99 protein-coding genes and 5 tRNA genes (2 of these 104 cut by a window edge) are annotated in these 115,343 nt (G+C 56.8%); 71 read left to right on the forward strand and 33 right to left on the reverse strand.

The window, feature by feature from the left end; all coding sequences use genetic code 11:
• The 4 genes from SB719_RS10350 to SB719_RS10365 all read left to right on the forward strand — a co-directional run.
• Positions 1-152, forward strand: partial view of a 2-dehydro-3-deoxy-6-phosphogalactonate aldolase gene (locus SB719_RS10350; protein ID WP_412159216.1) — the 3' end only. The gene continues 466 nt to the left of window position 1, outside the view; the window shows 152 of its 618 coding nt (coding positions 467-618); its start codon lies off the left edge, out of view; its stop codon occupies positions 150-152.
• The gene (dgoD, locus tag SB719_RS10355; protein ID WP_304234945.1) at positions 149-1,297 is read left to right on the forward strand and encodes a galactonate dehydratase; all 1,149 of its coding nucleotides are present in this window, start codon (positions 149-151) and stop codon (positions 1,295-1,297) included. Before SB719_RS10350 ends, dgoD begins: the two co-directional genes overlap by 4 nt.
• A 259-nt stretch (positions 1,298-1,556) precedes the next feature.
• Positions 1,557-2,849, forward strand: a complete 1,293-nt coding sequence (locus SB719_RS10360; protein ID WP_065647874.1) for an MFS transporter — start codon at positions 1,557-1,559, stop codon at positions 2,847-2,849.
• A gap of 100 nt (positions 2,850-2,949) precedes the next feature.
• On the forward strand, positions 2,950-4,221 hold the full coding sequence (locus SB719_RS10365) for a DUF3748 domain-containing protein (RefSeq protein WP_065647873.1): 1,272 nt from the start codon (positions 2,950-2,952) through the stop codon (positions 4,219-4,221).
• Here SB719_RS10365 and SB719_RS10370 read toward each other — a convergent pair.
• Positions 4,190-4,546, reverse strand: a complete 357-nt coding sequence (locus SB719_RS10370; protein ID WP_065647926.1) for a YceK/YidQ family lipoprotein — start codon at positions 4,544-4,546, stop codon at positions 4,190-4,192. The two genes, SB719_RS10365 and SB719_RS10370, sit on opposite strands and share 32 nt — an antisense overlap.
• Before the next feature lie 287 nt (positions 4,547-4,833).
• On the opposite strand from SB719_RS10370, the gene ibpA reads away from it, so the two are divergent.
• Positions 4,834-5,250, forward strand: a complete 417-nt coding sequence (gene ibpA, locus SB719_RS10375) for a small heat shock chaperone IbpA (protein WP_039381531.1) — start codon at positions 4,834-4,836, stop codon at positions 5,248-5,250.
• Positions 5,251-5,305: 55 nt separating this feature from the next.
• On the opposite strand, the gene SB719_RS10380 is transcribed toward ibpA, so the two are convergent.
• The 10 genes from SB719_RS10380 to SB719_RS10425 form a co-directional block, all read right to left on the reverse strand.
• Positions 5,306-6,211 (reverse strand): EamA family transporter, encoded by a 906-nt coding sequence (locus SB719_RS10380; RefSeq protein WP_304234940.1) that lies wholly within the window; start codon positions 6,209-6,211, stop codon positions 5,306-5,308.
• A 40-nt stretch (positions 6,212-6,251) separates the two neighbouring features.
• Entirely contained in the window at positions 6,252-7,538 is a 1,287-nt protein-coding gene (locus SB719_RS10385) for a valine--pyruvate transaminase (protein WP_065647871.1), read from the reverse strand.
• 84 nt (positions 7,539-7,622) lie between these two features.
• Positions 7,623-8,597: a glyoxylate/hydroxypyruvate reductase GhrB gene (gene ghrB, locus SB719_RS10390; protein ID WP_292970174.1), complete on the reverse strand. Its 975-nt coding sequence runs from the start codon at positions 8,595-8,597 to the stop codon at positions 7,623-7,625.
• Positions 8,598-8,664: 67 nt separating this feature from the next.
• Positions 8,665-9,945, reverse strand: a complete 1,281-nt coding sequence (locus SB719_RS10395) for an MFS transporter (protein ID WP_065647869.1) — start codon at positions 9,943-9,945, stop codon at positions 8,665-8,667.
• A gap of 93 nt (positions 9,946-10,038) precedes the next feature.
• Positions 10,039-10,986, reverse strand: coding sequence for a sugar kinase (locus tag SB719_RS10400; RefSeq protein WP_304234937.1), 948 nt, complete (start codon positions 10,984-10,986; stop codon positions 10,039-10,041).
• Positions 10,987-10,996: 10 nt separating this feature from the next.
• The gene (locus tag SB719_RS10405) at positions 10,997-11,743 is read right to left on the reverse strand and encodes a sugar phosphate isomerase/epimerase family protein (protein ID WP_304234935.1); all 747 of its coding nucleotides are present in this window, start codon (positions 11,741-11,743) and stop codon (positions 10,997-10,999) included.
• Positions 11,744-11,870: 127 nt separating this feature from the next.
• Entirely contained in the window at positions 11,871-12,896 is a 1,026-nt protein-coding gene (locus tag SB719_RS10410) for a LacI family DNA-binding transcriptional regulator (protein ID WP_292970169.1), read from the reverse strand.
• 61 nt (positions 12,897-12,957) lie between these two features.
• Positions 12,958-13,953 (reverse strand): LacI family DNA-binding transcriptional regulator, encoded by a 996-nt coding sequence (locus SB719_RS10415; protein WP_304234933.1) that lies wholly within the window; start codon positions 13,951-13,953, stop codon positions 12,958-12,960.
• Between the two features lie 154 nt (positions 13,954-14,107).
• Positions 14,108-14,770, reverse strand: coding sequence for an OmpA family lipoprotein (locus SB719_RS10420; RefSeq protein ID WP_065647925.1), 663 nt, complete (start codon positions 14,768-14,770; stop codon positions 14,108-14,110).
• Between the two features lie 108 nt (positions 14,771-14,878).
• The gene (locus SB719_RS10425) at positions 14,879-15,439 is read right to left on the reverse strand and encodes a DNA-3-methyladenine glycosylase I (protein ID WP_065647864.1); all 561 of its coding nucleotides are present in this window, start codon (positions 15,437-15,439) and stop codon (positions 14,879-14,881) included.
• A 128-nt stretch (positions 15,440-15,567) separates the two neighbouring features.
• Here SB719_RS10425 and SB719_RS10430 point away from each other — a divergent pair, with 128 nt between their 5' ends.
• The 5 genes from SB719_RS10430 (at position 15,568) to SB719_RS10450 (ending at position 19,902) form a co-directional block, all read left to right on the forward strand.
• Positions 15,568-16,239: a hypothetical protein gene (locus SB719_RS10430; protein ID WP_065647863.1), complete on the forward strand. Its 672-nt coding sequence runs from the start codon at positions 15,568-15,570 to the stop codon at positions 16,237-16,239.
• A gap of 99 nt (positions 16,240-16,338) precedes the next feature.
• A complete protein-coding gene (dnaT, locus tag SB719_RS10435) occupies positions 16,339-16,875 on the forward strand; it encodes a primosomal protein DnaT (RefSeq protein WP_065647862.1) in 537 nt (178 codons plus the stop codon).
• Entirely contained in the window at positions 16,875-17,615 is a 741-nt protein-coding gene (gene dnaC, locus SB719_RS10440) for a DNA replication protein DnaC (RefSeq protein ID WP_065647861.1), read from the forward strand. The genes dnaT and dnaC overlap by 1 nt, the downstream gene beginning before the upstream one ends.
• Positions 17,616-17,707: 92 nt before the next feature.
• Complete coding sequence (locus SB719_RS10445; RefSeq protein ID WP_065647860.1) at positions 17,708-18,841, forward strand: ROK family transcriptional regulator; 1,134 nt, start codon at positions 17,708-17,710, stop codon at positions 18,839-18,841.
• 71 nt (positions 18,842-18,912) lie between these two features.
• Positions 18,913-19,902, forward strand: a complete 990-nt coding sequence (locus SB719_RS10450) for a LacI family DNA-binding transcriptional regulator (protein WP_292970163.1) — start codon at positions 18,913-18,915, stop codon at positions 19,900-19,902.
• A gap of 40 nt (positions 19,903-19,942) precedes the next feature.
• On the opposite strand, the gene SB719_RS10455 is transcribed toward SB719_RS10450, so the two are convergent.
• Both SB719_RS10455 and SB719_RS10460 read right to left on the reverse strand, forming a co-directional pair.
• Positions 19,943-20,980 carry an acyltransferase family protein gene (locus tag SB719_RS10455; protein WP_065647858.1) on the reverse strand — a complete coding sequence of 346 codons (1,038 nt, stop codon included), beginning with the start codon at positions 20,978-20,980 and terminating at the stop codon, positions 19,943-19,945.
• Positions 20,981-21,222: 242 nt separating this feature from the next.
• Positions 21,223-22,299, reverse strand: coding sequence for an EpsG family protein (locus tag SB719_RS10460; RefSeq protein ID WP_240484877.1), 1,077 nt, complete (start codon positions 22,297-22,299; stop codon positions 21,223-21,225).
• Between the two features lie 490 nt (positions 22,300-22,789).
• Between SB719_RS10460 and SB719_RS10465 the strand changes: the two genes are divergently transcribed.
• On the forward strand, positions 22,790-23,533 hold the full coding sequence (locus tag SB719_RS10465) for an alpha/beta hydrolase (RefSeq protein ID WP_314686876.1): 744 nt from the start codon (positions 22,790-22,792) through the stop codon (positions 23,531-23,533).
• Positions 23,534-23,572: 39 nt separating this feature from the next.
• On the opposite strand, the gene SB719_RS10470 is transcribed toward SB719_RS10465, so the two are convergent.
• Positions 23,573-24,568, reverse strand: a complete 996-nt coding sequence (locus tag SB719_RS10470) for an acyltransferase (protein WP_292970159.1) — start codon at positions 24,566-24,568, stop codon at positions 23,573-23,575.
• Between the two features lie 203 nt (positions 24,569-24,771).
• Here SB719_RS10470 and glyQ point away from each other — a divergent pair, with 203 nt between their 5' ends.
• A complete protein-coding gene (gene glyQ, locus SB719_RS10475) occupies positions 24,772-25,683 on the forward strand; it encodes a glycine--tRNA ligase subunit alpha (protein ID WP_065647854.1) in 912 nt (303 codons plus the stop codon).
• Between the two features lie 9 nt (positions 25,684-25,692).
• Positions 25,693-27,762, forward strand: coding sequence for a glycine--tRNA ligase subunit beta (glyS, locus tag SB719_RS10480; protein WP_412159217.1), 2,070 nt, complete (start codon positions 25,693-25,695; stop codon positions 27,760-27,762).
• 56 nt (positions 27,763-27,818) lie between these two features.
• Here glyS and SB719_RS10485 read toward each other — a convergent pair whose 3' ends face one another.
• Positions 27,819-28,430, reverse strand: a complete 612-nt coding sequence (locus SB719_RS10485) for a glutathione S-transferase (RefSeq protein ID WP_065647852.1) — start codon at positions 28,428-28,430, stop codon at positions 27,819-27,821.
• Positions 28,431-28,477: 47 nt separating this feature from the next.
• Complete coding sequence (gene fdhE / locus SB719_RS10490) at positions 28,478-29,404, reverse strand: formate dehydrogenase accessory protein FdhE (protein ID WP_314686857.1); 927 nt, start codon at positions 29,402-29,404, stop codon at positions 28,478-28,480.
• 318 nt (positions 29,405-29,722) lie between these two features.
• Between fdhE and fdhD the strand changes: the two genes are divergently transcribed.
• From fdhD to SB719_RS10505, 3 genes are all read left to right on the forward strand, one after another.
• Positions 29,723-30,514, forward strand: coding sequence for a formate dehydrogenase accessory sulfurtransferase FdhD (fdhD, locus tag SB719_RS10495; protein WP_313067240.1), 792 nt, complete (start codon positions 29,723-29,725; stop codon positions 30,512-30,514).
• Between the two features lie 149 nt (positions 30,515-30,663).
• Positions 30,664-31,281, forward strand: coding sequence for a superoxide dismutase [Mn] (gene sodA / locus SB719_RS10500; RefSeq protein WP_065647849.1), 618 nt, complete (start codon positions 30,664-30,666; stop codon positions 31,279-31,281).
• Positions 31,282-31,464: 183 nt separating this feature from the next.
• Positions 31,465-32,427 (forward strand): VirK/YbjX family protein, encoded by a 963-nt coding sequence (locus tag SB719_RS10505; RefSeq protein WP_304234918.1) that lies wholly within the window; start codon positions 31,465-31,467, stop codon positions 32,425-32,427.
• A 6-nt stretch (positions 32,428-32,433) separates the two neighbouring features.
• On the opposite strand, the gene SB719_RS10510 is transcribed toward SB719_RS10505, so the two are convergent.
• From SB719_RS10510 to SB719_RS10530, 5 genes are all read right to left on the reverse strand, one after another.
• A complete protein-coding gene (locus SB719_RS10510) occupies positions 32,434-32,796 on the reverse strand; it encodes a YibL family ribosome-associated protein (protein ID WP_065647847.1) in 363 nt (120 codons plus the stop codon).
• An 89-nt stretch (positions 32,797-32,885) separates the two neighbouring features.
• Positions 32,886-33,431, reverse strand: a complete 546-nt coding sequence (locus SB719_RS10515) for an MltR family transcriptional regulator (RefSeq protein ID WP_304234915.1) — start codon at positions 33,429-33,431, stop codon at positions 32,886-32,888.
• A gap of 63 nt (positions 33,432-33,494) precedes the next feature.
• The gene (gene mtlD / locus SB719_RS10520) at positions 33,495-34,643 is read right to left on the reverse strand and encodes a mannitol-1-phosphate 5-dehydrogenase (protein ID WP_304234913.1); all 1,149 of its coding nucleotides are present in this window, start codon (positions 34,641-34,643) and stop codon (positions 33,495-33,497) included.
• A 93-nt stretch (positions 34,644-34,736) separates the two neighbouring features.
• Complete coding sequence (locus SB719_RS10525) at positions 34,737-36,671, reverse strand: PTS mannitol transporter subunit IICBA (RefSeq protein ID WP_412159218.1); 1,935 nt, start codon at positions 36,669-36,671, stop codon at positions 34,737-34,739.
• Between the two features lie 431 nt (positions 36,672-37,102).
• The gene (locus SB719_RS10530) at positions 37,103-37,819 is read right to left on the reverse strand and encodes a DUF3053 domain-containing protein (RefSeq protein WP_065647844.1); all 717 of its coding nucleotides are present in this window, start codon (positions 37,817-37,819) and stop codon (positions 37,103-37,105) included.
• Between the two features lie 711 nt (positions 37,820-38,530).
• Here SB719_RS10530 and SB719_RS10535 point away from each other — a divergent pair.
• A complete protein-coding gene (locus tag SB719_RS10535; RefSeq protein WP_039381633.1) occupies positions 38,531-38,827 on the forward strand; it encodes an HTH-type transcriptional regulator in 297 nt (98 codons plus the stop codon).
• A gap of 41 nt (positions 38,828-38,868) precedes the next feature.
• Here the strand turns inward: SB719_RS10535 and SB719_RS10540 are convergent, their stop codons facing one another.
• Complete coding sequence (locus SB719_RS10540; RefSeq protein ID WP_065647843.1) at positions 38,869-39,462, reverse strand: HD domain-containing protein; 594 nt, start codon at positions 39,460-39,462, stop codon at positions 38,869-38,871.
• 60 nt (positions 39,463-39,522) lie between these two features.
• Between SB719_RS10540 and SB719_RS10545 the strand changes: the two genes are divergently transcribed.
• From SB719_RS10545 to SB719_RS10635, 19 genes are all read left to right on the forward strand, one after another.
• Positions 39,523-39,987 (forward strand): MarR family winged helix-turn-helix transcriptional regulator, encoded by a 465-nt coding sequence (locus SB719_RS10545; protein ID WP_065647842.1) that lies wholly within the window; start codon positions 39,523-39,525, stop codon positions 39,985-39,987.
• Between the two features lie 73 nt (positions 39,988-40,060).
• A complete protein-coding gene (locus SB719_RS10550) occupies positions 40,061-40,489 on the forward strand; it encodes an organic hydroperoxide resistance protein (RefSeq protein ID WP_065647841.1) in 429 nt (142 codons plus the stop codon).
• Positions 40,490-40,749: 260 nt separating this feature from the next.
• Positions 40,750-42,441 (forward strand): kdo(2)-lipid A phosphoethanolamine 7''-transferase, encoded by a 1,692-nt coding sequence (eptB, locus tag SB719_RS10555; RefSeq protein ID WP_412159219.1) that lies wholly within the window; start codon positions 40,750-40,752, stop codon positions 42,439-42,441.
• Between the two features lie 122 nt (positions 42,442-42,563).
• Positions 42,564-42,640, forward strand: a tRNA-Pro gene (locus SB719_RS10560).
• An 843-nt stretch (positions 42,641-43,483) separates the two neighbouring features.
• On the forward strand, positions 43,484-45,094 hold the full coding sequence (dppA, locus tag SB719_RS10565; protein ID WP_065647839.1) for a dipeptide ABC transporter periplasmic-binding protein DppA: 1,611 nt from the start codon (positions 43,484-43,486) through the stop codon (positions 45,092-45,094).
• A 200-nt stretch (positions 45,095-45,294) separates the two neighbouring features.
• Positions 45,295-46,314 (forward strand): dipeptide ABC transporter permease DppB, encoded by a 1,020-nt coding sequence (gene dppB / locus SB719_RS10570; RefSeq protein ID WP_065647838.1) that lies wholly within the window; start codon positions 45,295-45,297, stop codon positions 46,312-46,314.
• Positions 46,315-46,323: 9 nt separating this feature from the next.
• Entirely contained in the window at positions 46,324-47,226 is a 903-nt protein-coding gene (gene dppC / locus SB719_RS10575) for a dipeptide ABC transporter permease DppC (protein WP_292970140.1), read from the forward strand.
• A gap of 13 nt (positions 47,227-47,239) precedes the next feature.
• Positions 47,240-48,226 carry a dipeptide ABC transporter ATP-binding protein gene (dppD, locus tag SB719_RS10580; RefSeq protein ID WP_065647836.1) on the forward strand — a complete coding sequence of 329 codons (987 nt, stop codon included), beginning with the start codon at positions 47,240-47,242 and terminating at the stop codon, positions 48,224-48,226.
• On the forward strand, positions 48,216-49,226 hold the full coding sequence (gene dppF / locus SB719_RS10585) for a dipeptide ABC transporter ATP-binding subunit DppF (protein ID WP_065647835.1): 1,011 nt from the start codon (positions 48,216-48,218) through the stop codon (positions 49,224-49,226). The genes dppD and dppF overlap by 11 nt, the downstream gene beginning before the upstream one ends.
• Positions 49,227-49,699: 473 nt before the next feature.
• Complete coding sequence (gene bcsO, locus SB719_RS10590) at positions 49,700-50,329, forward strand: cellulose biosynthesis protein BcsO (protein ID WP_314687453.1); 630 nt, start codon at positions 49,700-49,702, stop codon at positions 50,327-50,329.
• The gene (bcsQ, locus tag SB719_RS10595) at positions 50,320-51,120 is read left to right on the forward strand and encodes a cellulose biosynthesis protein BcsQ (RefSeq protein WP_304234903.1); all 801 of its coding nucleotides are present in this window, start codon (positions 50,320-50,322) and stop codon (positions 51,118-51,120) included. The genes bcsO and bcsQ overlap by 10 nt, the downstream gene beginning before the upstream one ends.
• Positions 51,121-51,173: 53 nt before the next feature.
• The gene (gene bcsA, locus SB719_RS10600; RefSeq protein ID WP_292970135.1) at positions 51,174-53,279 is read left to right on the forward strand and encodes a UDP-forming cellulose synthase catalytic subunit; all 2,106 of its coding nucleotides are present in this window, start codon (positions 51,174-51,176) and stop codon (positions 53,277-53,279) included.
• Positions 53,276-55,711, forward strand: coding sequence for a cellulose biosynthesis cyclic di-GMP-binding regulatory protein BcsB (gene bcsB, locus SB719_RS10605; protein ID WP_304234901.1), 2,436 nt, complete (start codon positions 53,276-53,278; stop codon positions 55,709-55,711). Before bcsA ends, bcsB begins: the two co-directional genes overlap by 4 nt.
• 9 nt (positions 55,712-55,720) lie before the next feature.
• Complete coding sequence (locus SB719_RS10610; RefSeq protein ID WP_304234899.1) at positions 55,721-59,521, forward strand: cellulose biosynthesis protein BcsC; 3,801 nt, start codon at positions 55,721-55,723, stop codon at positions 59,519-59,521.
• Positions 59,521-59,967 carry a cellulose biosynthesis protein BcsD gene (gene bcsD / locus SB719_RS10615; RefSeq protein WP_412159220.1) on the forward strand — a complete coding sequence of 149 codons (447 nt, stop codon included), beginning with the start codon at positions 59,521-59,523 and terminating at the stop codon, positions 59,965-59,967. Before SB719_RS10610 ends, bcsD begins: the two co-directional genes overlap by 1 nt.
• Before the next feature lie 9 nt (positions 59,968-59,976).
• Positions 59,977-60,981 carry a glycosyl hydrolase family 8 gene (locus SB719_RS10620; protein ID WP_304234896.1) on the forward strand — a complete coding sequence of 335 codons (1,005 nt, stop codon included), beginning with the start codon at positions 59,977-59,979 and terminating at the stop codon, positions 60,979-60,981.
• A 205-nt stretch (positions 60,982-61,186) separates the two neighbouring features.
• The gene (gene hmsP, locus SB719_RS10625; protein ID WP_292970665.1) at positions 61,187-63,196 is read left to right on the forward strand and encodes a biofilm formation regulator HmsP; all 2,010 of its coding nucleotides are present in this window, start codon (positions 61,187-61,189) and stop codon (positions 63,194-63,196) included.
• 233 nt (positions 63,197-63,429) lie between these two features.
• Positions 63,430-64,710, forward strand: a complete 1,281-nt coding sequence (locus SB719_RS10630; protein WP_065647923.1) for a dicarboxylate/amino acid:cation symporter — start codon at positions 63,430-63,432, stop codon at positions 64,708-64,710.
• A 245-nt stretch (positions 64,711-64,955) separates the two neighbouring features.
• Complete coding sequence (locus SB719_RS10635; protein WP_065647826.1) at positions 64,956-66,455, forward strand: M16 family metallopeptidase; 1,500 nt, start codon at positions 64,956-64,958, stop codon at positions 66,453-66,455.
• A 344-nt stretch (positions 66,456-66,799) separates the two neighbouring features.
• Here SB719_RS10635 and SB719_RS10640 read toward each other — a convergent pair whose 3' ends face one another.
• On the reverse strand, positions 66,800-67,672 hold the full coding sequence (locus tag SB719_RS10640) for an alpha/beta hydrolase (protein WP_065647825.1): 873 nt from the start codon (positions 67,670-67,672) through the stop codon (positions 66,800-66,802).
• Between the two features lie 576 nt (positions 67,673-68,248).
• Here SB719_RS10640 and pdeH point away from each other — a divergent pair.
• Both pdeH and SB719_RS10650 read left to right on the forward strand, forming a co-directional pair.
• Positions 68,249-69,019, forward strand: coding sequence for a cyclic-guanylate-specific phosphodiesterase (pdeH, locus tag SB719_RS10645; protein WP_292970126.1), 771 nt, complete (start codon positions 68,249-68,251; stop codon positions 69,017-69,019).
• 59 nt (positions 69,020-69,078) lie between these two features.
• Positions 69,079-71,139: an AsmA family protein gene (locus SB719_RS10650; RefSeq protein WP_412159221.1), complete on the forward strand. Its 2,061-nt coding sequence runs from the start codon at positions 69,079-69,081 to the stop codon at positions 71,137-71,139.
• Here the strand turns inward: SB719_RS10650 and ppiC are convergent, their stop codons facing one another.
• On the reverse strand, positions 71,140-71,421 hold the full coding sequence (ppiC, locus tag SB719_RS10655; protein ID WP_065647823.1) for a peptidylprolyl isomerase PpiC: 282 nt from the start codon (positions 71,419-71,421) through the stop codon (positions 71,140-71,142).
• A gap of 199 nt (positions 71,422-71,620) precedes the next feature.
• Here ppiC and rep point away from each other — a divergent pair, with 199 nt between their 5' ends.
• Positions 71,621-73,639 (forward strand): DNA helicase Rep, encoded by a 2,019-nt coding sequence (rep, locus tag SB719_RS10660; protein WP_065647822.1) that lies wholly within the window; start codon positions 71,621-71,623, stop codon positions 73,637-73,639.
• A 17-nt stretch (positions 73,640-73,656) separates the two neighbouring features.
• Here rep and ppx read toward each other — a convergent pair whose 3' ends face one another.
• Positions 73,657-75,141: an exopolyphosphatase gene (gene ppx / locus SB719_RS10665; protein WP_065647821.1), complete on the reverse strand. Its 1,485-nt coding sequence runs from the start codon at positions 75,139-75,141 to the stop codon at positions 73,657-73,659.
• 6 nt (positions 75,142-75,147) lie between these two features.
• Positions 75,148-76,443 carry an ATP-dependent RNA helicase RhlB gene (gene rhlB, locus SB719_RS10670; RefSeq protein ID WP_065647820.1) on the reverse strand — a complete coding sequence of 432 codons (1,296 nt, stop codon included), beginning with the start codon at positions 76,441-76,443 and terminating at the stop codon, positions 75,148-75,150.
• 116 nt (positions 76,444-76,559) lie between these two features.
• On the opposite strand from rhlB, the gene trxA reads away from it, so the two are divergent.
• From trxA to SB719_RS10760, 18 genes are all read left to right on the forward strand, one after another.
• The gene (trxA, locus tag SB719_RS10675) at positions 76,560-76,892 is read left to right on the forward strand and encodes a thioredoxin TrxA (protein ID WP_039381699.1); all 333 of its coding nucleotides are present in this window, start codon (positions 76,560-76,562) and stop codon (positions 76,890-76,892) included.
• 344 nt (positions 76,893-77,236) lie between these two features.
• On the forward strand, positions 77,237-78,496 hold the full coding sequence (gene rho, locus SB719_RS10680; RefSeq protein ID WP_039381703.1) for a transcription termination factor Rho: 1,260 nt from the start codon (positions 77,237-77,239) through the stop codon (positions 78,494-78,496).
• 274 nt (positions 78,497-78,770) lie between these two features.
• On the forward strand, positions 78,771-79,847 hold the full coding sequence (gene wecA, locus SB719_RS10685) for a UDP-N-acetylglucosamine--undecaprenyl-phosphate N-acetylglucosaminephosphotransferase (RefSeq protein ID WP_065647819.1): 1,077 nt from the start codon (positions 78,771-78,773) through the stop codon (positions 79,845-79,847).
• A gap of 33 nt (positions 79,848-79,880) precedes the next feature.
• A complete protein-coding gene (wzzE, locus tag SB719_RS10690) occupies positions 79,881-80,927 on the forward strand; it encodes an ECA polysaccharide chain length modulation protein (protein ID WP_412159222.1) in 1,047 nt (348 codons plus the stop codon).
• 10 nt (positions 80,928-80,937) lie between these two features.
• Positions 80,938-82,062: a non-hydrolyzing UDP-N-acetylglucosamine 2-epimerase gene (gene wecB, locus SB719_RS10695; RefSeq protein WP_065647921.1), complete on the forward strand. Its 1,125-nt coding sequence runs from the start codon at positions 80,938-80,940 to the stop codon at positions 82,060-82,062.
• 2 nt (positions 82,063-82,064) lie between these two features.
• On the forward strand, positions 82,065-83,324 hold the full coding sequence (wecC, locus tag SB719_RS10700) for a UDP-N-acetyl-D-mannosamine dehydrogenase (protein WP_292970116.1): 1,260 nt from the start codon (positions 82,065-82,067) through the stop codon (positions 83,322-83,324).
• Positions 83,321-84,397: a dTDP-glucose 4,6-dehydratase gene (gene rfbB / locus SB719_RS10705; RefSeq protein ID WP_412159223.1), complete on the forward strand. Its 1,077-nt coding sequence runs from the start codon at positions 83,321-83,323 to the stop codon at positions 84,395-84,397. The genes wecC and rfbB overlap by 4 nt, the downstream gene beginning before the upstream one ends.
• A 22-nt stretch (positions 84,398-84,419) precedes the next feature.
• A complete protein-coding gene (rfbA, locus tag SB719_RS10710) occupies positions 84,420-85,301 on the forward strand; it encodes a glucose-1-phosphate thymidylyltransferase RfbA (RefSeq protein ID WP_065647815.1) in 882 nt (293 codons plus the stop codon).
• The gene (gene rffC, locus SB719_RS10715) at positions 85,279-85,977 is read left to right on the forward strand and encodes a dTDP-4-amino-4,6-dideoxy-D-galactose acyltransferase (RefSeq protein WP_292970112.1); all 699 of its coding nucleotides are present in this window, start codon (positions 85,279-85,281) and stop codon (positions 85,975-85,977) included. The genes rfbA and rffC overlap by 23 nt, the downstream gene beginning before the upstream one ends.
• Positions 85,974-87,104, forward strand: a complete 1,131-nt coding sequence (rffA, locus tag SB719_RS10720) for a dTDP-4-amino-4,6-dideoxygalactose transaminase (protein ID WP_065647813.1) — start codon at positions 85,974-85,976, stop codon at positions 87,102-87,104. Before rffC ends, rffA begins: the two co-directional genes overlap by 4 nt.
• Positions 87,104-88,357, forward strand: coding sequence for a lipid III flippase WzxE (gene wzxE, locus SB719_RS10725; RefSeq protein ID WP_412159224.1), 1,254 nt, complete (start codon positions 87,104-87,106; stop codon positions 88,355-88,357). The genes rffA and wzxE overlap by 1 nt, the downstream gene beginning before the upstream one ends.
• Complete coding sequence (locus SB719_RS10730; RefSeq protein ID WP_065647811.1) at positions 88,354-89,424, forward strand: TDP-N-acetylfucosamine:lipid II N-acetylfucosaminyltransferase; 1,071 nt, start codon at positions 88,354-88,356, stop codon at positions 89,422-89,424. Before wzxE ends, SB719_RS10730 begins: the two co-directional genes overlap by 4 nt.
• The gene (gene wzyE / locus SB719_RS10735; protein ID WP_304234883.1) at positions 89,421-90,764 is read left to right on the forward strand and encodes an ECA oligosaccharide polymerase; all 1,344 of its coding nucleotides are present in this window, start codon (positions 89,421-89,423) and stop codon (positions 90,762-90,764) included. Before SB719_RS10730 ends, wzyE begins: the two co-directional genes overlap by 4 nt.
• Positions 90,765-90,792: 28 nt before the next feature.
• Positions 90,793-91,527: a lipopolysaccharide N-acetylmannosaminouronosyltransferase gene (gene wecG / locus SB719_RS10740; protein WP_412159225.1), complete on the forward strand. Its 735-nt coding sequence runs from the start codon at positions 90,793-90,795 to the stop codon at positions 91,525-91,527.
• A 158-nt stretch (positions 91,528-91,685) separates the two neighbouring features.
• A tRNA-Arg gene (locus tag SB719_RS10745) sits at positions 91,686-91,762 on the forward strand.
• A gap of 90 nt (positions 91,763-91,852) precedes the next feature.
• Positions 91,853-91,928 (forward strand) — tRNA-His (locus SB719_RS10750).
• 16 nt (positions 91,929-91,944) lie between these two features.
• Positions 91,945-92,031: transfer RNA gene (locus SB719_RS10755), tRNA-Leu, on the forward strand.
• A 38-nt stretch (positions 92,032-92,069) separates the two neighbouring features.
• Positions 92,070-92,146: transfer RNA gene (locus SB719_RS10760), tRNA-Pro, on the forward strand.
• A gap of 851 nt (positions 92,147-92,997) precedes the next feature.
• Here SB719_RS10760 and hemY read toward each other — a convergent pair.
• The 4 genes from hemY to hemC are packed head-to-tail and all read right to left on the reverse strand — an operon-like array spanning position 92,998 to position 97,029.
• A complete protein-coding gene (gene hemY, locus SB719_RS10765) occupies positions 92,998-94,194 on the reverse strand; it encodes a protoheme IX biogenesis protein HemY (protein WP_304234880.1) in 1,197 nt (398 codons plus the stop codon).
• Between the two features lie 2 nt (positions 94,195-94,196).
• Complete coding sequence (hemX, locus tag SB719_RS10770; protein WP_314688892.1) at positions 94,197-95,327, reverse strand: uroporphyrinogen-III C-methyltransferase; 1,131 nt, start codon at positions 95,325-95,327, stop codon at positions 94,197-94,199.
• Between the two features lie 23 nt (positions 95,328-95,350).
• Complete coding sequence (gene hemD / locus SB719_RS10775; protein ID WP_304234879.1) at positions 95,351-96,091, reverse strand: uroporphyrinogen-III synthase; 741 nt, start codon at positions 96,089-96,091, stop codon at positions 95,351-95,353.
• On the reverse strand, positions 96,088-97,029 hold the full coding sequence (gene hemC / locus SB719_RS10780; protein WP_065647919.1) for a hydroxymethylbilane synthase: 942 nt from the start codon (positions 97,027-97,029) through the stop codon (positions 96,088-96,090). The genes hemD and hemC overlap by 4 nt, the downstream gene beginning before the upstream one ends.
• Positions 97,030-97,337: 308 nt before the next feature.
• Between hemC and SB719_RS10785 the strand changes: the two genes are divergently transcribed.
• The 9 genes from SB719_RS10785 (at position 97,338) to SB719_RS10825 (ending at position 108,271) form a co-directional block, all read left to right on the forward strand.
• Positions 97,338-99,896 (forward strand): class I adenylate cyclase, encoded by a 2,559-nt coding sequence (locus tag SB719_RS10785; protein ID WP_304234877.1) that lies wholly within the window; start codon positions 97,338-97,340, stop codon positions 99,894-99,896.
• Between the two features lie 112 nt (positions 99,897-100,008).
• Positions 100,009-100,209, forward strand: coding sequence for an LPS translocon maturation chaperone LptM (gene lptM, locus SB719_RS10790; protein WP_412159226.1), 201 nt, complete (start codon positions 100,009-100,011; stop codon positions 100,207-100,209).
• Between the two features lie 29 nt (positions 100,210-100,238).
• Positions 100,239-101,063, forward strand: a complete 825-nt coding sequence (gene dapF / locus SB719_RS10795; protein ID WP_039385679.1) for a diaminopimelate epimerase — start codon at positions 100,239-100,241, stop codon at positions 101,061-101,063.
• Positions 101,060-101,764 (forward strand): DUF484 domain-containing protein, encoded by a 705-nt coding sequence (locus tag SB719_RS10800; RefSeq protein WP_065647804.1) that lies wholly within the window; start codon positions 101,060-101,062, stop codon positions 101,762-101,764. Before dapF ends, SB719_RS10800 begins: the two co-directional genes overlap by 4 nt.
• Complete coding sequence (gene xerC / locus SB719_RS10805) at positions 101,761-102,663, forward strand: tyrosine recombinase XerC (protein ID WP_065647803.1); 903 nt, start codon at positions 101,761-101,763, stop codon at positions 102,661-102,663. Before SB719_RS10800 ends, xerC begins: the two co-directional genes overlap by 4 nt.
• Entirely contained in the window at positions 102,660-103,376 is a 717-nt protein-coding gene (gene yigB, locus SB719_RS10810; RefSeq protein ID WP_065647802.1) for a 5-amino-6-(5-phospho-D-ribitylamino)uracil phosphatase YigB, read from the forward strand. Before xerC ends, yigB begins: the two co-directional genes overlap by 4 nt.
• 167 nt (positions 103,377-103,543) lie before the next feature.
• Entirely contained in the window at positions 103,544-105,706 is a 2,163-nt protein-coding gene (gene uvrD, locus SB719_RS10815; protein WP_065647917.1) for a DNA helicase II, read from the forward strand.
• Positions 105,707-106,021: 315 nt separating this feature from the next.
• The gene (gene corA / locus SB719_RS10820) at positions 106,022-106,975 is read left to right on the forward strand and encodes a magnesium/cobalt transporter CorA (protein WP_039381760.1); all 954 of its coding nucleotides are present in this window, start codon (positions 106,022-106,024) and stop codon (positions 106,973-106,975) included.
• A gap of 243 nt (positions 106,976-107,218) precedes the next feature.
• Positions 107,219-108,271: an AbrB family transcriptional regulator gene (locus tag SB719_RS10825; RefSeq protein WP_065647916.1), complete on the forward strand. Its 1,053-nt coding sequence runs from the start codon at positions 107,219-107,221 to the stop codon at positions 108,269-108,271.
• Here the strand turns inward: SB719_RS10825 and rarD are convergent.
• Both rarD and SB719_RS10835 read right to left on the reverse strand, forming a co-directional pair.
• Positions 108,242-109,141 carry an EamA family transporter RarD gene (rarD, locus tag SB719_RS10830; protein WP_065647801.1) on the reverse strand — a complete coding sequence of 300 codons (900 nt, stop codon included), beginning with the start codon at positions 109,139-109,141 and terminating at the stop codon, positions 108,242-108,244. The two genes, SB719_RS10825 and rarD, sit on opposite strands and share 30 nt — an antisense overlap.
• A gap of 36 nt (positions 109,142-109,177) precedes the next feature.
• Positions 109,178-109,648 (reverse strand): thioesterase family protein, encoded by a 471-nt coding sequence (locus SB719_RS10835; RefSeq protein WP_293004903.1) that lies wholly within the window; start codon positions 109,646-109,648, stop codon positions 109,178-109,180.
• A gap of 166 nt (positions 109,649-109,814) precedes the next feature.
• On the opposite strand from SB719_RS10835, the gene pldA reads away from it, so the two are divergent.
• Genes pldA through rhtC form a run of 3 tightly spaced genes read left to right on the forward strand, consistent with a single transcriptional unit; the run spans position 109,815 to position 113,175 of the window.
• A complete protein-coding gene (gene pldA, locus SB719_RS10840) occupies positions 109,815-110,693 on the forward strand; it encodes a phospholipase A (protein ID WP_065647799.1) in 879 nt (292 codons plus the stop codon).
• Positions 110,694-110,712: 19 nt separating this feature from the next.
• On the forward strand, positions 110,713-112,539 hold the full coding sequence (gene recQ, locus SB719_RS10845) for an ATP-dependent DNA helicase RecQ (protein WP_412159227.1): 1,827 nt from the start codon (positions 110,713-110,715) through the stop codon (positions 112,537-112,539).
• Between the two features lie 12 nt (positions 112,540-112,551).
• Complete coding sequence (rhtC, locus tag SB719_RS10850; protein WP_065647797.1) at positions 112,552-113,175, forward strand: threonine export protein RhtC; 624 nt, start codon at positions 112,552-112,554, stop codon at positions 113,173-113,175.
• Positions 113,176-113,237: 62 nt separating this feature from the next.
• Here rhtC and rhtB read toward each other — a convergent pair whose 3' ends face one another.
• On the reverse strand, positions 113,238-113,861 hold the full coding sequence (gene rhtB, locus SB719_RS10855; protein ID WP_304234870.1) for a homoserine/homoserine lactone efflux protein: 624 nt from the start codon (positions 113,859-113,861) through the stop codon (positions 113,238-113,240).
• A gap of 104 nt (positions 113,862-113,965) precedes the next feature.
• On the opposite strand from rhtB, the gene pldB reads away from it, so the two are divergent.
• Together pldB and yigL are read left to right on the forward strand one after the other, a co-directional pair.
• Positions 113,966-114,961, forward strand: coding sequence for a lysophospholipase L2 (pldB, locus tag SB719_RS10860; RefSeq protein WP_065647795.1), 996 nt, complete (start codon positions 113,966-113,968; stop codon positions 114,959-114,961).
• 32 nt (positions 114,962-114,993) lie between these two features.
• A protein-coding gene (gene yigL, locus SB719_RS10865) for a sugar/pyridoxal phosphate phosphatase YigL (RefSeq protein ID WP_304234867.1) crosses the window boundary here: on the forward strand, positions 114,994-115,343 show its start. 451 nt of this gene lie beyond the right edge of the window; only the first 350 of its 801 coding nucleotides appear in the window; the start codon lies at positions 114,994-114,996; its stop codon lies off the right edge, out of view.

Genomic DNA, 115,343 nt, shown 5'->3' on the forward strand with positions numbered 1-115,343 from the left:
GCGTCACACCAGAAAATCTGCATGAATTTATGGCTGCAGGCTGCATCGGCGCCGGTCTGGGCAGCGATCTCTATCGCGCCGGCCAGCCGCTGTCACGCACGGCAGAGAAGGCCCGCGCATTTATTGCTGCTTACAAGGACGCTGTACAATGAAAATTACCCGACTCACGACGTATCGCCTGCCGCCGCGCTGGATGTTCCTGAAGATCGAAACCGATGAGGGCATTACCGGCTGGGGTGAACCGGTGATCGAAGGACGCGCCCGCAGCGTTGAAACGGCGGTGCACGAACTGTCAGACTATCTGATCGGGCAGGATCCGGCGCGCATTAACGACTTATGGCAGGTGATGTACCGCGGCGGCTTTTACCGCGGCGGCCCGATTCTGATGAGCGCCATTGCCGGCATCGATCAGGCGCTGTGGGATATTAAAGGCAAAGCGCTTGGCGTACCGGTGTATCAGCTGCTGGGCGGCCTGGTACGTGACAGTATCAAAGCGTACAGCTGGGTGGGCGGCGATCGGCCGGCGGAAGTCATCGATGGCATTCAGAAACTGCGCGCCATCGGGTTTGATACCTTCAAGCTCAACGGCTGCGAAGAGATGGGGATCATTGATAACTCCCGCAAAATCGATGCGGCGGTGAATACCGTTGCGCAAATCCGGGAAGCATTCGGCAGCGACATTGAGTTTGGACTCGATTTCCATGGCCGCGTCAGCGCGCCAATGGCAAAAGTGCTGATCAAAGAGCTGGAGCCTTATCGTCCGCTGTTCATTGAAGAGCCGGTGCTGGCCGAGCAGGCGGAATACTATCCGCGTCTGGCAGCTCAGACGCACCTGCCCATTGCTGCCGGTGAGCGGATGTTCTCGCGGTTTGAATTCAAACGCGTGCTGGAAGCGGGTGGACTGGCCATTCTGCAGCCCGATCTGTCGCACGCTGGCGGCATCACCGAATGCTACAAAATTGCCGCGATGGCCGAATCGTATGATGTTGCACTGGCACCGCACTGTCCGCTGGGGCCGATTGCGCTGGCGGCCTGTCTGCATATCGACTTCGTATCGCGTAATGCGGTCTTTCAGGAACAGAGCATGGGCATTCACTATAATCAGGGCGCCGAACTGCTCGATTACGTGATTAATAAAGACGATTTTAAAATGGACGATGGCCACTTTTATCCGTCAAATAAACCCGGCCTCGGCGTGGAGATTAACGAAGAGCTGGTTATTGAGCGCAGTAAAAATGCGCCGGACTGGCGTAATCCATTATGGCGCTTCCCGGACGGTTCTGTGGCTGAATGGTAACCGCGGTTCTGCTGCGCACGTTTGCGCGGGTGAATGATTAAAATAATCGCCTTACAACATGCCGGATTATTCAGGCTATTAAAAATTTATAAATATTTTAAAAGATGTGCCGGATAAATAAGGCTCAGGTTATTCCTCAGCCTTACTGACGGCACGGCATATTTACCGCTGCGGCGGCTTACATCCGAAAATCTTACCCTGCATTGTTTGCGGTGCGCCCTGTTACGCCCTGCGAACAACATCACGACGGAGAAACACCATGGATCTCTCTGCTGTTCAGGCCAGACCAACGCGGCGCCGTTATATAACGCTGTTAATGATCTTTATTACCGTGGTTATTTGTTATGTGGATCGCGCTAATTTAGCGGTGGCTTCGGCCCATATTCAGGAGGAGTTTGGTATTACCAAAGCGGAAATGGGTTACGTTTTTTCCGCCTTTGCCTGGCTATATACGCTTTGCCAGATCCCCGGAGGCTGGTTTCTCGATCGCGTGGGTTCACGGCTGACCTATTTTATTGCCATTCTTGGCTGGTCGGTGGCGACATTATTTCAGGGGTTTGCCACCGGCTTATTATCACTGATTAGCTTACGTGCAATTACCGGTGTATTCGAGGCACCGGCATTTCCGACAAATAATCGTCTGGTCACCAGCTGGTTTCCGGAGCAGGAGCGTGCGTCTGCCGTTGGCTTCTACACCTCCGGACAGTTTGTCGGGCTGGCTTTTCTGACGCCGCTGCTGATCTGGATCCAGGAACTGCTCAGCTGGCACTGGGTGTTTATCATCACCGGCGGAATTGGCATTCTCTGGTCGCTGGTATGGATCAAGGTGTACCGGGCACCAAAGCACAGCAAGGGGATCAACCAGGCCGAGCTGGACTATATTCGTGAAGGCGGGGCTATGGTCGACGGTGATGCACCGTCAGAGAAAAAAGCGCGTACCCGGCTTACCGCTGCCGACTGGAAACTGGTATTTCACCGTAAACTGTGCGGTGTGTACCTTGGCCAGTTTGCGGTGACCTCAACGCTGTGGTTCTTCCTGACATGGTTTCCTAACTATCTGACTCAGGAAAAACATATTGCCGCATTAACCGCCGGTTTCATGACCACCGTACCGTTTCTGGCTGCGTTTTTCGGGGTGATCCTGTCCGGTATCGTTGCCGACAGGCTGGTGCGCCGTGGGCGCTCTATCGGCTTCGCACGTAAAATGCCGATTATCTGCGGCCTGCTGATCTCCACCTGTATTATGGGCGCTAACTACACCAATGACCCCGTGTGGATTATGGTGCTGATGGCGCTGGCATTCTTCGGTAACGGTTTCGCCTCAATTACCTGGTCACTGGTATCCTCACTGGCCCCGGTGCGTCTGATTGGCCTGACCGGCGGCATGTTTAACTTTATCGGCGGGCTTGGCGGTATCACGGTTCCGCTGGTCGTCGGTTATCTGGCACAGGATTATGGCTTTGCGCCGGCGCTTGTTTATATCTCCGCCGTGGCGCTGGTCGGCGCGCTCTCCTATATTCTGCTGGTCGGAGACGTGAAGCGCGTAGGCTGACAGGCGAGGCGCGCATGGATGCGCGCTTCCCCGCAAAACTGCTGCACCCCCTGAGGGAATCGCGTACCGTATCAGCATCGGTTATCTGTAAGAGCATCCCATGTCAGAAAAACAGCTTACCTTTGCGCAGCGGCATCATCAGCTGACCAATATCAACGTCTGGACCGCCGACAGCCAGTGGCTGGCGTTTGACGTGCGCCCCTCCGGTGCCTCCTTTACCGGCCTGACCATTGAGCGGGTTAACGTTTTTACCGGCGCCGTTGACGTTCTCTATCAGGCACGCGACGGTGCTCACGTTGGCGTAGTGACCGTCAGCCCCGATCTGCCGCCGCGCTACGTCTGTATTCATGGTCCGGAACATCCTGATGCAGACTGGCATTACGATTTTCATCATCGCCGTGGCGTCATCGTGCAGGAGGGGCATGCGGAAACGCTGGACGCCTGCGATATTACCGCGCCCTATACGCCGGGTGCACTGCGTGGCGGATCGCATGTACATGTCTTCAGTCCGGACGGCACCCGCCTCAGCTTTACCTACAACGACCATGTAATGCATGAACGGGATCCGCGCGAGGATTTACGTAACGTCGGCGTAGCCGTGCCGCTGCATCCGGTCTGCCCGGCTGAAAAACATCCGCGTGAGTATGATGGCAGCCACTACTGCGTGCTGATTAGCCAGACGCAGCGTGACCCGCAGCCCGGCAGCGACGCAATCGATCGCGCCTACGAAGAGTGCTGGATAGGCGAACGCGGCTATCAGAAAGCAGACGGCAGCTGGCAGCGCTGGGCTATCGCCTTTATCGGCGATACGCGCGACGCCAGCGGGCAAAAAGTGCCGGAAGTCTTTATCGTTGATTTACCGGAGGCGCTGACTGATTACGCCCGTCCCGGCAGTTCGCCGCTGGAGGGCAGCGATACCCGGCTGCCGGCACCGCCGGCGGGCGTGCAGCAGCGACGGCTGACGCAGACCAGGGGCCTGGCGCTGCAGCCGCGTCACTGGCTGCGCGCGGCTCCGGACGGCAGCGCCATTGCCTTTCTGCTGGCGGATGAACAGGGCATCATTCAGCTCTGGAGCGTGTCACCTAATGGCGGTGAGCCGCGGCAGATCACCCGGCTCAGCAGCAGTATCCAGTCTGCTTTCAGCTGGCATCCGCAGGGGGATGCCATCGCCTTTATCAGCGCCGGGCGTGTGATGCGCTGTGAAATAGCTGACGGTCGCTGTACGCCACTGACGCCAGTCAGTGCTGCCGCGCTGAGCGGCGACGCGGTGGTCTGGTCGCCGGACGGAAATCAGATCGCCTATATGCGTGAAGTAGCGGGCTGGCGCCAGCTGTTCTGCGTCAGTGCGACGCCGGCATCGCCGCAGCCGTAGCGAGGCTTGCCTGCGTATTGGCCTCTTTTTCACTTTGCAGTACGCGTTCGCGCGGTGAGGTACCGCGCTTATCCTCACCGGCGTGGAAGTAGTCCCACGGCAGCAGCAGCGTATCCAGCACGGCAGAGAAGGGCAGATCGAGCAGCGCCAGCGGCTTCAGCACCCAGCCCGTATCGTCATCAGTGAGCATTTTTGCGCTGGCGCGCGTGCCAGGATAGTAACCCTGGCTGCCGCCGGAGTGCGACATCATGCTGGAGCAGCCGGAAGTGGTTATCACACAGCACACCAGCAGGCCGGTCAGCGGAAAACGTTTTATCATCTTCATCGTCATCATCCCTTCAGTCATGGCTGCATCCCTGGCAGCAATAGGTCACCTGACGTCATCAGCGCTCTCTGGCCCTGTTTTCAGTGCAGGTGCAGGGTTTCCTGAGTGTATGTCATCTCACCGGTTTTGCTGCAAAAAAATCACGCCGGCGGCCCTTGAAAAGATCGCTACCATACCCATTTTCACATTACGGCCGTATGACTGTTGCCGCACGGGACAGTGCCGGGCCGGACAACCTGTCCATAGTGGAAGGTTGCCAAAACTTGCTGATTATCAGGAGTCTTATTATGCGTAACTTTGATCTCTCTCCACTTTATCGTTCTTCCATCGGTTTCGACCGTCTGTTCAATCTGCTGGAAACCAATCAGAATCAGGCGAACGGAGGCTATCCTCCTTACAATGTTGAGCTGGTGGATGAAAACCACTACCGCATTACGATTGCGGTGGCGGGCTTTGCTCAGAATGAGCTGGATATCACCGCCCACGACAATATGCTGGTGGTACGCGGCGCGCACCCTGAAGAGCAGCCAGAGCGCAAATATCTTTATCAGGGCATCGCCGAGCGTAATTTTGAGCGTAAATTCCAGCTGGCCGATCACATCGTGGTGCGCGACGCGCGTCTCGAACTTGGGCTGCTGAGTATCGATCTGGAACGCATCGTTCCTGAAGAAGCGAAACCGCGCCGGATTGAAATTCTGAAATAAGGCTGTCACACAAGCCTCAGGCGCCGCAGCAATGCGGCGTTTTTTTTGGTCAGGATCAGGCGCGGGAGAGCAGGCGCTGGCTCAGCAGGCCGCCAAAGACATTGATCAGCAGACCGGCAACGATAACCGCTGCGCCCAGCAGCTCCTGTGTGGTCAGCGCTTCATCCAGCACGACTGCCGCGCTGATAATACCCACCACCGGCACCAGCAGCGTCAGCGGCGCGACGCGCCAGGTTTCATAGCGGCTCAGCAGCCGGCCCCAGATGCCATAACCGATGATAGTGGCGATAAACGCAAGATAGATCAGCGCCAGAATAGTCTGCAGTGAAATTCCCTGCAGGCTGTGCACGATTAGCGTCCTGCCTTCAAACCACCACGAGCAGGCGAAAAAGGGAATAACCGGCACCAGCGCGCTCCATACTACCAGCGACATTACCGGCACACGGTGATTGCGCAGAATGACTTTATTGGTGATATTGCCCAGCCCCCAGGAGGCCGCCGCCGCCAGCGTCAGCAGCATGGTTGTCAGGGTAATGCCGCCTGCCGTCTGGCCAGTCATACCGGCGCTGGCGAGCAGATACATACCCAGCGTCGCAATCACAATGCCGGTAATGTGATTCCAGCGCAGCTTCTCAGCCAGCAGCAGCGCGCCCAGCAGCAGGGTGAAGAACGCCTGCGCCTGCAGCACCAGCGAGGCGACCCCGGCGGGCATGCCAAGCTTGATGGCTAAAAACAGGAAGGCAAACTGTCCGAAGCTGATCGTCATGCCATAGGTCACCAGCCAGCGCAGCGGAATAGCCGGACGCTTTACAAAAAGCAGAGCCGGAAACGCCACCAGTGCAAAGCGCAATCCTGCCAGCAGAAAAGGCGGCATGCCCTGCAGCCCGAGTTTGATCACCACAAAATTGACGCCCCACGCCACGACGACGCACAGCGCTAACAGCATATCTTTTACGGACATAAGGGCTTCCTGTTCTCAGGCTGCAGGCGGTTCCGGGCGCTTAAACCCGGTTCCCGTCTGAGGGTAGCGTAACGCTTTCGGCCTCGCGGAGTGCGCGCTCCAGCTCCTCCGCCAGAATCTGTACTGCACGCTCAATCTTTGCCGCTTCCGGCACATAGTTCATGCGCATGCACTGATGCGTATGCGGCCACGCCTGCTCCAGTCCCGGAAAGAAAAAGTGGCCTGGCACCATCAGCACACCGCGCGCCTTGAGACGCTGGTAGAGCACTTCAGTGGTGATAGGCAGATCGCGGAACCAGAGCCAGAGGAAAATGGCCCCCTCTGGCTTGTGGATCAGGCAGCGATCTTCGGGCAGATAGCGGCGCAGGATCGCCAGCGTCTCCGCTACTTTAGCCTGATAAAACGGGCGGATAACCTCATCAGACAGGCGCAGCAGATCGCCGCGGACAATCATTTCGTTTGCCAGCGCCGGACCAATGCTGCCGGGGGCCAGACTGATGATGCCGTTCATATTGCCCAGCGCGCCAATGGTGCTTTCATCAGCAATAATGATCCCGCAGCGTGCGCCAGGCAGGCCGAGTTTGGAAAGGCTCATGCAGAGAATGGTATTGGGATTCCACAGCGGGCGCGCTTCGCTAAAGATAATACCGGGGAAGGGCACGCCGTAGGCGTTATCAATTAACAGCGGCACACCGTGCTGCTGTGCCAGCGCATCCAGCTGCAACAGCTCATCATCAGTGATCACGTTGCCGGTCGGATTAGTCGGGCGCGAGACGCAAATCAGCCCGATATCCTCATTCAGCGGCAGATGATCGAAATCGACATGATATTTAAACTGTCCCTCTGGCAGTAGCTCGATGGTGGGCTTCGCTGAAACAAACAATCCCTCCTCGAGACCGGCGTCGGCGTAACCAAGATATTCCGGCGCCAGCGGAAACAGCACGCGCTTTTTACTGCCGTCGGCGCGGTGTCCGGCGAACAGATTAAACAGGTAGAAAAACGCACTCTGGCTGCCGTTGGTGAGCGCAATATTTTGCGCCGTGATGGGCCAGCCGAACTGCTCGCGCAGCAGGGTGGCAAGCGATGCCAGCAGCTGCGCCTTGCCGCGCGGGCCGTCATAGTTGCACAGCGCCTCGCTCAGCGTGCCATCTTTATGCATCTGCAGCAGCAGCTGATCAAAATAGTCATTCATCGCCGGGATCTGTGCCGGGTTACCGCCGCCCAGCATGATGGTGCCGGGAGTGCGCAGCCCCTCTCCCATATCTTCCATCAGACGGGAGATACCGGTGGGTTGCGTAAATTTGTCGCCGAACTGAGAAAAGGACATAGGAAGTAAAAATTTTGTGAAAGAGAATGGAGAAAACCACCATAACGCCCGCCGCAGGCGGGCGCAATGGCTAAAGCGGTCGCATCAGCGCAGAACCTGCGGGTTAACGCAGTTTTTATCCGGTGTACCGGTCAGCGCGGCGATCAGGTTTTCAACCGCATCACGGGCCATGCCGTAACGCGTCTCGTGCGTGGCGGAACCAATATGCGGCAGCGTCACCACGTTCGGCAGGGTAAGGATCTCCGCCTCAGCGGGAACGGGTTCCACCTCAAAAACGTCCAGTCCGGCCGCCAGCAGGGTGCCCGCTTTCAGCGCGGCCGTCAGCGCCTGCTCATCCACGACCGGGCCGCGACCCGCGTTGATCAGAATCGCGCCGGGTTTCATCAGCTGCAGCTGCGCGGCACCAATCATGTGGTGTGTCTGTTCGGTCAGCGGCAGACTGATGCAGACGAAATCACTCTCTTTCAGCAGCGTCTCCAGATCGCAGGCGCGCGCCTGAAAACGGCTCTCTGCTTCTTCATGCTGACGGCGGGCGTTATAGAGAATATTCATGCCAAAACCAAAATGGGCGCGCTGCGCCAGCGCCAGACCAATACGGCCCATGCCCAGAATTCCCATGGTTTTATGGTGAACGTCGGTGCCAAACAGATCCGGACCGATGCTCTTTTTCCAGTTCCCTTCCTTGACCCATTTATCCAGCTCGGCCACGCGGCGTGCGGTGCTCAGTACCAGTGCCATCATGGTATCAGCTACGGTTTCGGTCAGTACCGTCGGGGTGTGCATCAGCAGCACCTTGCGCTGATTCAGCGCATCAACGTTAAAGTTGTCGTAGCCGACAGAGACCGTGGAGCAGGCGCGCAGCGCCGGCATATGCGACAGCAGCGTGTCATCGACCTTGCCACCGGAACCGATAATGCCTTCTGCCTGTGCAAAGGCGTCTGCATGCTGATGCACCGTTTCTGGTGTGACATCTTTTACTTCAGTGACGCGAAAATGGGTGTCGAGCTGGCGGCGCAGATCGTCAGGCAGGCTTTTGTAGAGGATCACAGCAGGTTTCATGAATAGCTTCCTGTAGAAATAGGTGACGGGCGGCAGGTGCCGCCCGGAGAAGTCATTTCTTACGCTTTCAGGCGTGCTTCGCCCCGGGAATTGGCGGCGTTTTGTTTGCGGCAGGCTTGACGATCAGCGTCAGCCAGACCGAAACCAGCAGGGCTGAACCCATGAAGATATAAGACGCGGCCGGGCTGCCGGTTGCTCCATTAAGATAGCCGACAATCCATGAACCGATAAAGGAACCCAGTGCGCCCATGCTGTTAATCAGCGCCATAGCACCACCTGAAACGTTGCGTGGCAGCATTTCCGGAATGATGGCAAAGAAAGGACCATAAGGGGCATACATGGCTCCGCCGGCAATCACCAGCAGCGCATAGGAGAGCCAGAAATTGCCCGGACCTACCAGATAAGAGCCGAGGAACGCCAGGGCACCAATCAGCAGCAGCGGCCAGACAAACAGTTTACGGTTTTGCGTTTTATCTGACGCCCACGACACCACCACCATGGCGATAGTGGCGACCAGATAAGGCACCGCTGAGAGCCAGCCCGCTTCCACCATACCCATCTGCGTGCCGTTGCGCAGAATGGAAGGCAGCCACAGCACAAAGCCGTATACGCCAATACTCCAGGCAAAATATTGCATGCAAAGAATGATCACATTGCGATTGCGAAACGCTTCACTGTAGTTGCGCACCGCTTTGATATTTTCCTGCTCTTTCTGCAGCTGCGCCTGCAGCGCGGCTTTTTCCTCATCGCTCATCCATTTTGCCTGCGCCGGTTTGTCCTGCACCAGGAACCACCAGGCGATGGCCCAGATCACCGCCGGAAAACCTTCGATGATAAACATCTCACGCCAGCCAAAGGCATTAATCAGATAGCCGGATACTACTGACATCCACAGTACGGTGACCGGGTTGCCGAGGATCAGAAAGGTATTGGCGCGCGAGCGCTCTGATTTAGTAAACCAGTTACTGATATAGATCAGCATCGCGGGCATGACGGCCGCTTCTACCACGCCGAGGATAAAGCGGATCGCCGCCAGCATCGGAATGTTACTGACGATACCGGTCAGCGAAGCGCAGCCACCCCACAGGATCAGGCACCAGAAAATCAGTTTTTTTACGCTGCGACGCTCGGCATAGATAGCACCAGGGATCTGAAAGAAAAAGTAGCCGAGAAAAAACAGCGCGCCCAGCAGCGATGACATGCCTTTGGTAATGCCGAGATCGTCATTGATGCCGGCGGCAGAGGCGAAGCTGAAGTTCGCCCGGTCCAGATACGCCAGACTGTAGGTGATAAACACGATGGGCATGATATACCACCAGCGTTTTGGCGCGATTGTCTGCGATTTCATGCGTGACTCCTCTGGTTGAGGCGGGCACATTCCGTGGATGCGCCTCAGAATAATAGTGTTGTAGGGTAAGTAGTATTGTGCCGGCGCAGTAGATCAGTAATCACCCAGCGCCGCGCGGGTGGGTAAACCTTCGCTGTCGCCCGCTACCTGAATAGCGAGCGATCCGATTTTGTTGCCGCGCAGAATCGCCTGCGGCAGCGTTTTACCTTCCAGCAGGGCGCTGATCAGGCCTACGGCAAACCCGTCGCCTGCGCCTACGGTATCCACCACGTTGTCGACCAGCACCGGGGCGACCACGCCTTTTTCGCCCTGTGCCGTTTTATACCAGGCGCCGTCGCAGCCGGTTTTGATCACCACGGCTTTCACGCCTTTATCGAGGTAGAAATCAGCAATGGCTTCCGGCTGGCGATAGCCGGTCAGGATATAGCCCTCTTTTTCACCCGGCAGCACCCAGTCGGCATACTCTGCCAGCGCATTAAGCTGCTGGCGCATCTCTGTTTCGCTGCGCCACAGCACCGGACGCAGGTTAGGATCGAAAGAGATGGTTTTGCCCTGCGCGCGCATGGACTGCGCTGCATACTGCAGCAGCGCCAGCGAGGAGTCAGAGAGTGCAGCGGCCACGCCGCTCAGATGGAGGTGGCGCGCGCTGCCAAAATAGTCCGGATTGAAATCTTCCGGTGAGAGATGGCTTGCCGCCGATCCTTTGCGAAAATATTCCACTTCCGGATCGGAGCCGTCGTCAACGCGTGCTTTCAGCTGAAAGCCGGTACGGTAGCGGGGATCCGTGGTTACACAGCGGTGATCAACGTTTTCTTTTGCCAGCTGCTGCAGCGTAAAGCGTCCGAAGCTGTCATCACCTACACGACTGACCCAGCCAACCTGCAGGCCAAGCCGCGCCAGGCCAATGGCAACGTTCAGTTCGGCACCGGCAATACGCTTGATAAAGCGCTCTGCCGCTGCCAGGTCACCGGTTTGCTGCGCGATAAACATCGCCATCGCTTCGCCAATGGTAACGACATCAAGTTGAGAATGGTGTGTCATGGCAGGCTCCTCACGCGGCACGCAGCAGGTCAACATAGTGGCGGGTTACCGCCAGCAGATCGCCGCCTTCCAGCGGAAACTCAATACCGCGCGGTGCATCAGCGGGCAGGGCGTGCAGCAGCGTGCGCCAGCTCTCATCCGCCTCATCAAGGGCGATAGCACGAAACGAGTCACGATGCGCAACCGCCGCCTTAACGTGCACATAGCTGACATAGCGACTGAGCTGGTGAGCGGCCTGCAGCGCATCCTCGCCCGTCCAGAGCCAGTTTCCCATGTCAAATGTCATATCCAGCGGCAGCGCGGCATCGCAGGTATGGTGAAAAAAGCGCAGCATCGGCGCCAGCGTACTGTCAGCAGTCTGATCGTTCTCAATAACCAGCGTCACAGACGTAGACGCGAGGATTTCCACCAGCTGCGGGTCAGCCAGCTGAACAAAGTGGCCGATAGCGAGCTTCAGCCGCTGCGCACCGAGCTGTTCTGCTTCCTGGAAAAACTGTGCCAGGCGTGGGTTGAGTGCACCATCTGCCAGCCACAGCGATTCCGGTACCGAGTAGCTGACCTGCAGCGACTGCTCACGCGCCGTCTGGCCCAGTTCCGGCAGCTGCAGCAGCTCAGTGTCGCTGAACAGCTCGCGACGGATCTCAACGCCGTCAGCGCCGGCCGCTTTGATCAGCGGCAGCAGGCGGATCTGCCCGCCAAGCTCGGCAATTTTATGCGCGCCATAGGCGGCAGTCACTACAATAATTTCTGGTCTCATTACGTCTCTCCGGGCACCAAACTGCCTCCCAATCGTTAAGAAAACGTTAGATGGAACCGGTTCCAAAGGAAAGACGCAGACTGCGGATTTATGATCCTGCTCACGAAGTCAGTATCAGGTCCCGATCTCAGCGCAGCGGCTGGCTCGACCCGCGAACGATCAGCTCGCCGGAAAAAACCTGATCCCGTATGGGCGCATCGCTGCCGTCAATGCGGGTGATCACCTGTTCCAGCGCCGCATAGCCAATCTGCCACGTAGGCTGACGCAGCGTGGTGATACCGACGCCGGCCAGCGCCGCCCACTCCAGTTCATCAAACCCCAGCAGGCCGATATCTTTACCCCAGACCAGCTCCAGGCGCTGGAGCGCCCGGGCCACCTGCAGCGTCAGGGCCCCATTGGCGGCTATCACGGCGACGCGTCTGCCGGCATGCTGCTGATAGAAGTTCAGCAGCGCCTGCTCCAGGGGGGCGGGCTGATGCAGCGGCACTTCCGCATTCTCCGCCACTGCGTCCGGCGCAGCGCCTGCGGTGGCGAAAAAGGCGCGCAGGCGTTCGCGGCGGGTGTTGACGCTGCCCAGCGGCTCACTGAGAAACAGCAGTGCGTTATAGCCGTTATCCAGCAGATGGCGCGTGGCGTGGCAGGCTGCTTCCTGGTTATTCAGTCCGACGACATCGCAGGCGAACTCAGGAATTTTACGGTCGATCAACACCATCGGCAGCATTGACTGCTGCAGCCGGTTGAGCACTACCTCATGCATACCCACTGCATTAACCACAATACCCTCAACCTGATAGCTGCTCAGCAGCTGCAGATAGTGCTGCTCCAGATCGACCTCATTGTTGGTGTTACACATCAGTAGCGTAAAACCGCGGGCGCGGCAGGCGGCTTCAATACCGCTCAGCACATCCACAGAATAGGGATTGGTAATATCTGCAATGATCAGGCCAATTAATCGCGTGCGGCCGCGTTTCAGGCCGCGCGCCATCTGGCTGGGACGATAATTCAGCGCGTCAATTGCCTGTTCAATGCGGGTTTTCAGATCGGGCGAGAGAAGATGTTCTTCCCCGTTCAGATAGCGGGAAACACTGGTTTTACCGGTATTTGCCGTGCGGGCAACATCGCTGATTGTGGCGCGTGGCGGCCTGGTTTTCATTGCATATCCCTGAGAAGTTAAATCAGGCGAAGACTACCACAGCACGCGCGGCACGCCATCATCAGGCGTCAGCGGCCAGGCGCAAAACCGGCTGCCAGAGCGTCTGTAACTCGGTAACCGGTCTGTCTGCCAGCAGCTGCAGCACCATCTCCGCCACGCATTCGCCGATACGCTGCTGAGAGATTTGCAGAATCACATTAACCGGATGATCAATGATCGAGTCATGGGGCAGACCGTCATATACGTAGAGCGCTATCGCGCCGGTACCGGAGAGCCGCTGCTGCTGCTGGAGCGCAATTGCAGCGCCCTCGCCGAGCGTGCTGCAGTCGGTGATAATGGCCTGCGGTGGCGCTGGATGGCGTAGCCAGGCGAGCGTCTGCTGCAGACCGGCACGACGGGTGGGCGGCAGTGACGCGACAAATTCTGCGGGCTGTGCGGCAGCCTGCAGCGTATCCAGAAAGCCGCGGCGGCGATCGATGATATAGGTGCCCGGCTCATCGGTGCCGAGCCAGGCAAGCCTGCTCAGTCCCTGCTGCAGGGCGTGCTGTGCCGCCAGCTGTGCACCCGCATAGTTATCGTAATCGAACCAGGCGTAGGGCTGCGGCAGCTCACTACGGCCGAGGGTAAGAAAGCGAAACCCTTTCTGCTGCAGGCGCTGCAGGCGGGCGTCGTGCGGGGTGGTATGGGTAACGATCAGCGCATCAAGCGCGCCGCTGCGCAGCATGCGCAGTAAATTGCGCTGCTGATCGCGCGGTTTATCAGGCAGCAGCAGCAGGTCAATATCCTGACGCGCAAGACACCGATCCAGCGTCAGCAGCATGTCGCTGTAGTAGCTGTCGTTAAGCGAGGCAGTGCTGACGGGTAATACCAGCCCGACGGCATTTGCCCGGCCGGTTTTCAGGCGGCGTGCCGCAATGTTTGGACGATAACCGCGGCGGCGCGCTTCATCCTGAATGCGTTGTCGTGTTGTTTCCGCCACGTCATCGTAGCCGTTTAACGCGCGACTGACGGTGGTAACAGAGAGGCCAAGAGCGGTAGCGATCGCTTTGAGTGACATGGGCGTATCCGACCGGTTAAGTTTTCGTCACGCTGGTATGATCCAGTGTAGTATTCAGACAGCGAAGGCAGTATACACACTTTTCTGGAAGGGTTTCCAGTTATTTCCGGAAGGGTTCAGAAAACCGGCCTGCGGGCGCAGGCCGGCTGGGTACTTAGTTCAGCGGGCTGAGAGTGATCTCAACGCGGCGGTTCTGCGCTTTCCCCTCTTCAGTGCTGTTGCTGGCAACCGGGTTATCCGGACCCATGCCCTGCGTACGCAGGCGATTCTGTGCTACGCCCTGCAGCACCAGCGCGCTGGCCACGCTTTCAGCACGCTGCTGCGACAAACGCATATTCAGCGCGCGCGACCCGGTGCTGTCGGTATAGCCGACAACGTTAACAGCAGTTTTTGGATACTCTTTCAGCACCATTGCCACGCCGTTCAGGGTGTTAGCACCGGCCGTTTTCAGCGTCGCGCTGCTGGAGTCAAAGGTCACATTGTTTGGCATATTCAGAACAATGTTGTCGCCCTGACGGGTTACGCTGACGCCCGTACCGCGCATTTTGTCACGCAGTTTTGCTTCCTGAACATCCATGTAATACCCCACGCCGCCACCCAGCGCTGCACCAGATGCCGCGCCGATCAGCGCACCTTTTTTACGATCTTTTTTGGAGGAGGAGAGCACGCCTACTCCGGCACCGACGACGGCGCCCAGACCCGCACCAATTCCGGATTTACCCGCCTGCGATTCGCCGGTATAAGGATTGGTAGTACAACCCGACAGCGCAAGGCTGCCGCTTACAAATAAGGCCAGCGTCAGAGCACGCTTTTTCATCATCAGTCCCTCAATATACTTATGGGTAACAGTCCCGGAAAGCCACTATTATGCCGTTCAAAGATAGGGAAATTCGTGAGGCTGAATCTGAAAATGTAACTTTTTGCGTTAAAGATTATCAGGATGGCAGAAACAGGTCGTCTGATGATCGTTAATCAGCCCGCAGGCCTGCATAAATGCGTGGCATATTGTGGGGCCGATAAATTTGAAGCCGCGCTGCTTCAGGGCTTTCGAGAGCGCTATTGCCGGTTCGGAAGTAACCGGTGCCTGCCGGTAATCAGCATAATGGTGCAAAATGGGGCGATCGTTCACGAATGACCAGATAAAGCAGGGAAAGTCTTCGCCCTCTGCTTCCAGCGCCAGCAGGGCACGTGCGTTCTGTACAATCGCTTCCAGCTTACCGCGATGGCGGATCAGCCCGCTCTCCTGCATCAGACGGTTGATATCTTTCTCGTTCATCCGCGCCACGGCTGCCGGCTCAAAATCATGAAACGCCTGACGGTAGTTTTCACGCTTTTTCAGCACGGTGATCCAGGAAAGGCCCGCCTGCTGCCCTTCAAGGCAGATCATCTCAAACAGGGCGCGCCTGTCTCGCTGCGCCACGCCCCACTCCTGGTCATGATAATTCACGTAAAGCGGATCTGCTGTTACCCAGCCACATCGCTGCATGTTCTGCTCCCTGGTTCTGCTGCGGACGTTAACCGGCGAGGCTGAAAACCGGCACCAAATGAGAAGCGCAACGAGTCAGGTGAAATATACTAAGCGCGCTAATTATTTTCTTATTTGGTTACATTATAATGCGTGAACATATTACTCTTATTAGCCGCGAGATGGCGGCCTTTCTCATCAGTGGATCGCTTCTGGTTTTCTGCATGTCGATGGTATACATCGATGTGGCGTGGATGCACAACGCGCTACACGAAACGTCGTTTACGGAAATCACACAGGCGGTGATGCTGACTCTGCTTGCTGCGCTTTTCTTTCGCGCCGCGTCGCAGCGACCGCAGCAGCGCAGCGCGCTGATTCTGGTGGGCGGATTTTACAGTTGCATGCTGATACGCGAACTCGATTATCTGTTTGATTTTATTCAGCACGGTGCCTGGCTCTGGTTTGCGCTGGCGACCACTGCAGCCTCACTGGCGCTGGCGCTGCGCACGCCGGCGCAGATTCTGCCCGGCCTGGCTGCGCTGCTGCAGCACCGCAGCTGGCAGATGATGGCTGCGGGCTTACTGGCCATACTGGTGTTTTCCCGGCTGTTCGGTATGCATCAGCTCTGGCAGCAGCTGATGCTGGAAGGGTATAACCGGGTCGTGAAGAACATGGCCGAAGAGGGCTGCGAACTCTTTGGTTACAGTCTCTGCCTGATCGCATCGCTGCGCTACCTGTGGCAGACGCGTGTTACACAGCAGGATGCGGCCCGAGATAGCGTCTCGCCTGCGCTAAGCCATGCCCGTTACGCTCCGCGCTAATTCCTGCTTTTATGACGATCCCCGGTGTTAAAACAGGTACACTGTCTGTCTGGCGCCGGGTTATCTGGCGCCCCGGAATGCTCAACGTCAGGTCTCTTCATGTCCGTAAAAATCTTATCTTCAACGCTGGCCGGTCTGGACAGCTTCTGCCGCGATCCGCTTGCCGCACTGAATCAGGCCGATAATGGTACGCTGGCCGTGCTGCAGGATAACGCGCCCGCTTTTTATGCGGTTACGCCGCAGCGCCTGGCGGCGCTGCTGGCGCTGGAAGCGGCAACACAGCAGCCCAGCGATGTCGCGCTGGATGACAGTTTGTTTCAGCCGGATAGCGCAGCGCTGGCTATCCCGGCAGGTAAGTTTGCCATGTATCAGGGGTGGCAGCCCGACAGCGATTTTCAGCGTCAGGCAGCCGTATGGGGTGTGGCACTCAGCGAGCCGGTGACGCCTGCTGAACTGGCCACCTTTGTGGCTTACTGGCAGGCAGAAGGGCGGCCGTTTCATCATGTGCAGTGGCAGCAGAAGCTGGCACGCAGCGTACAGATGCACCGTGCCGGCAATGGTGGTCAGCCAAAACGCGATATTACGCGTATCGACAATACTGATTACGATATTCCCGATGGTTTCCGAGGTGAGTAATGAAAACTCCGACCAATCTTTTCAATCGCCTGAAAAAAATCATGCCGGCAGATGTGCAGCCAAAGTTTAAGAATGGTGCTGAACTGCTGGCGTGGAATCAGGAGCAGGGCCGTCTGCGCTCAGAAGCAATCGTGCGTGAAAACCGCGCCATGAAGATGCAGCGCATCATGGGCCGCTCCGGTATTCGCGAACTGCATATGAACTGCTCTTTTGACAACTATCGCGTCGAGAATGACGGGCAGCGCAAAGCGCTGATGCTGGCGCGCGAGTACGCGGCCGGATTTGAAAACAGTATTGCCAGCTTTGTTTTTACCGGCCGGCCCGGCACCGGCAAGAACCATCTGGCAGCGGCGATTGGGAATGATTTGATCATTCGCGGCAAGAGCGTACTGATTGTGACGGTGGCCGATTTGATGTCCAGCATGAAGGGCACGTTCAGCGGCGGCAGTGATATCACAGAAGAGCGGCTGCTGCAGGATCTTACTCTGGTTGATTTGCTGGTGATTGATGAGATCGGCATGCAGAGCGAGTCGCGCTACGAGAAAGTGATTATTAATCAGATTGTTGATCGACGTTCTTCCTCAAAGCGCCCTACCGGCATGCTCTCTAATCTCGATCCGGCAGGGATGAACAGCCTGCTGGGCGAGCGCGTAATGGACCGGATGCGGCTGGGAAACAGCCTGTGGGTACGCTTCGACTGGGAGAGCTACCGCAGCCGCGTGCGTGGTGATGAATATTGATAGCTGAAACGCGTAAACTGCGCTGCAGCCTGCGCGCCAGGTGATGCCGGGCTGCTAAACTGAACCGTATCTCTTTGTCAGGTGAAGGTGCCATGAAAGCAGGCGGTAAAGGACCAGCGGTACTTCGACTGAATAATATGAAGCGGGTCATGACGCAGCTGCGTTCCACCCGTGTCACCTCCCGTCAGGACATTGCCCGGGCGCTGGATCTGAGCAAAAACACGGTTTCACTGATTATTGATGACCTGCTGGCGCAGGGGCTGGTCCGCGAGCTGGGGCCGGTCAGCGTAGCGGCCGCAGGGCGGCCCAAAATAGAGATCGCCCTGCGGCCGGAAAAACTAAAAAGCGCTGGCATCATGGTGGCGCGGCAGACGATTCACTGGCAGGTACGCGATTATTTCTCACAGGTCATTGCGGAACAGACGTGGCGCACCGAAACGGCCGTACCAGAGCGGCTGCTGCAGGAGCTGGCCGAAGTGTGTCAGACATTATGTGCTGCGCATCCGGAGCTGACAGGAATTGCCATTGGTCTGCCGGGCATCATTGATTCACAGCGCGGCTTTGTACACTTCTCTGCGCCACTGGGCTGGGAGAACGTGGCGGTGCTGGCGCCGCTGCAACGCTGCGTCCGCCTGCCGCTGCAGGTGCTCAACAACGTCAAGGCTGCCGCACTGCTCTCTGTACAGCAGCTGCAGCTCAGTAAGACGCAGAGCCATTTTTATCTGCGTATCGCTGAGGGCGTGGGCGGGGCGCTGATCGATCGTGGCGCGCTGTTTACCGGCAGCAGCTGGACCGCCGGAGAAATCGGTCATCTGCGGGTGCAGCGCGAGGGCCTGCTCTGCAGCTGTGGTCGCCGGGGGTGTCTTGAGACCCTGATTAGCCAACCCGCCATTCAGCAGCAGCTGAGCAAACGCAAGCCGGGCCTGCGCTGGCAGCAGGGCGAGAGTGACCCTTTACTTTTCAATCCGCTGATGAGCGAAGCGGGCGGGCATCTGGGGTTTGCGCTGAGTCAGGTCATGCAGCTGGTCAACCCGGCCTGTATTATTATTGATGCGCCGTGGAACAGCGCATCTGTTTTCAGGGATGCCGTAAAGCAGACGATGCAGGCCAGTACGCTGGCGTTCACTCACGCGCATACTACCCTCCATTTTCTGTCGCAGCGTCTTGAGCCGGCCCAGGGGCTGGCACTGGCTGTTATTGCGCAGTATGAACAGGCAGATTATTAACCCCGTGCACCACCTTCTTTGCCACATTGCTGACAGATCAGGCTAAGCCACCCCTTGTTACGGAACGCATCATGAAAACGCAGCGCATCACGCTGGATGATATTGCCACGCTGGCAGGCGTGACCAAAATGACGGTGAGCCGCTTTCTGCGCACTCCGGAAAAAGTGAAACCCGCCACCGCCGGGCGCATTGCGGCAGTGATCACTGAAATCGGGTACGAGGCAGAAAGAGAGAGTCCGGTTGCGCCACGCGCACCGCGCATCGGCGTGCTGATCCCCTCTTTCTATAATCAGATTTTTGCAGATGTGCTGGCGGGAGTGGAGTCGGTAGCGCATACGCAGGGCTATCAGACGCTGGTGGTCAGTTATGACTACGATTTACAGCGCGAAGAGGAGCAGATTGCCACCGTGCTTGCTCTGGGTGTCAAAGGCCTGATACTGACCGGAACGGTACATACGCTGCGGGCTGAAAAATATCTGCAGGCCGCAAGCGTGCCGGTGGCTGAAGTGATGGGGCTGGGCACAGCGCCCGGGCGAATCAATGTGGGCTTCGATAATTATCGCGCCGGGTTTGAGATGACCCGCCTGCTGCTGAAGAGCGGCAAGCAGCACATTATCTATTTTGGCGCCATGTCCGATCACCGGGACGAGCAGCGCTACGCGGGCTACCGTGACGCAATGCTGCAGGCGCAGCGACCTGCGGGGCGTATTGTGCCAAAGCGCATCTCTTCTGTTTCCGCCGGTAATGAAATGATGGCGCAGGCGCGCCAGCGCTATCCGCAAATGGACGCTATTTTCTGCACTAACGACGATCTGGCCGTTGGCGTACTGCAGGCGTGTCATCAGGCCGGCATCGCCGTACCGCAGACGCTGGCGATAGCCGGTTTTCACGGGCTTGATATCGGTCAGGTCACAACGCCGGGGCTGGCCAGCGTGATCACGCCACGCTTTGAGATGGGCAAAATTGCCACGGAAAGGATATTGCAGCAGAGCAGTGGTCAGCCATCAGCGGCAGAGCAGGTGGAGCTGGCTTTCCGGCTGACCCGGGGACAAACCATCTGAACCGATGCAGGCCACCCGGCGGTGGCCTGCGCAGGCTGATTTAGTCGCGAGCAGCGGCCGGCGGCACGATAGAAGGCGGCGTGTGATGCGCCCGTTTCAGGAAACGGCTTTCCAGCAGGGTCCATGAAGTCCACGCCAGTGCCAGAGTCATGACGATGGTCAGCAGCAGGCCGGCAAAGGCGTTAGCGCTGAACACACCAAAATGCTGCAGTACCTGAATAATTGGCCAGTGATAGAGGTACATGCCATACGAAAGATCGCCAAACTGGCTGATTTTTATCTCACGGCACAGGCTGGTACAGCAGAAAATCACCACTGAAGAGAACGCAACCGGCTCAATGATAAATGCATACTCGCTGCGTTTGCACAGCAGCCACGCCGCCATCGATACCAGCGTAATCATCTTCAGCCGATCAAAAGCGGGCTTGTGTACCGCCAGCAGGCTGCCAAAGAAGAAGTACGAGGAGAGGGCGACAAACTGCTTCGCCAGGGTATCTGCTTTGGGACCGCTATAGACAGAAGTAAAATAGAAGAACCAGGCGCAGGAAACGAGGAAGATCACGCCCCAGACTTTCAGCGGATTACGCTTCATCAGCGGAACGATAAAGGGCAACAGCACGTAGAGCGTCAGTTCTGCTTTAATGGTCCAGAGTGAGCCATCCATCGGCTGATTCGGGTTATCAGTAAACACCCCTGGCAGCGAAGCCTGAATAAAATTCAGAAAGGTAAAGTTTGCCACCAAATACTTAATCGTTTCACGATGTTTCAGGAAATCCATCAGCGGCAGCGTAGTCAGGCACAGGCCAATCGTAAAACACATCAGGATTACAAATATATAAGCGGGCAGAATACGCTGGGCACGCTTAATAAAATAGGAGTTCAGTGAGCGGCTTCTTAAGTAACTTTTTGCAATAAGAAATCCGCTTATTGCAAAAAATCCTTTCACAGCAAAATCGCTATTCAGATAGTGTGCAAGGAAACGAATGTCAGCATTCCTGGTGACTTCAGCTGAGTGAACCAGCAAAACGATAAAGGCGAGCGAAAGCCTGACAATATCAAAATTATTTTTTTCGTTCATATCAGTGTTCTTTTTAATGAAATGACAACGCGCTGTAACACTAATTAAAGCGCCTGTACCGGATGGTGTTCTGATTAAAAGCGTCTGGATCTGCCGTGGCAGACGTAAACTATTAGAGTTTTAAATGATAGAAAAATCAAGTGATGTATAAGGCCGGCATGATATTCAGAATTTCCCTGGTAGAGCGGAAAGGAAAGGGGATAAATTAAAAACGCTAACCGGTGGGTTAGCGTTTTTAACGATTAACGGAACAGCTGGAAGCTGCGTGAGACCTCATAGCCGACGATCGATTGCTTACTGGCCATGGTGTTGTAGTAGAGGTAGTAGAGCACCATCAGCACGGTTATCGCTACGGCAATCACCTTTCGCAGCTTTTTGGTTTCCCAGATGCAGAGCGAGATCAGCACGGGCTCAACCTGCAGCAGGTAGTTTGCCAGGCGGCCGCCAGAAGCATAGTCCTGCAGCGCCATACGCAGGCCACTGCCGATGGCGAACGTAATCGCCAGAATATAGTAAGTGTTAAATTTTGCCGGATCGGCGTTTCTGATCTTATCGCTCAGCAGCATATAGCTGAAGATAAAGACAAAACCAATGTTCTTCAGGTTAGAGAGCGTCAGAATACCCTGCTCCTGGCGCGACTCCGCATCGGCATAACCCATGGCCCTGTCGCCGAGTGATCCCAGATGGCTGGAGAGTGCGGTAATCAGCGCCGAGCTTCCCATAAATGCCAGCGGCAGGCTGATAACAACGATCGCAATCGGCACATATTTGTTTTTGCGGATAATCATCGCCATCGGAATAAGCAGCGCGACAACAGCCGTTGCGTGGCAGAAAAACGACAGCAGAAACGTGGTCACCATACCCGATTTACTGCGACGCGACATATGCCAGATAAAGCCGAGCAGAAACGCCGAGCAGAGACCAAAGCGGATCTGGTTCATGTCTTTGTTGATAAACAGGTGCGCCGAGTAGACGGCCAGCGCGACCAGCGGCAGGGGCGTCAGCTTGCGGAAATAGTGCGCGTTAACGCATACCGCGATGAAGGCGATAACAAAGATAAAGATGTCAGCATTGGCCGTAAAAACGCGCGTTGCACCAGCAATCGCATAAATAGCAGGCTCATAGCGAAACTCGACCACGGCGCGCCAGAATCCCTCGATAATAATTTTATCGAGAAACTGTGCATAGAAGTCGCGATACTGGAAGTCATCAAGGCCGGTTCCCAGGCCACGGATGCCGCCAAAAGTAAAAAGTACTACAACAGCAATAAAATAAAGCCACGTCCTGATATGTGCTGTGTTTTCATTTTTACTTAACATGATTTCGACAATAGCGACGAAAGTCAGGCTAAGACTTATGATCCAGTAAATTCCCATGGTCACAGATTCTTATAGTTTAAAATGCACTTATAACATAGGGCTATGTTTTGGTAAACATGAGAAAAGTCTAATTTTTCCTGGCCCGGTATTTTATCAGATTACTGCCGGGATTATTATTCATCCGCTTTCTGCTATTTTCAAATTCTGCCGCTGATATTTTTCCTTTTCAGAGAGTTGCCGAGCCTCAGTCGTAAAGAAAAGGCAGAGCGCAGGGCAGGTTTGTGATTGTTTTTATTAATAATATGGAGCCAGAAGAATGATTTTTTTTCGCCTGATAAGCGCGTTTTTACTGCTTTATCTTCCACTGGCCTTTGCCGCTAAGGAAATTCCTATCTGGCCAGGCGAAAACATGACGCAAAATAAATTTATTAATTTCAGTAAAAATCCTGCTGATAATAATCGAGCCGTCACACAGGTTAATTCGCCGGAAATGATTTATGTGCCGCCAGCGGGAAAAAATAATCACACAGCCGTGCTTATCATTCCCGGTGGGGGGTTTTCTTATATTATGAAAGATCTTGAAGGCCTTAATATCGCCACAGTATTAAGCCGTCAGGGTTATTCGTCATTTGTTCTTCTGTATCGCATGCCACACGACGGCACTGCACAGCATCGCCTGGCGGCTTTTGCCGATGCGCAGCGGGCACTGCGGCTTATCCGGGCCAGCGCCCCGCACTACCATATTGCTGCTGACCGTATTGGCGTAATGGGTTTCTCAGCGGGGGCTTATCTGGCCGCGAATCTCAGTAACGATCCTGATGGTGATAACTATCCGGCACAGGATGCGCAGGACAGCGTGTCAGCACGTCCTGATTTCACCGCGCTTATTTACCCGGTACTCTCCCTTAAGGATGGCGTAACGCATCCGGGCACGCGTGCCGCGATGTATGGCAAAACCATCAGCCCGCAAACCATCATGCAGCAGTCGCAGGAAGCGCGCGTCAGTGCGCATACGCCGCCAACGTTTCTCGTCCAGGCGCTGAATGACGGCACGGCTTCACCGCAGAATACGCTGCTGATGTTTGCGGCGCTGCGCGAGCACAAAGTGAAAACAGAACTGCATCTGTTCCAGCAGGGCGGGCACGGTTTTGGCACCGGACAAAAACTGAAGCTGCCGGTACGAAACTGGCTGACGCTGTTTCATGACTGGCAGAGCCACCTGGCTGACCGGTAAAAGCGGGCATGCGCGCGCCTGGCCCACCGGTCAGCGCTTTCAGCTGACCAGCTGTCGCGTATCGATACGTTTTAGCAGCATCGCCAGCAGCAGACTTCCCAGCAGCGTTACGCCAAAGACCCACGGCAGGTCGAGCCAGGGTCGTGACATATCGTCATAATGGTGAGTGCGCAGATAGTGAATAAACAGCGCGTGAAAGCCATATACCGGCAGCGAATAGCGTGAAATGGTTGCCAGCAGCGGCAGCGGCCGCTGGTTCAGGCTGTTTTTAAACAGGACCAGCAGGCTGATGGCCGCGATAAAGACCAGCGGCCCGCAGTAAAGATACCAGGTGTCGTTAAAGGCGCCGTTGATTTTCAGCAGCTGTTTTGTCCCCAGTGCGATGCCCAGCACGCAGGCGATAAACACGCTACCTGCCAGCCAGCTGATCCGCCGGCCCCCTGTTTCCATACAGCCGATAGCGCGTCCGAGCAGGGCGTACAACAGGTAGTAGAAGCTGTCGCCACTGACATAGAGATTGACCGGCAGCCAGCGAAAGGATCCCACTGACTGACTGACCGTATTCGGGTTGGCCACCACTGCCAGCACCACCACCAGCAGCGCCACGTAGCGTTTCTGTACCGTTTTGACCTGTATCAGCGGCGAAAGCAGGTAGATGCCGATAATCGCAAAGAAGAACCACAGATGATAGAACACCGGCTTCTGCAGCAGCTTCATAATGGAACGGCCTTCACTGATTGGCGTCAGCCAGGTGATATACGCCAGCGCAACCGCGCTGTAGAACAGCAGGCAAAGCACAATGCGTATCAGGTGCCGCGCCTGCGCGCTGCGCTCGCCAAAAAACAGGTAGCCTGAAATCATAAAGAATAGCGGCACGCAGACGCGTGAGGCAGCGTTCATCAGGTTGGTCACATCCCAGGTGATGCCGGTGACCGCCATCGGCCCGGTGATATACCAGGTCGTGGTATGGATCACGATCACCATCAGGCAGGCGACCGCGCGTAAGTTGTCGATCCAGCTAATTTTTTGCGGCATGGGATCCTCGCATACAGATGGTGCGTGGAAGGGTAGCCGCTGTACCGCCACTCAACAACATCTGACGCCGTAATTCAGAGCCCTCTGTGCGGCCAGCGCGCGCGCGACCCGCACAGCCTCAGGATTTCCGGCTGCACATTGCCCGGTCAAAGGGTATACTGTCGAACTCTTTTTAATTCACCCGTATCCCGTGCGAATTCAACATGCAAAAGTTTGATACCAAGACCTTTCAGGGCCTGATCCTGACCTTGCAGGATTACTGGGCGCGCCAGGGCTGCACCATTGTCCAGCCGCTGGACATGGAAGTGGGCGCCGGCACCTCACACCCCATGACCTGCCTGCGCGCTATCGGCCCGGAGCCGATGGCCAGCGCCTACGTGCAGCCTTCACGTCGTCCGACCGACGGACGCTATGGCGAAAACCCTAATCGCCTGCAGCACTACTATCAGTTCCAGGTGGTGATTAAGCCTAACCCGGACAATCTTCAGGAGCTCTACCTCGGATCGCTGAAAGAGCTGGGTATCGATCCCACTGTCCACGATATTCGTTTCGTTGAAGATAACTGGGAGAACCCGACGCTGGGTGCCTGGGGCCTCGGCTGGGAAGTGTGGCTCAACGGCATGGAAGTGACGCAGTTCACTTACTTCCAGCAGGTTGGTGGCCTGGAGTGCAAGCCGGTCACGGGTGAGATCACCTATGGCCTGGAGCGTCTGGCAATGTATATCCAGGGCGTGGACAGCGTCTACGATCTCACCTGGAGCGACGGTGCCTTTGGCAAAACCACCTACGGCGATGTGTTTCACCAGAACGAGGTGGAGCAGTCGACCTATAACTTCGAGTATGCCGACGTCAGTTTCCTGTTCAGCTGCTTTGAGCAGTATGAAAAAGAGGCGCAGCAGCTGCTGGCGCTGGAGAAGCCGCTGCCGCTGCCAGCCTACGAGCGTATTCTGAAAGCGGCACACAGCTTTAACCTGCTCGACGCGCGCAAGGCGATCTCCGTTACTGAACGCCAGCGCTATATTCTGCGTATTCGCACCCTGACGAAAGCTGTGGCGGAAGCCTACTATGCGTCACGCGAGGCGCTGGGTTTCCCGATGTGCAACCGTAATAAGTAAGAGGCAGCCATGACCGATAAAACTTTCCTGGTGGAAATTGGCACCGAAGAGTTGCCTCCGAAAGCCCTGCGCAGCCTGGCAGAAGCCTTTGCGGCACACTTTACTGCCGAGCTGGACAGCGCTGGCCTGACGCACGGCGAAGTCAGCTGGTTTGCTGCCCCGCGCCGTCTGGCGCTGAAAGTGGCGGCACTGGCGGCGGCACAGCCCGATCGTGAGATTGAAAAGCGCGGCCCCGCTGTCGCAGCGGCGTTTGACGCTGCAGGTAATCCGACGAAAGCAGCAGAAGGCTGGGCACGCGGCAACGGCATTACTGTTGATCAGGCTGAACGCCTGAGCACTGACAAAGGCGAATGGCTGGTGCATCGCGCTGCGGTGAAGGGTGAGCAGGCCAGCGCGCTGCTGCCGGCAATGGTCACGACCGCACTGAGCAAGCTGCCGATCCCTAAACTGATGCGCTGGGGCGCCAGTGACGTCCAGTTTGTGCGCCCGGTGCATACCGTGACGCTGCTGCTCGGAGAGGAACTGATCCCGGCGACTATTCTGGGCGTGCAGTCAGCACGCACCGTTCGCGGTCACCGCTTTATGGGTGAGCCAGAATTTACGCTGGAGCACGCCGATCACTATCCGCAGCAGCTGCTGGCGCGCGGCAAGGTGATGGCTGATTACGCTGAACGTAAAGCGAAAATCAAGGCGGATGCGGAAGCGGCCGCACAGCAGCTGGGCGGCGTCGCCGATCTCAGCGACAGTCTGCTGGAAGAGGTGGCTTCGCTGGTGGAATGGCCGGTGGTGCTGACGGCAACGTTTGAAGAGAAGTTCCTGGCGGTGCCGGCGGAAGCGCTGGTCTATACCATGAAAGGCGATCAAAAATATTTCCCGGTCTACAGCCCGGAAGGAAAACTGCTGCCGAACTTCATCTTCGTGACCAACATTGAGTCAGGCGATCCGCAGCAGATCGTGGCCGGTAATGAAAAAGTTGTGCGTCCCCGTCTGGCGGACGCGGAGTTCTTCTTCAACAGCGATCGCAAAAAGCGTCTGGAAGATAACCTGCCGCGTCTGGAGACGGTGCTGTTCCAGAAAGAGCTGGGCACGCTGCGTGATAAGACCGACCGCATTCAGGCGCTGGCAGGCTGGATTGCCGCGCAGATTGGTGCAGATGTGGATCACGCAACCCGCGCCGGCCTGCTCTCCAAGTGCGACCTGATGACCAACATGGTGTTTGAATTTACCGACACCCAGGGCGTCATGGGTATGCACTACGCCCGTCATGACGGAGAAGCGGAAGATGTGGCGGTAGCGCTCAATGAGCAGTATCAGCCGCGCTTTGCTGGCGATGCGCTGCCTTCTAACCCGGTGGCCTGTGCCGTCGCGATTGCAGACAAAATGGATACGCTGGCGGGCATTTTTGGTATCGGTCAGCATCCGAAAGGCGACAAAGACCCCTTTGCGCTGCGCCGCGCCGCGTTAGGTGTGCTGCGTATTATCGTCGAGAAGAATCTGCCGCTTGATCTGCAGAGCCTGACCGAAGAAGCCGTGCGTCTCTATGGCAGTAAACTGAGCAATGCGAAAGTGGTTGATGAGGTGATCGACTTCATGCTGGGCCGTTTCCGTACCTGGTATCAGGAAGAGGGCCACAGCGTCGATACCATTCAGGCGGTGCTGGCACGTCGTCCGACCCGCCCGGCAGATTTCGATGCGCGCATGAAAGCGGTATCGCACTTCCGCACGCTGGAGGCCTCGGCAGCACTGGCGGCGGCTAACAAGCGCGTATCAAACATTCTGGCGAAAGCCAGCGATCCGCTGAACGACAGCGTGCAGGCGTCATTGCTGAAAGAGAACGCTGAGATCCAGCTGGCGACCTTTGTCACCGCGCTGGGCGACAAGCTGCAGCCTTATTTTGCAGAGGGCCGCTATCAGGATGCGCTGGTGGAGCTGGCACAGCTGCGTGAGGCGGTAGATAACTTCTTCGATAACGTTATGGTTAACGCAGAAGATGATGCCGTGCGCGTGAACCGTCTGACGCTGCTGGCACAGCTGCGTCAGCTGTTCCTGCAGGTGGCAGACATTTCCCTGCTGCAGTAAGCAGCAGCAGGCTGCGGTAGCGAAAGGGACGAGCAATCGTCCCTTTTTTATTGCCGTTAACCTGCCGGCGGCACGGTACGCGCAAAGCTCTCACGCTGAAACAGGGTTTCCGCCAGCCTGACCAGCGCCGGACGGTTTACACACCAGTTAGGCAGGACGCGGCGGAAATTCAGATAGCCAATCATGCAGCCGGTCGCGATATCCGCCAGATTCAGGGTACCGGTATTGAGCAGCTCTGCTTGTGCCGCTGCGGCCTCCAGCGCATCCAGGCCGCGCTGAATTTTTTCGCGGTTGCGCAGCAGCACCTCTTCAGACTGCTGCGTGCCGGGCCGCATTTGCTCCCGGACAATGGTCACAGCCGCGTCGTTAATGCCATCAGCCAGCTTTGCCAGCTGACGTATCTGCAGCGCGCGCAGCGCGTCATCAGGCAGCAGCGCTGGCGCGTCATTACGCAGTTCAATAACCTGAGCAATGACAGAAGAGTCGTACCAGGTTAATCCGCGCTCATCTATCAGGGCTGGCACCTTTCCCAGCGGATTGTAGTGCGGCACCTGACTGTCTTCAGCCCACGGCGTGTGGTTGATAAACTCAAACACAATGCCTTTTTCCAGCAGAATCACTGAAATTTTGCGCACGAACGGGCTGGTATAGCTGCCTATCAGTTTCATCAAAGCCTCCGTGTAAAACGCGGTACGTAACGGTTGCGCCCGGCCAGCTACTCGCCAGGGAGCATAAATGGGTTCAGGCTGCTGCGGGCAAAGCCTTCCTGCTCCATGCGCGCATCCAGCACCAGCGACGCAAGGTCATCGGCAACAGGCTCAACCGCCGGATCTCTCGCCTGGCAGAGCAGCTTCATATAGGTGCCGCAGTCGCCGCAGCTTTCTGCATTCACGGCAGCCTGATGATTATCGAGCGACCAGAGGTGCAGATCGCGCGTCTGCTCGCAGTTGCAGCAGCGGTCACTGGCGACGTGCCACTCACTTTCGCACAGGTTACAGTGCAGGTAGCGCACGCCTTCCTGCGCCATATCCATATGCACCAGGCCGGTGACCGGAACGCTGCCGCAGACCGGGCAGAACTGCCGGTGATCGCCCTGTTCCGTCCGCACCTTGCCGGGTATCATGGCGGCCATCTGCGCCCAGTAAAGCGACAGCGCTGCCCAGACGAAAGGGGATTTATCGCTGCTGACCCGGCTAAATTCACCCGCCAGCAGCGCGCTGGCAAGTGTCTCCAGCTCGCTGGCGGACGATTTTTCCAGATTTTCCAGCACCGCCAGCGCCTGGCCACTCATCTCCGGCTTGAGTTCCGCAATCAGTGAATGCAGCAGCAGCTGCCAGTGACGATCGCGTGGATAGTGGCGAATATCAAGCGGCGGCTCATTCCGCTGCGCGCTTTCTGCAAGGCGCGGATGCAGATCGAGCCGCAGCGGATGGTCGTACAGCACGATCTCCTGCGCCTGAGCGATAACCGCAGCAAAGCGCAGATAGTCGCCCAGCGGATTTTTTGCCGCCAGATGGCGCAGGCGTGCGGCGCGACGGCTATAGAGATTTTTCAGCCGGGGAAACAGCAGCGACGGGATCTGTTCCGCTGTCTGCAGTTCGCGTGCTTCCGGCTGATTCTGCGGAATAATGCGAATACTCATCAGGGACCACCTGTTTTTTCTGGCGATAACGCTGCCAACAATGAAAGCAGCACGACTACGCTGATGATAGCAGCCTGACACTCAGGCGGCTGCCTGACAGACGATTAACTGCCGGTAACGGCAGCCAGCCGGGCAGGTGACTCTGCTGCTGCCGGACGCCCAGCACATAAGTTGAAGAAAAATTTTCGGCTGACGTTCATGCTCAGCATCTGAACCGGCAGCCGGTATACCCTCCAGGCCGTGAGGCCCGCCGCTTTCTGATGGGTGCAATAAGAGAAAGATAACGTGACAGCAAAACAGCAGGCAGGTGAGCAACCTGTGAAAACGATCGCCGGTGTAAGCCAGGCTGAAGTGTGGCAGCGCCAGACGCCCGAAACGGCCGAAACCGACTGGCTGGCGCAGGAAGTGCCGGTAGCGCTGGTCTATAACGGTATTTCACACGTGGTAATGATGGCGACGCCCGATAACCTTGAGGCATTTGCGCTGGGCTTCTCGCTATCTGAAGGAATTATTGAACAACCGGCTGAGATTTACGGTATCGATGTGGTGCCGGGCTGCAACGGCATCGAGGTGCAGATTGAGCTTGCCAGCCGCCGGTTTATGGCGCTAAAAGCGCAGCGCCGGTCGATGGCGGGGCGAACCGGCTGCGGCGTCTGTGGCGTTGAGCAGCTGGAGCAGATTGGTAAACCGCTCCAGCCGCTGCCCTTTACCCAGACGTTTGACCTCGCTTTGCTGGACGGCGCACTGGCCCGGCTGCGTGATTATCAGCCCGCGGGCAATCTTACCGGCTGTACGCACGCTGCTGCCTGGCTCTCACCCGAGGGATTACTGCCGGGCGGTTGTGAAGATGTGGGACGGCACGTTGCACTGGATAAGCTGCTGGGTTTACGCAGTCAGCAGCGATGGCAGCAGGGGGCGGTGCTGGTTTCCAGCCGCGCCAGCTACGAGATGGTGCAGAAGTCCGCCATGTGTGGCGTGGAAATTCTGTTTGCGGTCTCGGCAGCCACCCAGCTGGCGGTAGAGGTTGCGCAGCGCAGTAATCTGACGCTGGTGGGCTTCAGCAAACCGGGGCGGGCAACGATCTATACCCATCCGCAGCGGCTGCGGTAGCCGTTTCAGGCCGCTGCGCCACAAACCCTTATCGTTTCTACGGCATTGATAACCCTTTTATGGATCATGATTTTAACTATAATGATCCCACTGCTTACGCGGCACACTGGTAAGGTGATGCTGCAAAACATTAAATGGAGAGGAAGAACATGAGTTATTCACTGCCATCCCTGCCGTACGCCTACGACGCACTGGAACCGCACTTCGACAAGCAGACGATGGAAATCCATCACACCAAACACCACCAGACCTACGTAAACAACGCTAACGCAGCGCTGGAAGGTACCGAATTCGCCGATCTGCCGGTTGATGAGCTGATTACCAAACTGGATCAGCTGCCAGCAGACAAAAAAGGCCCGCTGCGTAATAACGCCGGTGGCCACGCTAACCACAGCCTGTTCTGGAAAGGTCTGAAGACCGGCACCACGCTGCAGGGCGATCTGAAAGCGGCTATCGAAAAAGATTTCGGCAGCGTTGAAAACTTCCAGGAAGCGTTTGAAAAAGCCGCTGCTACCCGTTTTGGTTCCGGCTGGGCATGGCTGGTTAAGCAGGGTGATAAGCTGGCCGTGGTCTCTACCGCTAACCAGGACAACCCGCTGATGGGCGAAGCGATCGCCGGTGCGTCTGGCTATCCTATTCTGGGCCTGGACGTCTGGGAGCACGCTTACTACCTGAAGTATCAGAACAAGCGTCCGGACTACATCAAAGCGTTCTGGAACGTAGTGAACTGGGACGAAGCGGCAGCACGTTTTGCTGCAGCAAAATAACCAGCGCTGATTTCTGCGTTATAAACCGGTGCATGTCACCGGTTTTTTTTGTCTGCGTAACGGCAACCTAAACCCCGGCTAAACAGCAAACCGTTTCATTCTGACGGGGCGGGGTCATTAACGAATCGTTGAAGCGGCTGTGCTTAACATTGCAGCAGGTTTTTTCGAGACGTTAAGCTCCTTATGACAACAATTACACACACTGAACCGGGCGATCTCACTTCGTCAGCGCTGTTTTTTCCGCTGATCAGCGGCAAACTGCGCCCTGATAATCTCTGGCACAGCGGCCGCTTTCGTACCAAATTTGCGTTGCGATCGGCGCTCTATCCGCTCACGACGCTGACCTATCTGCAGCAGTTAGCACAGCTGCCGTTTTTGCCGCAGCTGATGGCCAGCCAGGGCCTGCTGCCTGCCAAGCCGCATCGTCCCTATCTCTGTTCACGGTTTAGCGTGGCGCAGCGCGCACGCGCCATTGTGCAGCACTACCAGCATGTTGCGCAGCTCACGAATCCCGATCTGCGTCAGATGATGCTGAACCCGGCCGGTACGCCTGTTGCCCGGCTCAGCGGCAGAAATGAAGAGCAGTTTACGATTGCCTGCTGTTCCGGCTATTACGACCGTGAAGGTGAGCTGACGCTGACGCTGGAGTATCAGGGCATGCTGCTGGCCTCACTCTCGTTTTCGCTGATTGGGGAGCCGCAGCGGCGCACGCTGTTTATTGGCGGACTGCAGGGACCGCGCAAACATATTCCGTCGGAAGCGATCCGCGAAGCGACTAAAGCGGCGCACGGTCTGTTTCCCAAGCGCGTGCTGATGGAAGCGCTGTTTCTGCTGGCAGAGGCGTGTGGAGCAGAAGCGATAGCCGCCGTCGGCGACACCACGCATGTGTTTCGCAGCCTGCGCTATCGGCACAGTAAAGGGGATAAGTTTTTTGCCAGCTACAGTGAGTTCTGGCTGTCGCTGGGCGGCGAGGAGCAGACTGATGGCTGCTTTACGCTGCCGCGGCAGATGGAGCGCAAAGCGCTGGAGGAGATAGCCAGTAAAAAACGCGCCGAATATCGCCGGCGCTACACGCTGCTCGATAGCCTGAAAGAGCAGGTTCAGCAGGCCGCCGGCTGCGCTCACCGCGCAAACCGTGCAGCCTGAACAGCTTCAGAACGGCTGTTTTGCGTAGCCGGTCATGACTTTCAGACCCATTTCACGTCCCAGCGCGGTCATCGGATGCACTACCACCAGGCCGCGCACGCTTTTCTTCAGCGCACCCATGTTGGCCTGCTCTTTTTTCGTGATTTCACGGCTGAATGGCAGCTGCTGCAGCTGCTGTGCTTCTTTGCTCAGCTTTTCATCACGCACGCCGCGCAGACGTTCAATCTCCTGCACCAGCGTCTCTTTCTCTTTCAGCAGCGCGCCCAGCTTTTCAGCGTCACCCGCTTCCAGCAGCTGGGGCTCTTTGCGGTTCAGTGCGTCCAGCTGATCGCTGAGGCGTTTGATCTCGGCTTTGACTTGTTCTTTCATTGGAAAAACTCATTAAGGAAAACAGGGAAAGGATACATTAATTTATGCCGGGCGGGCAGTATGACTGTTCGATACACCGCTGCCTGACGTCAGACAGCGGGCTTTTTAAATGCCTGCTTGTGCGAAATACGTGAAATAAGTTCGGTCAGAGAGAGCACCATGGTGGATCGCACCATCTGCAGATAACGCTGCTGCTGCATAATGCGCAGCGCCTCATCATCGCGGATAAAGTCGGGTTTTGGCGGCCAGGCGACCACGCAGTGCAGTTCATTAAACGGGCCCAGCACCTCATCATCGGTAAAGCGATAGTCGCTGGCGTCGTGATTCAGCTCTTCGCGTAGCGTCAGCAGCAGTTCGCAATCCTCATACTCCTGACGCGTAATCACGCCAAGCCCGTAAACAAGCTTAAGCCGGACCGACAGCTCGCCCAGCGGGCCATCTCCCAGCAGCAGCGGCTCAACGGCGTACCTTACGGCATAATCATCTTTGCGAAAGACCTGCAGCACCAGCAGATCAACCGCTTCTGCCAGCAGTTCAACTGCAGCAATCAGAAAGCTTCTCACCGAACGACCGGCGTTCAGGCGCTCAAGCACCTGGTTTTCAAAAGCCTGCTTCTCTTCCATCATTGCCTGCATCGTTCAGCTACCATCTGCGGGCGCAACGTGGTTGCGCCCGGTTTGCTCACCAGAGGGCGCGCATTATGCCATAGCGTCGTAAGCGCTCACCACAGCCTGTACTGCCTTGCTCTCCGGCTCCAGTCCGGAAATGTTTACCAGCGCGCCCGCTACGCCCTGTTCCGCGATCAGCGTGGCCAGCTCCTGCGCCTGCGGATCGGCATCGCTGCGATAGTGCATTGCGGCCGCGATCCCCTGCACCAGATTACCGTGCGGCAGCTGATATTCCAGCGTACCGAGCAGCGGTTTAACCAGACGATCGCCCGCGCTCAGCTTGCGCAGCGGCTGACGTCCCACACGCTCGACGTCATCTTTCAGGTAAGGGTTTTCAAAGCGGGTAAGGATTTTGCTAATGTACGCCGCATGTTTTTCTGCATCAAAACCGTAGCGCCTGATCAGAACGGCGCCGCTCTCCTGCATGGCCCCCTCAACCACCGCGCGAATGCGGCTATCCAGGATCGCATCGCGGATGGTCGCATGACCCGCCAGTTTGCCCAGATAAGCGGTAATGGCGTGACCGGTGTTAAGCGTAAAGAGTTTGCGTTCAACAAACGCCATCAGGTTGTCTGTCAGCTCCATACCCGGGATCGCCGGTAGCGTGCCTTTAAACTGCGTTTTATCAACAATCCATTCGCTGAAGGTCTCAACGGTCACTTCCAGCGGATCGCTGCTGCCGGCTTCAGAAGGGGGAACAATGCGATCCACCGCGGAATCAACAAAGCCGACGTGCGCTTCTGCCCAGGCGTGGTGCTGCACCGGCAGCGCCTTCAGGACATGCTGTTTTAGCTGACTGGTGCCACGCACCATATTTTCGCAGGCGATGATATTGAGCGGCTGCGTATTTCCCTGGTCATGACGTGCGATCAGACCCTGTGCCACACTGCCGGCAATACGCTCAAGGATCTGCGGTCCGACGGCGGTAGTGACCAGATCGACTTCAGCGATCAGCGCGATGATGTCATCGCTGGTGCTGTTAACGGCGCTGACGCCGGTGACCGTTTCCGTTTTTGCCTGTTCGCCAACAACATGAACCGGATAGGCGTGACGGGCATTGAGGGCGTCCAGGACGACCTGATTGACGTCAGCAAAGATCAGCTCAATACCGGCATCTGCCAGCAGTTTGCCGATAAATCCGCGACCAATATTGCCTGCTCCAAAATGTAACGCTTTCATAAAATTGACCCATCTCAAATAGCGAAAGGGCGGGCATTTCCGCCCCGAAAACAGGGCGGGCCTGCCCGCCCCGGGGAAAAAACTGCTGGCTGATTACGCTTTTACGCCGCTGCCTGAGAGCAGATCCAGCACTTCCTGCACGCTGCGGGTCTGCGCCAGACGTTCAATCACGCTGTCATCATCCAGCGCGTTGGTCAGGCTGGTGATCACCTGAATGTGCTCATTGTTGCGGGCCGCAATGCCGATTACCAGGCGTGCAACCTCATCCGGCTCATCGCCAAACTGTACGCCTGCCGGATACTGACAGAACACTACGCCTGTTTTCAGCACGCGATCTTTCGCTTCTACCGTACCGTGCGGAACCGCAATCGACTCACCCAGATACGTTGGCGTCAGCTTTTCACGCGCCAGCATCGCCTCAACGTATTCTGGCTGGACATAGCCGCCTTTTACCAGCTGCTCACCGGCAAAGCGGATCGCCTGCTCTTTGTTGCTGGCGGTCAGGTCGAGAAATACGTTATCAGTACCGAGCTTAAACAGGTGCGTATTCTCATTATCAAAGCTGTCTGCCAGCGTTGTCTGCACCGTTTCGCGATGCGTCACGCTGCGGTTTACCGTTACCAGACGCTCGGTCAGGTTGGTGTAGAGCGCGCTATCAAGGAAGTTATTCAGCGAGATATGCTGCGCCTGAGGTGCCTGTCGCATTGCCCGCTCTGTGAGATCGCGGTGCGTGATCACCAGATCAACATCACCCGGCAGCGCGTTAATCGCGCTGTTCGTCACCGAGACACTGGTGAGGCCCGCATCCTGAACTTTTTTGCGCAGCACGCCGGCACTCATAGCGCTGGAGCCCATACCGGCGTCACAGGCAACGATGATTTTACGTACGTGGCTTACGTCTACGCTGTTAGCGTCGGCCACAACCGGCGCGCCTGCAACCGGCTGACCTTTCGACTGCGCTTTCATGTCACGCATACGCTGGGTGGCTGCTTCGATGTCATCCTCTTCTTTGACTTTGCTGGTTTTCAGCAGAATGGAAGAGACAACAAAAGAGACGGCAAATGCGGCCACGATAGCGGCAACGTTAGCAAAATAGGCGCCTTTCGGCGTCATCGCCAGCACGGCCAGAATGGAACCTGGTGAAGCCGGCGAAACCAGACCGCCATTGAGCAGCGTCAGCGTAAATACGCCGGTCATACCGCCCAGGATCACCGCCAGCAGCAGACGCGGTGCCATCAGCACATACGGGAAGTAAATTTCGTGGATGCCACCCAGGAAGTGGATAATGGCTGCACCCCCCGCTGACTGTTTAGCGCTGCCGCGACCAAAGATCATGTAGGCAACCAGCACGCCCATGCCCGGGCCTGGGTTGGCTTCAATCAGGAAAAAGATCGATTTACCTGCTTCGCTCGCCTGCTGAATACCCAGCGGCGAGAAAATGCCGTGGTTAATAGCGTTGTTAAGGAACAGGATTTTTGCGGGTTCAACAAAAATAGAGGTCAGCGGCAGCAGGTTGTTCTGCACCATCAGGTTGACCCCGGCGGCGAGAATGTGCGACAGCCCCTGCACCAGCGGACCAATCGCCAGGAACGCCAGCAGCGCCAGCAGCATACCGATGATGCCGGCGGAGAAGTTATTCACCAGCATTTCGAAACCGCTTTTGATCTTGCCGTCAACGGCCCGGTCAAACGCGCGAATTGCCCAGCCGCCCAGCGGTCCGGCAAGCATAGCGCCGAGGAACATCGGCATATCAGCACCGACAATGACGCCCATGGTTGTAATCGCACCGACAACACCACCGCGATCGCCGCCAACCAGACGGCCGCCGGTAAAGCCGATCAGCAGCGGCAGCAAATAGGTGATCATCGGACCGACGAGCTTCGCCAGCGTTTCGTTCGGGATCCACCCGGTTGGAATAAACAGCGCGGTAATGATACCCCATGCGATAAACGCACCGATGTTAGGCATCACCATATTACTCAGAAAGCGACCAAAGCTCTGCACTCTGACCTTGACTGATGAGGACATAAACCCACCCCTTATTGAGACGCGCTGCAACAGGAGCGCGCATTTGTTTTTGTTAAGACGTTACGGCGGGGGCCGCGGCATTACTGTATGCAGGCGGACTCTAGCACTAGTTAAGGAGCGTGCGTAGCGTCCTGAATTAGTGTGATCTATATCACGCAAAAATGGGGTGGGCAGGGGGGTGTAACGTGATTTGCATCACACAAAAGCGGCATAAAAAAGCAGCAGCGCCGGAAAATTGCGCAAAAAAGCGGCCTTTTTGTGATAAGCCTCACCTTTTAGCGATGAAGTTTTATTACAAAAGTGTGATTCCAGTCACAAACAATTTCTGGTCATAATTGCGCCAGATCACAGGCGGGCAGATAAAGCGGCAGACCGTTATAAAGCGAAGCGCAGCAAGAATCGGGCAGTGGTAATACTGCCCGAGCCCAGCGTTATTGCCAGGAACCCTGTACGGCATTTTGCGCCTGCGTAAGCGCCTGCGCGTTTGCTGACAGCTCGCTCATGAGCGCATTGTACTGGGTGGCCTGATCCTGCGTCGGGAACTGTACGCCGCCATCATTAAAACTGACACGCGTTCCCTGCGATTGCAGATAGTCACCGGTCTGTACTGCGCTCTGACTCAGCGCCTGCAGCTTAGGCAGCAGCGGGATCAGCGTACCTGCCGGCTGGGTAACCACTTTCGCGTAGGCTGCGTCATACGACTTTTTCAAATCGTCGGGCTGTTTAAGCGTGGCCTTGCTGCTGTCGGCCTGCATTTTCGCGCTCTGGATCTGCTGAGTCAGAACGCTGAGATTACCGCTGACCTGGCGCAGGGTATCGCGGCGGGTCAGATAATCCTGCGGAACGCGAATTGCAGCCAGCTCATCGACAACCGGACGCATTCCCTGTTCCGTGGCCTGGCTCACCTGCTGAGAAAAGCCATACAGAATGGCATAGTCGCTGGCATAGTTACCGAAGGTCTGCTTCTGATTCTCACTCAGCGCCGGCAGATGTTCACCGCTGCGCATCACGGTATTTTGCAGAAAATCGTTAAATGCTTTGCGCTGATCGCCCTCTTTGTCACCGCAGGCGGTGAGTTGTAATACAACCAGCGCGCTGGCAAGCAGCATGCCGGTACGCATCCAGATGCGGGAAGTTCCTGACGCCATGTTTCAACTCCTGTCGTGACAAAATGGCAATGTATGAATCGCTGAGAATGGTCCTAAAGAATAGTGCAATGGCCTGGCCTGCACAATGACCGAAAGATGTGCAGCGCGGCACGCTCAGGTTAGCGCACCAGCACAGCGTATTATGGGGTCTTTCTCCGGTAAGCCGCTGCAGGGCAGCCGCCGCGTTTTATCTCCTGACTGGCAGGCAATCTGAAGGAGAACGCGCAGTAAGGCCGGCCTCATTCATCACCTTTCTTTTAATATGCATCAGACGGGTGCATGCCTGCTCTATTATTGCGCATGATCCGCGCAAAAATGCCACAGCGGTGGCGCAAAAGCCCTGCAGGATGCGGAATGTAAACCTGGCGCTATTTTTGCTCTATTCCGGGTGGGTTCAGAGTGTGACAGACAGCAAGTTTTTACCTGACAGGCACTTAAGTGTTATTGCAGGTTTTAGCCATAAGCAAGATGAAAAAATAATCAAAAAACAGGCAGCAATTCCTAGAATCTGACCCATACTAAGAAACCCGGCAATTATTGCATTGCGCTGACATGTTTTGCAGCGTCCAGCAGGCTGTGTCCCGTAACGGTTTTATAACTCTAACGTCCAAACCGCTGCGGGATGCAGCCTGATAAAGCCTGGTTTCAGCATCATTTGATGCTTACCTCTCTACTTTCACGTGCTTCATAGTGAGTTTTAAGGAGTTCTCTATGGAATTAAAAGATCCAATGGTTGAATTACTCAGCAGTCTTGAGCAAATTGTTTTGACACGTGATGCCAAGCCTTCTGTATCAGATATTGCACTTAACACGGTGTCAGTTCCCGAGCCACAGCGTTTACGTGAGATGACCGGCATGCAGGTGGATGAATTCGCCCGCGTAATGGGGGTGAGCGTCTCATCAGTGAAAAGCTGGGAAGCGCAACGCACGCGCCCCTCCGCTACGGCACGCAAATTGATGAAGTTGCTGCAGGCGAATCCCTATCTGGGACGGCAGCTGCTTGAGTAACAGAATTACCGCTTCTCCGACCCGCCTTCACGGCGGGTTTTTTATTCCAGCGTTTCAAACTTAGCCGCCTGACGGGCAAACCAGCTTTCCGGAACGTTATAGGGAGGCTGCGACAACTGCTGCAATCCCTGTTTAATATTCTGATGTGCCTGCTGCCAGAGCTGTTTATCGCCCTGCAGCAGCAGCTGAATCTGCACCTGCTTCTCAATCAGATAGACGCGCGCAAAATCCGGGTCAAACTGCACTATCGCACGGGTATTATCGATAATATCTGCCAGTTTGATCGTCTGCGCGTCGGGCGAGGCGTCTGCCGTATGCCGAAAATGTGCCAGCTTGCGCGCCGCACGGTTTCTGGCCTGCGGCTGCGCGCTGTCGGTCAGCATAGCGACCAGCCCGGCCACGCGCTGGCCAAACTGCTGCTCAATATCCTGCAGCGTACTGGATGTGTCTTCTACCGTGTCGTGCAGCCAGGCAGCAGCCAGCATCTCTTCATCATCGGTGACGCTGCGCACCAGTTCAGCCACTGCCTGCGGGTGAACGATATAGGGCTCATCGGTATATTTACGCCGCTGGCCTGTAGCCGCATGAAGCTCAGTGGCAAAACGACGCGCCTGCTCCTCCAGTGAATCCTGCATCTTCACTCTCCCGTGAAAAGTAGCTTGCAATTATCTAGCGCGCTATCTATATTGGTTTGCATGAACAGTAATCAAGATGGCAAAAAAGTGAAGCGTCCGCCACTCCAGGTTGATCAGCATCTCTGTTTCGCACTCTACTCAGCCAATCTGGCGATGCATAAAGTCTATCGTCAGCAGCTGGCAGCGCTCAATATCACCTATCCGCAGTATCTGGTGATGCTGGTGCTCTGGGCGCAGGATGATGTCACGGTGTCAGAGATTGGCGAGCAGCTGTTTCTTGATTCCGCTACGCTGACGCCGCTGCTTAAGCGAATGGAAACTGCCGGGCTGGTGCGCCGGCAGCGTTCACGCCAGGATGAACGCCAGGTCGTGGTGACGCTGACCGATGAGGGACGTGCGTTACAGGCGCGTGCCGCTGCGATTCCGGAAGCGGTGCAGTGTGCTACTGCCTGCGATACCGACACAATGGCAGCGCTGAAACAGCAGCTTGATATGCTGCGAACTAATCTGAACCGCGCAGGCTGACTGCGCAGGTAAGAAAGCATTAACCCCGGCGCGGATAAGTAGCGCGCTATTATATAGCGAATGGAGATAAAGTATGTCTTTAGAGAAAGTAGTGTATACCGCTAAAGCAAAAGCAACCGGTGGCCGTGACGGTCGTGCAACCTCCTCTGACAACGTGCTGGACGTCAAGCTGGGCGTGCCAAAAGAGATGGGCGGTGCCGGCGGTGAGGCGACCAATCCGGAACAGCTGTTCGCTGCGGGTTATTCAGCCTGTTTCCTCGGCGCCATGAAATTTGTTGCCAGCCGCGACAAAATCGCCATGCCAAAAGAGGCGTGGATTGAAGGCGAAGTCGGCATTGGCCCGATCCCGACCGGTTTTGGCATTGAAGCTACGCTGAATATTCACCTGCCGGAGATGGATACTGCAGAAGCACAGAAGCTGGTCGATGCCGCACACATTGTGTGTCCTTACTCCAATGCCACCCGTGGCAATATCGACGTCACGCTGAATATCATCAACTAAGCCGGTACGTGATTAGAAAGGCTCCTGCGGGAGCCTTTTTTATTTGCCCGATTTTGCGCCGGACAAAAAAATCTGGTCTAACCATTGGTTAAATGTTCTACTGCTGCGCTTAATACGGCATCGCAGTTATTTTCGGTTCAGATTCGTCCCGATCCTGCTCGATACGTCACGCTTTTCCATTCTCAAAGCGAACCTTGCTGTCTGAACAGAGTCACAGGAACGGTGATAAATCGACACCGGGTCGGGAACATAAAATTTAAATGAATTACATCAAAAGCTTAACACAGCAGAAGCTCTCTCTGCTGCTCGCACTTTATCTTGGCATTTTGCTAAACCTGCCAATTTTTTACCGCCGCTTTGACGGCTTCTTAACCAAATCAACCCTGTCCGACTGGCTTTCTGCTGTTGCTGAAGTCACGGCCGCTGTTTTGCTTACCTTTTTCCTGATGCGCCTGCTTTCGCTGGGAGGAAAATGGGCTTACCGCGTACTGGCCAGTCTGCTGGTGGTGATTTCCGTGGCCGCAGCGTATTACATGACTTTCTTTAATGTCGTAATCGGCTACGGCATTGTGGCGTCGGTCATGACAACCGACATCGATCTCTCGAAAGAAGTGATCGGCCTGCACTTTATTGTCTGGATGGTGCTGGTCAGCGCGCTGCCGCTGCTGCTGATCTGGCGCAACCGGCTGCGTATGACGCTGATCGAGCAGCTGAAAACACCGGGGCAGCGTCTGAAGCCGGTAGCCATTTTGCTGCTGAGCGTGGCGCTGGTATGGCTGCCGATCCGCTATTTTGACAAACTGCAGAAAACGCAGGAAGAGATCACGAATATCGATCTGCCCAGCTACGGCGGGGTAGTGGCACACTCTTATCTGCCCTCTAACTGGATCGCCGCGCTGGGCCTGTTCACCTGGACTAAAGTGGATGAAAAGCTGGACAGCGAAGCGCTGTTCGATCCGGCGAAAAACTTTACCTATGTCGCACCGGCGGGCATTGATGACACTTACGTAGTGTTTGTGATCGGTGAAACCACGCGCTGGGATCACATGGGGATGCTGGGCTACGATCGCGATACCACACCAAAACTCTCCAAAGAGAAAAACCTGGTGGCGTTTCGCGGGGAATCCTGCGATACCGCAACCAAGCTGTCGCTGCGCTGCATGTTTGTTCGCGAAGGCGGCACCATGGATAACCCGGGCCGTACGCTGAAAGAGCAGAATGTGTTTGCCGTCATGAAAGAGCTGGGCTTTACCTCTGAGCTGTTCGCTATGCAGAGTGAGGTCTGGTTTTATGACAATGCCGATGTGAATAATTTCTCTTTCCGCGAGCAGATCGGCTCAGAGAAGCGTAATCAGGGTAAAGCGGTGGACGATATGCTGCTGGTGCCGGAACTGCAGGCTTCGCTGCAGCGTTTTCCGAAAGGCAAACATCTGGTGGTGCTGCATACCAAAGGCTCACACTATCTTTACTCGCAGCGCTATCCCCGCAGCTTTGCACGTTATCAGCCTGAGTGCATGGGTGTGGATGACACCTGCAGCAAGGCGCAGTTGATCAACGCTTATGACAACTCCGTTTTGTATGTGGACTCCATGCTCGACAGCGTACTGGATCAGCTGCGTGATAAAAAAGCGCTGGTGTTCTATGCGGCAGACCACGGTGAATCAATCAGCGAAAATATGCATCTGCACGGAACCCCGCGTGAGATGGCGCCGCCTGAGCAGTTCCGCGTGCCGATGATGGTCTGGGCGTCCGATAAATATCTGAACGATCCGGTTAACCGCAGCAACTTTGAGCGGCTGCAGGCGCAGCAGCGTATCGGTAAAACACACCGTCACGTTGAGCTGTTTGATACCGTACTGGGCTGTCTGGGCTACACCTCACCAGACGGCGGCATCAATCCGGCGAACAACTGGTGCCAGGCGCCTGCCGCTAAAGCGCAGAGCAGTCTGTAACCGATCTACCCGCGCCGGGATCACCTTAACCGCGCGGGTTGTCTGCTTTTCAGGCAATCAGGCAGCTTTAAAGGGAAAAGGGATTGACGCTGTAAAGGCGCAGCAGTAATATTCGCCCCCATCGGCGAGTAGCGCAGCTTGGTAGCGCAACTGGTTTGGGACCAGTGGGTCGGAGGTTCGAATCCTCTCTCGCCGACCATCATTTAAGAAACCTGCTTTGCGAAAAGCAGGTTTTTTTTCGTCTGTCGTATTTGCACTCTCAGGGTGAAATACGCGACCGCTCCGTAAAGACGCTGCCTCGTCCCGAATCGCCCGGCACACGCCATCCATGGCGTGTGATGCTTTACTCCACGGCCCCGCATTTCACCCTTTATCCGGCTTCGGTGATGACTGAGGATTTACTGGCCTTCCCTGAACCAGACTCACATCCCGGCAGCAACCAGGCAAAGTCATCAATTTACGCGTTCCATTAATCATCACCGGGATAAACCTTATTATCCCTCAACACCGCTCTTCATCCCTTGCTGCATCAAAGCACCTTTCTTAATTCGCGACGCATTCTGCTTATGACCAGCTTTTGCTTTTTGCTGATTTCTTATGCCATTACGCCAGCATATTTCGCTGCCTGAACGTCATAACGCACAGGGAATCGTTCAGATATTCAGCATTTACCGACAACTTTAAGATGTTTTTTAACGGTGATAATCACTGTTATCTGACGCAAGCGCCAGATAATCCAGCGGTATCGAGCGCTTTTTCACCGCTTTATATATCGGTTTCTCTCTCCAACACTCTTTTTTATCGTTGCTTGCACTTACTCACACTCTGTGTAAATAACCCCACATTGTATTGACGTTCGTTGCAACTGTTGACAAATTGATGCCTCAGTAAGATGTAGAGACGGACGCATCCGGCTGGTTAATCCCGCCAGGGCAACAACAATAACCGCTCACATTCTGGTCGCTGTCAGACCTGCCCGTACCGCATAAAAAAATCAGAGGGCGGGCGATGCACACAACATCACATCACAATGGAGCAAAACATGATGAACTCCCGGGCTAAATCCAGGATGCTAAAGGCCGGTCTCAGCCTGATTGCGATGACCGTCGCCGCCGGTGTTCAGGCGAAGACCCTTGTCTACTGCTCAGAAGGCTCGCCGGAAGGTTTCAACCCGCAGCTCTTTACCTCTGGCACCACCTATGACGCCAGCTCGGTCCCTATCTATAACCGTCTGGTGGAGTTTAAAACCGGCACCACGGAACTGAAGCCAGGCCTGGCTGAAAAGTGGGATGTCAGTGAAGATGGTAAGACCTACACTTTTCATCTCCGTCAGGGCGTAAAGTGGCAGAGCACAAAAGATTTCAAGCCTACGCGTGAATTTAACGCCGACGACGTGGTGTTTTCATTTGAGCGCCAGCTCGATAAAAACAATAAATTCCACGGTGTCTCTGGCGGCAGCTACGAATATTTCGAAGGCATGGATATGCCGAAGCTGATCGGCAAAATTGAGAAAGTTGACGATCACACCGTGCGTTTTACCCTGACCCGTTCTGAAGCGCCTTTCCTCGCTGACCTCGGTATGGACTTCGCTTCTATTCTTTCCAAAGAGTATGCGGATAACATGCTGAAAGCCGGCACGCCGGAAAAACTCGACCTTAATCCGGTCGGCACCGGTCCATTTGTGCTGCAGCAGTATCAGAAAGATTCACGCATTCTGTATAAAGCGAACCCGGACTTCTGGGGGACTAAACCAAAAATCGATCGCCTGGTCTTCTCTATCACGCCAGATGCATCAGTGCGCTACGCCAAGCTGCAGAAGGGCGAGTGCCAGGTAATGCCTTATCCGAATCCTGCTGACATCGCCAGCATGAAGAAAGACAGCAAAATCAATTTGATGGAGCAGCCTGGCCTGAACGTAGGTTATCTCTCATTCAACACAGAGAAAAAGCCGCTGGATAACGCCAAAGTACGTCAGGCGCTGACCATGGCGGTGAATAAGCAGGCGATCATCGATGCGGTCTATCAGGGAGCCGGGCAGGCAGCGAAAAACCTGATCCCGCCAACCATGTGGGGCTACAACGACGAGATCAAGGATTACGCTTACGATCCGGAAAAAGCCAAAGCGCTGCTGAAAGAAGCCGGCATGGCAGATGGCTTCTCTATCGATCTCTGGGCAATGCCGGTGCAGCGTCCTTATAACCCGAACGCGCGCCGCATGGCTGAGATGGTTCAGGCTGACTGGGCGAAGATTGGCGTAAAAGCCAAAATTGTTACCTATGAGTGGGGCGAATATCTCAAGCGCGCCAAAGCAGGTGAACACCAGACGGTAATGATGGGCTGGACCGGCGACAATGGCGATCCGGATAACTTCTTTGCCACGCTGTTCAGCTGTGCCGCTGCGAAAGATGGCTCCAACTACTCACGCTGGTGCTACAAGCCGTTTGAAGATCTGATCCAGCCGGCACGTGCCGAAGCCGATCATAACAAACGTATTGCGCTCTACAAGCAGGCACAGGTTGTTATGCACGATCAGGCTCCGGCACTGATCATTGCCCACTCAACCGTGTATGAGCCTGTCAGCAAGAAAGTGAGCGGCTATGTGGTGGATCCATTAGGTAAGCATCACTTCGAAAACGTCGATATTCAGGAATAACCCTTTCGGATTATCACGGTGAGGGCCAGCCTGCTGGCCCTCGGATACGCACTTTGCCATCCGCACCCCGTACTTTTTTCCGGCAAATACTTTTACTGAAGCGCTGCCTGCATCGCGTCCGGCTTTGCCGACCGCGCGTTGTGAGCAATGTAGTCCCGTGACGACTTCCCGCTGCGGGAGAATGACAGAGAATCCGGCTTATGCTGCAATTCATACTCCGACGTCTGGGCCTTGTCATCCCGACGTTTATCGGTATTACCTTACTGACCTTTGCGTTTGTTCATCTGATCCCCGGCGATCCGGTGCTGATCATGGCGGGCGAGCGCGGTATCTCTCCGGAGCGTCATGCACAGCTGATGGCGCAGTTTGGCCTCGACCAGCCGATGTGGAAGCAGTACATCACCTATATCAACGGAGTGCTGCACGGCGATCTCGGTATTTCCCTGAAGAGCCGCATTCCGGTATGGGATGAGTTTGTACCGCGTTTCCAGGCGACGCTGGAGCTGGGCATCTGCGCCATGCTGTTTGCGATCGCCGTGGGTATCCCGGTGGGCGTACTGGCCGCCGTAAAGCGCGGCTCCATTTTCGATCATACCGCCGTAGGTATCTCCCTGACCGGTTACTCCATGCCGATTTTCTGGTGGGGGATCATGCTGATCATGCTGGTATCGGTGCAGCTTAACCTGACGCCGGTATCGGGCCGGGTCAGCGATACCATCTTCCTTGATGACAGCCATCCTCTGACCGGCTTTATGCTGATCGATACGCTGCTGTGGGGAGAAGAGGGCGACTTTAAAGATGCGGTCATGCATATGATCCTGCCGGCGATTGTGCTGGGCACTATTCCGCTGGCGGTGATTGTGCGTATGACGCGCTCCTCCATGCTGGAGGTGCTGGGCGAGGATTATATCCGCACTGCCCGCGCGAAGGGACTGACGCGTATGCGGGTGATCGTCGTGCATGCGCTGCGCAACGCGATGCTGCCGGTCGTCACCGTTATTGGTTTGCAGGTCGGTACGCTGCTGGCCGGGGCGATTCTGACCGAAACTATCTTCTCGTGGCCGGGGCTGGGCCGCTGGCTGATTGAAGCGCTGCAGCGCCGTGACTATCCGGTGGTGCAGGGCGGCGTGCTGCTGGTTGCCATCCTGATCATTCTGGTCAACCTGCTGGTTGATCTGCTGTATGGCGTGGTTAACCCGCGCATCCGACATAAGAAATAAGGGGGAGTTATGTCTGCTGTTGAACCCGCGCGCGTAACTGCCGCACCAAAGCCGATGACCCCGTTTCAGGAATTCTGGCACTATTTTAAACGTAATAAGGGCGCGGTTATCGGCCTGGTCTACATCACGCTGATGCTGCTGATTGCGATTTTTGCCGATTTTCTGGCACCGCACGGTCCGGCGGAGCAGTTCCGCGATGCGCTGCTGCATCCGCCGGTATGGCAGGAAGGCGGCAGCTGGAGCTATATCCTCGGCACCGATGATGTGGGTCGCGATATTTTGTCGCGCCTGATGTTCGGCGCACGCCTGTCGCTGCTGGTAGGCTGCCTGGTCGTGCTGCTGTCACTGATTTTCGGCGTGATCTTTGGCCTGATGGCGGGCTATCTCGGTGGCGTAGTGGATGCCACTATTATGCGTCTGGTCGATATCATGCTGGCGCTGCCCAGTCTGCTGCTGGCGCTGGTGCTGGTAGCGATCTTCGGCCCCTCCATCGTCAACGCGTCACTGGCGCTGACGTTTGTGGCACTGCCGCACTATATCCGCCTGACGCGCGCGGCGGTGCTGGTGGAGGTTAACCGCGATTACGTGACCGCTTCCAGCGTAGCCGGTGCGGGCACGCTGCGTCAGATGTTCATCAATATTCTGCCAAACTGCCTGGCCCCGCTGATTGTGCAGGCATCGCTCGGTTTCTCCAACGCCATCCTCGACATGGCCGCGCTGGGCTTTCTCGGAATGGGGGCGCAGCCGCCGACGCCGGAGTGGGGCACCATGCTCTCCGACGTGCTGCAGTATGCGCAAAGTGCCTGGTGGGTAGTGACCTTCCCTGGAGTGGTCATTCTGCTGACGGTTCTGGCATTCAACCTCATGGGCGATGGTTTGCGTGATGCACTCGACCCGAAACTCAAGCAGTAAAAGAGGCACCGAGATGGCGTTATTAAATGTAGAGAAGTTATCGGTGCATTTCGGCGACGAAAAAACACCGTTCCGTGCGGTTGACCGCATCAGTTATCAGGTAGAGCAGGGCCAGGTGGTAGGGATTGTCGGTGAATCAGGCTCCGGTAAATCGGTCAGCTCCCTGGCGATTATGGGCCTGATCGATTTTCCTGGCCGGGTCATGGCAGAGAAGCTGGAGTTTAACCAGCGTGATTTGCAGAAGATTTCAGAAAAAGAGCGCAGGCAGCTGGTTGGCGCAGAAGTCGCCATGATTTTCCAGGACCCGATGACCAGCCTGAATCCCTGCTATACCGTCGGCTTTCAGATTATGGAAGCGCTTAAGGTGCATCAGGGCGGCAGTAAACGCACCCGGCGTCAGCGCGCCATCGATCTGCTGGAGCAGGTCGGCATTCCCGATCCGGCCTCGCGGCTGGATGTCTATCCGCACCAGCTGTCGGGCGGCATGAGCCAGCGCGTGATGATCGCCATGGCGATCGCCTGCAAGCCTAAACTGCTGATTGCCGATGAGCCAACCACGGCGCTGGATGTCACCATTCAGGCGCAGATCATCGAACTGCTGCTGGCGCTGCAGAAGCAGGAGAACATGGCGCTGATCCTCATCACCCATGACCTGGCGCTGGTTGCCGAAGCGGCGCATCACATCATTGTGATGTATGCCGGACAGGTCGTGGAGAGCGGCAAAGCCGTGGATATCTTCAAAGCGCCGCGTCATCCCTATACGCAGGCGCTGCTGCGGGCGCTGCCGGAGTTTGCGGCAGACAAAGCGCGGCTGGCCTCGCTGCCGGGCGTGGTGCCGGGTAAATATGACCGCCCCTCCGGCTGTCTGCTGAATCCGCGCTGCCCCTATGTGACCGATCGCTGCCGTACCGAAGAACCTGCGCTGCGCGACATTCCGGGCCGCCAGTCTAAATGTCACTTCCCACTGGATGATGCCGGGAGACCGACCTATGAGTCCTGATAACACGAAGCAGGATTACCTGCTGCAGGCGATTGACCTGAAAAAACACTACCCGGTTAAGAAAGGCCTGTTTGGTCAGGAGCGTCTGGTTAAGGCGCTGGACGGCGTCTCCTTTAACCTTGAGCGGGGTAAAACGCTGGCGGTAGTGGGCGAGTCGGGCTGCGGAAAATCCACGCTGGGTCGTCTGCTGACCATGATTGAAACTCCGACCGAAGGCCAGCTTTACTGGCACGGACAGGATTTGCTGAAGCACGATCCGCAGGCGCAAAAACTGCGCCGGCAGAAAATTCAGATCATCTTTCAGAATCCCTACGGCTCGCTCAACCCGCGCAAAAAAATCAGCCAGATCCTTGAAGAGCCGCTGATTATTAACACCGCGCTGAGCAAAGCAGAGCGGCGTGAAAAAACGCTGGAAATGATGGCGAAAGTGGGTCTCAAGACCGAACATTACGATCGCTACCCGCATATGTTCTCTGGTGGTCAGCGCCAGCGTATTGCGATTGCGCGCGGGCTGATGCTGGATCCGGATGTCCTGATCGCGGATGAGCCGGTCTCAGCGCTGGACGTTTCTGTACGTGCGCAGGTGCTGAATCTGATGATGGATTTGCAGCAGGATCTCGGCCTCTCTTACGTCTTTATTTCGCACGATCTCTCAGTGGTCGAGCACATCGCCGATGAAGTCATGGTGATGTACCTCGGACGCTGTGTGGAAAAAGGCAGTAAAGAGGCGATCTTCAGCAATCCGCGCCATCCTTATACGCAGGCGCTGCTTTCTGCCACGCCACGCCTTAATCCGGATGAGCGTCGCGAGCGCATTAAACTGACCGGTGAGCTGCCCAGTCCGCTTAATCCACCGCCGGGCTGCGCGTTCAACGCGCGCTGCCGTCGCCGTTTTGGCACCTGCGTACAGTTGCAGCCAAAACTCAAACGCTATGGCGATCAGCAGGTGGCCTGCTTTGCCGTTGATCAGGATGAAAACCAGCCGCTGGAAACGTCCTGATTAACGCCATTAATAAGAAAGGCTCCTGCGGGAGCCTTTCTTTTTTCAGCAAAAACAGTTCAGTGATGCTAATATTTATCAGGCTGGCTGACAAAACTGCCGGAAATTTATCACATTACGTTATCTGATAGTCAGCGACAGAACTTCCCGCGCTGCGCGCTAAGACAAATTCTGAAATAAGCGCACAGGCATTGCAGGCTCAACCGGCGAAGATACGCAACGCTGAATTCATGAATATCCTTTATTTACATTGATTTATATGGATATAAGTTCATCGTTCGTTTTGGTTAATGGCAATGCATAAGGCGCTTTTTGCGGCGCATTTCCTGCCGGTAAGACAGCTGGTTTCTCACGCCTGCAGATAAAATCGCTTAATCAGATATGCGGTTTTAATAATCAGAATTTTCTCACCGTCTTTTAATGTGTGTGCTATATTCGCCAAAAAATTCCCTCTGCTTTCACAGGCACTGATCATGAAGAATTATGACGATCTGCAGCGTTTCAAAGAGAAAACGCAGACGCTTGATATCGATTTCAAAGATATGTCGGGTCAGGCGCAGAGCGCCGATCATCATCAGTGGGCTATTCTGCGCCAGCTGAGCACAGATGACGCGCCGGAACTGGGCCAGGGGCAGCGTATCGATCTGCCGCAGCCGCAGCCCGCTGGCCCTGAAGCATTTGCTGCGCCAGCTATGCCAGCCGCTCCGCGTGCTCCGGCTGAGCACCGCACCTCTGTTCTCAGTCAGACGGCCAGCGCGCCAGCCAGCGAAGCCGCACCGGGCAGCAGTGGGTTGTTTCCGCCGCCGTCGCCACAAAAGCGCGCGCCGGCAGCAATGCCAGCGGCAGTGCACGTTGAGCGGCAGCATGCCGGCTCACTGTTTCCGCCTCCGCCTCCGCTTCCTGAGCCGGTCGTGACCCGCCCTGCTGCTCCGCTACCGCCTGCCAGCGCGGTGCCGGCCGCCGCGGCAGCCCCGGCTCCGGTCACTCCGTCCGCCTCTGCACGCTTCAGTACGCTGTTTCGTTCGCGTCCGGCTGAGCCCGCTGTATTGTCCAAAGAGACACCCCTTAAACCGCTACTGGAGAAGATTGCGTTATGCCGTTAGTTTGTGTGTGCTCGCCAAAAGGGGGAGTAGGGAAGACCACGATGGCGGCCAACCTTGCGTGGAGTCTGGCGCGCGCCGGCAGCAAGGTGCTGGCAATTGATTTTGATGTGCAGAATGCGCTGCGTCTGCATTTTGGTGTGCCGCTGCAGGATGGACGTGGCTTTGTTGCGCGTTCCGAAGAGCAGGCTGACTGGAGCCAGTCGATTCTGACCACCGGCGGAAATATTTTTGTGCTGCCCTATGGTGACGTTACAGAGGAGCAGCGTGAACGCTTTGAACACAAGCTTGCCAGCGACGCCCATTTTCTGCGGCGTGGTCTGGATACCGTGCTGAATTACCCCGGCCTGGTGATTGTGGCTGATTTTCCTCCCGGTCCGGGGCCGGCGCTTAAAGCGATGCAGCAACTTGCCGATATGCATTTGGTCGTGATGCTTGCGGATACGGCGTCGGTGTCTCTGCTGCCGCAGATTGAAAATAACCGCATGATTGGTCAGCCGCTGAATAATAAATATGGCCACTATTTTGTGCTGAACCAAAGCGATAATCGCCGCAATATTAGCCGGGAAGTGACGTCATTCATGCAGCAGCGTCTGGGCGATAACCTGCTCGGCGTTGTCCACCGTGATGAAAGCGTGGCGGAAGCAAATGCATCACAGCAGTCAGTTTATGATTTCAGTCCTGCCTCGGCGGCCGCATTTGATATTGAACTGGTGGCGAAACGCATAGCGAATCTGCTGAGCATCCAGGTTGGTAATGGTGAAGTTCAGGCACCGATCCGCAGCCAGTATTAATAGCCGGCTTCGGCCCGGCTCAGATAATTTACAACGCTTTTTCAGGGTGACTCATGAGTAAACTCGGGTTTTACCTGCTGCTGCTGGTGCTCGCACCGGTTGCGGCGGTAATCATCATCACGCCTATGGACAGCCAGAAACAATATATTTTTGGTTTAATCAGCATCGGGATGATGTTTTTACTGGGCTTCAGCAAAAGCCGTAAAATAACCGTGGTAATGGTTATTCTTTCCGCGCTGATGTCGACCCGATATATCTGGTGGCGCACTACCGAAACGCTGGAATTTAATTCCGAGATTGAAGCTATTCTCGGTATTGGTCTATATCTGGCTGAGCTTTATGTCTGGCTGATTTTAATTCTCGGGTTCCTGCAGACCACCTGGCCTTTAAAGCGTACGATTGAACCGCTGCCGGATGATACCCGTCTGTGGCCTACGGTGGATGTTTACGTACCGACCTATAACGAAAGTCTGGATGTGGTGCGCGATACCGTGCTGGCGGCGCAGTGTATTGACTACCCGCGCGACAAAATCAAAGTCTATCTGCTGGATGACGGCAAGCGCAGCGAGTTCGCGGTATTTGCCGCCGACGTGGGCGTTGGCTATATCACGCGCGATGATAACCGCCACGCCAAAGCGGGCAATCTTAACCACGCGATGACGATTACCAAAGGCGAGCTGATCTGCGTATTCGACTGCGATCACGTCGCCACGCGCGCTTTCCTGCAGGCAACGGTCGGCCCTTTCCTGAAGGATCCAAAGCTGGCACTGCTGCAGACGCCGCACTATTTCTATTCGCCCGATCCGTTTGAGCGTAACCTGCGTGCCGCCCGCACTATCCCTAATGAGGGATCGCTGTTTTATGGTCCGGTACAGCAGGGCAATGACAACTGGAATGCGACCTTTTTCTGCGGCTCCTGTGCCGTTATCCGGCGCAGTGCGCTGGAAGAGATCGGCGGCTTTGCTGTTGAAACCGTAACAGAAGATGCGCACACCGCGCTGAAAATGCAGCGTCGCGGCTGGGGCTCAGCATTCCTCGCGATCCCGCTGGCGGCCGGTCTGGCGACCGAGCGCCTTGGCCTGCACGTTATTCAGCGTACCCGCTGGGCGCGCGGCATGACGCAGATTTTCCGCGTGGATAATCCGCTGTTTGGTCGCGGCCTGAAGTGGCAGCAGCGTCTCTGCTACCTCAACGCCATGCTGCACTTCCAGTTTGGCCTGCCGCGCGTGGCATTTCTTACCGCGCCGCTGGCTTATCTGCTGTTTAACCTGAATATCATCCACTCCTCGGCGTCGCTGATCTTCGCGTATGTGCTGCCGCATCTGGTGATGTCCCTCTATGTAAACTCCCGCATGAATGGTCGCTTCCGCTATACCTTCTGGGGAGAGATTTACGAAACGGTGATGTGTTTCCATCTGGTGATCCCAACCCTTCTGACGCTGCTGTCGCCAAAACACGGCAAGTTCAACGTAACGGACAAAGGCGGCCTGCTCGATCAGGGCTTCTTTGATTTTCATATCGTACGGCCGCACGTCATTGTCGCGACGCTGCTCTCCATCGGTATTGTCGCCGGCGTGGTTCGCGCGACGGCACATGACTATTTCGGGGTCGATCCCTGGGTTATTGCGCTTAACGTTGGCTGGGCGATTTTCAGTCTGATTATTTTAATGGCGGCCATCGCCGTGGCGCGCGAAACCAAACAGGTGCGTAAAACCATTCGTATTGAGGTGCAGATCCCGGCTGTGATCCACTACGCCAGCGGGATTTCGTCGCGTACCCGCACCAGCGATCTCTCGATGGGCGGCGCGCAGCTGGATGCGCCTGACAACCGGCATGAACAGGATGAGATTGAAGAGATCGATCTGCTGCTGAAGTCCGGCACCATCACCATTCCGGTCAGTAAAATTTCCGGTGATGCGGAGACGATTCGCCTGCGCTTTGGCGCAATGCCGCTGGCGCGTCGCCGCGAGCTGGTGCGCGTCGTGCTGGCGCGAGCGGATGCGTGGATCCAGCCGGAGTATAAGCAGGATAATCCGCTGGTGTCGATCGGCACTATTATTCGTACCGTTTTTGAGCTGTTCTGGCTGACCTGGAAAGATCGCCGCGAGAAGCACAAGCGTGATGACCAGCCTGCGGCGAAAGAGGACAGCGCAGCATGAAGAAATTAACGCAAACGCTGCTCGCCAGTTCGCTGGCGACCGCACTGCTGCTGACATCGGTTCAGGCTGAAGAGCCTGCGGTTACGCAGGACAGCAGTGCGCTGTCAGCCGTGCCGCCGCCGGAAGGGCTCGACAGCACGGCTGACGCGCAGCTGCAGCAGGCGGCCGGTGCCGCCCCGTACACGCCGGAGAGCAGTACTGCCGCGCCAGCTGAGGCTGAAGCGCCGGCAATCCTGTTGCCTGCGCCTGATACCGGAAGCGCCATTCTTAACCAGCCGGTAAGCAGCACCATTTCGGTGTCGCAGATGGGGCAGAAGCAGGGTATCACCCTGACCGGCGGGCAGCTGCAGTCGGGCATTGTCTTTACCCTGCCCGGTGATGAGGTAGTTACCAACGCACGGCTCAACCTGTCGCTGCGCGTCTCATCAGCGCTGGCCGCGCGCAATACGTCGCTGCAGCTGATGCTGAACGGACAGCCGCTCGGCACGCTGCCGCTCGGCTCCAGCGACAGCGACGTCAGCGACTATCAGCTGGATATTCCGGCTGCCATGGTAGTGTCAGATAACAACCTCAGCTTTAAAATCAACGATGCGGATAAGCTGCTGTGTGAAAAAGAGAGCGCACAGCAGTATCAGGTAACGATTCTGCCGCAAACCACGCTGAGCCTGGAGGGCCAGCAGCTGAATATCGGCACCAGCCTGCGTAACTTCCCGCGCCCGTTTATTGATGCGCAGCGTATGACGCCGGCCAGCGTCACCTTTGGTTTTGCCAGCAGCGTAACGCCGGATGCGGTGAGCGCTGCCGCACTGGTGGCGTCGTGGATGGGCATTCAGTCTGACTACCGCGGTATACGTTTTCCGGTGAGTCGCGGCGCGCTGCCAGAGCGTAACGGTATTCTGATTGGGCATCCGGGCGACAAAATCGGTACGGTGACGCTGCCGGCCAGCAATGGCCCGCTGCTGCAGGTCATCGATAATCCTGATAATCCGGTCTATAAACTGCTGCTGATTGTGGGCAGTGACGATGCACAGCTGCGTCAGGCGGCGAATCGTCTGACAACTAAACCGCTGACCACGGATGCGAGCCAGCTTAACGTGCAGCCGCAGCCGCTGGCCCAGCGTAAACCTTATGATGCGCCGCGCTGGATCAACACCTCACGTCCGGTACGCCTGAGTGAGCTGCTGCGAAAAGATCAGAGCCTGACCACGACCGGTATCTGGCACGATGCGCTGCGCGTTAACTTCCGCGCGGCACCCGATCTGTTTTTGTGGGATGGCGATACGATTCCGGTGAATCTGCACTATCGTTTCCCCTCTGAAAGCTGGATCGATGAAAACAATTCGTTTCTGAATGTCGCCCTCAACGGAACCTTCCTGCGTAATCTGACGGTCAACAAAGTTGGCCTGCTTGAGAGCGCCTGGCACCGGCTGGGGGGTGACGCGCGCCAGGAGCACTACACCCTGAAGCTGGAGCCCTATCTGATTTACGGTGATAACCAGCTGGCGCTCTACTTTAATATCAAGCCCAAAGCGGATGCGCCGTGTGGCGTACTGCTTAACAACAATATCAAAAGCCGCATCGAAGAGGATTCGTGGATCGATCTGAGCCACACCCGTCACTTCACCATGCTGCCGAATCTCTCTTACTTTGTCGGGGCCGCGTTCCCGTTTACGCGTCTGGCAGATTTTTCGCAGACCACGCTGCTGCTGCCGGAAAAACCGGGTGATGCGGAGATCGCCACGCTACTCGATATGGCGGCGCGCGCGGGTAACGCAACCGGGGTGGCGCTGGTACAAAATCAGGTACTGTTTGGCCTGCCTGAAGGCGGCACCAATCTGAGCCGGCTGCAGCAGAATGATGTGCTGGCGGTGAGCACCATGCAGCACAGCGCCTTTACGCAGCAGATGCTGCACGGCACGCCGTGGCAGACCAGTGGCAATACGCTGAGCGTTAACGAGCCTGGCCTGATGGAAAAACTGCACGGCTGGCTGACCGGCGACTGGTATCGCCAGGAGCTGGATGCCGATCGCTACTTTTCCTCAAATGAGGCGTGGCGCGGCTTTGTCAGCTATCGCTCGCCGTGGAGCGCCGACCGGCTGGTGGTCATGACGGTGGCAACCAGCGATCAGCAGCTGCTGCGCCTGCATGACGACCTTAATTCAGCACGTATCAACGCCGGTATTCGCGGCGATACCGCCATCATTACCGATGAAAATGGGATCCGCAGCTTCCGGGTTGGTCCGCAGTTTCCGAGCGGTGAAATGCCGTGGTACATGATGGTGGTCTGGTATGCCAACCAGCACTCGGTGCTGATGGCACTGGCCGCGCTGCTGGTGGCCGTACTGATCGGCAGCAGCGCCTGGCTCATGCTGAAGCGTCATGCATGGCGGCGTCTTAACCCCAAAGCAGACAGTCAGTCCGGCAGGAAGTAAGGATAAAAAATGCATAAAAATATACTGAGTGCCGGCATCCGCCACGCCCTGTTGCTGGGCGGGGCGCTGACGCTTTCTCAGCCGCTGCTGGCGGCAGAGAGCAATAACCCTGCGCTTCAGGCGCTGTTTGACCAGGCGGCCTACTGGCATCAGAAAGCGCATGACGATCTGGCGAAGGCGTCGTTGCAGAAAATTCTGCAGGCGGAGCCCAATAATACTCAGGCGCTCTATCTGCTGGCGCTCTACTCTCAGCAGACCGGGAGTACCGCCGAGGCAGCGCAGTGGCGTGCGCGGCTGAGTGCCGTTTCACCCAATGATGCGCATCTGGCCGAGCTGGATACCGCACGTCAGCTGCAGAGTATTCCGCAGGCGCAGCTGTCGCTGGCGCGTCAGCAGGCGCGCAGCGGCAATATCGCTGCCGCGCTGCAGACGTGGCGTAATACCTTTAGCGGCAACGAACCACCGGCGAGCGTCGCCGCCGAATATTACCTGACCATGGCCGGCGATCGCACGCTGCTGCCGCAGGCCGTAGAGGCACTGCGCCAGTTCGCCGCCGATCATCCGCAGGATACCGGCGCGCATCTGGCGCTGGGCAAAGCGATGACCTATCAGGAGTCGACCCGCCGGCAGGGGATCGAGCTGCTGGCCGGTATGGCTGACGGCAACAAAGAGGCCGATCGCTCGCTGCGTCAGGCGCTGCTCTGGCTGGCACCGCAGGCCTCTGATGCTGCGCTCTATCAGACATGGCAGCAGCGTCATCCCCAGGATAACGGGGTGCTGGATTACTACCGCAAAAACGTGGGCGGTGCGGAAAAAGGGGCCGGTTTTACGGCACTGAACAGTGGCGATGTCAGCGGAGCACAATCCAGCTTTGAGAAGGTGCTGCAGGCGAACCCGCAGGATGCGGATGCCCTGGCGGGTATGGGTTATGTCGCGCAGCGTGCCGGACGCTACGCTGAAGCCGCAGACTACCTGAACCGGGCGGCACAGCTGGGCGGCGATCAGAGTGAGGCACGGCAGAAGCAGGCGGCGGACGCCCGTTTTTACGCACAGCTCGCGGCCGCGCAGCAGGCGCTGAAAAGTGGCGACAGTGCACAGGCGCTGTCGCTGAGTGAACCCCTGACCCAGGCGGAAGGTGAAAAAGGCGTAGCGGCTAAACTGTTCCGTGCCGATGTGCAGCGCCGCACTAATCAGCCTGAGCAGGCGGAGCAGACCTACCGTGCGATCCTGCAAAGCGATGCGGATAACCGCAGCGCCAAAGAGGGGCTGTTCTATGTGCTGCGTCAGCAGAACCGCAGTGCTGAAGCCAGCAGCCTGCTCGCCTCACTGCCCGACAGCGTGCGGCAGAGCGTGGCGCCACGCGGTAACAACAGCGATCCCATCCGGGCACAGGCGAAACGCGAGCAGGCCGCAGGCAACAGCGCTGCCGCGATCGCCACGCTGACCAGTGGCGTACAGCGCTATCCCACCGATGGCTGGCTGCGTCTGGATCTGGCGCGGCTCTACCGCGCGCAGGGCAATACGCTGATGGCCGCCAACGTGATGCAGCCGGTGATGCGCAATGGCGCGACCAGCAGCGAACTCTATGCCGGTGCGCTTAACGCCAGCGAAAGCGGCGCATGGCAGCAGGCCAGCCAGCTGCTGGCGCGTATTCCCGATCGCAGTAAAACCGCTGCCATGCGCGAGCTGGCGCAGCGCGTTAACTTCAATCTGCAGATGGCGACGGCTGACCAGTATCTGGCGCAGGGCTCGGATGCGGCGGCGGCGAACACGCTGCGCGCGCTGGCCGCCACGCCGCCGGCTAATCCGGTGGACGCCGGCAATCTGGCAGAGAAACTGGCTAAAGCGGGTGATATCACCAGCGCCGTAGCGGTGGTACGCAGCAACATGCAGCGCGGCGTGCAGGGTAACGCCGGGGACTATGCTGCGCAGGTCACGGTGCTTAATCAGGCCGGATTAGGCAGTGAAGCGCAGCGTTTTCTCAGTTCGCCTGAGCTGCAGGCACGCAGTACGCCCGCGCAGCTGGCTGATGTACGCAACGGCTATCTGATCAACGAAGTGGATCGCCTGCGTGAGCAGAAACAGTATGCGGCGGCCTATGACAAACTGGTGGGTGCGCTGCAGCAGGATCCGCAAAACCGCGATCTGATGTTTGCCATGGCGCGCCTCTATCAGTCCGGCAAAATGAATAAAGAGGCGGGCGTGGTCTATGACTATCTGATCACGCAGGATACGCCGCAGCAGGACGCGCGCACTGGCGCCATTAACGTGGCGCTGGCAGAGAATGATATCAGCAGGGCAAACACGCTGACGCGCGGGCTGCGCAATGAAGAGACACCGGAGCGGCTGCTGCTGCTGGCGCGCGTAGCGGAAGCCAACGGCGAACACAGCGAAGCGATGCGTTATCTGCGTACCGCACGCGGTAAAATGATTGGTCTGCAGGGTGCACAAAGCGGCAGCGTACCCACGGTTGGCGGACTGGCGCTGGCGGATAATCCCTTTATCAACCGCAGCACCTCGCCGGTTGGCCGGTCATCTTCCAGCTATGGCGCGGTCATGCCGTGGCAGAACGCACCGGCTGCAGGCAGCACCGCCGACAGTACGCTGGCAGCCAATACGCCTGTGCTGCAGCAGAACCAGACGCTGCATCAGATTGACACGATGATGGACGCGCTGCAGGAGAAAACCGGGACCTGGGTACAGGGACAGATGCAGGTGCGCGGACGCGATGGCGAGTCAGGCTTGAGTAAGCTGACCGAAGCGAAAGCGCCGCTGACCTTTTCCACGGTGCCGTTTGGCGAGTCGCGGTTTGATTTTACCGTTACGCCGGTTTCACTGACCGCGGGCAGCGCTGGCGGAGATGCATGGCGCCGCTTTGGCAGCAATGCGCTGGTGCAGGGCAATGTCGTGGCAGCCGGGGATGCGAAAATCACGGACGTTCCCGCTTCAGCCACCGATTCACAGTCCGCTTCCGGCGTTGAGCTGAATATGGCGCTGAAGGGCGACAGCTATAAAATCGATATTGGCAGCACGCCGCTGGGCCAGGATCTCAGCACGCTGGTGGGCGGGATCCAGTGGTCACCAAAACTCACGGATTTCCTGACGCTGATCCTGACCGGTGAACGCCGGGCCATGACCGACAGCCTGCTCTCGTATGTGGGTGCAGAAGATAAGACCAGCGGTAAACGCTGGGGACGCGTCACGAAAAACGGAGCGAATGCGCTGCTGAGCTATGACAACGGCGATGCCGGACTCTATGCCGGCGGTGGCGCCTATAGCTACATTGGCGAAAATGTGGCGAGCAACCAGAGCGTGCAGGCAACCGCAGGCGTGTATGTACGGCCTTTCCATTATGACGATCGCGAGCTGAAGGTGGGGATGAACCTCTCCTGGATGGATTTCTCCAAAAACCTCAGCTATTTCAGTTATGGGCAGGGCGGTTATTTCAGCCCGCAGAACTACGCGTCCGTCTCGTTCCCGGTGGAGTTCAGCCGTCAGTTTGACGATTTGAAAGTCAACGTCGGAGGATCGGTCGGCTATCAGTCTTACAGCCAGGACAAGAGCGCCTACTTCCCGGACAACGCTGCGCTGCAGTCGCAGCTGCAGAGTCTGGCCGACCGCGGCTTTGTCAGAAGTGCTTACTACAGCGGTGAAAGTAAAAATGGCGTGGGCTACAACCTGCACGCCGGTGCAGATTATAAGATCAACAAAGATGTCACGATCGGCGGTCAGCTGGGGTATGACACCTTTGGCGACTATAACGAAAGCACCGCTAACCTCTACTTCCGCTATATGTTTGGAGACAACTGATGAGCGAGCAACCCACCGCACGTGCGACCTGGTCGCATCAGCCTGGCTGGTTTGATCTGGTCTGCGTAATGACAGAGAGCGTACTGGAGAACGGCGGCGACGAGGCCGCGGCTTTCCTGGCCAGCACCGGGGAGACGCTGGCCAGGCGTTATCCACTGCCGGTTGCGCATACCGTGCAGGATCTGGAGCGGGAGATGAATCTGCAGCTGGCCCGCTTCAACTGGGGATTTGTGCAGCTGCATCCGGCAGAAAATGCGATTCAGATTGAGCATCATGCGCTGCCGGCAGGTCACAACACGCTGCCAGCGGAACGCTGGCAGCTGGCAATGGGCGCCGTGCTGGGCGGCCTGTATGCGCAGTGGCTGCGCGATCAGGGCGGCAGCGACGCAGTACCGCTGACGCTGGAAAACAACAATGGCGTAACGCTGCTGTATCGATATCAATAGGAAGCGGTAATGAATGTAATGCGGCACGGGCGTCAGTGGATGCTCTGTTTAATGATGATATTTTTTAGCGCCCAGGCGACGGCAGACGGCTGGAGCAGTTATAAATCCCGCTTTCTGAACAGCGACGGACGCATTGTCGATACCGGCAATAAAGGCGTCAGCCATACGGAAGGTCAGGGCTACGGGATGCTGCTGGCGGTGGCGAATAACGATCGGGCTACGTTTGATCTGCTGTGGCAGTGGACGCGTACGCACCTGCATAATCCGCAAAATGATCTGTTCTACTGGCGTTATGTGCCTGACGCTGCCGATCCGGTGGCGGACAAAAATGACGCCAGCGACGGTAATGTGCTGATCGCCTGGGCACTGCAGCGTGCGGCACAGAAGTGGGGAGGCGACTACCAGCAGGCTTCCGATCGCATTCAGCGTGCGATCATCAAACTGAACGTGATCGATTATGCCGGACACACAGTTATGCTGCCCGGTGCCAGCGGCTTTAATAAATCGAGCTACGTCGTGCTGAACCCCTCCTATTTCCTGTTTGCCGCCTGGGAGGCGTTTGCCCGGCAGAGCCATCTGCGCGTCTGGAATGCGCTCATTGACGATGGTATGACGCTACTGGGTGAGATGCAGTTTGGTAAAACCGCGCTGCCGCTGGACTGGGTCGCGCTGAACGCCGATGGCTCTGTCGCCCCGGCTGTGGGTTACTCTAACCGGTTCAGTTATGATGCGATTCGCGTGCCGCTGAATATCTGGTGGTACGATCCGCAGAGCCTGCGGCTGGTGCCGTTTCAGCGTGTCTGGCAGGGCTATCCGCGCCAGACCACACCGGCCTGGTTCGATGTCCTGGCTAACAGCCCGGCACCCTATAATATGGAGGGTGGCCTGACCGCCGTACGCGATTTGACGCTGAACCAGACCAGTCATCTCAGCGACCGCATTCAGCCGGAACAGAATTACTTCTCTGCCAGTCTGCAGCTGCTGGTATGGCTTGCCCTGCAGGAAAAGCGTTGATGTTGCTCCGCGAGCGCGCGATGCGCGCTCGCTTTCTCCCGTAACCTGTACGGGTAAAACGCTGAAAACGCGTCTCCCTTCCTCCCGACTGATGATTTTCACTCTTATCGCGACGTACAACCCCTGAGACCTGGGATATACTTGCTGCGCATTCAGGCTACTATCACTGCGGATTATGGCGGCATTGCGGCCGGGAGAGATTTTGTTGCGCGTCAGTCGCTCGTTAACCATCAAGCAAATGGCAGCCGTGTCTGCGGTTGTGCTGGTAACGATCACGATTTTTATCGTTATCCAGCTTTTTCATTTTGTGCAGCAGCGCAGGATTGACTACGCCCAGCAGATGGAGAATGTGGCGCACACGGTACGCCAGCCACTCTCAGAAGCGGTGCTGAAAGCGGACATTCCTCAGGCTGAACATATTCTTAACACGCTCAAACCCGCCGGTATCCTGTCGCGGGCGGATGTTGTGCTGCCCAATGCGTTTCAGGCACTGCACGCCGACTTCGCACCGGAAAAGCCGGTTCCGCGTCTGGTCGCCCGCCTGTTTGAGCTGCCGGTGCAGATCACGCTGCCGCTGTATGCGATTGAGCGGGGCGGCATGCCAAAACCCATCGCCTATCTGGTGCTTCAGGCGGACTCCTCGCGCGTTTATCAGTTTTTGCTGAGCACGCTCTCAACCATGATCACCACCTGGCTGCTGATGGCGCTGATCCTTTCGGTTGCGATCAGCTGGTGTATTAACCGCCTGATTGTGCATCCGCTGCGCGATATTTCACGCGAGCTGCAGGAACTGCCGCCGCCCGCCATCCTGACACACAAGCTGACGCTGCCCGGCAATCACCGTGATGATGAGATAGGCATGCTGATCCGCAGCTATAACCGTAATCAGCAGGTGCTGGAGTCTGTTCACGATGAGATGAGCCGTCTGACCACCCATTTTGCCGTGACGGATCTGCCTAATCGCACGCTGTTTCTGGCGCTGCTTGACCAGCATTTGCAGCAGCGTCACCGGCAGCAGCCCTGGAGCGTCATGGTTATTCGGATTGAAACGCTGCAGGAAGCCAACGGCGTGCTGAGCGATGAGCAGCGCGATACGCTGATGCTCACGCTGGTCGGGAAAATCCGCAGCACGATTGATGACCATACCCTGCTGGCGCAGACGGGCCTCAGCGATTTTGCGCTGCTGCTGAAGCGGGCGCACAACCCGTTCCGCGCAATGCGCCTGGCGCGTAACCTGATGCTGCGCATCAATCAGCCTGTAAATCTGTATCAGCTGCAGCTGCGACCCAATGCCAGTATCGGGCTGTCACTCTCTGATGAGAGCCTGTGCTCTGCCCGTGAGCAGCTGGATCGGGCGACATCCGCCATGATGTCAGCACGTCATCAGGGGAAAAATCAGATCCTGTTCTTTGATCCGGTACTGACTGAGCGGGCGCAAAAGCGGCTGACCCAGGAGCATGACATTCTGCAGGGGCTACAGGAGGGCGAGTTTGCGCTGTATCTGCAGCCACAGCTCAACATGGCAACCGGCGAGCTGGCGGGGGCTGAAGCACTGCTGCGTATGCGCATGGCGGATGGCAGCTACGGGCTGCCGGAAGAGTTTATCGCCAGCGCGGAAGAGATTGGTGTGATTTCTGCCATCGGCCGCTGGGTGTTTGAAGAGGCGTGCCGTATTCTGGCCGGCTGGCAGCGACGGGGTATTACGCTGCCGCTGAGCGTGAATATTTCAGCCGTCCAGCTGCGCGACAGCGGCATGGTGGCTCATCTGCAGAGCCTGCTGGAGCGGCATCGCATCCGGGCGGGATCGTTAGTACTGGAAGTGACCGAAACCGCCGGGATAGGCGACGCAGAACAGGCGATGGCGCTGCTGCGCGCGCTGCAGCAGACCGGGGTTGCCGTCGCGCTGGACGATTTTGGTATGGGTTACTGTAATCTCAATTATCTGCATCAGTTTAAAGCGTTACCGGTGAACAAGCTGAAGATGGATCGCAGCTTTGTTGCCGCGCTGCCGGATGATGACACCATGGTGCGCATTGTGGCCGCCGTGGCAAAGATTGTGGATGCTGATGTGGTAGCGGAAGGCGTTGAAACGGCCGAGCAGCGCGACTGGCTGCTGGCGCGTGGCATCACTATCGGTCAGGGCTACCTGTATGCTGAAGCCCTGCCGCTTACGACCTTTGAGCAGGGCTGGCTGCAGCGCTATTCACACCCGTGATAGTGACCTTATCAATTGATTGTTCTGCAGAAACCGCGGCACAGCGCTAGCTGAAGCGTTTCAGTTCATAGTTAGAGTTTTGTAACTTTTGTAAGGAATGTCAGGGGATACTCATCCTGTTAACAGGGTGTTATTTTCAATTCATCGGTAAGGTTTTACGCGCTCAGGCGGCTTGCCGCATGCGTTTCTCCCTGACACAGGCGGTGAATGCCGTCTCTACCTGGACACCTGTTATGAAACTGTTTAAAAGCCTCTATTTTCAGGTGCTGGTTGCCATCGGCATCGGCGTTCTGTTAGGCCATTACTATCCGGAATTGGGCGCGCAAATGAAGCCGCTTGGTGATGGTTTTGTAAAGCTGATCAAGATGATCATCGCCCCCGTGATCTTCTGTACGGTGGTGACCGGTATCGCCGGCATGGAGAGCATGAAAGCCGTTGGGCGCACCGGCGCAGTCGCGCTGCTCTATTTTGAAATCGTCAGTACTATCGCGCTGCTAATCGGGCTGGTCGTGGTAAACGTGGTTCAGCCTGGCGCTGGAATGAACGTGGATCCGGCTACCCTGGATGCGAAAGCCGTGGCTGTCTATGCACAGCAGGCAGAACAGCAGGGTGTGATCGCGTTCCTGCTTGATATCATCCCGGGCAGCGTCATCGGTGCATTTGCCAGCGGCAACATTCTGCAGGTACTGCTGTTCGCTATTCTGTTTGGCTTCGCGCTGCATCGCCTCGGCAGCGCCGGTACCGTGATGTTCAACGTTATTGAAAGCTTCTCAAAAGTGATCTTTGGCGTGATTAACATGATCATGCGTCTGGCACCTATCGGTGCATTTGGCGCCATGGCCTTCACTATCGGTAAATATGGTGTCGGCTCGCTGGTGCAGCTCGGCCAGCTGATCATCTGTTTCTATATCACCTGTATCCTCTTTGTGGTGATCGTGCTGGGCGCGATTGCACGCTGGGCTGGCTTTAACATCTTTAAGTTTATCGGCTATATCAAAGAAGAGCTGCTGATTGTGCTGGGCACTTCATCGTCTGAATCAGCGCTGCCGCGCATGCTGGATAAAATGGAGCGCCTCGGCTGTAAGAAATCGGTAGTAGGGCTGGTCATTCCGACGGGCTACTCGTTCAATCTGGATGGCACCTCAATCTATCTGACCATGGCTGCTGTGTTTATTGCGCAGGCAACCAACGCCCATATGGACATTGTCCATCAGATCACCCTGCTGGTGGTTCTGCTGCTCTCCTCTAAAGGGGCGGCCGGCGTTACCGGAAGCGGCTTTATTGTTCTGGCCGCGACGCTCTCTGCGGTAGGGCATCTGCCGGTAGCGGGTCTGGCGCTGATTCTGGGCATCGACCGCTTTATGTCCGAAGCGCGCGCGCTGACCAACCTGGTAGGTAACGGCGTGGCCACGGTGGTGGTGGCTAAATGGGTGGGCCAGCTGGATGAAAACCAGCTGAAAGAGACGCTTTCTTCAGCGAAAAAGGTCAATCACGTCTCTCATACCGGCGCATAATCCTCAATTTGCGTTAATTTCTGATTAAATGCCCGCTGTCACTTGCCCTGACAGCGGGCATTTGCATAATAAACCCCGTTGATTTTTTTCCCGATTTTTTTCCTCGTTGCGCGACTTCCTGGCCATCTTGTGGTCAAAGGAACTGTCATTAAATAAACGCGGCGGCAATACGCCGTGCGGGCCGCTTTCCCGGTGGCCAGTCAGTCCGCGCTAACGAGCGTTTATCTGTTTGATTAGGGGTTCACATGCAGGGCACCAGAATTCGGCTTTTGGTTGGCGGCTTGCTGCTTGCAGCGACCGGTTTCGGCGCGCAGGCCGAAACACTTCAGCCCGATCCCGCCTGGCAGGAGGGCAAACTGGACAATGGGTTCAGTTGGCAGCTGCTGACCACACCACAACGTCCCAGCGATCGCATTGAGCTTCGTCTGGTAGTCAATACCGGCTCGCTGGTGGAGAGCGCACAGCAGACCGGTTTCAGTCACCTGTTACCGCGCCTGGCGATGGTGCATAACACCGCGCTGGATACCAATCAGCAGCGCGCGCTGTGGCAGCAGGCGATGGATCCGCAGCGTCCGCTGCCACCCGCGATCTCGTCATACGACTACACCCAGTACAATCTCAGTCTGCCCAATAACCGGCCAGAACTGCTTAAAGAAGCCTTAAACTGGCTGGCCGCGACCGCAGGTAAAATGAGTATTAATGAGCAGGTGGTCACAACGGCTTTAAGCGCTACCGATCCCATCGCCACCTGGCCACCCAATACGCAGGATGTCTGGTGGCGCTATCGCCTGAAAGGCTCAACCATGCTGGCGCATGACCCTGGTGAAGCGCCACGCGCACCGGTCGATTCTGCCCAGCTGAACAGCTTTTACCAGCAATGGTATACGCCAGATAATATGACGCTCTATGTCGTCGGCAATGTCGACAGCCGCAGTATTACGGAGCAGATTGGCAAGACCTTCTCAGCGCTGAAAGGAAAACGCGATACGCCGGCACCGCTGCCGACACTGGCACCGCTGCCGCATCAGCCGGTTAATCTGGTTGATGGCTCTCTGGCGCAGGATCGGCTGTCGCTGGTGTGGGATACGGCCTGGCAGCCGATTCGCGAATCGCAGTATCTGCAACGTTACTGGCAGAGCGATCTGGCGCGTGAAGCGCTGTTCTGGCATGTGCAGCGCGCGCTTGCAGACAATAAAGCGCAAAATGTGCAGGTGGGCTTTGACTGCCGCGTGCTTTATCAGCGTGCGCAGTGCTCCATCAATATGGAAAGCCCCAATGCCTCACTGCCGCAAAATATGAATCAGATTGCGAAAGCGCTGGCCGTGGTTCGCGATAAAGGGCTGCCGCAGGATGAATTTGATGCGCTTATGGCGCAGAAGCTGCTGGAGCTGAATAAGCTGTTTACGACCTACGCCCGCACGGATACCGATATTCTGATGGGGCAGCGTCTGCGCTCGCAGCAGAATGCAGTGGTGGATATTGCTCCTGAGCAGTATCAGAAGCTGCGTCAGTCTTTTCTGAGTGAGTTAACGCGCGAGCAGCTCAACCAGGAGCTGCGTCAGCAGCTGACGCAGGAGCTGACGATGGTACTGATCCAGCCGCAGGGCGAAGCAGAAACCAATGTGAAGATGTTGCAGGAGAGCTGGAACAAGGTGATGACGGTGCCCGATGCGCCTGCAGCACCGGCAACAGAAGAGAGCAGTAAAGCAGAAATCAGCGCCGACCCGGCCATTCCTGCCTCCTGAGGCACCCGCCCCAACCCGGGGCGCATAAATGCGCCCCCTGCAATGAACCCCCCGCAGGGGCGCCATTAATGGCGCCCCGTTTGATGCGCGCACGGGACGTGATGACGCCATTAATGGCACCCGCCCCAACCCGGGGCGCATAAATGCGCCCCCTACAATGACCCCCCGTAGGGGCGGCATTAATGGCGCCCGGTTGCCAGCCCCAACCCGGGGCGCATAAATGCGCCCCCTACAATGAACCCCCCGTAGGGGCGGCATTAATGGCGCCCGGGTTAATGCGCGCACGGGACGTGATGACGCCATTAATGGCGCCCGGGTTAATGCGTGCAGGAACGGGAATAACGTCAGGTTTTCGCCCGCAGCCATTCGGTAACCAGCATTGGCCAGCTCGCCAGGGGCAGATCGGCCACGCCGCGAATACCAAAACCGTGCCCGCCCTTCTGATAAAAATGGATCTCCGCCGGAATTTTATGCTCACGCAGCGCGCTAAAAAACAGCATGCTGTGGTTAACGGAAACCGCTTCATCATCAGCCGCATGGATCAGCAGCGCTGGCGGCGTCTGCGCATGAACGCGCGTCTCCAGCGAATAGGCATCGATAGTTTTCTGATCCGGCCAGGCACCCAGCAGGCGCGTACGTGAACTTTCGTGCGCCAGACCGTCACGCATACTGATAATCGGGTAGATCAGCACCATAGCATCGGGACGTGGTGAGAGCGCATCGCTGCGATCCTGTACCGGGTAGAGCTTCTCGTTAAACCGCGTTCCCAGCGAGGCAGCGACGTGCCCGCCCGCAGAAAAGCCCATCATCACAATATATTTACCGTTTTTCCCCTGCTGCGCCCGTTCGCGCAGCACGCGGACCGCCCGCTGGGCATCGGCCAGCGGCGCATCTGCGCCTTCATGATGCCCGTCATACGGCAGGCGATATGTCATGACGGCCAGCGTATAACCCATTGAGGTAAAAAACGTTGCCAGCGCGCTGCCTTCACGATCGATCAGTACCCGCTGGTAACCGCCGCCCGGTGCTACCAGCAGGGTAATACCGTTAGAGGTTTCCGGATACCAGATGGCCATTTCCGGACAGCGCACGCCGGTTGCTGCGCGATCGTAAGGTTCATACTCTTTAGCCAGGTCGACAATCTGCGGCTGAGCGCGGGAGTCACTGGCGCCTGGCGCATCACCGGATGGCCAGATATTGATAATTTCTGTGTGCATAAATCTGTCCTGAGCAGGGCATATAGTCGTTGTTTTTCTGCGGCCGAAGGAACAGCGTCCTGCTGTTATTGATTAAAAGATGGCCTTATTTCAGTTTGTCGTCCAGCCGAAAAACAGTAAGTCAGGCAGAATCAGACTATGCCTGGCTGGCAGGATCTGGCTTTTAATACACTGAATTTAAAGGGTTATGTTTAGGAAGAATAATGTGTGCGTATCATAACGAGCGTGCAAAAGATAAAAGAAAAGCCCTAAGTACAATGAAGGGGATAAAACAGAGTGTTAAGGCAAATCTGTTATAGAAAAATGCAGCAGAAAATGACGCCTCTCTGCGCCTTTTTCCGAACCCTTCCGGCGGCTGCGTCTTGAGCGACGTAGTTTGCCTTAAGTCTTTTAAAGGGCCATCTGGTGACGATTTAGCAGACAAAGCATCCTCTGTTTCTGCGATTAAGCCAGAGGCGCGCTGTTAGACTCGACGCCCTATATGGCTGCACAAAGCGATAAAGTTATCCAGGAACCAGCCGATACTTGCCGCCGGGTTGCTTTCTGCAGGCACTCACCACCGACCAGGAAAAAACCATGGTGATGAAAAATTTTGGACACCGGCTGCCCGCTTCTCCCGAATATACCCAACCGGACATTTCGTTTTCCTGGCAGCAGTGTCAGCGGACTTATACTTTTCAGCCCATTTATCAGATAACCGGCCGCCTGCTGGCGATTGAGCTGCTGACCGCTGTCACGCACGCCGCTATGCCGGAAAAGCGGCTTTCACCGGAAAACTACTTTGCTGCGCTGTCGACAGAGCAGCGGCTGGATGTGGTACATGAACAACTCTCTCTGCTGTTGACGTGTTCCCGCTTTTTTATCCGCCATCAGCTGGTGGCATCGGTCAATATTGATGGGCCGACGCTGCTGGCGATACAGCAGCATCCGGATCTCCGGACGCTGATCGGCCGGCTGCCGTGGGTGCGTTTTGAACTGACTGAGCATCACGCGCTGCCGCAGGAAGAGATGGTGGCACAGATGCCGGAACTGGGGCCGCTATGGCTGGATGATTTTGGCTCCGGCATGGCAAATTTTTCCGCGCTCACCGAGCTGCGCTATGACTATATCAAATTGTCCCGTGAGCTCTTTATGCTGCTGCGTGCGTCAGAAGAGGGGCGGGTCCTTTTCTCAACGCTGCTGATGCTTATCAACCGTTACTGCAATGGCGTTATAGTGGAAGGCGTGGAAACTGAAGAGGAGTGGCGTCAGGTGCAATCTTCACCCGCTATTGCGGCACAGGGATACTTTTTCTCCCGTCCGCTGCCTTTCAGCCAGCTGGAGTCTCTGCCGTTAATGCTTCTCTGATGTTGTTACGCCGCGTCTCGACTATCTTTAATGAGACGTGGGAACAAGGAGGAAAAAGCATGACTCGCACGGGAAAAGCTGCCAGCTGGGTAGCCGGTATTCTGTTGCTACTGATCGTGGTACTGGTTGTGGTGATAGCCACTTTTGACTGGAACCGCCTGAAACCAACCATCAACCAGAAAGTCTCAGCAGAGCTGAACCGTCCCTTCGCTATACGCGGCGATCTTGGCGTGCACTGGGCGCGTAACCGCGCTGAGCCGGGCTGGCGCAGCTGGATCCCCTGGCCGCAGGTTCACGCTGAAGATATCATGCTGGGCAACCCACCCGACATTCCTGACGTCACCATGGTACATCTGCAGCGCGTTGATGCGACGCTGGCCCCCCTGGCGTTGCTGCATAAAGAGATCTACCTGCCATGGATTAAACTGCAGCAGCCTGACGCGCGCCTGATACAGCTCGCCAGCAAAAAGAACAACTGGACATTTACGCTCGCCAGCAGTGAAAACAGCAAAGCCGATGCCGCTCCTTCTGCCTGGTCGTTCCGGATGGATAACATTCTGTTTGATCAGGGGCAGCTGCGCTACCGCGATGCGATCAACAAAGCCGATGTCACGGTAAATATCAACTCCCTCGGTAAACCCGTGCCTTATGCCCAGGTCACCGGCGGCGATGATAAGCAAAAAGGTGCCGGCGATTTTGTTTTTGGCTGGCAGGCGAAAGGCACCTATAACCAGCAGCCGCTTTCCGGCGAAGGCAGAATTGGTGGCATGCTCTCACTGCGCAGTAAAACCACGCCGTTTCCGCTGCAGGCAGATGTGCGTAACGGCACCACGCGGGTGAGGCTGGAAGGCACGCTGCAGGATCCGCTGAACCTGGGCGGGCTGGATGTGCGTCTGCGTTTTTCCGGCGATACGCTGGCCAGTCTTTATGGCTTAACCGGCGTGCTGCTGCCTGATACCCCGCCTTATGAAACGGATGGCCATCTCACGGCCCGCTTTAATGATGCAAAGGGCGCGCTGTTTCGCTATGAAAAATTCAATGGTCACATCGGTGACAGTGATATTCACGGGTCACTCACCTATCGTCAGGGCAAACCCCGGCCGAAGCTGAGCGGTGAGCTGACTTCACGTCAGCTGCGCATGGCCGATCTTGGCCCGCTGATTGGTGTTGATTCCGGTAAAGGCAGCGAGAAAACGGCGCGGGCGAAGGCGCAGCGTGGTGAAGCCGCCACGCAGCCAGCCGATCGTGTACTGCCTTACGATAAGTTTGAGACCAAAAGCTGGGACGCGATGGATGCCGATGTGAAGTTTAGCGGCAAGCGCATTGAACACAGCAGTAAGCTGCCGCTCAGCGATCTCTACACGCATCTGACGCTGGAAAAAGGCGATCTGCTGCTTGATCCGCTGCGCTTTGGTATGGCCGGCGGCAATATTAATACCACTATCCGGCTGGAGGGCAGTCGCTCGCCCATGCGCGGCCGGGCCGATCTGCACGCGCGTAAGCTGCAGCTGCGCCAGCTGTTTCCTGATGTAACCGCGATGCAGCGCAGTCTGGGCCAGCTCAACGGAGACGCAACGTTAAGTGGTACCGGTAATTCGGTTGCCGCTCTGCTGGGCAGCAGCAACGGCCAGCTGCGGCTGCTGATGAACAACGGCCTGATCAGCCGCAGCCTGATGGAAATTGCCGGGCTTAACGTCGGAAACTATGTGGTGGGTAAACTGTTTGGTGATGATGAAGTGCGCATCAACTGTGCCGCCACCGATCTGACGCTGCGCCAGGGGGTGGCAACGCCGCGCCTGTTTGTGTTCGACACCGAAAATGCGGTGATCAACGTTACCGGCAACGTGAACTTTGCTAACGAGCGGCTCGATCTGTCGGTGAATCCGGAGAGTAAAGGCATTCGCATTATCACGCTGCGTTCTCCGCTCTACGTGCGCGGAACCTTTAAAAATCCGGATGCCGGAGTAAAAACGGGGCCGCTGATTGCGCGCGGTGCAGCGGCCGTGGCGCTGGGTGCTGTTGTGGCGCCGGCCGCCGCACTGCTGGCCCTGATTTCACCCAGCGACACGGACGACAATCAGTGCAGCAATGTGCTGCAGCAGATGAAGAGTCAGAAGTGATTAATTGCGCCACAGCACCTTAATGATGTGGTAACCAAACGCGGTTTTTACCGGTCCGTAAGGCTTCAGCAGCGGACAGGTAAAAACCGCCTTATCAAAAGCCGGTACCATCTGCCCCTGACGAAACTCCCCTAAATCTCCGCCATTGCGGCCGGACGGGCAGGTTGAATGTTTTTTTGCCAGCTGCTGAAAGTTGCCCCCTTTTTCCAGCTGCGCCAGCAGGGCTTTCGCCTGCGCTTCCTCTTTCACGAGGATATGTAAAGCTGCTGCGGTTTTCGCCATGATGCTTTCCCGTTATGTATAATGTGCGACGCATTATATCCCCGTCATACTTCAAATTGCAGATGTGCTGGCCGCGCAAGCTCGCTCCGGTCACTTACCCAGGTAAGCTCCCGAAGACTCATCCACTTGCCGCCTGCCTGCAATTCGATTTATTTAAGGGACCATCCCTGAAATTGAATTTGTTGAGTGAAATTACGTTATGCGTTTAAACCCCGGCCAACAACGTGCTGTCGAATTTGTCACCGGCCCCTGCCTGGTGCTGGCGGGGGCAGGTTCCGGTAAAACCCGCGTCATTACCAATAAAATTGCTCACCTGATCCGCGAATGCGGCTATCAGGCGCGCCACATTGCAGCGGTCACGTTTACCAATAAGGCGTCGCGCGAAATGAAAGAGCGCGTGGCGCAAACGCTGGGACGTAAAGAGGCGCGCGGCCTGATGATTTCAACCTTTCATACGCTGGGGCTGGAGATTATCAAGCGTGAATATGCCGCGCTGGGCATGAAGTCGAGCTTTTCGCTGTTTGACGATCAGGATCAGCTGGCGCTGCTGAAAGAGCTGACCAGCCAGTGGCTGGAAGAGGATAAAACGCAGCTGCAGCAGCTGATAGCCACGATCTCTAACTGGAAAAACGATCTGATCGATCCGCAGGGTGCCGCTGCGATAGCAAAATCTCAGCGCGACCAGATATTTGCGCACTGCTATCAGCTTTATGATCAGCATCTGAAATCCTGCAACGTGCTCGATTTTGACGATCTCATCCTGCTGCCTACGCTGCTGCTGCAGCGTAATGAGGCGGTACGGGAGCGCTGGCAGCAGCGTATTCGCTATCTGCTGGTGGATGAGTATCAGGATACCAACACCAGCCAGTATGAGCTGGTAAAACTGCTGGTGGGGCCGCGCGCGCGATTCACCGTGGTGGGCGATGACGATCAGTCTATTTACTCCTGGCGCGGGGCGCGTCCGCAAAACCTCGTACTGCTGAAAGAGGATTTTCCGGCGCTGGAGGTGGTCAAGCTGGAGCAGAACTATCGCTCTTCGCAGCGTATTCTCAAAGCGGCTAACATTCTGATCGCCAATAACCCGCACGTGTTTGAAAAGCGTCTATTTTCCGAACTGGGCGTGGGCGAGTCGCTGAAAGTGCTGAGCGCGAATAATGAAGATCATGAAGCGGAGCGCGTGACCGGCGAGCTGATTGCGCATCACTTCATTAACCGCACGCAGTATAAAGATTACGCCATTCTCTATCGCGGTAATCACCAGTCGCGCGTGTTTGAAAAGCTGCTGATGCAAAACCGCATTCCCTATCGTATTTCCGGTGGCACCTCGTTCTTTTCGCGTCCGGAGATCAAGGATCTGCTGGCCTACCTGCGCGTGCTGACCAACCAGGACGACGACAGCGCGTTTCTGCGTATTGTGAATACGCCGCGTCGTGAAATCGGACCGGCTACGCTGCAGAAGCTGGGTGAGTGGGCCACGCTGCGTAACAAGAGCCTGTTTCATGCCAGTTTTGACATGGGGCTGACTCAGACGCTGAGCGGACGCGGCCTGGAGCATCTGCAGCGTTTTACGCACTGGCTGAATGAGATTGTGCAGCTGACTGAACGTGAGCCGATCACTGCGGTGCGTGACCTGATCCGCGGCATCGATTATCAAAGCTGGCTGTTTGAGACCTCCGGCAGCCCGAAAGCCGCAGAGATGCGGATGAAAAACGTCAATACGCTGTTTCAGTGGATGACAGAAATGCTCGAAGGTGATGAGCTGAATGAACCCATGACGCTGGCGCAGGTTGTTACGCGCTTTACCCTGCGCGATATGATGGAGCGGGGGGAAAGTGATGAAGATCTCGACCAGGTTCAGCTGATGACGCTGCACGCATCAAAAGGGCTGGAATTTCCCTATGTCTATCTGGTAGGCATGGAAGAGGGGCTATTGCCGCACCAGAGCAGCATTGATGAGAACAACATTGAAGAGGAGCGGCGTCTCGCCTATGTGGGCATTACGCGCGCGCAGAAAGAGCTGACCTTTACCCTCTGCCGGGAGCGCCGTCAGTATGGCGAACTGGTTCGTCCTGAACCCAGTCGTTTTTTACTGGAACTGCCGCAGGATGACGTTGAGTGGGAGCGTGAGAAAAAAGTGGTGAGCGCAGAAGAGCGCGTAAAAACCGGGCAAACCCGGGTTGCCGGTTTGCGTGCAATGCTGGCAAATGCAAAAAAGTGATGGCAGTTGTTACGCCATCAGGAGAAGGTCAGAAGCCAGTGCACGTATGACTGGTAGTGGCTCTCCTGCTCCAGCAGCTCGGCGCGCAGCGGATGCGCCTCCAGCCAGCCCGCCGGCAGCGTCAGGTGCAACGCATCCTCTTCTGCCAGTAAGCGTACCGCCGGGAGCGTATCGTCACGACGGCGCGTGGAGAAGATGATCGCCAGGCGCAGCAGGCGGCTTAAACGCTCGGCCGTACGCGGCGGCACCGCATTTTGCTGAGCCAGCAGGGCCAGGTCGATACTGCCGCTCTGGTTCTGCAGCAAACAGGCGAGCACTTTTTTCTGTGCGGGCGTAAAGCCCGGCAGATCAAGATGGCGGATCAGATAAGCAGCGTGCCGGGGAGCCTGACGAAAATCAACGCTCAGGCCAATTTCATGTACGGCACAGGCGCTTAACAGCAGATCGCGGCAGCGCTGGTCAAGCTTCCAGCTCTGGCTGACCTGACGAAAAAATCCTTCAGCCAGCTGCTGTACCCGCGCGGCCTGTTCCACATCAATAGAAAAACGGCGCTGCACATTGTGCAGGGTACGGCTGCGGATATCGCGATTGATCGGCAGATGCAGCATGCCATACACCAGACCTTCGCGCAGCGCACCGCCTGCCAGCGTCATGCTGTCAATGTTAAGCTCATTGAAAATCGCGATGAGAATCGACAGGCCGCTGGGAAAGACCAGTGCCCGCTCCAGCGTCAGGCCTTCAATCTCCAGCTCTTCCAGCTTGCCACACTGAATAGCACGCTGCCTGAGCTGCTGCAGTTTACTCAGGGTGATACGCTCATCCATCCCCTGCGCCACCATGATCTCCTGCAGGGCCTGAACGGTACCGGACGCACCGACGCAGACCTGCCACCCTTTTTCACGCAGCGCGCCTGCCACCGGTTGCAGCATGTCGCGCGCTGCCTGCTCTGCCCGATCAAAATTTTCCTGCGTCAGATGGCGATTGCTGAAAAAACGCTCCAGCCAGGTGACGCAGCCCATTGAGAGGCTGAACAGGGTGGTTGCATGCGAGCCTTCACCGGTAACCAGCTCGGTGCTGCCCCCGCCAATATCGACGACCAGACGCTGGTCGGAGCCGCCGGTCGTATGGGCCACGCCCTGATAGATCAGGCGCGCTTCTTCCTCACCGCTGATAACATTGACCGGACAGCCAAGGATCGCTTCAGCAGTGGTCAGAAAGGCTGGCGCATTGCGCGCGATGCGCAGCGTGGCGGTCGCCACCACGCGGATCTGCTCTGGCGGGATATCCTGCAGCTGTTCCGAAAACAGTTTCAGGCACTGCCAGCCGCGCTGCATCGCCTCAGCAGAGAGTTCGCTGTCAGCATTGAGTCCTGCTGCCAGCCGGACTTTGCGCTTGATGCGCGCAACGGTCTGAATAGTGCCGGAAACTTCACGCACCACCAGCATATGAAAGCTGTTAGACCCGAGGTCGATCGCTGCATAGAGTGATGATGCGCTTAGCATGTAGGGTTAACCTGAGCGTTTACGGTTATGGTTACGGGGCGCACTGCTCCGGCGATTACTGTTATTACCGCCGCGGCGCTGACCGTTGCCGGTGCGGTTCCGCTGCAGACGTTTTGCCGGTGGCAGATCGCTGAGCAGCGCTTCGCTGTTGTATTTGCTTACCGGAATGCCGTGACCGATATACTCCTCAATCGCAGGCAGGTTAAGCGCATACTCTTCGCACGCGAGGCTGATAGAGTGCCCGCTGGCACCGGCACGGCCGGTACGACCAATACGGTGAACATAATCTTCGCGATCGTCCGGCAGGTCATAGTTAAAGACGTGCGTCACGGCCGGAATATGCAGACCGCGCGCTGCCACATCTGTTGCCACCAGAATATCCACGTCGCCTTTGGTAAAATCATCCAGAATGCGCAGGCGCTTTTTCTGCGGGACATCGCCGGTCAGCAGACCCACGCGATGACCATCGGCGGCCAGATGGCCCCAGATATCTTCACAGCGGTACTTGGTGTTAGCAAAGATGATGGCGCGATCTGGCCACTCTTCTTCAATCAGCGTCTGCAGCAGACGCATTTTCTCTTCATTAGATGGATAGAAGAGCTCTTCTTTAATGCGGTGGCCGGTTTTCTGTTCCGGTTCCACTTCGACATATTCCGCGTTATTCATATGCTCAAACGCCAGTTCCCGGACGCGATAAGAGAGCGTCGCGGAAAACAGCATGCTCAGACGCTGCGTGGCAGGTGGCATGCGGCGGAATAGCCAGCGAATATCTTTAATAAAGCCGAGATCGAACATGCGATCGGCTTCATCCAGCACCACAACCTGAATGGCACCCAGGTTCACATGATTCTGCTTGGCGTAATCAATCAGACGTCCGGTAGTGCCTACCAGGATGTCGACACCGTCAGCGAGCACTTTAAGCTGTTTGTCATAGCCATCGCCGCCGTAAGCCAGCCCCATTTTCAGGCCGGTGACTTTGGCCAGCGGCTCCGCATCGGCGTGAATCTGTACGGCCAGCTCACGCGTAGGGGCCATGATCAGCGCACGCGGCTGATTAACCTGACGCCCTTCAGCAGCAGGGTGAGAAAGAAGATAATGAAACGTTGACGTCAGAAACGCCATCGTTTTGCCGGTACCGGTTTGCGCCTGACCCGCAACATCACGCCCTGAAAGCGCAAAAGGCAGTGCGAGCGCCTGAATAGGCGTGCAATGCTGAAAGCCTTTAGTATCAAGGGCTTCCACGACCTGAGGGTGCAGGGCGAAGTCGGAAAACTTCTGTTCGGTTAAGTGTGTTTTGCTCATAGTGTGGTAGAATATCAGCTTACTATCGCTTTACGAAAGCGTATCCGATGAAATAAAGTTAACCAACGTTGGTATATTTTACGCCAATTCGCCAGGCATAATCTTTGGAGTTAAACATGAGCAGCGATAAAATCGTTCACCTCACCGATGACAGTTTCGATACTGACGTGCTGAAAGCCGAGGGTGTTACCCTGGTTGACTTCTGGGCTGAATGGTGTGGTCCTTGCAAAATGATCGCCCCGATCCTTGATGAAGTTGCTGAAGAGTACGACGGTAAGCTTACCATCGCCAAGCTGAACATTGATGAGAACCCAGGTACCGCGCCAAAGTATGGCATCCGTGGTATTCCGACCCTGCTGCTGTTTAAAAACGGCGAAGTGGCGGCAACTAAAGTGGGTGCGCTGTCTAAAGGCCAGCTGAAAGAGTTCCTGAACGCCAATCTGGCGTAAGCGCAACGCGCTCTGTTCCGCAGTGGTGAATTTTTTCGCCACTGCTGGACGCCGCTGGTCAGGCGTGCTAATTTGACGATACTGCATTACGCACTTACCTTTGTAGTTTGCATCTAAAGATTTCTCTTGTCAGACCCCGCTCGAGTTGAACGTTTTTGTGGTTTGGCAATCTGACGGCTAGCATACCCGGCATCATCTTTCGACCGTCTCTCGCTTCCTATCGCCCTATCAGACGATACCCGCCGAGCAGCGTTGAAAAAGAGCCATTAACAGGCATGGAATTTTTGCCATACCATTCACGACAATCATTTCGAGAATTACCCCGAGTTTAAGAACCCATCACTATGAATCTTACCGAATTAAAGAATACGCCGGTTTCTGAGCTGATTACTCTCGGCGAAAATATGGGGCTGGAAAACCTGGCGCGTATGCGCAAACAGGACATTATTTTCGCCATCCTCAAACAACATGCGAAGAGCGGCGAAGACATCTTTGGTGATGGCGTGCTGGAGATATTGCAGGACGGATTTGGTTTCCTCCGTTCCGGAGACAGCTCCTACCTCGCCGGTCCTGATGATATCTATGTTTCTCCCAGCCAGATTCGTCGTTTTAACCTGCGTACTGGTGATACCATTTCCGGTAAAATCCGTCCGCCAAAAGAGGGCGAGCGCTATTTTGCCCTGCTGAAAGTTAACGAAGTTAACTACGATAAGCCGGAAAACGCCCGCAGTAAGATTCTGTTCGAAAACCTCACGCCGCTGCACGCTAACAGTCGTCTGCGTATGGAGCGGGGTAATGGCTCAACTGAAGATTTAACCGCTCGCGTACTGGATCTGGCGTCGCCAATTGGTCGCGGCCAGCGTGGTCTGATTGTGGCACCGCCTAAAGCGGGTAAAACCATGCTGCTGCAGAATATTGCGCAGAGCATTGCTTACAATCATCCGGATTGCGTGCTGATGGTCCTGCTGATCGACGAGCGTCCGGAAGAAGTAACCGAGATGCAGCGTCTGGTTAAAGGCGAAGTTATCGCCTCTACCTTTGATGAGCCAGCATCACGTCACGTGCAGGTTGCCGAGATGGTGATTGAAAAGGCCAAGCGCCTGGTTGAGCATAAGAAAGATGTTATCATCCTGCTCGACTCCATTACCCGTCTGGCGCGTGCCTACAACACCGTGGTACCTGCCTCAGGTAAAGTACTGACCGGTGGTGTTGATGCCAACGCCCTGCATCGTCCGAAGCGTTTCTTCGGCGCAGCACGTAACGTGGAAGAGGGCGGTAGCCTGACGATCATCGCTACAGCGCTGGTTGATACCGGTTCGAAGATGGACGAAGTGATTTACGAAGAGTTTAAAGGTACAGGTAACATGGAACTGCACCTGTCACGTAAAATTGCGGAAAAACGCGTCTTCCCGGCCATTGACTACAACCGCTCCGGTACCCGTAAAGAAGAGCTGCTCACTTCTCAGGAAGAGCTGCAGAAGATGTGGATCCTGCGTAAAATTATTCATCCGATGGGTGAGATTGACGCGATGGAGTTCCTCATCAACAAGCTGGCAATGACCAAAACCAACGATGAATTCTTCGATATGATGAAGCGCTCATAAGCGGCTAAAAGCGAAGCAATTATATTGTTACGCAGGTAATAGATCGGCATTATTTCTGTTAAACGCCACGGCTTATCGTGGCGTTTTTTATTTGTGCGCATTAGGATTAGGCGAGTCAGAAAACGTTTAGAATGACGCAAGCAGAAAGGCGGCGATTTTTTCAGCAATTGCGCGCGCTGCGGCCTGGTCAGACAGGGATATACAGCAATAACCGGGGTTTTGGTTATTGTTGTCCACGATTTTAGCTGAGAGCGTTAATGTGAATTTACTCACTATGGGTGCAGAGCTGGGTTTAACTTTTCTCTTCTCTCTGGCATTCCTTTTTATGGCCCGCAAGGTCGCAAAAAAAATCGGGTTAGTTGATAAACCTAATGCAAGGAAAAAGCATCAGGGTGTTATTCCTCTCGTTGGCGGTATTTCCGTTTACGCCGGCGTTTGCTTCGCGTTCCTTATTACGCAGTCCTATATGCCGAATGGCCTGCTCTATCTGTTCTGTGCTGGCGTGCTGGTACTGGTAGGCGCGCTCGACGATCGCTTTGATATCAGCGTAAAGTTTCGTGCCTGTATGCAGGCGATTATCGCAGTCGTGATGATGTATGGCGCTAAGCTCTATTTGCTGAGTCTGGGTTTTATTGTGGGGCCGGTAGAGATTGTCGTGGGTCCCTTTGGCTATGTATTAACGCTGTTCGCCGTCTGGGCGGCAATTAATGCGTTTAACATGGTTGACGGTATTGATGGCTTGCTGGGCGGGCTCTCCTGTGTGACGTTCGGAGCAATGGGTATCATTCTCTATTTCGACGGCATGACCAGCCTGGCTATGTGGTGTTTCGCCATGATCGCCGCCACTATTCCCTATATCCTGCTGAACCTGGGTTTTCTGGGCAAACGCTATAAAGTATTTATGGGTGATGCCGGCAGCACCATGATCGGTTTCACCATTATCTGGATCCTGCTGGAAACCACTCAGGGCCTGAGTCATCCTATTACGCCGGTCACCGCGCTGTGGCTGATCGCCATTCCTTTAATGGATATGGTAGCCATCATGTATCGCCGGTTACGTAAGGGCATGAGTCCCTTCTCAGCCGACAGGCAACATATTCACCATCTCATCATGCGTGCCGGCTTCTCGTCACGGCAGGCTTTTTTGCTGATCACGCTGGCGGCGGCGCTGCTGGCAGGCATTGGGGTGCTGGGCGAATATCTGGCTTTCATACCTGAGTGGGTCATGCTGGTGCTCTTCCTGGTGGCATTTCTGCTCTACGGCTACTGTATTAAGCACGCGTGGCGTATGGCACGAATGATTCGCCGTCTCAAGCGCAGATGGAATCACGCGCATATCAATAAAACATGACCTGGATAAGCATCCGATAAGGACACCGCTGTTATGACCGCTGTTGTGGAGAATGAACTGGATATTCGCGGCCTGGGCTGCACGCTGTGGCGTGGTAAACGCTGGATAGCGGGCTGCGCTGTACTGTTTGCCCTGCTGGCCTGGCTGGCTTCAATGCTGATGAAACAGGCGTGGAGCACCACGGCGGTGACCGACAGGCCAACGGTGAACATGCTGGGCGACTACTATGTACAGCAGCAGTTTCTGAATAACCTTGATATCCACAGCACTACGCTGAGCCTGAATAATCCGGCACCTACCATAATGGATGAGGTGTATCAGGAGTTCACCATGCAGCTCGCGTCATGGGATACGCGTCGCGACTTCTGGCAGCAGACCGACTATTTTAAAAGTCGTAAAAGCGGTAATGCACACAATGATGCCGCCCTGCTGGATGACATGATCACCAATATCCAGTTTATGCCGGCAGATAGCGCGCACAACACGCTTGATACGGTCCGGCTGGTGGCAGAAACCGCAGGTGACGCTAACAATCTTTTACGGCAGTACATTGCCTACGCCAGTGAGCGTGCGGCCCGTCATCTGAATGAAGAACTGAAAGGCGCATGGCAGGCGCGAGACGTGCAGCTGCAGTCGCAGGTTGACCGGCAGCAGGCCGTGGCGCAGGCAGTATACGATCGCCAGCGTCAGCGCATTGAACAGGCGCTGAAGCTGGCCAGCCAGCAGGGTATTACCGATAACCGGGCGCCCGCTGCGGGTGAAAGTCTGCCAGAGAGCGACCGCTTTTTACTGGGGCAGCAGCGACTGCAGGCTCAGCTCGATATGCTGCAGGCCAGCGGCCCCGCCTACGATTTAAGCTATGATCAAAACAGGGCGATGCTGAGCACGCTACAGGCTGGCCCTCGTCTGGATAAACAGTTCCAGACTTACCGCTACCTGCGCACGCCGGAAGAGCCCGTTTCACGCGACAGCCCGCGCCGTCTGTTTATGATGGTGATGTGGGGAGCGATCGGTGCGCTGGTCGGCGCGGGTGTGGCGCTGGTGCGCCGGCCGCGTGCGTTATCAGCTATTCGCCAATAAGAGAATCAGCGTGAAAGTACTGACTGTATTTGGCACCCGTCCTGAAGCCATTAAAATGGCGCCGCTGGTGCAGGCACTGGCGCAGGATGCTGCGTTTGAATCCCGACTGTGCGTCACCGCACAGCACCGTGAAATGCTCGATCAGGTGCTGCATCTGTTTCAGCTGCAGCCCGATTACGATTTAAATATCATGCGTCCGGAGCAGGGACTGACCGAAATCACCTGCCGTATTCTGCAGGGCATGAAAACCGTTTTAGCCGATTTTAAACCTGACGTGGTGCTGGTGCATGGTGATACCACCACCACACTGGCTGCCAGCCTGGCGGCCTTTTACCAGCAGATCCCGGTAGGGCACGTTGAAGCGGGCCTGCGCACCGGTAACCTGATGTCACCCTGGCCGGAAGAGGCCAACCGCACGCTGACGGGACATCTGGCAAGCTATCATTTTACCCCCACTACGACATCGCGGCAGAACCTGCTGCGGGAAAATCTTCCTGATGCGCGTATTTTCGTCACCGGCAACACGGTGATCGATGCGCTGCTGTGGGTACGCGATCGCGTCCTGACCAATGCCGATCTCAATGCCCGCCTGGCGGCGCGCTATCCGTTTCTGGATCCGGACAGAAAGCTGATCCTGGTTACCGGTCACCGGCGAGAAAGTTTTGGTAAGGGTTTTGAGCGTATCTGCAGCGCGCTGGCGCAGATTGCGCGCCTGCATCCGCAGGCGCAGATTGTCTATCCGGTGCATCTCAATCCCAACGTCAGCGAGCCGGTTAACCGGATACTTAGCGGCATCGATAATATCATTCTGATCGAACCGCAGGAGTATCTGCCGTTTGTCTGGTTAATGAACCGTTCATGGCTGATCCTCACCGATTCCGGTGGGATTCAGGAAGAAGCGCCGTCGCTGGGGAAACCGGTGCTGGTGATGCGTGATACCACAGAGCGGCCGGAAGCGGTCGCGGCAGGGACGGTAAAACTGGTTGGCACGGATATCGATACCATTGTCGCTGAAGTCACCCTGCTGCTGCAGGATGAAGAGGCGTGGCAGAGTATGAGCCGGGCGCACAACCCTTATGGCGACGGCCACGCCTGTGCACGCATTCTGCAGGCGCTGAACAACAACAGAGTTTAATTATGTCTTTTAATACCATTTCCGTCATCGGACTGGGTTACATCGGGCTGCCAACGGCAGCCGTTTTCGCTTCAAGGGGAAAGCAGGTCGTGGGCGTGGATGTCAATCTGCGCGCCGTTGAAACCATTAACCGGGGTGAAATCCATATCGTGGAGCCCGATCTCGGTGAGGTCGTCCGGCAGGCGGTACAGCAGGGGCTGCTGCGCGCCACCACAACGGCAGAACCGGCAGAGGCGTTTCTGATCGCAGTGCCGACGCCCTTTATGAACGATCATCAGCCAGACCTGAGCTTTGTCCGTGCGGCAGCGCTGTCGCTGGCACCGGTACTGAAAACCGGCGATCTGGTTATTCTGGAGTCTACCTCACCGGTCGGCGCCACAGAGCAGATGGCAGAGTGGCTGGCAGAGGCGCGTCCCGATCTGCGTTTCCCTCAGCATGAGGGTGAAAGCGATATCTTTATCGCCTACTGTCCGGAGCGGGTGCTGCCTGGCAAAGTTATGACCGAACTGCTGGAGAACGATCGCGTGATTGGCGGCATGACGCCCGCCTGCTCAGCGCGGGCCAGCGAGCTGTACCGTATTTTTCTGCGCGGTGCCTGCGTTGAAACCAACGCGCGTACGGCGGAGATGTGCAAACTGACGGAAAACAGCTTTCGCGATGTCAATATCGCCTTTGCGAATGAGCTGTCACTGATTTGCGCCGATCAGAAGATCAACGTCTGGGAGCTGATAGCGCTGGCGAACCGTCATCCGCGCGTTAATATTTTGCAGCCTGGCCCCGGCGTGGGCGGGCACTGCATTGCCGTCGACCCGTGGTTTATTGTGGCGCAGAACCCGCAGCAGGCGCGGCTGATCCGCACCGCGCGTGAAGTGAATGATGCCAAGCCTGGCTGGGTACTGGAACAGGTAAAACAGGCGCTGGCAGAGTGTGTGACGCAGAGTGATAAGCGTGCCAGCGAGATCGCAATTGCCTGCTTCGGGCTGGCCTTTAAGCCCGATATCGACGATCTGCGTGAGAGTCCGGCGATGGCGGTAGCGCAGCGTATTGCGGCGTGGCACAGCGGAAAAACCTGGGTTGTCGAGCCGCACGTTACGACGATCCCTGACCGGCTGGCGCAGGACGCGTCGCTGGTGTCTGCAGAGCAGGCGCTGCAGCAGGCTGACATTCTGGTCATGCTGGTCGATCATGCCCGGTTCCGGGCGATTGACGCCGCGCAAATTGCCCAGCCGTGGATTGTCGATACCAAAGGAGTCTGGCGATGAAGCGCTTTCTGATCACCGGCGGCGCGGGATTTATTGGCTCAGCGCTGGTGCGCTTTCTGATTGAAAGCACGGAGCACCAGGTGGTAGTGGTAGATAAGCTGAGCTATGCCGGCAATCTGGCGTCGCTGGCTGACGTGCAGCACGATCCGCGTTTTACTTTTGAACAGGTTGATATCTGTCACCGGCCAGAACTTGACCGGGTACTGGCGCAGTATCAGCCCGACTGCGTGATGCATCTGGCAGCAGAAAGCCATGTCGATCGCTCGATTGATGGTCCGTTTGCCTTTATCGAAACCAATATTGTCGGCACGTATCATCTGCTGGAAGCGGTACGCCACTACTGGCAGGCGCTGGAGAGCACGCGCCAGGCTGATTTCCTGCTGCATCATATTTCTACGGACGAAGTGTTTGGCGATCTGCACGGCACGGACGACTTTTTTACCGAAACCACGCCTTACGCGCCGAGCAGCCCCTACTCCGCATCAAAAGCCAGCAGCGATCATCTGATGCGTGCCTGGATGCGAACCTATGGCCTCCCCGTGGTAGTGACCAACTGCTCCAATAATTATGGCCCGCGTCATTTTCCGGAGAAGCTGATCCCGCTGACCATCATCAATGCGCTGGCGGGCAAGGCGCTGCCGGTTTATGGCAACGGCAGCCAGATCCGCGACTGGCTCTATGTGGAAGATCATGCGCGCGCGCTCTATACCGTTGTCAGTCACGGCAAAGCAGGCGAGACCTATAATATTGGCGGTCATAATGAGCGACGTAATCTTGATGTGGTGCATGCCCTGTGCGATCTGCTCGATGAGCTTGCCCCCGGACAACGTCCCGCGGCGATCGGCAGCTATCGTGAGTTGATCACCTTTGTTACCGACCGTCCCGGACACGATCTGCGTTACGCCATCGATGCCGGTAAAATTGCCCGCGAACTGGGCTGGACACCACAGGAAACCTTTGAGAGCGGGATACGTAAAACGGTGGAGTGGTATCTGGCTAACCCGCAGTGGTGGCAGGCTATTCTCAACGGCAGCTATCGCGCTGAACGCCTCGGCTTAACCACATCGCGCTGAAGCATAGCCAGAAGGAGCAATGATGAAAGGTATTATTCTGGCGGGTGGTTCAGGAACGCGCCTGCATCCGATTACCCGCGCAATTTCCAAGCAGCTGCTGCCGGTGTATGACAAGCCGATGATTTATTATCCCCTTTCTGTCCTGATGCTGGCGGGCATCCGCGATGTGTTAATCATCACCACGCCTGACGATCGGGCGCACTTTGAGCGTCTGCTGGGCGATGGCAGTGAGTTTGGTATCCGGCTGTCATATGCGGAGCAGCCAAGCCCGGATGGACTGGCACAGGCTTTTATTATTGGTGAATCGTTTATTGGCGACGACCACTGCTGTCTGGTGCTGGGTGATAATCTCTACTTTGGACAGGGTTTCAGTCCGAAGCTGAAAAAGGTGGCTGCACGCACTGAAGGTGCAACGGTATTTGCCTATCAGGTAATGGATCCCGAGCGGTTTGGCGTGGTGGAGTTTGATGAAGCGTTTAATGCGCTTTCAATCGAAGAGAAGCCGGCGCAGCCAAAATCACGCTGGGCCGTCACCGGCCTCTATTTCTACGATCGTCGCGTGGTGGAGTTTGCAAAGCGCGTTCAGCCTTCGGCGCGCGGTGAGCTGGAAATTACGGCGATTAATCAGATGTACATGGAGGCAGGCGCACTCTCTGTTGAGCTGCTGGGCCGTGGGTTTGCCTGGCTGGATACCGGCACACACGACAGCCTGGTGGAAGCCAGCGTCTTCGTGCAGACGGTGGAAAAGCGGCAGGGTTTCAAGATAGCCTGTCTGGAAGAGATTGCCTGGCGCAACGGCTGGCTGAGCGATGCGCAGCTGCAGGCGGCAGGCGAGGCGTTAACCAAAACCGGCTACGGCCAGTATCTGCTGGATATCTTACATGCCCGTCCGCGTCAGTATTGATCCCCTTGAGTGGGAGAGCGCCTTTTTTCATCAGCCCACGGCGCGCCTGACGCTGCCGGGAGAGCTGACGCTGCCGCAGGCGCTGCAGCAGGCGACGGGCCTGCTGCAGATAAAAATTCCGGCAGAGCAGACCGCGGCGATTGATGCGGTTTGCCAGCACGGCTTTCAGCTGGTTGAGGGCGAAGCCGATCTGACGCTGGCGCTGACACAGACAGCGCGTCAGTCCGGCGTGCGAATTGCGCGTGAGGCGCAGATCCCGGCGCTGCGTGCCGCTGCCGCAGAGGCATTCAGCCAGAGCCGGTTTCGCGCCCCGTGGTTTGACGCGGCCGACAGCGGCCGGTTTTATGCGCAGTGGATTGAAAACGCGGTGCGCGGCACCTTTGATCACCAGTGTCTGATCGCCTGCGATGAGCAGGGAAGCCTGCAGGGCTTTGTCTCCATCCGTGAAGTGAACGGCGACGCACGTATCGGACTGCTGGCCGTGCTGCCGGACGCCCGATCGCAGGGAATCGGCCAGCGTCTGCTGCTGGCCGCCGCTGACTGGGGCCGGGTGCGTCAGCTGTCACAACTGCGCGTTGCCACGCAGCTCAGCAATCTTGCGGCGCTGCGCCTCTATTTACGCTGCGGTGCCCGGCTGGAAAGCACCGCCTACTGGTTCTACAGGAAAGCACCATGATCCCTTTTAACGCGCCCCCTGTGGTGGGCACTGAAACAGACTATATGCAGTCGGCAATGGCCAGCGGCAAACTGTGCGGTGACGGCGGCTTCACCCGTCGCTGCCAGCAGTGGATGGAGCAGCATTTTGGCAGTAAAAAAGTGCTGCTGACCCCCTCCTGCACTGCCTCGCTGGAGATGGCAGCGCTGCTGATCAACATTGCGCCTGGCGACGAAGTGATTATGCCGAGCTATACCTTTGTCTCTACTGCCAACGCGTTTGTGCTGCGCGGTGCCACTATTGTCTTTGTTGACGTGCGTCCGGATACGATGAACATCGACGAAACACAGATTGAGGCAGCGATCACGCCGAAAACGCGCGCTATCGTACCGGTGCACTATGCGGGCGTGGCGTGTGAAATGGACACCATTATGGCGCTGGCGGCAAAGCATCAGCTTTATGTGATTGAAGATGCCGCGCAGGGCGTGATGTCACAGTATAAAGGTCGTGCGCTCGGCACCATCGGACACATTGGCTGCTTTAGCTTTCATGAAACGAAAAACTACACCGCCGGAGGCGAGGGCGGCGCGACGCTGATAAATGATGCGGCGCTCACCGAGCGTGCTGAAATCATTCGGGAAAAAGGCACCAACCGGAGTCAGTTTTTCCGCGGTCAGGTGGATAAATATACCTGGCGGGATATCGGCTCAAGCTACCTGATGGCCGATTTGCAGGCGGCCTATCTCTGGGCGCAGCTGGAAGCGGCGCAGACCATTAATCAGCAGCGGCTGCGACTGTGGCAGCGCTACTACGACGCGCTACAGCCGCTGGCTGCTCAGGGACGGATTGCGCTGCCGGCAGTGCCGGATAGCTGCTGTCATAACGCGCATATGTTCTATCTGAAACTGCGCGACAGTGACGATCGCGACGCGCTGATACGCTGGATGAAAGAAGCGGAGATCCTCACGGTGTTTCACTATATTCCGCTGCATACGTCGCCGGCCGGTGAGCGGTTTGGCCGCTTCCACGGTGAGGATCGTGTGACCACGCGCGACAGCGAGCGCCTGCTGCGCCTGCCGCTGTTCTATAACCTGTCAGATAACAATCAGCGTACCGTGATTAGCTCTCTGCTGAGCTACTTTGCCTGATGTCGCTGGCAAAAGCATCGGTCTGGACCGCGGCCTCCACGCTGGTCAAAATTGCGGCCGGTCTGCTGGTGGTAAAGCTGCTGGCGCTGAGTTTTGGTCCGGAAGGCGTCGGGCAGGCGGGTAACTTCCGGCAGCTGATCACCGTGCTCGGCGTCCTGGCCGGCGCGGGCATTTTCAATGGCGTCACCGCCAGCGTGGCGCAGCTGCAGCATGAGCCCGCGCAGCTGCGGGCGCTGACCGGCACAGCCTCTGCAATGGTGCTGGGCTTTTCAGTATTGCTGGCCGCGGGTCTGCTGCTGGGCGCTGCGCCGGTCAGCCGGTTACTGTTTGGACACGATCATTATCAGAGTGTGGTGCGCATCGTGGCTTTTCTGCAGTTTGGCATCGCCTGGGCGAACCTGGCCCTGGCGCTGCTGAAAGGCTTTCGCGATGCGCGCGGCAATGCGCTGGCGCTGATAACCGGCAGCCTGACAGGGGTGGCCGGTTACATTGTGTGCTGGCGGCTGGGCGGTTATCAGGGGGCGCTGGCGGGCCTGGCGCTGGTACCGGCGCTGCTGGTGGTGCCGGCGCTGATTATGCTGCGGCGCCACCGTGCGGTGCTGCCGCTGCGCTGGCTCAGACCGGCATGGCAGCCGGCACTGGCACGCAATCTGGCAAAATATACGCTGATGGCGCTGATGACCTCGGTCACGCTGCCGGTGGCGTGGGTGATGATGCGTAATCTGCTGGCGGAACAGCAGGGCTGGGCTCAGGTAGGATTATGGCAGGGCGTCACCACGATTTCTGACGCCTATCTGCAGTTTATTACCGCCACCTTCAGCGTCTGGCTGCTGCCAACGCTGGCACGCCTTGAGCACAAGCCGCAAATTGCGCAGGAGATTGGACGCGCGCTGCGTTTTGTATTGCCGGCGGTGGCGGCAGCCAGTTTCTGCGTCTGGCTGCTGCGCGACATGGCGATCTGGCTACTGTTTTCCCCGCAGTTTAGCGGCATGCGCGATCTTTTTATCTGGCAGTTATGTGGCGATATCTTTAAAGTCGGCGCCTATGTTTTCGGATATCTGGTGATCGCCAAAGCGTCACTGCGCTTCTATATTCTCACCGAAATTAGCCAGTTCGCTCTGCTGACGCTGTTTTCGCGCTGGCTGATCCCGCTTCACGGCGCGGCTGGTGCAGCGCAGGCGTATATGGCGACCTATATACTCTATTTTGCCCTTTGCTGTGGCGCTTTCCTGATTTATTGCCGGACAAAATGACGTTATTTCATGTGCTGGGATCTGATATCCCGCATCACAATCAGACGGTGCTGCGTTTCTTTAATGACGTGATCAGCACTGAATTGCCTGCCGCCGCGCCGCGCCACTTTATGGTGGTTGCTGCGCCTGGCTCGCTGCCCGCCTGTAGCCAGTTGCAGATCGAAACCTTCACCAGTAAAGCCGCGCTGGCACAGGCGGTGATAGCACGCGCAGCCGATCGCTCCCGGCGTTTTTTCTTCCACGGACAGTTTAACCCGCGTCTCTGGCTGGCGCTGCTCAGCGGAAAGATCCGCCGCCATCAGGCGTTCTGGCACGTCTGGGGGGCTGATCTGTATGAAGAGGGAGCCGGGCTGAAATATCGCCTGTTCTATCTGCTGCGACGCATGGCGCAGGGGCGAGTGGCGCAGGTGTTTGCCACCCGTGGCGATCTCTGTTTTTATCAGCAGCGGCATCCGCAGGTGCCGGCATCGCTGCTCTATTTTCCGACGCGCATGCCTGATATTGCGCTGCCTGCAGCCGCGACATCGGACGGTACACTGACGATTCTGCTGGGCAACTCCGGTGACCGCAGCAACCGGCATATTGAAGGTCTGCAGGCGATACGCCGGCAGTTCGGCGAGGAGGTCAGCGTACTGGTTCCGCTTGGTTATCCGACAAACAATTATGCCTATATTGATGAGATCGATGCGGCGGCACAGCGTCTGTTTCCGGCCGGACAGGTTACGCTGATTCGCGACAGGCTCGATTTCCCGGCCTACCTGCAGTTGCTCAGACGCTGTCAGCTTGGCTATTTTATGTTTGAGCGGCAGCAGGGGATTGGCACACTCTGTTTGCTGATTCAGGCTAACATTCCCTTTGTGCTGAACCGTAAGAATCCATTCTGGCGCGATCTCAGCGAGCAGGGCATTCCGGTGCTGTTCAGCTGCGACGAACTGGATGCCGGCCGCATCGGAGAAGCACAGCGCCAGCTGACGGCATGTGATAAACCAGGCATCGCCTTTTTTGCGCCGGGCTATCTTGCCGGCTGGCGCCATGCGCTCAGCCTGAGTGAAGGACGTGCATCATGAGCCTGCTGCAGTTTAGTGGTCTGCTGGTGGTTTATCTCTGCTCGCTGGGCTTTATCCTGACGCTGACCTGGCGTGAGTTCAGGCGCGTACGCTTTAACTTTCATCTCTTTTTTACGCTGCTGTTTCTGCTGACCTTCTACTTTGGTTTCCCTCTGACCAGCATGCTGGTATTTCGCTTTGATGTGGCCGTGGTGCCGGCAACGTTTCTGCTGCAGGCGCTGCTGGCAGCAACCAGCTTCTACGCTATTTACTATGTGAGTTATAAAGTGCGGCTGCGACCAGCCAGCGCCGCGCCGCGCAAGCCGTGGCTGGTGATGGATCGGGTCGAGACCCATCTCACCTGCCTGCTGCTGGCGCTGGTCGCTATTGGCACGGTGACCGTGTTTTTCATGCACAACGGGCTGCTGCTGTTCCGGCTCTCCGCCTATAACCAGATTTTCTCGAGTGAGGTTTCTGGCGTGGCGCTAAAACGCTTCTTCTACTTCTTTATCCCGGCGATGCTGATTCGCTATTTTCTGCATCCGACACAGCGGCAGTGGCTGCTGTTTCTGCTGGTAACAGTGGCCTTTGGCTTGCTGACCTATGCGCTGGTGGGCGGCACGCGTGCAAATATCATCATCGCCTTTGCGCTGTTTCTGTTTATTGGTATTACGCGTGGCTGGATCACGCTCTGGATGCTGGCAGGCGCAGGGGCGATGGCAATCTGCGGTATGTTCTGGCTGGCGCTGCGGCGCTACAACCTGGATGTGGCCGGGGCAGAAGCCTTTTACACGTTTCTTTACCTGACGCGTGATACGTTTTCGCCGTGGGAAAACCTGGCGCTGCTGCTGCAGAACTACGACAAGATTGATTTTCAGGGACTGGCTCCGCTCTGGCGCGACTTTTATGTCTTTATTCCGGGATGGCTGTGGCCCGATCGCCCTGCGGCAATACTGAACAGCGCTAACTATTTTACCTGGGAGGTTCTGAACAACCACTCCGGCCTGGCTATTTCGCCGACGCTGCTTGGTTCGCTGCTGATCATGGGCGGCGTACTGTTTATTCCGCTGGGAGCGGTGGCGGTGGGTCTCCTGATGAAAGGTTTTGATGCGCTTTATACGCAGGGACGCGATAGCGATAACCGCTATACCGGCGCGGTTCTGCAGAGTTTCTGCTTTGGTGCTGTCTTTAATATGATCGTTCTGGCTCGCGAGGGGCTGGACGCATTCGGCTCGCGCGTGGTGTTTTTCTGCATCATTTTTGCCGCCTGTACAGGCCTGGCAAAGCTGCTCTGCTGGCTGCTGGCGCGTGCAGGGCTTATTCGCCCGCGTCATATTCAGTCGCTGCGCGGTTCCTCCTGATCACGGTGCAAAACGGAAGATGAAAACCATGACTACCCCTGAGCCGCACTACGTTATACGCGGCGTTGAGCTGCATGCTTTTAATGATATGGAGAGCTTTGTCAGCTTTCTGCTGCCTGACAATACGCCCCGCCGCGGTACGCTGATTGCGATCAATGCTGAAAAGATGCTGACGCTGGAAGAGGATGCGCAGCTGCGCGCGCTGATTGGCGAAGCAGAATTCAAATATCCGGATGGCATCAGCATTGTCCGCTCGCTGCGCAAAAAGTATCCGCAACTGCAGGTCAGCCGCATTGCCGGTGCCGATCTGTGGGAGGCGCTGATGGAGCGCGCCGGACGCGCCGGGATCCCGGTGTTTTTAATTGGCGGCCGCGAGCAGGTGCTGCAGGAGACCTGTGACAAACTGCAGCGTCAGTGGAACGTGAACATTGTCGGTAGCCAGAACGGCTACTTCGCCCCGGCTGAACGCGAGGCGCTGTTTGCGCGTATCGCCGCAAGCGGTGCCAAAATAGTTACCGTAGCGCAGGGATCGCCACGCCAGGAACTTCTGATGCGCGACTGCCGTCAGCACTGGCCTGATGCGCTCTATATGGGGGTAGGCGGCACGTATGATGTTTTCACCGGCAACGTTACCCGTGCGCCGCGTCTCTGGCAGCGTCTGGGGCTGGAGTGGCTCTATCGACTGATCCGTCAGCCTTCGCGCTGGCGCCGGCAACTCAAGCTGCTGAAATATTTGCGCTACCACTGGCGCGGCGATCTCTGAGGCTGCTGATTAATCCAGCAATTTTTTAGCGTATAAGCGTGAAATTGCGCTATTTATCGACGGAATGCACAAACCATAACCAAACGCGTTTTTTTCTTTAAAAAGCACTGGACAGGGTGAAGCCAAATACGTAGTATGCCCATCCGCAACGGCGCTACGCGCCCGTAGCTCAGCTGGATAGAGCGCTGCCCTCCGGAGGCAGAGGTCTCAGGTTCGAATCCTGTCGGGCGCGCCATTTTCTTTTGGGCGCAAGAGCTTCGGTGGTTGGTTTTAACCGCGTTATGCAGTGAATAGTAAGCGTAACAGCTTACGCACCAGAATTATGGTGGCTATAGCTCAGTTGGTAGAGCCCTGGATTGTGATTCCAGTTGTCGTGGGTTCGAGTCCCATTAGCCACCCCAGATTTTGCTGGGACATGCGAAGGTGGCGGAATTGGTAGACGCGCTAGCTTCAGGTGTTAGTGTTCTTACGGACGTGAGGGTTCAAGTCCCTCTCTTCGCACCAGGCAGAATTTTAGTAACAGAAGTAAAGAAGTAAAAAATCGGCGAGTAGCGCAGCTTGGTAGCGCAACTGGTTTGGGACCAGTGGGTCGGAGGTTCGAATCCTCTCTCGCCGACCATATTCGAAAAGCCTGCTTGAAAAAGCAGGCTTTTTTCGTTTGCGTGTCATCCGCGGCCAGGGTCGCATAAATGCGACCCTTACAAAACCGTAGGGGCGCCATTCATGGCGCCCTGGTTAAAAGCGGATGCGATACGTAATGACGTAAACCCGCAATACGATCCGCGGCCAGGGTCGCATGAATGCGACCCCCACAAAAAACCCGCGATATGATTTGCAGGCAGGGTCGCATAAATGTGACCCCTACAATTTTGTAGGGGCGCCATTCATGGCGCCCTGGTTCAAGACGGGTACGATACGTAATGACGTAACACGCGATACGATCCGCGGGCAGGGTCGCATAAATGCGACCCTGCGGTTTTTGTCGTATTTTTGCGACAAATAACGCTTTGATAAAATTAAATTTATTCCGTAAGAGATCGGTTTGTCGTTGTTTTGCGACGAAAATGACCGCAATGGCATACTGCCTGCGGCATCTCGCTTTTCAGATAAGAGGACAGCAGCGTTAACTTCCTGAATCTGAGAAGCTTTTTAAGAAAAATGCCAATCTGGCACATCTTGTGCAATACTTCCTGTCGTAGATGCTCATTCCACCTCTTATGTCCGCGTATGCGACATAAACCTGGGAATGATGCAGAGCCCCTTACGGTATCCGTTGTCCAGCCTGGCAGTAACGCTCTGCGCTACTGTAGTTAGACGGACATTACGTTGAGTCGGATACCATCAGTTGTCTTACGACCTGATCTTACACCTGCTTCTGGCAGGTGTTTTTTTATCTGTTTCTGGCGCAGCGGGCAGGGCTCAGGCAAAAAAAAGCCGGGACAAGCCCGGCAGACAAACAACAAGCATAAATCAGGTGGCCGGATTATTCTTCAGCGTCAGCAGCAGGCCCTCGCGGCGCATGCTGGCCGCATCCTCCGGACGCTGCAGACGATCATAGACATCCGCCAGCCAGGCATAATCAAACGCATCAGGACGTTGTGCCAGCGCCTGCTCAAACGCATCAGCGGCCTGTTGCCACTCACCGTGGCGCATCAGCAACTGCCCGAGCGTACTGTGCAGCAGCGGCGTGGCGCCATGCTGTTTGATCTGCTGACGCAGCGCTTTCTCCAGCGCATCAGGATTGCCGCTTTTGATGCGCGGCATCAGCAGCACCAGCCGATCGTCATACTGCTTTTTCAGACCATCCAGCACAATATCCTGAGCCGTATCGGGATCGTTGCACTCGATCAGATGCTCACTCATGGCAACCTGCAGCGCAGTCTCCTGACGCGTCTTGCGGCTCTGGCTCTGCCACCAGCGCTTCAGGCCCTCGCTACCCTGATCGGCCATCGCCTGGTTCATCAGTCCCAGCCACGCCTGCTGCTGCAGGGCATGACGCTGCGCATCATCGTTAACTTTGGCCTTTTGCATCGCCGGCAGAATATCCAGCAGGGCACCCCAGGCACCGGTACGAATATAGGCCTGCTCCGCCAGACGCAGCACTTCCGGATGACGCGGCGCAACTTCCAGCAGACGGTCGATACCGTGACGCGCCGCATGATCTTCATTGCGCGCCAGCTGCAGCCGGACCCGGGTGATCTCTACCGGGATAGTCTTGTTATCTGCCAGTTCGGAGGCGCGCTCCAGATGCTGATTAGCACGGCTTTCATCGCCGCGCTGCTGTGCCGCTTCGGCCGCAAGCAGATAGTTTGCTACCGGCTGATCGGCGTGATCGGCATTTTTCGCCAGCAGCTTCTCTGCCTGCTGATAGTCACCTTCAGCCAGCTTCATCAGCGCATGCTGCGTATGACGCTGTGCGCTGCGACGTTTACGGCCGGTGAACCAGCCGCGCGTGCGGACGCCGGTGCGGAACAGACGGCGCAGGATCCACTCTGCCAGCAGAATCACCAGCAGGCTCAGGATCAGGATAATCCCCAGCCCCGTCACGCTGGTCTCAATATTCCAGTTATCAGTCTGGATCAGCACATAACCCTGATGCCCGGCTACCATCGGGCCCAGCACGACGCCGGCCAGCAACAGCAGGAAAAGTACCAGTACTTTTAGCATGGTCAGCCTCCCTGTTGTTCAGCCGCAACCGATGGCTGCGCCAGCAGATTGCGCACGCGCGTTTGCATCAGTTTTTCCAGCAGCGGCTGACTCTCCAGCGAATCCGGCACGTCCATAGAGATGGTCTGCTGGCTCAGCTCATCCAGCTGTGCAAGAAACGCCCGGGTCGCTGCATCGTTGGTGTCATACCAGGCGCGTACCCAGCTTGATACCGCATCCAGCGACTGTTTATAGATCTCTTCCTGGTGACGCGGTACTGCCTGCGCGGCGATCAGCAGACGCGAGCGAATATTCTCACGCAGATAGACGTCCTGGTTAGGGGCCAGAAGCGGCTGAGCAGTATTATCGCGGCGGCGGATAGTAATGAAATCATCCATAAAGTTATGCCAGCTCTTCACCAGGTTCTGCCGCCATTCACGCAACGAGCCGGAGAGTTCACCGCCATCGCTGTCCATGGGCGCATCGTCGTTGTCATCGTCCGCCAGGCGCAGATTGTCTACACCGTTAGAGAGCTGATTCAGTTTCAGAATAATGCCGTCGTAGTCGACCTGGCTGACGGTTGAAAGCGAGCTGATATCCTGCGTCAGCGCCCGGCGGACAGTGGTCATACTGGGATCGTTCATCTCGGCCAGGCTGGTATCAGCGCTTTTCAGCAGAGCAGCGGCCGTGGTGACATCCTGATCGCTCCAGAGCTTGCGACCCGCCAGTTTCACGAGATAGTCGGCTTGCGCCAGCAGCCAGGTGCGGGTGTCGTTACCTGAGATAGTGGCGACTTTTTCACGCAGCGTCTCCAGCTCTTTTGCGCTGTTATCCTGCTTGGTGCGCGCTTCCTGCAGGGCGGTGCCGGCGTCAGTCAGCTGCTGCGTCAGCTGGCGCTTGTCGCTGCCAAGCTGCTGCTGCAGCGCGCTGAGCTGCTCACTGAGCTGCTGGTTAGTCTGAGCCTGTACATCGGCCTGGTGTTTCCCGTTCAGGTAAAGGCCTGCGCCAATCGCCAGCGCAATTACAATTGCCACCGCGCTTAATACCCGGCCATCGCGCTGTTTTTCGCGTGGCGGCTGGTTTTCTGGCGTCGGGGAAGTGTCCGCTGGGGTAGTTTCTTCAACCATGGCGGAGGAAGCTTTTTGTTCCGTCATTGTGGCTCATCCCATTGTTAAGTTCAGCGTAACGCACGCAGCAGCGCGTCGTTATCGGCACCATCGGCTACGTCTATCTCCTGCCAGCCCGCTTCAGCGGCCTGGGTAGCCAAACGTTCACTGACGACCACCAGTCGACAGTGCAGTAACCACTCCCGCCGGTCGATTGGCGGAAACAGTGCATGGAGTTGTTTTAACATTTCACCGCTGGTCACTACCAGCGTGGTAATCCCGCGGTCGCGCCAGCGCCGGCCCTCGATAGCGCCGTCATAGTGCTTCTCATTGCGCTGATAGCACTCACAGTATTGCACTTCTGCGCCACGTGCGATGAGAGTTTCAGCTAATAATTCCCGACCGGGACTGCCGCGCAGGATCAGCGCGCGCTTGCCGCTGACCTGCTGCAGACGCTGCAGGCGAACCAGCTCTTCGCTGGTCTCCCGCGCATGAGGATAGTCTACTTTGAGATTTGTGACGGTGTGCAGCGCCAGCGCAGTTGAGCGGCCAATCGCATAGTAATCAGCGACCGCGGGCCAGACTGTCTGGCTGTGCTGCAGCGCCGGTTGTGCAAAATGCACCACCTGCTGTGATAGCAGAAAAACCAAATCGCCCGGCCGCAGCGCCGTCAGCTGTTGCGATAACTGTGCTAAATCGCGACCCGGCGTAAATTCAATCAGCGGGAACGCCCACGCCAGCTTGCCCAGGCTGCGCAGGCGCGCAACCAGTTCGCTGGCAGCCGGTTCCGGACGGGTCACGAGAATAGTCATACCGGCGGCTGTCCCTGATAGACCTCATGCAGAATTTCACGGGCACCCTTATTCAGCAGCTCTTCAGCCAGTGAAATGCCCATCTGCTCCGCCTGCTCACGCGGACCGCGGCGCTCACCGGTAACCATCTGGCTGCCGTCGGGCGCGCCCACCAGACCACGCAGCCAGAGCTGGTCATCTTCCAGTACGGCAAAACTGCCGATCGGCACCTGACATCCGCCCTCAAGCCGGGTGTTCATGGCGCGTTCAGCACGCACGCATACTGCGGTCTCACTGTGATTCAGCGCTTCCAGCAGCGTAATTAACGCGCTGTCATCAAGCCGGCACTCAATGCCTACTGCGCCCTGTCCCACGGCGGGCAGCGACAGCTCTGCAGGCAGCGCCTGACGAATGCGATCTTCCAGTCCAAGGCGTTTCAGGCCGGCAGCGGCCAGAATGATGGCATCATATTCACCCGCATCCAGTTTGCCGAGGCGGGTGCCGACATTGCCCCGCAGCGAACGGATAACCAGGTCGGGCCGGCGAGCGCTCAGCTGACACTGGCGACGCAGGCTGGAGGTGCCTACCACCGCGCCCTGCGGCAGTTCATCGATCGCGTTATACCGATTAGAGACAAAGGCGTCGCGTGGATCTTCACGCTCGCAGATGGTCACCAGCCCCAGACCTTCCGGAAAGTTAACCGGCACATCTTTCATGGAATGCACCGCCAGATCGGCGCGATTCTCCAGCATGGCCTGTTCCAGCTCTTTAACGAACAAACCCTTGCCGCCCACTTTTGCCAGCGGGGTATCGAGAATAACATCGCCTTTGGTCACCATCGGCACCAGCTCTACCTGCAGGCCGGGATGAGCTGCCATCAGGCGTTGCTGAACATATTGTGCCTGCCAGAGTGCGAGAGGACTTTGACGGGTAGCAATTCTGAAAATTTTGTTTAACATACCGTTAACCATTTTGATCGTTCATCGATTATCCTATCATCGATAGGGGAATGCTGTCAGTTTCAACGGATTGAAAAGGCCGCACTATTCATCTGTGGCTCGCCACTCCTCATCAGGCGCGGCGCAAAAAAAGCGGGTTGCCCCGTGGCAGATGCTAAACTGTCAGGTAGCGCAACTTTCTTTACGGTCAATCCTTCTGGTGTTAGATTGATCACGTTTCCAGCAATGATTTGCCTGCACACCTTATTATTAAAATGGCAAACGCTGGAAGCAGGGTGCTTAACACTGGGACAATCAGGCGAAACGTCTTGTACCTCTACATTGAGACACTTAAACAGAGACTGGATGCAATTAACCAGCTGCGCGTTGACCGCGCGCTGGCTGCTATGGGGCCTGCCTTCCAGCATGTCTACAGTCTGCTGCCAACATTACTGCACTATCATCATCCTCTGATGCCGGGTTACGTTGAAGGTAACGTTCCACACGGCGTCTGCTTTTTCACGCCTGATGAACAGCAACAGCAGCTGTTGCATACCGTCACCGGTAAGCCTGCGGCAGAGCTGACGCCTGCGGCCGAGGGTGAACGGCCAATTACCGCTATCTACTCTATGGGCAGCACCTCATCAGTCGGACAGAACAGCGTGTCCGATCTGGATATCTGGGTATGCCACCACTCCTGGCTTGATAATGAAGAGCGTCTGGCCCTGCAGCGTAAGTGTACGCTGTTACAGAAATGGTGTGTGTCAATGGGTGTGGAAGTCAGCTTTTTCCTCATTGATGAAAACCGCTTTCGACATAATGAGAGCGGCAGCCTCGGGGGCGAAGATTGCGGATCGACCCAGCATATTCTGTTGCTTGATGAGTTCTATCGCACGGCGGTGCGCATGGCAGGCAAGCGCATTCTGTGGAATATGGTGCCGAATGAGGAAGAGCATCATTATGACGACTATGTCATGTCACTCTATTCCCAGGGCGTACTGACTCCTAACGAATGGCTCGATTTAGGCGGCCTCGGTACGCTGTCGGCAGAAGAGTATTTTGGCGCCAGCCTGTGGCAGCTCTATAAAAGTATCGACTCGCCCTATAAAGCTGTCCTGAAAACGCTGCTACTGGAGGCGTACAGCTGGGAGTATCCGAATACGCAGCTGCTGGCAATGGATATCAGACAGCGCCTGCATGAAGGCGAAATCGTCAGTTTCGGGCTGGATCCCTACTGCATGATGCTGGAGCGGGTTACGCGCTATCTGACCAGCGTGGAAGATCACGCCCGCCTGGACCTGGTGCGGCGCTGCTTCTATCTGAAAGTGTGCGAGAAGCTTTCCGGAGACGATCAGCACGCCCGCAACGGCTGGCGGCGCGAAATCCTGCTGCAGCTGGTAAAATCCTGGGGCTGGGACGAAGAGAAACTCGCCGTACTGGACAACCGTGCCGGGTGGAAGATCGAGCGCGTGCGCGAAGCGCATAATGAGCTGCTGGATGCGATGATGCAGAGCTATCGTAACCTGATCCGCTTTGCGCGCCGGAACAATTTAAGCGTCAGTGCCAGCCCGCAGGATATCGGCGTGCTGACGCGTAAACTGTATGCCGCTTTTGAAGCGCTGCCGGGTAAGGTCACGCTGGTCAACCCGCAAATATCCCCTGATTTGTCAGAAGAAAATCTGACCTTTATCCACGTGCCCGCCGGGCGTGCTAACCGGTCAGGCTGGTATCTCTATAACCAGTCGCCGGATATGAGTTCAATTATCAGCCATCAGCCGCTGGAATATAACCGTTATCTGAACAAGCTGGTGGCGTGGGCATGGTTCAACGGCTTACTGACGCAGAAAACGCGGCTGCATATTAAAGGGAATGAGCTGTGCGATCTGGCACGTCTGCAGGAGCTGGTCAGCGATGTCTCTGGCCACTTTCCGCTGCGCCTGCCGGCACCAACGCCAAAAGCACTTTACAGCCCGTGTGAAATTCGTCATCTGGCGATCATTGTCAATCTTGAGCACGATCCCACTGCCGCATTCCGCAATCAGGTCGTGCACTTTGATTTCCGCAAGCTGGACGTCTTCAGCTTTGGTCAGCAGCAGCAGTGCCTGATTGGCAGTGTCGATCTGCTCTACCGTAACTCGTGGAATGAAGTACGCACCCTGCATTTCAGCGGTGAACAGGCGATGATTGACGCGCTGAAAACCATTCTGGGTAAGATGCATCAGGATGCCGCCCCGCCCGATACGGTTGAGGTATTTTGCTACAGTCAGCATCTGCGTGGCCTGATCCGCACGCGGGTACAGCAGCTGGTGTCAGAGTGCATCGAGCTGCGCCTGTCGAGTACGCGGCAGGAGCCGGGTCGCTTCAAAGCGATTCGCGTCGCGGGACAAACCTGGGGGCTCTTCTTTGAGCGCATGAGCGTCTCGGTACAGAAGCTGGAGAACGCGGTAGAGTTTTACGGTGCGATTTCCAATAACAAGCTGCATGGATTATCAATCAAAGTGGAATCGAATCAGACCCCGCTGCCGCCGGTGGTAAACGGCTACGCCAGCGAAGGCATCATTCAGTTTTTCTTTGAAGACACCAGCGACGATCGCGGATTCAACATCTATATTCTCGACGAGAGCAATCGCGTGGAGATTTACCACCACTGTGAGGGCAGTAAAGAGGAGCTGGTGCGCGACGTCAGCCGCTTCTACTCTTCATCACACGATCGCTTTACCTACGGCTCAAGCTTTATCAATTTCAATCTGCCGCAGTTTTATCAAATCGTGAACACCGGCGACCGTTTTCAGGTGATCCCGTTCCGCAGCCAGACGCTGACGCAGCTCTGTGCGACCCCGCCGGACAACGATAACGGCGATTTTATGCCGCGTTATCAGGTGCACTGAGCGTCTCTTTTCTGACGGCCTGCGCGGCCACTCTGTCCGATATTTCCTGTTGCTTTTACACCATCAGCTGCGATGATAAGCAGCTGAGAATTGGACAATACGAGCAGAGAAAATGAGACGAGTCATAAGCCAGTTGGGCATGGCGCTGATGCTGGTCAGCCTGGCAGGCTGCGGCCTGAAAGGCCCGTTATACTTCCCGCCCGCGGACAAGCCGCAGCAGAACGACAAGCCGACAGAACAGCAGCAGGCCGCTCAGCAGGCGGATACCGGGGGCCTGGTCACCGGCAGCTCATCAGGCGTACAGTCAAACTAAATTCAATGAGTAATCCGGCGGAGCAGAAAATGCAGTTCTCGAAAATGCACGGTCTCGGCAATGACTTTATGGTCGTGGATGCCGTGACACAAAACGTCTTTTTTTCGCCGGAATTGATTCGCCGCCTGGCGGATCGGCATCTGGGGATCGGCTTTGATCAGCTGCTGATCGTAGAGCCACCCTACGATCCGGATCTCGACTTTCACTATCGCATATTTAACGCTGACGGCAGTGAAGTGGCACAGTGTGGCAACGGCGCGCGCTGTTTTGCCCGCTTTGTGCGCCTGAAAGGGCTGACCAATAAAAGTGACATTCGCGTCAGCACGCAAACCGGACGTATGGTATTGAGCGTGACCAGTGATGAACTGGTACGCGTCAATATGGGCGAGCCTGACTTTGATCCGCAGCGTGTGCCGCTGCGCGCGAATAAAGCGGAAAATCTCTATCTGCAGCGCGTCGCTGAGCAGACCGTGATGTTTGGTGCGGTCTCAATGGGCAATCCGCACTGCGTGATCCAGGTGGAGAGCGTGATAACTGCAGCCGTTGAGACGCTGGGACCGGCGCTGGAAAGCCACGAGCGTTTCCCGGAACGCGTTAACGTCGGCTTTATGGAAGTGGTCAGCCGCGAGCATGTGCGCCTGCGCGTGTATGAGCGCGGTGCTGGCGAAACGCAGGCGTGCGGCAGCGGCGCCTGTGCAGCAGTGGCCTGTGGTATTCAGCAGGGGCTGCTGGCAGAAAAAGTACGCGTCGATCTGCCGGGCGGGACGCTGCATATCGCCTGGAAGGGGGCCGGACAGCCGCTGTATATGACCGGACCCGCCACCCACGTTTATGACGGATTTATTCATTTATGAAATACCCGGAAGAGCAGACTGACAGCGCGGTACAGCCCGACGATCGCGCGGTCAGCGCTTATCTGCAGCAGAACCCCGACTTTTTTATCCGTAACGCCCGTCAGGTTGAACAGATGGCGGTGCCGCACGCGGTGCGCGGCAGCGTCTCGCTGGTAGAGTGGCACATGGCGCGCCAGCGCAACCACATCCGTCAGCTGGAAGAGGAGATCACGCTGCTGATGGAGCAGGCCAACGCCAACCATCAGCTGTTTGATCGCTTGCTGGCGCTGCAGGGGCATCTTGCCGCCGCTGACAGCCTGCAGGAGATGCTGAACCGCCTGCAGCGCTGGGCGCGCGAGCTGGGTCTGGCAGGCGCCAATGTGCGGCTGTTCAGCGATCAATGGCGTCTCGGCGCACCCTCCGATTTTATCCAGCTGGGTCTGGCACGACAGGCGTTTGAGCCGCTGCGTATTCAGCGCTTTGGTCAACAGCAGCACTATCTTGGCAGCCTGAACGGACCGGAGCTGCTGCTGCTGCTGCCGCAGGCGAAAGCGGTCGGCTCGGTTGCCATGTCGCTGCTGGGCGAGCGGGGTGAAGCGGGCATTGTGATCTTCAGCAGCCGCGATAATCAGCACTATCAGGCCGGTATGGGGACACTCTTACTGCAGCATCTGGCCCAGATGCTGCCGGCGCTGCTGGCGCGCTGGATCGAACGCGTATGAGCACGCTACTGCCCGCTGTCGATGCCTTTCTGCGCTATCTGCAGGTAGAACGTCAGCTCAGTCCGCTGACGCAGAAAAACTATCGTCGCCAGCTGCTGGCAATCGTCTCCCTGGCAGAGGGGATGCAGCTGACAGAGTGGTCGACGCTGGAGCCGGCGCAGGTACGCAGCCTGGCTGCGCGCAGCCGGCGCGATGGTCTGCAGGCGAGCAGTCTGGCGCTGCGTATGTCCGCTCTGCGCAGTTTTCTTGACTGGCAGGTCAGTCAGGGCATGCTGAGTGCAAATCCGGCGAAAGGTATCGCCACGCCGCGTAACGCCCGCCATCTGCCAAAAAATATGGACGTGGATGAAGTCACGCAGCTGCTGGAGATTGACCTTAATGACCCGCTGGCGGTGCGCGATCGCGCGATGCTTGAAACCATGTACGGCGGCGGCCTGCGACTCAGCGAGCTGGTAGGGATCAACTGCCGCGATCTCGATGCGGAGTCCGGTGAAGTTCAGGTGCTGGGTAAAGGCAGTAAAGAGCGGCGCGTGCCGGTTGGCGCAACGGCGGTGACCTGGCTGCAGCACTGGCTGGCGCTGCGCGACAGCTTTGCTCCGCAGGATGATGCGCTGTTTGTCTCTTCACGCGGCAGCCGGATTTCTGCGCGCAACGTGCAGAAGCGGTTTGCCGAATGGGGCATTAAACAGGGTGTGGCGAGCCATATTCATCCGCATAAGCTGCGCCACTCGTTTGCCACGCACCTGCTGGAGTCAAGCGGCGATCTGCGCGCGGTACAGGAGCTGCTGGGGCATGCCAACCTCTCGACCACACAAATTTATACCCATCTCGATTTCCAGCATCTGGCCTCGGTCTATGATGCCGCGCACCCGCGTGCCAAACGAGGAAAATCAGAATGAAGTTTTACCGCTCCCTGCATCCGGTAAAGGCGCTGACCTTCGATCTGGATGATACGCTGTATGACAACCGTCCGGTGATCCGGAAAACCGCGCAGGAAACGCACGCGGCGCTGCAGGCATTTCATCCGGCGCTGCGCGAATTCACACCTGCAGACTATCAGCAGCTGCGTGATGAGCTGCTGGCGCGCGAGCCCGATATTTATCACGACGTCTCAGAGTGGCGCCGCCGTTCGGTGGAACTGGCGTTGCTGAATGCTGGCCTGCCGGCTGCCGATGCTGCCACGGGCGCAGGAGAGGTCATGCGCACTTTTCATCACTGGCGCAGTCAGGTTGCGATGCCGGAAGAGACGCATCAGACGCTGCGCTGGCTCGGCGAGCGCGTGCCGCTGGTGGCGATCACCAACGGCAACGCCGATCCGGAAAAGCTCGGTATTCAGCACTACTTTCAGTTTACGCTGCGCGCCGGTCCGCACGGACGCGCGAAGCCGTGGCAGGATATGTATCATCTCGCAGCGGAGCGTCTTGCTATTGCGCCAGAGGCGATCCTGCACGTTGGTGATGACCTGACGACCGATGTGGCAGGCGCGCTGCGTGCCGGCCTGCAGGCGTGCTGGATCAACCTGAACAGCGGCAATCTGATGCAGATGGATGACGCCCGTCTGCTGCCGCACGTTGAAATTCATCGGTTGGCATCCCTGACCTCACTGCTATAATGGCTGTAAATTTATCCAGTCGTATCCTCCGGCGCACGGCTTTACGGGCTGTGCCGGTTCACTCTGGTGACTTACCTGCGTAAGCGCGCGACCATTCAGAGACCTGCAGCATCGCTGCAGGGCGAATGACTCAGGGTACGCAACTCTATTCTTTAAAAACGGTGCTTATGGACGTTTCTGATCTGCTCGACGGCTTGAATGACAAACAGCGTGAGGCGGTTGCCGCACCGCGCAGCAATCTGCTGGTGCTGGCCGGAGCAGGCAGCGGCAAAACCCGTGTGCTGGTGCACCGCATCGCCTGGCTGCTGTCGGTGGAGAACTGCTCACCTTACTCCATCATGGCGGTCACCTTCACCAATAAAGCCGCGGCCGAGATGCGTCATCGCATCGATCAGCTGATTGGCAGCGGGCAGGGCGGCATGTGGATTGGCACTTTCCATGGCCTGGCGCATCGCCTGCTGCGGGCGCATCATCTTGACGCCGGGCTGCCGCAGGATTTTCAGATCCTCGACAGCGAAGATCAGCTGCGGCTGCTGAAGCGCCTGATCAAGTCAATGAACCTGGATGATAAGCAGTGGCCGGCGCGCCAGGGCATGTGGTACATCAACGGCAAGAAAGATGAAGGTCTGCGGCCAAAACATATCGAAAGCTACAACAACCCGGTTGAGCAGACGTGGCTGCGTATTTACCAGGCTTACCAGGAAGCGTGCGATCGCGCCGGCCTGGTCGATTTTGCCGAGCTGCTGCTGCGGGCGCATGAGCTGTGGCTGCATAAGCCCCAGATCCTCAATCACTACCGCGAGCGCTTTAGCAATATTCTGGTTGATGAGTTTCAGGATACCAACAACATTCAGTATGCGTGGATCCGCATGCTGGCCGGCGACAGCAGCCGGGTAATTATTGTCGGCGATGACGATCAGTCCATCTACGGCTGGCGCGGTGCGCAGGTCGAAAATATCCAGCGCTTCCTGCAGGACTTTCCCGGGGCGGAAACTATCCGCCTGGAGCAGAACTACCGCTCCACCAACCATATCCTGAAATCTGCCAATGCCCTGATCGCCAACAACAGCGGGCGGCTTGGAAAAGAGCTCTGGACCGACGGCAGCGACGGCGAAAAGATTTCAATCTACTGCGCGTTTAACGAACTGGATGAAGCGCGCTTTGTGGTTAACCGCATTAAAACCTGGCATGAGAACGGCAATGCGCTGCAGGATTGCGCGATTCTCTATCGCAGTAACGCCCAGTCGCGCGTGCTGGAAGAGGCGCTGCTGCAGGCCAGCATGCCCTACCGTATTTATGGCGGTATGCGCTTCTTTGAACGTCAGGAGATCAAAGATGCGCTCGCCTATCTGCGCCTGATCGCCAACCGCAACGACGACGCCGCGTTTGAACGCGTGGTCAATACGCCGACGCGCGGCGTGGGCGACAGAACGCTGGATGTGGTACGGCAGACGGCGCGCGAAAAACAGCTGACGCTGTGGCAGGCCACGCGGGAACTGCTGCAGAACCGGGCCCTGGCGGGCCGGGCGGCGTCGGCACTGCAGCGCTTCTGCGAACTGGTTGATGCGCTGGCGCATGAAACCGCAGAGATGCCGCTGCATGTGCAGACCGATCGCGTGATCAAAGACTCCGGCCTGTGGCTGATGTATGAGCAGGAAAAAGGCGAAAAGGGCCAGGCGCGTATTGAGAACTTAGAGGAGCTGGTCACGGCCACCCGACAGTTCAGCTATCAGGATGAAGATGAAGATTTGATGCCGCTGCAGGCGTTTTTATCGCATGCGGCGCTGGAAGCGGGCGAAGGCCAGGCGGACAAATGGCAGGATGCCGTACAGCTGATGACGCTGCACTCGGCAAAAGGGCTGGAGTTTACGCAGGTCTTTATCGTTGGCATGGAAGAGGGCATGTTCCCGAGTCAGATGTCGCTGGATGAGGGCGGGCGTCTGGAGGAGGAGCGACGGCTGGCCTATGTTGGCGTCACCCGGGCAATGGTTAAACTGACGCTCACCTATGCCGAGACGCGGCGGCTTTACGGTAAGGAAGTGTATCATCGCCCGTCGCGCTTTATTGGCGAGCTGCCGGAAGAGTGCGTCGAGGAAGTACGCCTGCGCGCCAGCGTCAGTCGCCCGGTCAGCCATCAGCGCATGGGCACGCCCACCAGCAAAAGCGACAGCGGTTTTACGCTGGGTCAGCGGGTACGTCACGCGAAGTTTGGCGAGGGCACTATTGTTAATCTGGAAGGCAGCGGCGAACACAGCCGTCTGCAGGTCGCCTTTCAGGGGCAGGGCATTAAGTGGCTGGTCGCCGCCTATGCGCGACTGGAGGCGATGTAGCGCGGCTGCGCTACCTTGACGACTTTTTCGTCTCAGCGTAACATGCGCGCACTATTATCATGAGAGGACAATGCCTTGGACGCGCCCAGTCGATGCTGGCTCAACATCCTGTTTACCAGGAATATCTAAGGCTACCTCTTTACGCAGGTAGCCTGAAAGGTTATCCGCGACCTCCTTTGCTTATCCGTCGCATGAGTCAGCACTGATCACATCCTGAAGCGAAAGTTTCCGCGTTAAGGCTTTGCCGTGTCCGTTACGTTTCGGACGTGACGGGCACCGCCCTGTCCCATTTGGTCTGCAATGGGGAGTATTGCTATGCTGAGCGCATTTAAACTTGAGCGCGATCGCCTGACGCGTATCGAGCTGGAAGACAACAACGATAAACTCAACACGTCGGTATGGGTCGATCTCATCGAACCGGATGACAGCGAGCGCGAGCGCGTGCAGTCGGAGCTGGGACAGAGTCTGGCAACGCGTCCGGAACTGGAAGATATTGAAGCCTCGGCGCGCTTCTTTGAAGATGAAGATGGCCTGCATATCCACTCGTTCTTTTTCTTTGAGGATGCTGAAGATCACGCCGGTAACTCAACCGTGGCCTTTACCATCCGCGAAGATCGCCTCTATACGCTGCGCGAGCGCGAGCTGCCGGCGTTTCGCCTTTACCGTATGCGGGCACGTAATCAGCAGCTGACTGACGGCAACGCCTATGAGCTGCTGCTGGATCTGTTCGAAACGAAAATTGAGCAACTGGCGGATGAGATCGAAAACATCTATAGCGCGCTGGAGAAGTTAAGCCGCGTGATTATGGAAGGTCAGCAGGGTGAAGAGTATGACGAGGCGCTGTCGCGCCTCGCCGAGCTGGAGGATATCGGCTGGAAGGTTCGCCTCTGCCTGATGGATACCCAGCGCGCGCTGAACTTTCTGGTACGTAAGGCGCGCCTGCCGGGCAACCAGCTGGAACAGGCGCGTGAGATCCTGCGCGATATCGAATCGCTGCTGCCGCACAATGAGTCTCTGTTTCAAAAGGTCAACTTTCTGATGCAGGCGGCGATGGGCTTTATCAATATTGAGCAGAACCGCATCATTAAGATCTTCTCGGTGGTATCGGTGGTATTCCTGCCGCCAACGCTGGTGGCTTCCAGCTATGGTATGAACTTTGAGTTTATGCCTGAGCTAAAATGGAGCTTCGGTTATCCCGGGGCCATCTGCCTGATGATGCTGGCGGGCCTGGCACCTTATCTCTATTTCAAACGCAAAAACTGGCTGTGATCGCGGGGCGCATACAGGCGCCCTCTACGTTCTGTAGGGGCGCCATTCATGGCGCCCTGGTTGAATACCGCATCCGTCTGCTGCCAGGGGCGCATAAATGCGCCCCCTACGTTCTGTAGGGGCGCCATTCATGGCGCCCTGGCCAAATACCGCACCCGTCTGCTGATTAACTCCGATTTGCGCTGGCTCCGGGGGCGCAACCTGCGTAACCTGTGGACCTCTTATCTTTGTCTGATTCTGGTCATGTCACACTACTCTCTGCGCTTACAATGGATGCTGCTGCTGATTGCGTCTCTGACGCTGGGCGTTGCTCTTCAGCTGTTTCACCTGCCTGCTGCGCTGCTGCTGGGCCCGATGATCACCGGAACCGTAATGGGGCTGTGCGGCGCAACGCTGCGTATCGATAAACGGCTGTTTATTCTGGCGCAGGCGGTGCTGGGCTGCATGATCGCTCAGAGCCTGTCGCCCGCCATTCTGACTCCCTTATTGAATGACTGGCCGGTGGTGCTGGCGGTACTGATCCTCACGCTGGCCGCCAGCGGCCTCTCCGGCTTTCTGCTGGTGCGCTTCAGTAATCTGCCGGGGCCTACCGGTGCCTGGGGATCGTCGCCCGGCGGCGCTTCGGCGATGGTGGCGATGGCGGGAGATTTCGGGGCTGACGTGCGTCTGGTCGCGTTTATGCAGTATCTGCGCGTGCTGTTCGTCGCCACGGCGGCGGCGGTGGTCGCGCGCATCGGTCTGGATACCAGCGGCGGCGCGGCAGAGCCGATCTGGTTTCCGGCGCTGAATCGCGGTTTTTTGCTGACGCTGGGAGTAATGGCGGCCGGGGCCTGGCTGGGGCAGCGTCTGCGGATCCCCTCCGGTGCGCTGCTGCTGCCAGCGCTGACTGGAGCCATGCTGCAGGGAAGCCAGATCGCAACCTTGCAGGTGCCCGAGTGGCTGCTGGCGCTGGCCTATGCGCTGATTGGCTGGAGCGTCGGGCTGCGCTTTACGCGCCCGATTTTCCTGCTGGCGCTGCGAACGCTGCCGCAGATGCTCGCCTCAATCCTCGGACTGATGGTGCTGTGTGCGGCGCTGGCATGGATGCTGACGCGGGTATTGCATATCGACCTGATGACTGCCTATCTGGCTACCAGCCCGGGCGGGCTGGATACCGTTGCCATCATTGCAGCCGGCAGCCGGGTCGATATGACTTTTGTGATGGCGCTGCAGACGCTGCGTCTGTTTACCATTCTGCTCACTGGCCCGGCACTGGCGCGCTTTATCTCACGCTTTGCGCATCCGCGTGCGGGCTGAGTAGAGTACGGCGTCAAAAATAAACAGGGCCAGCGCCAGCCAGATAAAGCCAAAGGTGACCAGCTTATCGGGAGTCAGGCGCTCGCCATAAAACAGTACCGCCAGCAGAAACATCAGCGTCGGGCCAAGATACTGGAAAAACCCCACGGTTGAGAGACGCAGGCGCGTGCAGGCGGCGGCAAACAGCATCAGCGGAATAGTGGTCAGCACCCCGGCGGCCACCAGCATCAGATTAAGGCTGAGGGGATTGGCGCTGAGATGACTGGTCGCACTGTCGGCAACACCGAAAAGATAGATCGCTGCCAGCGGGAACAGCCACAGCGTCTCGATCAGCATGCCGCTCTGTGCATCTACCTGAATCTTTTTTCGCACCAGGCCATACAGCGCAAAGCTCAGCCCCAGCCCCAGCGCAATCACCGGCAGTGAGCCAAACTGCCATAGCTGCACCAGCACACCTGCTGCGGCCAGCGCGACTGCCAGCCACTGCAGACGGCGAAAGCGTTCACGCAGGAACAGCATGCCGAATACCACATTAATCAGCGGGTTGATAAAGTAGCCGAGGCTCGCCTCCAGCATATGCTGATTATTGACTGCCCAGATAAACAGCAGCCAGTTGCCGCCGATGGTAATGGCGGTCAGCGCCAGCAGCAGAACTTTTTTTGGCTGGGCGGCCACGCGGCGCACCTGTTTCCAGCTGCGGCTTAGCGTAATCAGTATCAGCATAAACAGCACTGACCAGATCACCCGGTGGGTCATGATCTCGGCGGGCGGCACCTCTCTGACCAGTTTGAAGTAGGCCGGAGCGATGCCCCAGATAAAGTAAGCGCCCAGCGCATAAAAAATGCCCTGTCGCGTTTGCTGACTGTCCATTGTGTTGTCCATAAGGCGGCGCACCGGTTGCGCTGATTAACCAATCAGGTAAGTGGCGGTGGCCGTAGCGATATAATCGTGCTGCTGATTATGCAGTTCAACGCGCGCCACGGCGACTTTATTACCGGCACGCAGCAGATGACCGGTAGCGACAAAGCGTTCGCCGCGACCCGGACGCAGATAATCAACCCGCAGATCGATAGTGCCCATTCGCGCCAGACGCTGGCGCAGATCTTCTTCGCTGATGCTCTCCTGCCGCGTCAGCGCATGGCTGACGCAGACCAGACCGGCGGTAACATCCAGCACTGAAGCAATCACGCCGCCATGCAGGATCTGCTGCGCGGCATTGCCCACCAGCATGGTTTTATTGGCAAATGCGAGCCGGGTAGTATCAGCATCAAGGTGTTCCAGCTCCAGGCCCAGCGCCTGATTAAACGGCATATGATAAACAAAAATTTCACCAATCAGCTGGCGCGCGTCCTGCTGAGTCAGCATCGGAGATGACATAGTTACGGCCTTAAGATGTTAAGAAGTTGTGTATATTATGCTGCTCCCGCGCCGCTTTCCAGTTTCAGAAATCGGCACTGATCAACGTCCCGCTTTGCGTGTAGAATGGCCTGCTTTTTGTACCACCGCCCTGAAAACCTTCCCACGCAGCGCACTGGAGAACACTATGCGTAAGCAATACGTCATGCTGGCCGCGGCATTAACCGTTCCTGCACTGGCGCAGGCAGATGAAGCCACGATTAAAAATATTCACGACGCACCTGCGGTGAAGGGGAGCGTGATCGCAAATCTGCTGGAAAAGCACGATAACCCCTTTGTGCTTTACCCCTATGAAAACAACTACCTGCTTTACACCTACACCAGCGACATGAATAAAGAGGCGATTTCCTCTTACAACTGGGCAGACAAAGCGAAAAAAGATGAAGTAAAATTCCAGCTCAGCCTGGCGTTTCCGCTGTGGCGCGGCATTTTAGGTGAGAACTCCGTGCTGGCCGCCTCGTATACTCAGCGTTCATGGTGGCAGCTGTCGAATCGTGGCGCATCGTCACCTTTCCGCGAAACAAACTATGAGCCGCAGCTGTTTCTTGGCTGGGCAACGGATTATTCGCTGGCAGGCTGGACGCTGCGTGATGTGGAGCTGGGCGTTAATCATCAGTCTAATGGTCGCAGCGATCCCACTTCCCGCAGCTGGAACCGCCTTTACGCCCGTCTGATGGCAGAAAACGGCAACTTCCTTGCGGAGATCAAACCCTGGTATCGTCTGCCGGAAAGCGCCGGCGAAGATGATAACCCGGACATTACCAAATACATGGGTTATTACCGCGCGAAACTCGGCTATATGATGGGCGACAGCATATTTAGCGTGGAAGGCAACTATAACTGGAACAGCGGCTACGGCGGCGCGACCTTCGCCTGGAGCTATCCTCTCACTGAACATGTCCGCTTTTATACGCAGCTTTTCAGCGGCTATGGTGAATCGCTTATCGACTATAACCACCGTCAGACCCGTTTAGGCGTGGGCGTAACGCTTAACGATCTGTTCTAATCAGTAAAACAGGATTACCGTGGCAATTTCGGCAGTGCACAATCAGGAAACGCTGGCGCAACAGGTGTTACATGACACCTTCGGCTATCAGCAGTTTCGTCCGGGTCAGCAATCCATTATCGAGTCAGCGCTCTCAGGACGTGACTGTCTGGTCGTGATGCCGACCGGCGGCGGTAAATCGATCTGCTACCAGATCCCGGCGCTGGTTCAGGAGGGACTGACGCTGGTGGTCTCCCCGCTGATTTCACTGATGAAAGATCAGGTTGACCAGCTGCTGGCCAACGGCGTGGCGGCGGCGTGTCTCAACTCAACGCAGACGCGCGAACAGCAGCAGCAGGTTTTTGCCGATTGCCGCACCGGTAAGCTGAAACTGCTGTACATCGCCCCGGAGCGGCTGATGATGGACAACTTCCTGGAGGGTCTGCAGCACTGGAATCCGGTGATGCTGGCCGTCGATGAAGCGCACTGCATCTCGCAGTGGGGACATGATTTCCGGCCAGAGTATGGCGCACTCGGGCAGCTGAGGCAGCGTTTTCCGCAGCTCCCGGTGATGGCGCTGACGGCCACGGCCGATGAAACCACGCGTAACGACATCGTACATCTGCTGCAAATGCGCGATCCGCTGATTCAGGTCAGCAGCTTTGATCGTCCCAACATCCGCTATACCCTGGTGGAGAAGTTTAAACCCACCGACCAGCTGCTGCGCTATGTGCAGGAGCAGCGCGGCAAAAGCGGCATCATTTACTGTAACAGCCGGGCGAAAGTGGAAGATACCGCCGCACGTCTGCAGAGCCGTGGCCTGAGCGTGGGTGCCTATCACGCCGGCATCGACAGCGCACAGCGCGCGCATGTTCAGGAAGCGTTTCAGCGCGACGATCTGCAGATTGTGGTCGCTACCGTGGCGTTTGGCATGGGTGTCAACAAACCTAATGTCCGCTTTGTGGTGCATTTTGATATTCCGCGCAACATTGAATCCTACTATCAGGAGACCGGCCGCGCCGGACGCGATGGCCTGCCTGCTGAAGCGATGATGCTTTACGATCCGGCAGATATGGTCTGGCTGCGCAAATGCCTGGAAGAGAAAGTCCCGGGGCCGCTGCAGGATATCGAGCGGCACAAGCTCAATGCGATGGGCGCGTTTGCGGAAGCGCAAACCTGCCGGCGTCTGGTGCTGCTGAACTACTTTGGCGAAGGGCGTCAGCAGCCCTGCGGTAACTGCGATATCTGCCTCGATCCTCCCCGCCGTTATGACGGTCTGGTCGACGGACAGAAAGCGCTATCGTGCATCTACCGTACCGGCCAGCGTTTTGGCATGAGCTACATCGTGGAGGTATTGCGCGGCTCAGCCAGTCAGCGTATCCGCGATAACGGCCACGACAAACTGCCGGTCTATGGCCTGGGACGCGAGCAGAGTCTGGAGCACTGGATCAGCGTGCTGCGTCAGCTCATTCATCTCGGCATGGTGACACAAAACATCGCCCTGCACTCTGCGCTGCAGCTCACTGAAGCTGCGCGTCCGGTCCTGCGCGCTGAAATACCGCTGATGCTTGCCGTACCGCGTACCGTGACGGCGAAAAGTCGCAGCAGTGCGCCAAAAGTGTACGGTGGCAACTACGATCGCAAGCTGTTTGCCAAGCTGCGTAAGCTGCGTAAAGCGATTGCTGATGAAGAGAATATTCCGCCTTACGTAGTGTTTAACGACGCCACGCTGATTGAAATGGCAGAACAGTTACCGGTCAGCGCTTCAGATATGCTGAGCGTAAACGGCGTGGGTCATCGCAAACTGGAACGCTTTGGTAAGCCGTTTCTGCTGATGATCAGAGAACATCTTGATAATGACGAGTAAAGGACTAAACGTATGCTGATATTGTTTGCCACCGTTGCGCTGGTGCACCTGGTTGCGCTGATGAGCCCCGGACCTGACTTCTTTTTTGTGTCGCAAACTGCGGCCAGCCGCTCGCGTAAAGAGGCGATGATGGGCGTGCTGGGCATTACGCTGGGCATTGTTGTCTGGGCGGGCGTAGCGCTGATGGGTCTGCATCTGCTGCTGGCAAAAATGGCGTGGCTGCATGAAATTATCATGGTGGGTGGCGGGCTCTATCTGCTGTGGATGGGCTGGCAGCTGCTGCGCTCGGCGCGTCAGCGTCATAAGCAGTCGCAGAGTGACGCACCCGTGGTGGAGCTGCCGAAGCGCGGCATGAGCTTTCTTAAAGGCTTGCTGACAAACCTGTCCAATCCCAAGGCGATTATCTATTTTGGCAGCGTCTTCTCGCTGTTTGTCGGCAATGATATTGGTGCCGCTACGCGCTGGGGGCTGTTCCTGCTGATTATTGCGGAAACCTTTGCATGGTTTGCGCTGGTGGCCACTATCTTTGCGCTGCCGTGGATGCGTGAGAAATATCAGCGCATGGCAAAGTGGGTAGATGGCATGGCGGGCGTGCTGTTTGCCGGTTTTGGCCTTCACCTGATTATTTCGCGCTAGGCCCGGTCGCCTGAAACGGCGACGCTGCGCCGGGTGTGGCTGACTGCACACCCGGCCGCTTTTTACGCTATTCTGCGCGCGCTGGCTAACAGCGCGCCGACCGCCATAAACAATCCGCCAAAAATACGGTTCAGCAGCTTCATCTGCCGGGGGCCTTTGATCCAGCCCGCAATGCGCGTCGCCAGCGTGGCGTAGCCAATCATCACGATGATATCGACCACAATCGTTGTCACGCCGAGGATGAAATACTGCATCAGCTGCGGCTGATGGGGCAGGATAAACTGCGGAAACAGCGCAGCAAGAAATACGATGCTTTTGGGGTTGGTCAGGTTAACCAGCAGCGCGCGCTGAAACAGGTGACGACGCGGCATCGCTTTGGCAACGGCGTTCAGATCGAGACTGCCTGCGGACCGCCACTGCTGAATGCCCAGCCAGATCAGATAGGCTGCGCCGGCCCATTTCAGGATTTCAAACGCCAGCAGTGACTGCGAAAACAGCGCGCCGAGTCCGGCCCCTACCAGCACAATATGTACCGCCAGTCCGAGCTGTAGGCCGGTAATCGACACGGCCGCGCCACGGTAGCCGTGGCTGATACCGGTGCTCATGGTATTGATAGCGCCTGAGCCTGGCGAAAGGCTGAGGATGGTTGTGGTAAGCAGGTAGGTTAACCACCATTCTGTAGTCATGCGTGACATTCCCTGAAGCGAGCGAAGTATGACACAATACGCCAGAAAATTGCGCTGCGCTATGGCATACCAGCAGGGCGGATTGAACTCTCCGGGAGGGGCAGATGCAGCATCATAAAGAGAGCTGGCTAAGACGCGAACGCGCTTTTGCGGCGTTTGCTACCGGCCCGCTGCTCGACTTCTGGCGGCAGCGGGAAGAGTGTGAGTTCACCGGCACCGGTAATCTTACCCTGCGCTATGTGCGCTTTACCTCTCCGCAGCACACGCGCGTGATCCTGATTGTGCCGGGGCGTATTGAAAGTTATATCAAGTATCCCGAGCTGGCCTACGACCTGTTTCACTGTGGCTATGACGTGGTGATTATTGACCATCGCGGGCAGGGACGATCTGAGCGGCTGCTGGCCGATTCCCACCGTGGCCATGTGGTGGAGTTCAGTGACTACGTCGACGATCTGGAAACCCTCTATCTGAAAGAGATTGTCAGTCAGCATTATCAGCAGCGCTATGTACTGGCACACTCAATGGGCGGCGCGATTGTCGCGCTTTTTCTGGCCCGGCAGCCGCGGGCATTTCATGCGGCGGTGCTGTGCGCACCGATGTTTGGTATTGTGCTGCCGCTGCCGCCCTTTCTGGCACACCGTATTCTTGACTGGGCAGAGAAGCGACCGGCGCTGCGCGACGGATACGCGCTTGGCACCGGACGCTGGCGCGCGCATCCGTTTGGCATTAACCGCCTGACGCACAGCCGCGAGCGTTACCGGCGCAATCTGCGCTTTTATGCTGACGATCCGGCTATTCGCGTCGGCGGCCCTACCTATCACTGGGTACGCGAAGGCGTGCAGGCCGGACGCAATATTATGCGTCAGGCGGCAAATATCACCACGCCGCTGCTGCTGCTGCAGGCGAGCGAAGATGATGTGGTGGACAACCGTTCACAGGATCTCTTCTGCCAGGCACTGGCCGCTGCCGGGCATCCCTGTGAAGGTAATGCGCCACGCGTCATTAAAGGCGCGCGACATGAAATTCTGTTTGAGTCAGATGCAATGCGCGCTGAAGCGCTCAATGCCACCGTGGATTTTTTTGCCCGTCATCTCAGCTGACGTTATTTCCGCTATTACAACCCGAGGTTTCCATGTTTCACATCGTTGCATCCGATCTGGATGGCACGCTGCTCTCTCCGCAACATCGTCTGACGCCGTTTGCCCGTACCACGCTGCAGGCGCTGGTGGCGCGTGATATCCATTTTGTTTTTGCCACCGGCCGTCATCATATCGACGTGGGACAAATGCGCGACAAACTCGGCATTCCGGCGTATATGATCACCTCCAACGGCGCGCGCGTGCATAACGCCGCAGGCGAGCTGATCTTCAGCCACAATCTCGACAGCGATATCGCCAGCGAGCTCTACGCCCTGAAATATCAGGATGAAAATATCCTGACCCATGTTTATCGCGATGATGAGTGGTTTATGAGCCGTCACCA

The organism is Pantoea sp. SIMBA_079 (genome assembly GCF_046940275.1).
In the GTDB taxonomy this organism is placed as follows: domain Bacteria; phylum Pseudomonadota; class Gammaproteobacteria; order Enterobacterales; family Enterobacteriaceae; genus Pantoea; species Pantoea borealis.

Excerpts from the sequence above, each read along its gene's own strand:
- dgoD (WP_304234945.1), top strand. The coding sequence starts at position 149 with ATGAAAATTACCCGACTCACGACGTATCGCCTGCCGCCGCGCTGGATG.
- SB719_RS10360 (WP_065647874.1), top strand. The coding sequence starts at position 1,557 with ATGGATCTCTCTGCTGTTCAGGCCAGACCAACGCGGCGCCGTTATATA.
- SB719_RS10365 (WP_065647873.1), top strand. The coding sequence starts at position 2,950 with ATGTCAGAAAAACAGCTTACCTTTGCGCAGCGGCATCATCAGCTGACC.
- SB719_RS10370 (WP_065647926.1), bottom strand. The coding sequence starts at position 4,546 with ATGAAGATGATAAAACGTTTTCCGCTGACCGGCCTGCTGGTGTGCTGT.
- ibpA (WP_039381531.1), top strand. The coding sequence starts at position 4,834 with ATGCGTAACTTTGATCTCTCTCCACTTTATCGTTCTTCCATCGGTTTC.
- SB719_RS10380 (WP_304234940.1), bottom strand. The coding sequence starts at position 6,211 with ATGTCCGTAAAAGATATGCTGTTAGCGCTGTGCGTCGTCGTGGCGTGG.
- SB719_RS10385 (WP_065647871.1), bottom strand. The coding sequence starts at position 7,538 with ATGTCCTTTTCTCAGTTCGGCGACAAATTTACGCAACCCACCGGTATC.
- ghrB (WP_292970174.1), bottom strand. The coding sequence starts at position 8,597 with ATGAAACCTGCTGTGATCCTCTACAAAAGCCTGCCTGACGATCTGCGC.
- SB719_RS10395 (WP_065647869.1), bottom strand. The coding sequence starts at position 9,945 with ATGAAATCGCAGACAATCGCGCCAAAACGCTGGTGGTATATCATGCCC.
- SB719_RS10400 (WP_304234937.1), bottom strand. The coding sequence starts at position 10,986 with ATGACACACCATTCTCAACTTGATGTCGTTACCATTGGCGAAGCGATG.
- SB719_RS10405 (WP_304234935.1), bottom strand. The coding sequence starts at position 11,743 with ATGAGACCAGAAATTATTGTAGTGACTGCCGCCTATGGCGCGCATAAA.
- SB719_RS10410 (WP_292970169.1), bottom strand. The coding sequence starts at position 12,896 with ATGAAAACCAGGCCGCCACGCGCCACAATCAGCGATGTTGCCCGCACG.
- SB719_RS10415 (WP_304234933.1), bottom strand. The coding sequence starts at position 13,953 with ATGTCACTCAAAGCGATCGCTACCGCTCTTGGCCTCTCTGTTACCACC.
- SB719_RS10420 (WP_065647925.1), bottom strand. The coding sequence starts at position 14,770 with ATGAAAAAGCGTGCTCTGACGCTGGCCTTATTTGTAAGCGGCAGCCTT.
- SB719_RS10425 (WP_065647864.1), bottom strand. The coding sequence starts at position 15,439 with ATGCAGCGATGTGGCTGGGTAACAGCAGATCCGCTTTACGTGAATTAT.
- SB719_RS10430 (WP_065647863.1), top strand. The coding sequence starts at position 15,568 with ATGCGTGAACATATTACTCTTATTAGCCGCGAGATGGCGGCCTTTCTC.
- dnaT (WP_065647862.1), top strand. The coding sequence starts at position 16,339 with ATGTCCGTAAAAATCTTATCTTCAACGCTGGCCGGTCTGGACAGCTTC.
- dnaC (WP_065647861.1), top strand. The coding sequence starts at position 16,875 with ATGAAAACTCCGACCAATCTTTTCAATCGCCTGAAAAAAATCATGCCG.
- SB719_RS10445 (WP_065647860.1), top strand. The coding sequence starts at position 17,708 with ATGAAAGCAGGCGGTAAAGGACCAGCGGTACTTCGACTGAATAATATG.
- SB719_RS10450 (WP_292970163.1), top strand. The coding sequence starts at position 18,913 with ATGAAAACGCAGCGCATCACGCTGGATGATATTGCCACGCTGGCAGGC.
- SB719_RS10455 (WP_065647858.1), bottom strand. The coding sequence starts at position 20,980 with ATGAACGAAAAAAATAATTTTGATATTGTCAGGCTTTCGCTCGCCTTT.
- SB719_RS10460 (WP_240484877.1), bottom strand. The coding sequence starts at position 22,299 with ATGTTAAGTAAAAATGAAAACACAGCACATATCAGGACGTGGCTTTAT.
- SB719_RS10465 (WP_314686876.1), top strand. The coding sequence starts at position 22,790 with ATGATTTATGTGCCGCCAGCGGGAAAAAATAATCACACAGCCGTGCTT.
- SB719_RS10470 (WP_292970159.1), bottom strand. The coding sequence starts at position 24,568 with ATGCCGCAAAAAATTAGCTGGATCGACAACTTACGCGCGGTCGCCTGC.
- glyQ (WP_065647854.1), top strand. The coding sequence starts at position 24,772 with ATGCAAAAGTTTGATACCAAGACCTTTCAGGGCCTGATCCTGACCTTG.
- glyS (WP_412159217.1), top strand. The coding sequence starts at position 25,693 with ATGACCGATAAAACTTTCCTGGTGGAAATTGGCACCGAAGAGTTGCCT.
- SB719_RS10485 (WP_065647852.1), bottom strand. The coding sequence starts at position 28,430 with ATGAAACTGATAGGCAGCTATACCAGCCCGTTCGTGCGCAAAATTTCA.
- fdhE (WP_314686857.1), bottom strand. The coding sequence starts at position 29,404 with ATGAGTATTCGCATTATTCCGCAGAATCAGCCGGAAGCACGCGAACTG.
- sodA (WP_065647849.1), top strand. The coding sequence starts at position 30,664 with ATGAGTTATTCACTGCCATCCCTGCCGTACGCCTACGACGCACTGGAA.
- SB719_RS10505 (WP_304234918.1), top strand. The coding sequence starts at position 31,465 with ATGACAACAATTACACACACTGAACCGGGCGATCTCACTTCGTCAGCG.
- SB719_RS10510 (WP_065647847.1), bottom strand. The coding sequence starts at position 32,796 with ATGAAAGAACAAGTCAAAGCCGAGATCAAACGCCTCAGCGATCAGCTG.
- SB719_RS10515 (WP_304234915.1), bottom strand. The coding sequence starts at position 33,431 with ATGCAGGCAATGATGGAAGAGAAGCAGGCTTTTGAAAACCAGGTGCTT.
- mtlD (WP_304234913.1), bottom strand. The coding sequence starts at position 34,643 with ATGAAAGCGTTACATTTTGGAGCAGGCAATATTGGTCGCGGATTTATC.
- SB719_RS10525 (WP_412159218.1), bottom strand. The coding sequence starts at position 36,671 with ATGTCCTCATCAGTCAAGGTCAGAGTGCAGAGCTTTGGTCGCTTTCTG.
- SB719_RS10530 (WP_065647844.1), bottom strand. The coding sequence starts at position 37,819 with ATGGCGTCAGGAACTTCCCGCATCTGGATGCGTACCGGCATGCTGCTT.
- SB719_RS10535 (WP_039381633.1), top strand. The coding sequence starts at position 38,531 with ATGGAATTAAAAGATCCAATGGTTGAATTACTCAGCAGTCTTGAGCAA.
- SB719_RS10540 (WP_065647843.1), bottom strand. The coding sequence starts at position 39,462 with ATGCAGGATTCACTGGAGGAGCAGGCGCGTCGTTTTGCCACTGAGCTT.
- SB719_RS10545 (WP_065647842.1), top strand. The coding sequence starts at position 39,523 with ATGAACAGTAATCAAGATGGCAAAAAAGTGAAGCGTCCGCCACTCCAG.
- SB719_RS10550 (WP_065647841.1), top strand. The coding sequence starts at position 40,061 with ATGTCTTTAGAGAAAGTAGTGTATACCGCTAAAGCAAAAGCAACCGGT.
- eptB (WP_412159219.1), top strand. The coding sequence starts at position 40,750 with ATGAATTACATCAAAAGCTTAACACAGCAGAAGCTCTCTCTGCTGCTC.
- dppA (WP_065647839.1), top strand. The coding sequence starts at position 43,484 with ATGATGAACTCCCGGGCTAAATCCAGGATGCTAAAGGCCGGTCTCAGC.
- dppB (WP_065647838.1), top strand. The coding sequence starts at position 45,295 with ATGCTGCAATTCATACTCCGACGTCTGGGCCTTGTCATCCCGACGTTT.
- dppC (WP_292970140.1), top strand. The coding sequence starts at position 46,324 with ATGTCTGCTGTTGAACCCGCGCGCGTAACTGCCGCACCAAAGCCGATG.
- dppD (WP_065647836.1), top strand. The coding sequence starts at position 47,240 with ATGGCGTTATTAAATGTAGAGAAGTTATCGGTGCATTTCGGCGACGAA.
- dppF (WP_065647835.1), top strand. The coding sequence starts at position 48,216 with ATGAGTCCTGATAACACGAAGCAGGATTACCTGCTGCAGGCGATTGAC.
- bcsO (WP_314687453.1), top strand. The coding sequence starts at position 49,700 with ATGAAGAATTATGACGATCTGCAGCGTTTCAAAGAGAAAACGCAGACG.
- bcsQ (WP_304234903.1), top strand. The coding sequence starts at position 50,320 with ATGCCGTTAGTTTGTGTGTGCTCGCCAAAAGGGGGAGTAGGGAAGACC.
- bcsA (WP_292970135.1), top strand. The coding sequence starts at position 51,174 with ATGAGTAAACTCGGGTTTTACCTGCTGCTGCTGGTGCTCGCACCGGTT.
- bcsB (WP_304234901.1), top strand. The coding sequence starts at position 53,276 with ATGAAGAAATTAACGCAAACGCTGCTCGCCAGTTCGCTGGCGACCGCA.
- SB719_RS10610 (WP_304234899.1), top strand. The coding sequence starts at position 55,721 with ATGCATAAAAATATACTGAGTGCCGGCATCCGCCACGCCCTGTTGCTG.
- bcsD (WP_412159220.1), top strand. The coding sequence starts at position 59,521 with ATGAGCGAGCAACCCACCGCACGTGCGACCTGGTCGCATCAGCCTGGC.
- SB719_RS10620 (WP_304234896.1), top strand. The coding sequence starts at position 59,977 with ATGAATGTAATGCGGCACGGGCGTCAGTGGATGCTCTGTTTAATGATG.
- SB719_RS10630 (WP_065647923.1), top strand. The coding sequence starts at position 63,430 with ATGAAACTGTTTAAAAGCCTCTATTTTCAGGTGCTGGTTGCCATCGGC.
- SB719_RS10635 (WP_065647826.1), top strand. The coding sequence starts at position 64,956 with ATGCAGGGCACCAGAATTCGGCTTTTGGTTGGCGGCTTGCTGCTTGCA.
- SB719_RS10640 (WP_065647825.1), bottom strand. The coding sequence starts at position 67,672 with ATGCACACAGAAATTATCAATATCTGGCCATCCGGTGATGCGCCAGGC.
- pdeH (WP_292970126.1), top strand. The coding sequence starts at position 68,249 with ATGGTGATGAAAAATTTTGGACACCGGCTGCCCGCTTCTCCCGAATAT.
- SB719_RS10650 (WP_412159221.1), top strand. The coding sequence starts at position 69,079 with ATGACTCGCACGGGAAAAGCTGCCAGCTGGGTAGCCGGTATTCTGTTG.
- ppiC (WP_065647823.1), bottom strand. The coding sequence starts at position 71,421 with ATGGCGAAAACCGCAGCAGCTTTACATATCCTCGTGAAAGAGGAAGCG.
- rep (WP_065647822.1), top strand. The coding sequence starts at position 71,621 with ATGCGTTTAAACCCCGGCCAACAACGTGCTGTCGAATTTGTCACCGGC.
- ppx (WP_065647821.1), bottom strand. The coding sequence starts at position 75,141 with ATGCTAAGCGCATCATCACTCTATGCAGCGATCGACCTCGGGTCTAAC.
- rhlB (WP_065647820.1), bottom strand. The coding sequence starts at position 76,443 with ATGAGCAAAACACACTTAACCGAACAGAAGTTTTCCGACTTCGCCCTG.
- trxA (WP_039381699.1), top strand. The coding sequence starts at position 76,560 with ATGAGCAGCGATAAAATCGTTCACCTCACCGATGACAGTTTCGATACT.
- rho (WP_039381703.1), top strand. The coding sequence starts at position 77,237 with ATGAATCTTACCGAATTAAAGAATACGCCGGTTTCTGAGCTGATTACT.
- wecA (WP_065647819.1), top strand. The coding sequence starts at position 78,771 with ATGGGTGCAGAGCTGGGTTTAACTTTTCTCTTCTCTCTGGCATTCCTT.
- wzzE (WP_412159222.1), top strand. The coding sequence starts at position 79,881 with ATGACCGCTGTTGTGGAGAATGAACTGGATATTCGCGGCCTGGGCTGC.
- wecC (WP_292970116.1), top strand. The coding sequence starts at position 82,065 with ATGTCTTTTAATACCATTTCCGTCATCGGACTGGGTTACATCGGGCTG.
- rfbB (WP_412159223.1), top strand. The coding sequence starts at position 83,321 with ATGAAGCGCTTTCTGATCACCGGCGGCGCGGGATTTATTGGCTCAGCG.
- rfbA (WP_065647815.1), top strand. The coding sequence starts at position 84,420 with ATGAAAGGTATTATTCTGGCGGGTGGTTCAGGAACGCGCCTGCATCCG.
- rffC (WP_292970112.1), top strand. The coding sequence starts at position 85,279 with ATGCCCGTCCGCGTCAGTATTGATCCCCTTGAGTGGGAGAGCGCCTTT.
- rffA (WP_065647813.1), top strand. The coding sequence starts at position 85,974 with ATGATCCCTTTTAACGCGCCCCCTGTGGTGGGCACTGAAACAGACTAT.
- wzxE (WP_412159224.1), top strand. The coding sequence starts at position 87,104 with ATGTCGCTGGCAAAAGCATCGGTCTGGACCGCGGCCTCCACGCTGGTC.
- SB719_RS10730 (WP_065647811.1), top strand. The coding sequence starts at position 88,354 with ATGACGTTATTTCATGTGCTGGGATCTGATATCCCGCATCACAATCAG.
- wzyE (WP_304234883.1), top strand. The coding sequence starts at position 89,421 with ATGAGCCTGCTGCAGTTTAGTGGTCTGCTGGTGGTTTATCTCTGCTCG.
- wecG (WP_412159225.1), top strand. The coding sequence starts at position 90,793 with ATGACTACCCCTGAGCCGCACTACGTTATACGCGGCGTTGAGCTGCAT.
- hemY (WP_304234880.1), bottom strand. The coding sequence starts at position 94,194 with ATGCTAAAAGTACTGGTACTTTTCCTGCTGTTGCTGGCCGGCGTCGTG.
- hemX (WP_314688892.1), bottom strand. The coding sequence starts at position 95,327 with ATGACGGAACAAAAAGCTTCCTCCGCCATGGTTGAAGAAACTACCCCA.
- hemD (WP_304234879.1), bottom strand. The coding sequence starts at position 96,091 with ATGACTATTCTCGTGACCCGTCCGGAACCGGCTGCCAGCGAACTGGTT.
- hemC (WP_065647919.1), bottom strand. The coding sequence starts at position 97,029 with ATGTTAAACAAAATTTTCAGAATTGCTACCCGTCAAAGTCCTCTCGCA.
- lptM (WP_412159226.1), top strand. The coding sequence starts at position 100,009 with ATGAGACGAGTCATAAGCCAGTTGGGCATGGCGCTGATGCTGGTCAGC.
- dapF (WP_039385679.1), top strand. The coding sequence starts at position 100,239 with ATGCAGTTCTCGAAAATGCACGGTCTCGGCAATGACTTTATGGTCGTG.
- SB719_RS10800 (WP_065647804.1), top strand. The coding sequence starts at position 101,060 with ATGAAATACCCGGAAGAGCAGACTGACAGCGCGGTACAGCCCGACGAT.
- xerC (WP_065647803.1), top strand. The coding sequence starts at position 101,761 with ATGAGCACGCTACTGCCCGCTGTCGATGCCTTTCTGCGCTATCTGCAG.
- yigB (WP_065647802.1), top strand. The coding sequence starts at position 102,660 with ATGAAGTTTTACCGCTCCCTGCATCCGGTAAAGGCGCTGACCTTCGAT.
- uvrD (WP_065647917.1), top strand. The coding sequence starts at position 103,544 with ATGGACGTTTCTGATCTGCTCGACGGCTTGAATGACAAACAGCGTGAG.
- corA (WP_039381760.1), top strand. The coding sequence starts at position 106,022 with ATGCTGAGCGCATTTAAACTTGAGCGCGATCGCCTGACGCGTATCGAG.
- SB719_RS10825 (WP_065647916.1), top strand. The coding sequence starts at position 107,219 with ATGTCACACTACTCTCTGCGCTTACAATGGATGCTGCTGCTGATTGCG.
- rarD (WP_065647801.1), bottom strand. The coding sequence starts at position 109,141 with ATGGACAGTCAGCAAACGCGACAGGGCATTTTTTATGCGCTGGGCGCT.
- SB719_RS10835 (WP_293004903.1), bottom strand. The coding sequence starts at position 109,648 with ATGTCATCTCCGATGCTGACTCAGCAGGACGCGCGCCAGCTGATTGGT.
- pldA (WP_065647799.1), top strand. The coding sequence starts at position 109,815 with ATGCGTAAGCAATACGTCATGCTGGCCGCGGCATTAACCGTTCCTGCA.
- rhtC (WP_065647797.1), top strand. The coding sequence starts at position 112,552 with ATGCTGATATTGTTTGCCACCGTTGCGCTGGTGCACCTGGTTGCGCTG.
- rhtB (WP_304234870.1), bottom strand. The coding sequence starts at position 113,861 with ATGACTACAGAATGGTGGTTAACCTACCTGCTTACCACAACCATCCTC.
- pldB (WP_065647795.1), top strand. The coding sequence starts at position 113,966 with ATGCAGCATCATAAAGAGAGCTGGCTAAGACGCGAACGCGCTTTTGCG.